General features: G+C 73.6%; 86 protein-coding genes, 1 rRNA gene, 1 pseudogene and 1 riboswitch. Of the genes and pseudogenes, 33 read left to right on the forward strand and 55 right to left on the reverse strand.

Going from position 1 to position 93,074, the window contains the following annotated elements; genetic code table 11:
- A partial coding sequence (locus IH54_RS40000; protein ID WP_052397660.1) for a hypothetical protein occupies positions 1 to 1,040 on the reverse strand: 1,040 nt, incomplete at its 3' end.
- A gap of 194 nt (positions 1,041 to 1,234) precedes the next feature.
- Entirely contained in the window at positions 1,235 to 2,854 is a 1,620-nt protein-coding gene (locus IH54_RS0119915) for a cellulose binding domain-containing protein (protein WP_052397661.1), read from the reverse strand.
- Between the two features lie 275 nt (positions 2,855 to 3,129).
- Between IH54_RS0119915 and IH54_RS0119920 the strand changes: the two genes are divergently transcribed.
- The 8 genes from IH54_RS0119920 to IH54_RS0119960 all read left to right on the forward strand — a co-directional run bounded on the left by IH54_RS0119920 (position 3,130) and on the right by IH54_RS0119960 (position 11,573).
- A complete protein-coding gene (locus IH54_RS0119920) occupies positions 3,130 to 4,341 on the forward strand; it encodes an AraC family transcriptional regulator (RefSeq protein WP_078862370.1) in 1,212 nt (403 codons plus the stop codon).
- A gap of 29 nt (positions 4,342 to 4,370) precedes the next feature.
- Positions 4,371 to 4,802 (forward strand): SRPBCC family protein, encoded by a 432-nt coding sequence (locus IH54_RS0119925; protein ID WP_031518516.1) that lies wholly within the window; start codon positions 4,371 to 4,373, stop codon positions 4,800 to 4,802.
- A 442-nt stretch (positions 4,803 to 5,244) separates the two neighbouring features.
- On the forward strand, positions 5,245 to 5,370 hold the full coding sequence (locus IH54_RS47725; protein WP_267965210.1) for a hypothetical protein: 126 nt from the start codon (positions 5,245 to 5,247) through the stop codon (positions 5,368 to 5,370).
- A gap of 446 nt (positions 5,371 to 5,816) precedes the next feature.
- Positions 5,817 to 6,605: a DeoR/GlpR family DNA-binding transcription regulator gene (locus IH54_RS0119940; RefSeq protein ID WP_031518520.1), complete on the forward strand. Its 789-nt coding sequence runs from the start codon at positions 5,817 to 5,819 to the stop codon at positions 6,603 to 6,605.
- Positions 6,606 to 6,669: 64 nt separating this feature from the next.
- Positions 6,670 to 7,167 carry a GNAT family N-acetyltransferase gene (locus tag IH54_RS0119945; RefSeq protein WP_031518522.1) on the forward strand — a complete coding sequence of 166 codons (498 nt, stop codon included), beginning with the start codon at positions 6,670 to 6,672 and terminating at the stop codon, positions 7,165 to 7,167.
- A 585-nt stretch (positions 7,168 to 7,752) separates the two neighbouring features.
- Positions 7,753 to 8,292 carry a GNAT family N-acetyltransferase gene (locus IH54_RS0119950; RefSeq protein WP_031518525.1) on the forward strand — a complete coding sequence of 180 codons (540 nt, stop codon included), beginning with the start codon at positions 7,753 to 7,755 and terminating at the stop codon, positions 8,290 to 8,292.
- A gap of 414 nt (positions 8,293 to 8,706) precedes the next feature.
- A complete protein-coding gene (locus tag IH54_RS0119955; RefSeq protein WP_234343638.1) occupies positions 8,707 to 10,623 on the forward strand; it encodes a coagulation factor 5/8 type domain-containing protein in 1,917 nt (638 codons plus the stop codon).
- Positions 10,624 to 10,757: 134 nt separating this feature from the next.
- The gene (locus IH54_RS0119960; RefSeq protein ID WP_031518529.1) at positions 10,758 to 11,573 is read left to right on the forward strand and encodes an SAM-dependent methyltransferase; all 816 of its coding nucleotides are present in this window, start codon (positions 10,758 to 10,760) and stop codon (positions 11,571 to 11,573) included.
- 30 nt (positions 11,574 to 11,603) lie between these two features.
- Here the strand turns inward: IH54_RS0119960 and IH54_RS0119965 are convergent, their stop codons facing one another.
- The 5 genes from IH54_RS0119965 to IH54_RS0119985 all read right to left on the reverse strand — a co-directional run bounded on the left by IH54_RS0119965 (position 11,604) and on the right by IH54_RS0119985 (position 16,856).
- Entirely contained in the window at positions 11,604 to 12,506 is a 903-nt protein-coding gene (locus IH54_RS0119965; protein ID WP_043181604.1) for a helix-turn-helix domain-containing protein, read from the reverse strand.
- An 83-nt stretch (positions 12,507 to 12,589) separates the two neighbouring features.
- Positions 12,590 to 12,829 (reverse strand): DUF397 domain-containing protein, encoded by a 240-nt coding sequence (locus tag IH54_RS0119970; RefSeq protein WP_031518534.1) that lies wholly within the window; start codon positions 12,827 to 12,829, stop codon positions 12,590 to 12,592.
- A gap of 81 nt (positions 12,830 to 12,910) precedes the next feature.
- Positions 12,911 to 13,180, reverse strand: a complete 270-nt coding sequence (locus tag IH54_RS0119975; RefSeq protein ID WP_031518536.1) for a hypothetical protein — start codon at positions 13,178 to 13,180, stop codon at positions 12,911 to 12,913.
- Positions 13,177 to 14,532 (reverse strand): M20/M25/M40 family metallo-hydrolase, encoded by a 1,356-nt coding sequence (locus tag IH54_RS0119980; protein ID WP_031518539.1) that lies wholly within the window; start codon positions 14,530 to 14,532, stop codon positions 13,177 to 13,179. Before IH54_RS0119980 ends, IH54_RS0119975 begins: the two co-directional genes overlap by 4 nt.
- A 143-nt stretch (positions 14,533 to 14,675) precedes the next feature.
- Positions 14,676 to 16,856: an alpha-galactosidase gene (locus IH54_RS0119985; protein ID WP_031518541.1), complete on the reverse strand. Its 2,181-nt coding sequence runs from the start codon at positions 16,854 to 16,856 to the stop codon at positions 14,676 to 14,678.
- 127 nt (positions 16,857 to 16,983) lie between these two features.
- Between IH54_RS0119985 and IH54_RS0119990 the strand changes: the two genes are divergently transcribed.
- A complete protein-coding gene (locus IH54_RS0119990; protein ID WP_031518544.1) occupies positions 16,984 to 17,637 on the forward strand; it encodes a hypothetical protein in 654 nt (217 codons plus the stop codon).
- Between the two features lie 7 nt (positions 17,638 to 17,644).
- On the opposite strand, the gene ligD is transcribed toward IH54_RS0119990, so the two are convergent.
- A complete protein-coding gene (gene ligD / locus IH54_RS0119995; RefSeq protein ID WP_031518547.1) occupies positions 17,645 to 18,529 on the reverse strand; it encodes a non-homologous end-joining DNA ligase in 885 nt (294 codons plus the stop codon).
- Positions 18,530 to 18,567: 38 nt separating this feature from the next.
- Between ligD and IH54_RS0120000 the strand changes: the two genes are divergently transcribed.
- From IH54_RS0120000 to IH54_RS0120020, 5 genes are all read left to right on the forward strand, one after another.
- Positions 18,568 to 19,530 carry a Ku protein gene (locus tag IH54_RS0120000; protein WP_031518549.1) on the forward strand — a complete coding sequence of 321 codons (963 nt, stop codon included), beginning with the start codon at positions 18,568 to 18,570 and terminating at the stop codon, positions 19,528 to 19,530.
- A gap of 86 nt (positions 19,531 to 19,616) precedes the next feature.
- Positions 19,617 to 21,260 (forward strand): MFS transporter, encoded by a 1,644-nt coding sequence (locus IH54_RS0120005; protein WP_063762334.1) that lies wholly within the window; start codon positions 19,617 to 19,619, stop codon positions 21,258 to 21,260.
- Positions 21,257 to 21,868 carry a TetR family transcriptional regulator gene (locus tag IH54_RS0120010; protein WP_031518554.1) on the forward strand — a complete coding sequence of 204 codons (612 nt, stop codon included), beginning with the start codon at positions 21,257 to 21,259 and terminating at the stop codon, positions 21,866 to 21,868. The genes IH54_RS0120005 and IH54_RS0120010 overlap by 4 nt, the downstream gene beginning before the upstream one ends.
- A gap of 128 nt (positions 21,869 to 21,996) precedes the next feature.
- Complete coding sequence (locus IH54_RS0120015; RefSeq protein WP_043181606.1) at positions 21,997 to 22,728, forward strand: GNAT family N-acetyltransferase; 732 nt, start codon at positions 21,997 to 21,999, stop codon at positions 22,726 to 22,728.
- A gap of 61 nt (positions 22,729 to 22,789) precedes the next feature.
- The gene (locus tag IH54_RS0120020; RefSeq protein ID WP_031518559.1) at positions 22,790 to 23,707 is read left to right on the forward strand and encodes an NADP-dependent oxidoreductase; all 918 of its coding nucleotides are present in this window, start codon (positions 22,790 to 22,792) and stop codon (positions 23,705 to 23,707) included.
- Here IH54_RS0120020 and IH54_RS0120025 read toward each other — a convergent pair.
- From IH54_RS0120025 to IH54_RS0120075, 11 genes are all read right to left on the reverse strand, one after another.
- Complete coding sequence (locus tag IH54_RS0120025) at positions 23,694 to 24,698, reverse strand: RNA polymerase sigma-70 factor (RefSeq protein ID WP_078862372.1); 1,005 nt, start codon at positions 24,696 to 24,698, stop codon at positions 23,694 to 23,696. The two genes, IH54_RS0120020 and IH54_RS0120025, sit on opposite strands and share 14 nt — an antisense overlap.
- Entirely contained in the window at positions 24,695 to 25,630 is a 936-nt protein-coding gene (locus tag IH54_RS0120030; RefSeq protein WP_031518563.1) for an NAD-dependent epimerase/dehydratase family protein, read from the reverse strand. The genes IH54_RS0120025 and IH54_RS0120030 overlap by 4 nt, the downstream gene beginning before the upstream one ends.
- A gap of 120 nt (positions 25,631 to 25,750) precedes the next feature.
- A complete protein-coding gene (locus IH54_RS0120035; RefSeq protein WP_031518565.1) occupies positions 25,751 to 26,788 on the reverse strand; it encodes an aldo/keto reductase in 1,038 nt (345 codons plus the stop codon).
- Positions 26,785 to 30,714: an ABC transporter ATP-binding protein gene (locus tag IH54_RS0120040; RefSeq protein WP_078862373.1), complete on the reverse strand. Its 3,930-nt coding sequence runs from the start codon at positions 30,712 to 30,714 to the stop codon at positions 26,785 to 26,787. Before IH54_RS0120040 ends, IH54_RS0120035 begins: the two co-directional genes overlap by 4 nt.
- The gene (locus tag IH54_RS0120045; protein ID WP_031518569.1) at positions 30,711 to 32,105 is read right to left on the reverse strand and encodes an LLM class flavin-dependent oxidoreductase; all 1,395 of its coding nucleotides are present in this window, start codon (positions 32,103 to 32,105) and stop codon (positions 30,711 to 30,713) included. The genes IH54_RS0120040 and IH54_RS0120045 overlap by 4 nt, the downstream gene beginning before the upstream one ends.
- Positions 32,089 to 32,931 carry an ABC transporter ATP-binding protein gene (locus tag IH54_RS0120050; protein ID WP_052397663.1) on the reverse strand — a complete coding sequence of 281 codons (843 nt, stop codon included), beginning with the start codon at positions 32,929 to 32,931 and terminating at the stop codon, positions 32,089 to 32,091. The genes IH54_RS0120045 and IH54_RS0120050 overlap by 17 nt, the downstream gene beginning before the upstream one ends.
- Positions 32,907 to 33,797 carry an ABC transporter permease gene (locus IH54_RS0120055; protein ID WP_031518573.1) on the reverse strand — a complete coding sequence of 297 codons (891 nt, stop codon included), beginning with the start codon at positions 33,795 to 33,797 and terminating at the stop codon, positions 32,907 to 32,909. Before IH54_RS0120055 ends, IH54_RS0120050 begins: the two co-directional genes overlap by 25 nt.
- Positions 33,794 to 34,861, reverse strand: coding sequence for an ABC transporter substrate-binding protein (locus IH54_RS0120060; protein WP_031518576.1), 1,068 nt, complete (start codon positions 34,859 to 34,861; stop codon positions 33,794 to 33,796). The genes IH54_RS0120055 and IH54_RS0120060 overlap by 4 nt, the downstream gene beginning before the upstream one ends.
- 65 nt (positions 34,862 to 34,926) lie before the next feature.
- Positions 34,927 to 35,430 carry a flavin reductase family protein gene (locus IH54_RS0120065; protein WP_031518578.1) on the reverse strand — a complete coding sequence of 168 codons (504 nt, stop codon included), beginning with the start codon at positions 35,428 to 35,430 and terminating at the stop codon, positions 34,927 to 34,929.
- A gap of 560 nt (positions 35,431 to 35,990) precedes the next feature.
- Entirely contained in the window at positions 35,991 to 37,247 is a 1,257-nt protein-coding gene (locus IH54_RS0120070) for an ROK family transcriptional regulator (protein ID WP_031518581.1), read from the reverse strand.
- 397 nt (positions 37,248 to 37,644) lie between these two features.
- The gene (locus tag IH54_RS0120075; protein WP_052397665.1) at positions 37,645 to 38,091 is read right to left on the reverse strand and encodes a winged helix-turn-helix transcriptional regulator; all 447 of its coding nucleotides are present in this window, start codon (positions 38,089 to 38,091) and stop codon (positions 37,645 to 37,647) included.
- Between the two features lie 111 nt (positions 38,092 to 38,202).
- Between IH54_RS0120075 and IH54_RS0120080 the strand changes: the two genes are divergently transcribed.
- The 6 genes from IH54_RS0120080 (at position 38,203) to IH54_RS0120105 (ending at position 43,681) form a co-directional block, all read left to right on the forward strand.
- On the forward strand, positions 38,203 to 38,907 hold the full coding sequence (locus IH54_RS0120080; protein WP_234343641.1) for a DsbA family oxidoreductase: 705 nt from the start codon (positions 38,203 to 38,205) through the stop codon (positions 38,905 to 38,907).
- Positions 38,908 to 38,960: 53 nt separating this feature from the next.
- Positions 38,961 to 39,113, forward strand: a complete 153-nt coding sequence (locus IH54_RS45605; RefSeq protein WP_159011959.1) for a hypothetical protein — start codon at positions 38,961 to 38,963, stop codon at positions 39,111 to 39,113.
- 70 nt (positions 39,114 to 39,183) lie between these two features.
- A complete protein-coding gene (locus IH54_RS0120090; RefSeq protein WP_031518589.1) occupies positions 39,184 to 39,846 on the forward strand; it encodes an NAD(P)-dependent oxidoreductase in 663 nt (220 codons plus the stop codon).
- A gap of 50 nt (positions 39,847 to 39,896) precedes the next feature.
- Positions 39,897 to 40,619, forward strand: coding sequence for an SDR family NAD(P)-dependent oxidoreductase (locus tag IH54_RS0120095; protein WP_031518592.1), 723 nt, complete (start codon positions 39,897 to 39,899; stop codon positions 40,617 to 40,619).
- A gap of 262 nt (positions 40,620 to 40,881) precedes the next feature.
- Positions 40,882 to 42,672 carry an IlvD/Edd family dehydratase gene (locus IH54_RS0120100; protein ID WP_031518594.1) on the forward strand — a complete coding sequence of 597 codons (1,791 nt, stop codon included), beginning with the start codon at positions 40,882 to 40,884 and terminating at the stop codon, positions 42,670 to 42,672.
- Entirely contained in the window at positions 42,659 to 43,681 is a 1,023-nt protein-coding gene (locus tag IH54_RS0120105) for a C-terminal binding protein (RefSeq protein ID WP_031518596.1), read from the forward strand. Before IH54_RS0120100 ends, IH54_RS0120105 begins: the two co-directional genes overlap by 14 nt.
- Before the next feature lie 23 nt (positions 43,682 to 43,704).
- Here the strand turns inward: IH54_RS0120105 and IH54_RS0120110 are convergent, their stop codons facing one another.
- The 6 genes from IH54_RS0120110 to IH54_RS0120130 form a co-directional block, all read right to left on the reverse strand.
- A complete protein-coding gene (locus tag IH54_RS0120110) occupies positions 43,705 to 44,157 on the reverse strand; it encodes a universal stress protein (RefSeq protein WP_031518598.1) in 453 nt (150 codons plus the stop codon).
- Positions 44,158 to 44,300: 143 nt separating this feature from the next.
- A complete protein-coding gene (locus IH54_RS0120115; RefSeq protein ID WP_031518599.1) occupies positions 44,301 to 45,734 on the reverse strand; it encodes a glucose-6-phosphate dehydrogenase in 1,434 nt (477 codons plus the stop codon).
- Positions 45,731 to 47,560, reverse strand: a complete 1,830-nt coding sequence (locus IH54_RS0120120) for a glycoside hydrolase family 15 protein (RefSeq protein ID WP_031518602.1) — start codon at positions 47,558 to 47,560, stop codon at positions 45,731 to 45,733. The genes IH54_RS0120115 and IH54_RS0120120 overlap by 4 nt, the downstream gene beginning before the upstream one ends.
- 183 nt (positions 47,561 to 47,743) lie before the next feature.
- A complete protein-coding gene (locus IH54_RS40005) occupies positions 47,744 to 48,184 on the reverse strand; it encodes a bifunctional 4-hydroxy-2-oxoglutarate aldolase/2-dehydro-3-deoxy-phosphogluconate aldolase (protein WP_052397666.1) in 441 nt (146 codons plus the stop codon).
- A gap of 242 nt (positions 48,185 to 48,426) precedes the next feature.
- On the reverse strand, positions 48,427 to 48,576 hold the full coding sequence (locus tag IH54_RS43395; RefSeq protein ID WP_234343643.1) for a hypothetical protein: 150 nt from the start codon (positions 48,574 to 48,576) through the stop codon (positions 48,427 to 48,429).
- Positions 48,577 to 48,676: 100 nt separating this feature from the next.
- Complete coding sequence (locus IH54_RS0120130) at positions 48,677 to 50,122, reverse strand: dihydrolipoyl dehydrogenase family protein (protein ID WP_199923422.1); 1,446 nt, start codon at positions 50,120 to 50,122, stop codon at positions 48,677 to 48,679.
- A gap of 285 nt (positions 50,123 to 50,407) precedes the next feature.
- Here IH54_RS0120130 and IH54_RS0120135 point away from each other — a divergent pair, with 285 nt between their 5' ends.
- Both IH54_RS0120135 and lnt read left to right on the forward strand, forming a co-directional pair.
- A complete protein-coding gene (locus IH54_RS0120135) occupies positions 50,408 to 51,004 on the forward strand; it encodes a histidine phosphatase family protein (protein WP_031518610.1) in 597 nt (198 codons plus the stop codon).
- 313 nt (positions 51,005 to 51,317) lie between these two features.
- The gene (gene lnt, locus IH54_RS0120140; RefSeq protein ID WP_031518611.1) at positions 51,318 to 52,862 is read left to right on the forward strand and encodes an apolipoprotein N-acyltransferase; all 1,545 of its coding nucleotides are present in this window, start codon (positions 51,318 to 51,320) and stop codon (positions 52,860 to 52,862) included.
- Here lnt and IH54_RS0120145 read toward each other — a convergent pair.
- On the reverse strand, positions 52,834 to 53,739 hold the full coding sequence (locus IH54_RS0120145; protein ID WP_031518613.1) for a Gfo/Idh/MocA family protein: 906 nt from the start codon (positions 53,737 to 53,739) through the stop codon (positions 52,834 to 52,836). The genes lnt and IH54_RS0120145 overlap by 29 nt on opposite strands.
- A gap of 195 nt (positions 53,740 to 53,934) precedes the next feature.
- On the opposite strand from IH54_RS0120145, the gene IH54_RS0120150 reads away from it, so the two are divergent.
- The gene (locus IH54_RS0120150) at positions 53,935 to 54,309 is read left to right on the forward strand and encodes a hypothetical protein (RefSeq protein ID WP_031518615.1); all 375 of its coding nucleotides are present in this window, start codon (positions 53,935 to 53,937) and stop codon (positions 54,307 to 54,309) included.
- Between the two features lie 44 nt (positions 54,310 to 54,353).
- On the opposite strand, the gene ung is transcribed toward IH54_RS0120150, so the two are convergent.
- From ung to IH54_RS0120175, 5 genes are all read right to left on the reverse strand, one after another.
- Positions 54,354 to 55,043, reverse strand: coding sequence for a uracil-DNA glycosylase (ung, locus tag IH54_RS0120155; RefSeq protein WP_031518618.1), 690 nt, complete (start codon positions 55,041 to 55,043; stop codon positions 54,354 to 54,356).
- Positions 55,044 to 55,175: 132 nt separating this feature from the next.
- Positions 55,176 to 55,943: an SDR family oxidoreductase gene (locus IH54_RS0120160; RefSeq protein WP_031518620.1), complete on the reverse strand. Its 768-nt coding sequence runs from the start codon at positions 55,941 to 55,943 to the stop codon at positions 55,176 to 55,178.
- A 20-nt stretch (positions 55,944 to 55,963) separates the two neighbouring features.
- Positions 55,964 to 56,725: a 3-oxoacyl-ACP reductase FabG gene (gene fabG, locus IH54_RS0120165; protein WP_031518622.1), complete on the reverse strand. Its 762-nt coding sequence runs from the start codon at positions 56,723 to 56,725 to the stop codon at positions 55,964 to 55,966.
- 159 nt (positions 56,726 to 56,884) lie between these two features.
- Positions 56,885 to 57,268 (reverse strand): DUF3037 domain-containing protein, encoded by a 384-nt coding sequence (locus tag IH54_RS0120170; protein WP_031518624.1) that lies wholly within the window; start codon positions 57,266 to 57,268, stop codon positions 56,885 to 56,887.
- Positions 57,268 to 58,170 (reverse strand): HipA family kinase, encoded by a 903-nt coding sequence (locus tag IH54_RS0120175; RefSeq protein WP_078862375.1) that lies wholly within the window; start codon positions 58,168 to 58,170, stop codon positions 57,268 to 57,270. The genes IH54_RS0120170 and IH54_RS0120175 overlap by 1 nt, the downstream gene beginning before the upstream one ends.
- A gap of 193 nt (positions 58,171 to 58,363) precedes the next feature.
- On the opposite strand from IH54_RS0120175, the gene IH54_RS0120180 reads away from it, so the two are divergent.
- Positions 58,364 to 58,888, forward strand: a complete 525-nt coding sequence (locus tag IH54_RS0120180; RefSeq protein WP_031518628.1) for a Rieske (2Fe-2S) protein — start codon at positions 58,364 to 58,366, stop codon at positions 58,886 to 58,888.
- A 37-nt stretch (positions 58,889 to 58,925) separates the two neighbouring features.
- On the opposite strand, the gene IH54_RS0120185 is transcribed toward IH54_RS0120180, so the two are convergent.
- Positions 58,926 to 59,867: a LysR family transcriptional regulator gene (locus IH54_RS0120185; protein ID WP_052397667.1), complete on the reverse strand. Its 942-nt coding sequence runs from the start codon at positions 59,865 to 59,867 to the stop codon at positions 58,926 to 58,928.
- Between the two features lie 72 nt (positions 59,868 to 59,939).
- On the opposite strand from IH54_RS0120185, the gene IH54_RS0120190 reads away from it, so the two are divergent.
- Positions 59,940 to 60,953, forward strand: coding sequence for a DMT family transporter (locus IH54_RS0120190; protein ID WP_031518633.1), 1,014 nt, complete (start codon positions 59,940 to 59,942; stop codon positions 60,951 to 60,953).
- On the opposite strand, the gene IH54_RS0120195 is transcribed toward IH54_RS0120190, so the two are convergent.
- A complete protein-coding gene (locus tag IH54_RS0120195) occupies positions 60,944 to 62,281 on the reverse strand; it encodes an aminotransferase class I/II-fold pyridoxal phosphate-dependent enzyme (RefSeq protein WP_031518635.1) in 1,338 nt (445 codons plus the stop codon). The genes IH54_RS0120190 and IH54_RS0120195 overlap by 10 nt on opposite strands.
- Before the next feature lie 35 nt (positions 62,282 to 62,316).
- Between IH54_RS0120195 and IH54_RS0120200 the strand changes: the two genes are divergently transcribed.
- The gene (locus IH54_RS0120200; RefSeq protein ID WP_052397668.1) at positions 62,317 to 63,021 is read left to right on the forward strand and encodes a pyridoxamine 5'-phosphate oxidase family protein; all 705 of its coding nucleotides are present in this window, start codon (positions 62,317 to 62,319) and stop codon (positions 63,019 to 63,021) included.
- On the opposite strand, the gene IH54_RS0120205 is transcribed toward IH54_RS0120200, so the two are convergent.
- The 5 genes from IH54_RS0120205 to IH54_RS40010 form a co-directional block, all read right to left on the reverse strand.
- Positions 62,933 to 64,003, reverse strand: a complete 1,071-nt coding sequence (locus tag IH54_RS0120205; RefSeq protein WP_063762335.1) for a DMT family transporter — start codon at positions 64,001 to 64,003, stop codon at positions 62,933 to 62,935. The genes IH54_RS0120200 and IH54_RS0120205 overlap by 89 nt on opposite strands.
- 585 nt (positions 64,004 to 64,588) lie before the next feature.
- Entirely contained in the window at positions 64,589 to 65,569 is a 981-nt protein-coding gene (locus tag IH54_RS0120210) for an EamA family transporter (RefSeq protein ID WP_052397669.1), read from the reverse strand.
- A 12-nt stretch (positions 65,570 to 65,581) separates the two neighbouring features.
- Positions 65,582 to 66,397, reverse strand: a complete 816-nt coding sequence (locus IH54_RS48115; protein ID WP_159011963.1) for a hypothetical protein — start codon at positions 66,395 to 66,397, stop codon at positions 65,582 to 65,584.
- 108 nt (positions 66,398 to 66,505) lie between these two features.
- On the reverse strand, positions 66,506 to 67,288 hold the full coding sequence (locus IH54_RS0120220) for a pyridoxine/pyridoxamine 5'-phosphate oxidase (RefSeq protein ID WP_078862376.1): 783 nt from the start codon (positions 67,286 to 67,288) through the stop codon (positions 66,506 to 66,508).
- A 138-nt stretch (positions 67,289 to 67,426) separates the two neighbouring features.
- Positions 67,427 to 69,685, reverse strand: a complete 2,259-nt coding sequence (locus tag IH54_RS40010; protein WP_052397670.1) for a glycoside hydrolase family 3 N-terminal domain-containing protein — start codon at positions 69,683 to 69,685, stop codon at positions 67,427 to 67,429.
- A 250-nt stretch (positions 69,686 to 69,935) separates the two neighbouring features.
- Between IH54_RS40010 and IH54_RS0120230 the strand changes: the two genes are divergently transcribed.
- A complete protein-coding gene (locus tag IH54_RS0120230; RefSeq protein ID WP_052397671.1) occupies positions 69,936 to 70,955 on the forward strand; it encodes a LacI family DNA-binding transcriptional regulator in 1,020 nt (339 codons plus the stop codon).
- Between the two features lie 157 nt (positions 70,956 to 71,112).
- Here the strand turns inward: IH54_RS0120230 and IH54_RS41805 are convergent.
- Positions 71,113 to 71,706 (reverse strand): annotated as a pseudogene (locus IH54_RS41805) (helix-turn-helix transcriptional regulator); the annotation flags it as partial.
- A 153-nt stretch (positions 71,707 to 71,859) separates the two neighbouring features.
- On the opposite strand from IH54_RS41805, the gene IH54_RS0120240 reads away from it, so the two are divergent.
- Positions 71,860 to 72,285 carry a helix-turn-helix transcriptional regulator gene (locus IH54_RS0120240; protein ID WP_043181609.1) on the forward strand — a complete coding sequence of 142 codons (426 nt, stop codon included), beginning with the start codon at positions 71,860 to 71,862 and terminating at the stop codon, positions 72,283 to 72,285.
- Between the two features lie 5 nt (positions 72,286 to 72,290).
- The gene (locus IH54_RS0120245; protein ID WP_031518657.1) at positions 72,291 to 72,704 is read left to right on the forward strand and encodes a VOC family protein; all 414 of its coding nucleotides are present in this window, start codon (positions 72,291 to 72,293) and stop codon (positions 72,702 to 72,704) included.
- Here the strand turns inward: IH54_RS0120245 and IH54_RS0120250 are convergent.
- The gene (locus tag IH54_RS0120250; RefSeq protein WP_052397672.1) at positions 72,685 to 73,488 is read right to left on the reverse strand and encodes a helix-turn-helix transcriptional regulator; all 804 of its coding nucleotides are present in this window, start codon (positions 73,486 to 73,488) and stop codon (positions 72,685 to 72,687) included. The two genes, IH54_RS0120245 and IH54_RS0120250, sit on opposite strands and share 20 nt — an antisense overlap.
- A 101-nt stretch (positions 73,489 to 73,589) precedes the next feature.
- Positions 73,590 to 74,705, reverse strand: coding sequence for a class I SAM-dependent methyltransferase (locus IH54_RS0120255; RefSeq protein WP_078862378.1), 1,116 nt, complete (start codon positions 74,703 to 74,705; stop codon positions 73,590 to 73,592).
- A 142-nt stretch (positions 74,706 to 74,847) separates the two neighbouring features.
- Between IH54_RS0120255 and IH54_RS0120260 the strand changes: the two genes are divergently transcribed.
- Positions 74,848 to 75,039, forward strand: coding sequence for a DUF1059 domain-containing protein (locus IH54_RS0120260; protein ID WP_031518663.1), 192 nt, complete (start codon positions 74,848 to 74,850; stop codon positions 75,037 to 75,039).
- 28 nt (positions 75,040 to 75,067) lie between these two features.
- On the opposite strand, the gene IH54_RS0120265 is transcribed toward IH54_RS0120260, so the two are convergent.
- Complete coding sequence (locus IH54_RS0120265; protein WP_031518665.1) at positions 75,068 to 75,865, reverse strand: CPBP family intramembrane glutamic endopeptidase; 798 nt, start codon at positions 75,863 to 75,865, stop codon at positions 75,068 to 75,070.
- 82 nt (positions 75,866 to 75,947) lie between these two features.
- Entirely contained in the window at positions 75,948 to 77,438 is a 1,491-nt protein-coding gene (locus tag IH54_RS0120270) for a glutamate--cysteine ligase (protein WP_031518668.1), read from the reverse strand.
- Between the two features lie 472 nt (positions 77,439 to 77,910).
- Between IH54_RS0120270 and IH54_RS0120275 the strand changes: the two genes are divergently transcribed.
- Positions 77,911 to 78,498: a hypothetical protein gene (locus IH54_RS0120275; RefSeq protein WP_031518670.1), complete on the forward strand. Its 588-nt coding sequence runs from the start codon at positions 77,911 to 77,913 to the stop codon at positions 78,496 to 78,498.
- Positions 78,499 to 78,774: 276 nt separating this feature from the next.
- Positions 78,775 to 78,981: a DUF5999 family protein gene (locus IH54_RS0120280; RefSeq protein WP_031518672.1), complete on the forward strand. Its 207-nt coding sequence runs from the start codon at positions 78,775 to 78,777 to the stop codon at positions 78,979 to 78,981.
- A 110-nt stretch (positions 78,982 to 79,091) separates the two neighbouring features.
- On the opposite strand, the gene gcvP is transcribed toward IH54_RS0120280, so the two are convergent.
- Complete coding sequence (gene gcvP / locus IH54_RS0120285) at positions 79,092 to 81,986, reverse strand: aminomethyl-transferring glycine dehydrogenase (RefSeq protein WP_031518675.1); 2,895 nt, start codon at positions 81,984 to 81,986, stop codon at positions 79,092 to 79,094.
- A 186-nt stretch (positions 81,987 to 82,172) separates the two neighbouring features.
- Positions 82,173 to 82,281: riboswitch (glycine riboswitch) on the reverse strand.
- 133 nt (positions 82,282 to 82,414) lie between these two features.
- On the opposite strand from gcvP, the gene IH54_RS0120290 reads away from it, so the two are divergent.
- Positions 82,415 to 82,840 carry a PRC-barrel domain-containing protein gene (locus IH54_RS0120290; protein ID WP_043181612.1) on the forward strand — a complete coding sequence of 142 codons (426 nt, stop codon included), beginning with the start codon at positions 82,415 to 82,417 and terminating at the stop codon, positions 82,838 to 82,840.
- A 28-nt stretch (positions 82,841 to 82,868) separates the two neighbouring features.
- Here IH54_RS0120290 and IH54_RS0120295 read toward each other — a convergent pair whose 3' ends face one another.
- The 11 genes from IH54_RS0120295 to rrf all read right to left on the reverse strand — a co-directional run.
- The gene (locus tag IH54_RS0120295; protein WP_052397674.1) at positions 82,869 to 84,296 is read right to left on the reverse strand and encodes a DNA polymerase IV; all 1,428 of its coding nucleotides are present in this window, start codon (positions 84,294 to 84,296) and stop codon (positions 82,869 to 82,871) included.
- A gap of 101 nt (positions 84,297 to 84,397) precedes the next feature.
- Positions 84,398 to 84,997 (reverse strand): MerR family transcriptional regulator, encoded by a 600-nt coding sequence (locus IH54_RS0120300; RefSeq protein WP_031518682.1) that lies wholly within the window; start codon positions 84,995 to 84,997, stop codon positions 84,398 to 84,400.
- Positions 84,998 to 85,271: 274 nt separating this feature from the next.
- Complete coding sequence (locus IH54_RS0120305; RefSeq protein ID WP_031518684.1) at positions 85,272 to 85,745, reverse strand: bifunctional nuclease family protein; 474 nt, start codon at positions 85,743 to 85,745, stop codon at positions 85,272 to 85,274.
- A gap of 90 nt (positions 85,746 to 85,835) precedes the next feature.
- The gene (locus IH54_RS0120310; RefSeq protein ID WP_031518687.1) at positions 85,836 to 86,579 is read right to left on the reverse strand and encodes a MerR family transcriptional regulator; all 744 of its coding nucleotides are present in this window, start codon (positions 86,577 to 86,579) and stop codon (positions 85,836 to 85,838) included.
- 48 nt (positions 86,580 to 86,627) lie between these two features.
- The gene (locus IH54_RS0120315; protein WP_078862379.1) at positions 86,628 to 87,416 is read right to left on the reverse strand and encodes an FHA domain-containing protein; all 789 of its coding nucleotides are present in this window, start codon (positions 87,414 to 87,416) and stop codon (positions 86,628 to 86,630) included.
- A gap of 106 nt (positions 87,417 to 87,522) precedes the next feature.
- Positions 87,523 to 88,377, reverse strand: coding sequence for a DUF881 domain-containing protein (locus IH54_RS0120320; RefSeq protein WP_031518692.1), 855 nt, complete (start codon positions 88,375 to 88,377; stop codon positions 87,523 to 87,525).
- A gap of 7 nt (positions 88,378 to 88,384) precedes the next feature.
- The gene (locus tag IH54_RS0120325; protein ID WP_031518694.1) at positions 88,385 to 88,717 is read right to left on the reverse strand and encodes a small basic family protein; all 333 of its coding nucleotides are present in this window, start codon (positions 88,715 to 88,717) and stop codon (positions 88,385 to 88,387) included.
- A complete protein-coding gene (locus IH54_RS0120330; protein WP_031518697.1) occupies positions 88,714 to 89,658 on the reverse strand; it encodes a DUF881 domain-containing protein in 945 nt (314 codons plus the stop codon). The genes IH54_RS0120325 and IH54_RS0120330 overlap by 4 nt, the downstream gene beginning before the upstream one ends.
- Positions 89,659 to 89,744: 86 nt before the next feature.
- Positions 89,745 to 92,240, reverse strand: a complete 2,496-nt coding sequence (locus tag IH54_RS0120335) for a mannose-1-phosphate guanyltransferase (RefSeq protein WP_031518699.1) — start codon at positions 92,238 to 92,240, stop codon at positions 89,745 to 89,747.
- 25 nt (positions 92,241 to 92,265) lie between these two features.
- Positions 92,266 to 92,874: a CDP-alcohol phosphatidyltransferase family protein gene (locus IH54_RS0120340; RefSeq protein WP_031518701.1), complete on the reverse strand. Its 609-nt coding sequence runs from the start codon at positions 92,872 to 92,874 to the stop codon at positions 92,266 to 92,268.
- A gap of 111 nt (positions 92,875 to 92,985) precedes the next feature.
- Positions 92,986 to 93,074: ribosomal RNA gene (gene rrf / locus IH54_RS41810) — 5S ribosomal RNA — on the reverse strand; the annotation flags it as partial.

Here is a 93,074-nt window from a genome sequence, read left to right on the forward strand (position 1 = left end):
CCATGGCCCTGTCCGTCGGCACCGGTGGCTCCGCGGTGTGGATCGGCACCCCGGCCGCTGACGGCGCCGTCGCCGCCGCCGGTGGTGTAGGTGGTGGCCGTGTACGCCGCCGAGCACTGCCCGGAGCATGACGCGGGGAGTGAGAAGTCGTACGTCCGGCCGCCGAAGACGTAGGAGTCGGTGACGTCGCGCACCCGGATGCGGAAGTCGGTGCCGCCCGCGGTGATCGGGTCGAGGATGAAGGACTGGCCCATGTCGCCGTTCATCTGCGCGTCGTGCCAGGCGCCCGCGGAGTAGTACTCGACGCCGTGGATGCCGTTGGGCAGGTGCGAGACGGAGACCGCACCCCAGTAGCGCTGGGCGCCCTGCAGGAAGCCGATCTTGATGTCGCCGGTGTAGCCCGGCGCCTGGACGTAGTGCCAGGAGACCTGCCGGTTGTTCCAGTGGTCGGCGAGGCCGCTGACCGCGCTGCCGTTCTGCGTGAAGTGGCCGAGCGAGGCGGTGTCGAGGTCCAGGTGGTTGGGGTCGTCGCGGCACCACGCGTTGGGGTCGGCGCAGCTGTCGGCGACCAGCATCGTGAGGGTGGCGCCGTCGTACTGGTCCGAGGTCCAGCCGCCGCCCCGGCAGAAGGGCTGGCCGGCGGCGCCGTCGTTGGTGCCCGTGCAGTAGTCGCCGATGGTCACCTGCACGTAGCGGCCGCAGTTGTGGCCGTTGTCCCAGGCGCCGATGATCGAGCTCTGCGAGGCGGGCACCGGGCGCTGGTACATCGTGTAGTCGCCCGGGGTGTCGAAGACGTTGAGCGCGACGAAGTCCGGGATGTCGAGCGCCGACTGGGGCATGCCGCAGCCGCCGTAGGGCTGGCCGAGGCCGTCGAAGTGGGTGGCGTTGCCGGTGACGTCGGCCTGGGCGGCTGCGGGTGTGGCCGCGGGGGCGGGCAGCATCGTCAGGACGGACACCAGCGCCGCCGTGACGGCGGCGGCGAGCGCCGCGACCAGTCTGCGGTGCGGCCGGCGGCGGTGGTGGTGCGCGGGTACGCGCATGGACAGCTCCTTGACGTGGGGGGAATGGGAGCGCTCCCATAGTCACCGCGCGACCCGGCGCCGTCAACGGTCCCCGGAGCGGCGGCCCATGACGGGCAGGCGATGCACTGAACCGGGTAAGCGGGGCCGCCCGACGCGGACGGCCCCCCGCCGCGAGGAGGGCGGCGGGGGGCCGTACGGACGCGGAGCCGGCCTCAGGAGACCGTGCAGGCCTTGCCGTTGAGGGTGAAGGCGGCCGGGACCCCGTTGGTGCCGGACGTCGAGGACGCGCTGAAGCCGAAGGCGGCGCTGCCGCCCGCGGGCAGGGCGCCGTTGTAGGACGCGTTGGTCACGGTGACCTGCTTGCCGCTCTGCACCGCGACGCCGTTCCAGATGTTGGTGATCTTCTGGTTGCCCGGGAAGGAGAAGACCAGGCTCCAGCCGCTCAGCGCCGAGCCGCCGTTGGTGACGGTCACGGCGGCGTTGAAGGCGCTCCCCCAGTCGTCGATGTGGTAGTTCACCGCGCAGGAACCGGCCGGCGCGGTGGTGGGCGGCGTCGTCGGAGGTGTGGTGGGAGGCGTGGTGGGGGGTGTCGTCGGAGGCGTGGTGGGCGGGGTGGTGGGGGGTGTCGTCGGAGGGGTCGTGCCGCCGCCGCTCTTGGCCTTGTCGGCGTTGGAGTGCGCGGTGAAGTAGCTCAGCACCGAATCGCCGTGCATCACCCCGTAGTTGCCGTCCTTGCTGGTGTTCATGTACCACCAGAAGGCGTCCGCGTCGCCGTTGCCGGACTCCATCGTGCTGTAGATGGCCGGCCAGTACGTGCTGCGGGTGCTCGCCGAGGTGTTGAACTCGCCCAGGAAGAACGGCTTTCCGGCGCCGGTGTGCGCGTCGCCGATGTACTTGGCGACGAGCGCCTGCGTCGCGCTCACCGAGAGGTTCGCCCACCCCTCGGTCGGGTAGATGTGCGCGGAGCAGAAGTCGATGTACTGCGACTGGCATTCGTACGTGAACGGCACCCCGTTGTCGCTGCCGTAGCCGTACGCGCTGCCCTGCCCCTCGATGCCGTTGTCGATCATGTGGTTCGGGTCGATGCCCCTGATGTGCGCGCCGACCTTGTCCTCCCAGGCCCGGAAGGTCGCGCCGACCGTGTTGTCGGCCGGGTTCACGTCCTGGTAGCGGGGCTCGTTCATCAGTTCCCAGGAGAAGATGGTCGGGTCGTTCTTGTAGGCCACGCCCGTGTAGTGGTTGACCCGGTTCAGCGCGTAGTCCACGTAGAACTCGTAGTCGGCCAGGCACCCCGGGCATTTCGACGAGTCGAAGAAGTAGCCGGAGTTGGCGGTGGAGACGCCCTCCCAGCCGAGGACGGCGTTGACGCCGCCGTAGGCCGTCCAGTAGTTCTCCAGCGCAGGGACGACCCGCAGGCCGTGCTGCGCGGCGGAGTAGAGGACGTAGTCGAACTCCGCCCACTCCTGCTCGTTCATGGTGTTCTTGGCGGGTTCGAAGCCGTGCCACTGCTCGTGGTCGAACATCCACGTGCGGACGACCGTGACGCCGTCCGCGGCCATGTTCGCCATCTCGCTGTCGATCGCGGCCTTGTCCATGTACTGCGTCTCGGTGTCGCCCGAGCCGCTGCCGAAGGTGAAGAGGTCGTAGGAGTTGGCGCCGGCGAAGTAGGCGGTCTTGCCGTCGACGCAGAAGTGCGTGCCGCACCGCTGGACGAAGCCGGTGGTGGCGGCGCGGGCGGGGCCGGGTGCGGCGACGGCCAGGAGCGCGGCCATCAGTGCCGTCGTCACCGCGGCGAGGGCCGCCAGCCGGAAGCGTCGTGCTGGGAGTGTCATGCATTCTCCTCGGAATGTCCGGACGTTCCCTGACAGGAAGGCTGTTCGGGTGACAGCGGAGCCGGATGGCGACTCTCGTCTGTACCGGTTAAGCAAGATGAAGGTACTGAGGCGTGACGGAAAGTCAAGGGATCCGCCGCGCATGCCCGCGGGACGCGCGGTCCGCCGCAGCGAGCCCCCGGAACCCGCGGCTCCGGGCGGCGGGGCGGAGACGGGCCGTGCGGGAGCGCGCGGGCAATCTGCGTGGGCGTCTCGATGCGGGGTAGCGTCCCGGAGTGGATGTGCTGAGCGACGTGGTCGCGGCGGCCCGGACCGGGCGGCCGCGGTCGTCGCTGGTGCGGTACTCCGCGCCCTGGGCACGGGAGTTCGCGCCCGCGCAGGACACGGTGGCGGTCCACGTGGTGCTGCACGGCGCGTGCGTGCTGCGGGTGGCCGCGGAGGAGGCGGACGCCGACCCGGACGGCGGGGCCCGCACCGCGGTGGCCGCCTTCGACGGCCCGCACCCCGCCGGACGCCCGCCGCCGCCCCCTCCGGTACGGGCCCCGGCCGCCGCACGCGCCGGCTCCGGCGACGTCCTGCTCGTCCCGCACGGCTCCGGCCACCTGCTGGCCGACCCGCTCGCCCGGCCCCTCCCCCCCGCCGCCGCGGCCGCCCCCTACGGCGACGGCGCGAGCCCCGGCGCATCCCGCCCGGCGCGCGGCGGCCCGCCCGCACCGCCCCGGACCGGCACCCACCTCCCCGGCCCCCGCAGCGGCGAGCGCACGCCGCCCGCACCGCCCCGGACCGGCACCCACGTCCCCGGCCCCCGCGGCGCCGAGCGCACCCCGCCGGACACCGCGCCCGGCGACGGACCCGCGTCCGTCCTGCTCAGTGGCGGCTACCGGCTCGACCCGCGGTACGTCCACCCGCTCCTGCACGGCCTCCCGGCGGTGCTCCACCTGCCCGCGAGCCCCGCGCGGCACCCGGACGTCACGGCCGCGGTCCGGCTGCTCGCCGGGGAACTGGACCGCCCGCGGCTCGGCACGGACGCGCTCATCCCCCCGCTGCTCGACGCCCTCCTGCTCTACACGCTGCGCGCATGGTTCGCCGACCGCCCTGCGCACACCGAGGGGCCCAGCTGGGGCGAGGCGCTGACCGACCCGCCGGTGGCTGTCGCGCTTCGCGCGATGCACCGCGCCCCGGAGGCGCCCTGGACCGTCGAACGGCTCGCGCGCGAGGCGGGCCTGTCCCGCGCCGCCTTCGCCCGCCGCTTCGCGGCCCTGACCGGGCGCCCGCCGCTGGCGTACCTGACGTGGTGGCGGATGACGCTCGCCGCCCGCCGGCTCGCGGAGTCGGCGCAGCCGCTCGCGGCGGTCGCGGCCCACGTGGGCTACTCCTCGGAATTCGCCTTCGCGCACGCCTTCAAGCGGTGGTACGGCGAGGCGCCCGGCCGCTACCGCAGGACCGCCCGGCACCGGCCCGTTCACGAGCCGACGGCGCGTCGGTAACCTGGCCGGGTCCGGCCGGAAGGAGCCCCGTGCCCAGTTACTCGTACGCCGTCACGATCGCCGCGCCCGCCGCCCAGGTCTGGCAGGTGCTCGCCGCGCCGGAGAAGTGGCCGGAGCTGACGCCCTCGATGACCTCGGTACGCGGCCTCGCCGGCCCCGACCTCGCCCTCGGCGCCCGCTTCGCCGTACGCCAGCCCCGGCTGCGCCAGGCGGTCTGGCAGGTCACCGCCCTCGACGAGGGCACGTCCTTCGTCTGGGAGACCCACGCCCCGGGCGCCGCCTCCCGGGCCGCCCACGTCCTCGACCCGGACGGCCCCGCCACCCGCCTCACCCTCACCCTCGACCAGTCCGGCCCCCTCTCGTGGCCGATCGCCTTCCTCCTCGGCCCCACCATCCGCCGCTACCTCACCCTTGAGGGCGACGGTATGAAGAACCGCACGGAGCAGCCCCCTTCCCGGTAGCGGCGGCTGTGGATCGCGGCCGGGCCGGGCGCGGGCCCGGGGGCGTGGACTTCCGCCACCGGCCCTGCACTCCGGCCATGCCGGTCCGGCGCCGGCCCGCCGGTTCCACCGAGGAGCAGCTGTCGATCATCGACACCTTGATCGCTCTGCCGTTCCCCGAAGGGAAGAGCTCATCCAGGACGCACACGGATGGGGAGGTCCCGGGTACCACATAGCCGTTCTCCGGGAGAGCCGGGACTTCTGGGACGTTCCCGACCCGGAGACGATCACGGCAGCGGAGGAGGAGTCGGAGGCGGACCTCACCGCACTGGTCACGGCGCTGTCCGGGCGTCGGGGCAGTCCGACCGCGATCGATCTGTGGCCCTTCCTCGGGCTCGACCACCCGGACTACCCGGACATCGAGGCGCCGCCCGAGCCCCTGAACTCCCTTTGCATGCAAGCGGTGAGCACGCAGATGTGGCAGGTGTCCACCGCTCGCCGGGTCGGGCTCACCGTCGGCCGAGCCGACCGGGAGTTCCCCTTCGCACTGCTCGCCGCCGTCGGCGACGCGTCCACGCTTCCGAAGTGAGCCGCCCACTCCATGTCTCGGTGAGACGGGGCGACAATTCGGCCACCCCGACCGCGCCCCGACCTGGTCGTCCCCTTCACCCCACCGGCGGGCAGCCGCCGACGAACCTCGGGAGGGGGGCGATCCGGGGGTGCCCCCGCAGGAATGCGCCTCCCCGCCCCTCACCAACACCGGAAGAGGGTGAACGCGCATTCCGAGGAGGTACCCCCGCCAGTGGCACCCGACCCCACCCCCAAACGGACAGCGCGATGCCCCGCCGGGCACACCAGGGGCGTGGGGGCCCCTCCCGGCCGAAGCTCAGGGGGAGGACCGCGCGCAACCACCCACCGGCGGACGATCCCGCGACCGCAGCGGGGCACCCCGCGGGTCCCCGCGCGCGGGGAACTACGCTGACCGCACACCCCGGCGGGAGACACCCGCACCGACCGGCCCAGGAAGGAGCCCCCATGTCACGGGACGCCCGGTGGACCTCGCTCCTGGACCTGCTCGCCGCCAACGGCCGGCTGGAGGTGGAGGAGGCGGCCACCGCCCTCAACGTCTCCGCCGCCACGATCCGCCGCGACCTCGACCAGCTGGCCGAGCAGCACATGCTCGTCCGCACCCGCGGCGGCGCCGTCACCCACGGCGTGTCGTACGAGCTGCCCCTGCGCTACCGCACCGCCCGCAACACCGAGCAGAAGCAGCGGATCGCGGCCGCGGTCGCCGCGATGGTCGGCGCCGGGGAGGTGGTGGGCCTCACCGGCGGCACCACGACCACCGAGGTCGCACGGGCACTGGCGCTGCGCGGCGACCTCACCGAGGCCGCGGGCCGGCAGCCCGCCCTCACCGTGGTCACCAACGCCCTCAACATCGCCGGGGAGCTGGTGATCCGCCCGCAGATCAAGCTCGTGGTGACCGGCGGCGTCGCCCGCCCGCAGTCCTACGAGCTGACCGGCCCGCTGGCCGCCGGGGTGCTGCGGGAGGTCACCCTCGACCTCGCCGTGCTCGGTATCGACGGGATCGACCCCGGCGAGGGCGTCTACGCCCACCACGAGGACGAGGCGAGCACCAACCGGCTGCTGGCGCAGCGGGCCCGGAGGGTCGTGGTGGCCACCGACTCCTCGAAGATCGGCCGCCGCGCCTTCGCCCGCATCTGCGCCACGGAAGCCGTGCACACGCTGGTGACCGACGCCGCCGCCCCGCCCGCCGCGCTGGCGCGTTTCGCGGACGCCGGGGTCGAAGTCGTGACCGTCTGACGCTCGCACCACGGCCGGCCGGAGCCCCTCAGGGCCCTGACCTGCGGCGTGGCATGCTGGCGGGATGAGCGAAACGCACGGCACCACCCTTGTCCGCTGGCCCGCGGAGGGCCCCTGCGACGAGGCGCTGTCCGCGCTGCTCGCCGCTTACCACCTGCGGACGGAGTCCGAGAAGGGCGCGCCCGTCGCGGGCGTGGAAGCGCTGCCGGCCCGCTACCGGGCCGAGGTCGAGGCCCCGCGCACCGCCTTCGCGAGGGACACCGTCCTGGTGGCCGTGAGCTCCGGCACTGCGGCGGGCTGCGTCGTCGTGACCGCCCCCGAGGACGGCCGCTCGGAGGTCAAGCGGCTCTGGACCGACCCCGCGTTCCGCGGCCGCGGCATCGCGTCGGCCCTGCTCGGCGCGGCCTTCACCCGGTCCGCGGCGGACGGCGCGGCCGCCGTGCGGCTGTCGGTGTGGAGCTGGCGGACGGGCGCGATCGCGCTGTACGGGCGGCTGGGCTTCGCCGTGTCGGAGTCCTGGGACGAGCGGGACGAGCTGGTGTGCATGGAGCGGCCGCTGTGAGCGGTACGGCGGCGCAGCCCCGCCCGGCCGGGCACCCGCCCCGGCGGCACGGCCGCGGGCCCGGCGCCGCTCGTGGCCTTGGCCCCGCGACAGCTGCCCGCGCACCCGGCGGGCCGTTCACCCGCTCACCCGCGCCACCACCGCCGACACCGTCCTTGCCGGATACCCCCTGTCCCGCGGCACGGCCCTGCTGTACAGCACCTGGCTCCTCCGCGGGCAACCGGAAGGTCTTCCCCGGCCACGACCGCTTCCGTCCCGACCGCTTCCGTCCCGACCGCTTCCGTCTCGAGCGGTGGCTCACCGACGAGGCGGGCACGCCGCCCCGCGACGCGCACGTCCTCCTCGGCGGCGGTAACCGCACGTGCGTCGGGATCCACCACGCCCGCGTGGAGACGGCGCCCGCGCCGGCCGGCGTGTACGCGCGCCGGGACCTCACCCCGCACCCCGGCGCCGGGCTGCGCGTCCGCGTGAAGGGCTCCCTCGGGGCAGGACGGCCGCGCACGGCCTGCCACCCGCGCGGCCCGGGGTCAGGACCCGCGCCGGCTTCCCCTCCCGGGTGAACGGCCCTGCTGCTAGCGTGCGCTGATGGATCATCTGAGCCCGGTGGCATGGCCGCCCGCACCGATCAGGACCGAACGGCTGGTGCTGCGCGCGCCCGAGGCGCGGGACCGCGCGGCGTTCGTCGAGCTGCTCGCGTCACCCGAGGTGCACACCTACCTCGGCGGCCCCCGTCCGCGTGCCGAACTCGAACGCGAACTGCCCGAGGTGCCCGAGCAGTGGCCCGGGAGCTTCGTCGTCACGCTCGACGGGTCGATGATCGGCCACATCCTGCTGCGGCGGGGCCCCGCCGAGCGGCGGCCGGCCGCCGCCGGGAAGGCCGATCTCGGCTACCTGTTCCTGCCGCGGGCGTGGGGGTCCGGTTACGCGGCCGAGGCGTGCACGGCGGCTCTGGGCTGGCTGGACACCGTCCTCCCCGGCGAGCCGGTGGTGCTCGCCACCCAGACCGCCAACTCCGCCTCGATGCGCCTCGCGGCGCGGCTGGGCTTCACGGAGGTGGAGCGGTTCGTGGCGTGGGACGCCGAGCAGTGGCTCGGGCTGCGGCCCCCGGTCGCACCGGCCGGCTGACATCCCGGCGGCACCCTGCCGCGACCTGACGCACACGCAACAGTTACGACACCGTAATAGCACCCCGCGCCGGCTCCGGCACGCTCCGCACCCGTATCCCGGCGCCACCGACACGTCTCGCCGATCGACGTGAAACCGCAGGTCACAGCCCTGTCCCGGCGATGAACGGGCGCACTCCCGCCGCTGCGGCCACCGGACGGCAGGCGCCGGAGCGCGGCCGCGGCGGGGGCTGGTACGGCTGTGAGCAGCGGTGTCACGCCTGCCCGAGAGCGCTCTCACGGGATCTTGACACCGACTTCCCGCAGCCCGCAGGGTACGTCTGCAAGAGAGCGCTCTCACGCGCCCGCGGTCCGTGGGGCTGCCGGTCCCGGGCCGTACGAAGGTCGCAGACAGTCGCGGAAGGTGGTCGTCGTCATGTCGTCGTTCAGGGATCCTGGCAGTGAACTCACCGGCTCCGTCACCGACACCACCACGACGTCGGCCTCCACCTCGGGCGCCGGCCTCCGCACCGGCGCGGCCGTCGACGCGCACCTCGGCCCCGACGCCGGCGGCCTGAGCCGCCGCTCGTTCCTCGCGACCGCCGCGCTCGCCTCCGCCGTGCCGGCCGGGACCGCCGCGGCGCCGGCCGCCGCGCGCGGGCAGGGGCGCCCGCAGGGGCCCGCGGAACCGGACTTCGGGCCGAACGTGCGGGTCTTCGACCCGGCCACGCCGGTGGCCGAGATCCAGGCCGCGCTGGACGCCGCCGCCCAGCAGCAGGTCGTGGGCGAGTTCGGCACCGGCCGCTTCGCCTTCCTCTTCAAACCCGGCACCTACGACGTGGACGCCCAGCTCGGCTACTACACCTCGGTCGCGGGACTGGGCCTGTCGCCCGACGACGTGACGATCAACGGCGCCGTGCGCGTCGAGGGCCGGCCGCAACCCGGCGGCGGGGACAGCGCGCTGACCAACTTCTGGCGCTCGGCGGAGAACCTGGCCGTCGCGCCCACGGGCGGGGCCAACCGCTGGGCGGTCTCGCAGGCCGCGCCGCTGCGCCGGGTGCACATCCGCGGGCAGCTGCACCTCTCCCCGCGTCAGGGCGGCTTCGCGAGCGGCGGCTACATCGCGGACTCGGTGGTCGACGGCGAGGTCGTCAACGCCTCGCAGCAGCAGTGGCTGACCCGCAACAGCGCGGTGGGCGGCTGGTCCAACGGCGTCTGGAACCAGGTCTTCTGCGGCGTCACGGGCGCGCCCGAGCAGTCCTTCCCGCAGCCGTCCTACACCACCTTGCCGACCACCCCGGTCAGCCGCGAGAAGCCCTTCCTCTACGTCGACGCGACCGGCGGCTACCGGGTGTTCCTGCCCGCGCTGCGGCACGGCACCAAGGGCGCGACGTGGAGCGCCGGGCACACGCCGGGCAGTTCGATCCCGATCGAGCAGTTCTTCGTCGCGCGGCCGACGGATTCGGTGCGCACCATCAACAAGGCGCTGGCGCAGGGCAAGCACCTGCTGCTGACCCCCGGCATCTACCGGCTGACCGGCACGGTCAAGGTCAAGTGGGCGGGCACGGTGGTGCTGGGCCTCGGCTTCGCGACGCTCGTCCCGGTCACCGGGGCGGTGGCTATGCGGGTGGAGAACGTCCGCGGGGTGCGCATCGCCGGGCTGCTCTTCGACGCGGCCGAGGCCGAGTCGCGGGCGCTGCTGGAGATCGGCGGCGGCCGAGGCCGGCGCAGCGACCCGCAGGACCCGGCGTCGGTGCAGGACGTGTTCTTCCGGGTCGGCGGCGCGGGCCCGGGGCGTACCGGCACCGCGCTGGTGGTGGGCAGCGACGACGTGCTGATCGACCACGTCTGGGCGTGGCGCGCCGACCACGGCAGCGGGGTGGGCTGGACGGTGAACACCGCGGAGCACGGCATCGTGGTCAACGGCGACAACGTGCTGGCGACGGGGCTGTTCGTCGAGCACTTCCAGCGGGAGAACGTGCTCTGGAACGGCGAGCACGGCCGTACGGTTATGTTCCAGGGCGAGCTGCCCTACGACCCGCCGCACCAGGCCGCCTACCGCCGGCCGGACGGCGACGGCTACCCGGCCTACAAGGTCGCCGAGCAGGTGCGGCAGCACGAGGCATGGGGGCTCGGCTGCTACTGCTTCTTCACGGTCGACCCGGAGATCCGGGTGAGGAGCGGGTTCGAGGCTCCGGTGGCGGACGGTGTGCGCCTGTACGACCTGCTGACGGTGTCGCTGAACGGCGCCGGGGTCATCGAGCACGTCGTCAACGACCACGGCGGCGCGGCGGAGGGCACCGCCACCGTGCCGGTGACGGTGGTGCGCTACCCCGTGCTGATTGCCGGTTGAATGCCACGGAACGTCATGGAGCGTTTCCTGTGGGGCAGTTGGGGTCGCCCGGCGGTCCGCGGCTGCCTAGGATGGATGTGCTCCAGCTCACTTTCACCTCGGCTGTGCCGGGCCGACGATGCCGCGAGGACCCGATGGACGACGCGTATGTCCCGCTGACGGACCGCATCGACGTCAGCGTGCCCAGCGTGGCGCGGATGTACGACTACCTGATGGGCGGCAAGGACAACTACCCTGCCGACCGCGCGGCGACCGAGGAGCTGCTGAAGCAGGTCCCGAGCACCAAGGTCCTGGCAGTGAACAACCGGTCGTTCCTGCGCCGGGTGGTACGGCGGCTCGCCGAGGACTACGGCATCCGGCAGTTCGTCGACCACGGCTCGGGCCTGCCGACGCAGGACAACGTCCACGAGGTGGCCCAGCGGGTCGACCCGGAGTGCCGGGTCGTCTACATCGACAACGACCCGATCGTGCTCGCCCACGGCCGGGCGCTGCTGGAGCAGAACGAGAACACCGCCGTGATCCAGGCGGACATGCGCGACACCGAGGCGGTGTGGTCGCACCCCGAGGTCAAGCGGCTGATCGACACCGAGCAGCCCGTCGCGGTGCTCTTCGTGTCGGTGCTGCACTGCATCCCGGACCGCGACGACCCGGCGGGGGTGGTGCGCCGCGCCGCGGCCAAGGTGCCGCCCGGCAGCTTCCTGGTGGTGTGCCAGCTGGTGAGCGAGGACGAGCAGACGCGGCGCGGCGTCACCGAGTTCATGGACCGCACCACGGGGGGGAACTGGGGCGAGGTGCGGCGCGAGTCGGACGTCCGGCACTTCCTGGCGGGCACCCGGCTGCTGGAGCCGGGGCTGGTCGAGGTGTCGATGTGGCGCCCGGACACCGACCTGGTGCCGCGGCAGCCGAGCATGGAGTGGATCGAGTTCGGCGGCGTCGGGCGTATCGGCTGACGGCCGCCCGCGTCCTCCCCCGCCGGGGCGTCAGCGGTAGCGCTGCAGCGCCTGCTCCAGGAGCACCCGGCTGGCCGCCGGGGTCGCGGCGAGCGCGCTCAGCTCGTCCAGCGCGGCGCGGTAGTGGTCGACGTCGGAGAGCCGGTCGAGGTAGACCGCGCTGGTCATGTGCTCCAGGTAGACCATGTCCGGCAGGAAGCCCTGGGCGAAGCGCAGGTAGGTGACGGACGTCCCCGGGGTCGCCGCGGCGCTCGCGGCGTAGGAGGCGATCTGCAGCCGTACGCCGGGCTGCCGCAGCACCTCCAGCAGATACGTGAGCTGCTCGCGCATCACGTCCGCGCCGCCGACGGGGCGGTGCAGCACGCCCTCGTCGACGAGCGCCCACAGGACGGGGGCGCCCGGCTCGGTCATCCGGCGCTGCCGCTCCAGGCGCAGCTCGACGCGCCGGGCGTTCTCCTCGGCGGGCGCGAGGCGGTGGCCGCTCTGCACGACGGCCCGCGCGTAGCGTTCGGTCTGGAGCAGGCCGGGCACGAACTGCGTCTCGTAGCTGCGCACCAGGTGGGCGTCCCGCTCCAGGCCGATGAGCTGCTGGAGCCAGTCGGGAACGATCTCGCCGTACGGCTGCCACCAGTCGGGGCCGGTGGCGCGCTGCACCAGGCGGCCGATCTCGGCGCGCTCGGCCTCGCCGACGCCGTAGAGGTGCAGGAGTTCGTCGACGTCGCGGGCCTTGAGGGAGACATGGGCGGTCTCCATGCGGCTGATCTTCGAGGCGTGGGCGCGGATGTGGGCGCCGGCCGCGGCCGGGGAGCAGTTGCGGCTCTCCCGAAGGGAGCGCAGGTAGGTGCCGAGGACCCGGGACATGGCCCGGGAGCCCATCTCGGGGCGGCGCTCGAACAGCGGTAAGGGCGAGGCGGGCTGCGGCTGGACGGACATGCGGGCTCCCCGAGTGGTACCGGACGACCGGTACTGCTCCGCGAAGCCCGCGACCCGCCCCTGCGGGCGTCACACCGCAGGCTTCACGCCGTGAAGGTGTCGAAGTCGCCGTCCTTGGCGCCCCCGACGAATGCGGTTATCTCCTCCTGTGTGTATACCAGAGCGGGCCCGTCGGGATAGCGGGAATTGCGAACGGCCACCCCTCCGTCGGGAAGTTGCGCGAACTCCACGCAGTTTCCGCTCGGGTTGCTGCGGGCGCTCTTGATCCATTCCACTCCGGGAATGCTGCTGGCCTGGACGCCGTTGCCGAACTGCTCGGTCATTGCCGTACCGCCTCTCGGGCTCGCTTCCGCCGGCTCGTCCGCCGCACGGGCACCGTCAGGCACGGTGTCCGCACCCGGGGTCTACCCGGCAAGTGCAGCTGCAATTCCCGATGCAATTGCATACTTTGCCGCCGACCCGCGGACCACCGGCCGGCCACGCCAGGTGGCGACCGCGCCGAGCGAGACGAATCCGCAGATCAGCACGAAGAGGATGGCCGGCAGCGGCCAGATGAAGCGCAGGTACCGGTCGTAGCGGACCTCGGCGAGCGAGACGCCGCCGGTGCCGCCGTCGGCCGGAGGGGGTCCGGCGCCGCCGGTCTCGGTGCCCGGGCCGGCCGCCGCGGTGCTCACCGCCGGCCGCCGGCCGCCTTGAAGTCCGCGGCGTACTCCCGCAGGAAGGCCGCCTCGGCGACGACGGCGCCGCGCAGCTCGGAGAGGAGCACCCGCTCGTTGGGCGCGTGCAGGTTGCACATGCTGTCCTGCGCTCCGAAGAGCAGCACCTCCGCGTCCGGCACAGCCCTGGCGAGCCCGTTGACCAGCGGGATGGAGCCGCCGCTGGCCGCCAGTTGCGCCTCGCTCCCCCAGCCCTCGCGCAGCGCCGCGCGTGCCGCCCGGTAGGCGGGCCCGCCGGTGGCCGGTTCAAAGCCGGGGCCCGCGTCGCTCGGGGTGACGGTCAGCTCGATGCCGTACGGGCGGTGCTCGCGCAGATGCGTCACGAGGGCGTCGGTGGCCTCGCGCGGGTCCTGCTGCGGGTGGACGCGCAGGTTGAGCCTGGCGCGTGCGTACGGGACGACGGCGGAGGCGGCGCCGTCGACGGCGGGGGCGTCCAGGCCGATCACGGTGATCGCCGGGCCGCTCCACAGCCGCTCGCCGAGACTGCCGCTGCCGGTCAGCGGCATCCCGTCGGCGACGGTGGCCAGTTCGCGGAACTCCTCCTCGGTGTAGGACGCGCCCTGCCACTCCTCACGGCGCAGCCCCTGGACCGCGACGTCGCCGCGCTCGTCGTGCAGCCCGGCGAGCGCGCGCAGCAGCGCGAGCAGCGCGTCGGGGGCGGCGCCGCCGAACTCTCCGCTGTGCCGGGCCTCGGCGAGGGTGCGGACCTCCACCACGACCTCCGCGACCCCGCGCAGCCCGGTGGTCAGGGTGGGGGTGCCGGGGCGCAGGTTGCCCATGTCGGCGATGACCATCGCGTCGCACGCGAAGCGCGCGGGGTCGGTCGGCGGGTAGTCGTCGAAGGCGCTGCCGTACTCCTCCTGCCCCTCCAGGACGATCTTCAGCCCGGTCGGCGGGCGCCCGCCGTACGCGCGCAGCACCCCGATGTGGGCGATGACGTTGGACTTGTCGTCGGCGATCCCGCGCGCCCGCAGGCCCCCTTCCACGGGCGTGGGCTCGAACGGCGGGGAGAGCCACAGCGACTCGTCGCCGGGCGGCTGGACGTCGTAGTGGCCGTAGAGCAGCACGGTCGGGGCGTCCGGGGCCGGCGGCGGCACCTCGGCATAGATCACCGGCGCGGTGTCGGGCAGGTCGATGCGCTCGATGTGCTCGACCCCGGCGTCCCTCAGCAGCTCCACCAGCAGGTCGTGCGCGCGCTCCACCTCGGCGCGGGGGTAGCCGGGGAAGGCGATCGACGGGATCGCGGCAAGCCGGACGAGGTCGGCGGTCAGGCCCTCCATCAGGCTGTCCACCGTGCTGCTGAGGTCCATCGGCGCTCCCCGGTCCGGCTGGTCCGCGCCCGGGCCCGGGCGCGGCTGTCCACCTCAGACCCTGGCGCACGCCGCGCCGCCCGTGCAGCCGGGACGGGCCGAACGGGCGGCGGGCGGTCGTGTACGCGGGCGCGGCAGTCGCGTCAGGCGGCCCGCACCTCGACCAGCAGTGCCTGACCCGGGTTCAGCGTCGGCATCGGCAGCCCGGCGTGCACCGCGACCGCCCCCGGCAGCGGCACCCACCCCTCCAGCGCGGCGGTGAACCACGCGGGCCCGGCGTTCTGGTGCAGCGACGGCAGCCCCGGTTCGGTGCGGATCCGCACCCGGTAGGCGGTGTCCGGGTCGAGGCCCGGCAGCGGCACCCGCCCGGACTGGCCGTCGGCCGAGGTCGCGGTGCGGGCCCAGCAGTAGAGCGCGGCGGAGGCGTCGGGCGCGACTGCGCCGTGCAGCAGCACCGCCTCGTCCGGGAGGTCGGCGCGGACCTGCCGCCCGCCGTGCAGCAGCGGGCGCAGCTCGCGGTAGAGCGCAGTCCAGGCGGTGATGAGTGCGAGCTCGGCGGGCTCGCAGGCGGTGAGGTCCTGCTCGATGCCGGGGTGGCCGAAGAGGCTGGTCACGAGCCGGAAGGAGGCGGCGGCGACCCGCCTTGTGGTGTGGCTCTCGGCGGCCCCGACGTGCGAGCCCATCAGCTCGGGCGGCAGCAGCTGCCCCGTCCAGCGCTGGATGGCCTGGCGTTCGACCGGGTCGATGCAGTCGGAGGTCCAGACCCGGTCGGTGCGGGCGAGGATGCCGAGGTCGATCCGGGCGCCGCCGGAGGCGCAGCTCTCGATCTCCAGCCCGGGGTGGCGGGCCCGCAGCGTGTCGAGCAGCCGGTAGAGCGCGTCGACCTGGGCGTGTCCCGCGGGCCGGTCGCCGGGGCCGTGCACGGCTTCGTGGAGGTCCCGGTTGTGGTCCCACTTGAGGTAGCCGATGCCGTACTCGCCGACGAGGGTGTCGATGCGCTCCAGCAGGTACGCCCACGCGTCCGGGTGGGCGATGTCGAGCACGTACTGGTTGCGGGAGGTGGGGCCGCGGCCGCGGGCGGGGCCGAGGATCCAGTCCGGGTGGGCACGGGCCAGTTCGGAGTCGGGGTTGACCATCTCCGGTTCGAACCACAGCCCGAAGTCCATGCCGAGGGCGCGGACGTGGTCGGCGAGCGGGCCGAGGCCGTCCGGCCACACGGCGGGGTCGACGTACCAGTCGCCGAGGCCCGCGGTGTCGGCGCGGCGGCCGGTGAACCAGCCGTCGTCGAGCACGAAGCGCTCGACGCCGACCTCGGCGGCCCGGTCGGCGAGGCGGCGCAGCCGGTCGAGGTCGTGGTCGAAGTAGACGGCCTCCCAGCTGTTGAGGACGACGGGCCGGGGGGTGTGCGGGTGGCCGGGGCGGGCGCGCAGCAGGGCGTGGAAGCGGTCGGCGAGGCCGTCGAGCCCGGCGCCGGACCACGCGAAATGGCAGACGGGGGTGCGGTAGGTGTCGCCGGGGGCGAGGCGGATCTCGCCGGGCCGCAGCAGCTCGCCGCCGCCGAGAACGCCGCCGTGCACGCCCGCGCCCTCGGGCAGCCGCTCGGCGAGGTAGCGCTGGTCGCCGCTCCAGGCGACGTGCACGCCCCACACCTCGCCGCTGCGGAAGCCGAAGCCGGGCACCCCCGCTGCGAGCAGGTACGGCGAGTCCGCGCCGGGCTTGCCGCGCCGGGCCTCACGGACGTGGCTGCCGTGGCCGAGCGGGCGGCGTTGCGGCACCCGCTCGCGGCTCCACTTGCCGGTGAAGTCCAGCAGCTCGGTGGCCCGCCCGGGCAGCGGCAGCAGCGTGGTGACGCGTGCGAGGTCGTACGGCTCGGGTCCGGCGTCGGCGCGGCGTGTCAGTGTCGCGAAGGCGGCGAGCACGCCGGAGGGTTCGAGGCGGTAGGTCAGCTCGGTGTCGAGGCCGGTCGCGGCGTCGGTGAACGACAGGACGATCTCGCCGCCGCCGGCCGCGGACTCCTCGTGCGTGCTGCCCGTCAGCACCGGCCCCGGAGCGGCGGCCCCGCCCGCCGCGTGGCCCTCCTGCGCCGGGGTGCCGGACCAGCCGTCGGCCTCGGTGGGCCAGACGGTCAGCCGGCGCGGCACGTCGAGGGCGTTGTTGAGCACCGCCTGGTCGGCGGTCAGGGCGAGCGCGGCGGCGTCCGCGTCCGGCAGCGGGCCGAGGTCGGCGCCCCAGTGCAGCACGCGGGGCACCGGCTCGGTCAGTTCGACGACCAGCGCGGTGCCCGCGGCCCGCAGGGCGAGGACACGGGCGGGGGGTGTCGGCATGGGGGTCCTCTCAAGTCCTCGCGTTCGATCATGGTGAACCTAGAGTGCTTTTCCTTCGGCGGTCAACAGATTCCAACGTCACAAAAGGGCGTTCGACCCGGGACCGCCCCACGGTACGGTGCCGGTCATGACCTCAGCCGCAGCCCCCACCCCCGGCCCGGTGACCGCCGACGACGTCACCGAGGCCGTACGCCTGTCGATCGCCGCCCTGCGCGAAGCGCCCGAGGACGGTTGGGACGCCCCGGCGGGCGACCTGACGTGGACGTGCTGGCAGACCGCGGAGCACCTGGCCGACGACCTGTTCGCGTACGCCCTGCAGCTCGGGCCCGAACGGCCGCCGCTGACGACACACGTGCCGGTCACCTGGCACCGCGAACATCCCGGCGGACCGGCGAGCACCATCTTCGTCGAGCGCAAGGAGGGCACCGCCGGCCTGCTCCAGGTACTGGACGGCTGCGGCGCGCTGCTGGCGGCGATGGTGCGGGTCACGGCGCCGGAGGTGCGCGCCCACCACGTCTTCGGCGCCGCCGACCCCGAGGGCTTCGCGGCGATGGGCGTCGTCGAGACCCTGGTCCACGTCCACGACATCACCGCGGGGCTCGGCCTGCCGCCCTTCACCCCGCCGCCCGCCCTGTGCGCCCGCACCCTGCACCGCCTCTTCCCCGGCGCCCCCGCGGACACCGGCCCCTGGCCCGCGCTGCTGTGGTCGACCGGCCGCATCGCCCTGCAGGACCGCCCGCGCCAGGAGAAGTGGCGCTGGTACGGGGAACCGCGCGGCTGACCGCCCCTCAGGGCAGCGGCGCCGCCGACGCGGGGGCCAGGAGGGGGGCCAGCAGGTCGCCGTGGGCGGCGAGGCGGGCGGGGACGTCGGCGATCGTGAACGCCAGGTCGGCGGGCGAGGCCGCGGCTGCCACCTCGTCCCAGGACAGCGGCGTGGAGACCGTGGGTTCGGGGCGGGCCCGGACGGTGTAGGGGGTCGCGGTGGTCTTCTTGCGGGAGTTCTGCGACCAGTCGAGGAAGACGCGCCCGGTGCGGTCGGCCTTGGCCATCCGGGAGACGACCCGGTCGGGGTGGGCGCGCTCCAGCTCGCGGGCGACGGCACGCGTGTACACCGAGGCCTGCTCGGCGTCGGCGTCGCGCAGTGCCGCGTGCAGGTGCAGGCCCTTGGAGCCGCTCGTCTTCGCCCAGGCGTGCAGCCCGTCGGCGGCGAGCCGGTCGCGCAGCAGCAGGGCGATCTCGCAGCAGTCGACGACGGTGCACCCGGGGCCGGGGTCGAGGTCGACGACCAGCCGGTCCGCGGTGCCGGGAGCCGCCGCGCGCCACTGCGGGGTGTGGATCTCCACGCACGCCAGGTTCGCCGCCCACATCAGCGTGGCCAGGTCGTTGATCTGGACCTGCGGCATCAGCTCGCCGCTCTTGCGCAGCGTCTCGGACGTCGTCACCCAGTCGGGCGTACCGGCGGGCGGGCGTTTCTGGAAGAAGCGCTGCCCCTGCACGCCGTCGGGGGTGCGCACGAAGCTCACCGGGCGCCCGGCGCAGTGCGGGATCAGGGCCTCGGCCACCGTCGCGTAGTAGTGCAGCAGCTCGCCCTTGGTGGTGCCGGTGTCCGGCCACAGGACCCGGTCGAGGTGGCTGAGGGTGATCCGGCGGCCCCCGACCTCGGTGATCGGCATATCCTAAAGATCCCATATCCGGATCAAAGGGACATGCTATGCGCAGCGTCTGGAGCGGGACCCTCGCCTTCGGCCTGGTCTCCATCCCGGTGAAGCTCGGGTCCGCGGTGTCCAGCCACAAGATCAGCTTCCGGCAGATCCATCTGGCCGACCAGGGCCGGGTGCGCTACCAGAAGACCTGCGAGCTGGACGAGGAGGTGCTCTCCTCCGCCGAGATCGGCCGCGCCTTCGAAACCCCCGACGACCAGCTCGTCGAGGTCAGCGACGCCGAACTCCAGTCCCTGCCGCTGCCCACCGCCAAGACCATCGAGGTGAGCGGCTTCGTCGACACCTCCCGGATCGACCGGATGCAGCTCGACACGCCCTACTTCCTCGCCCCCTCCTCCCCCACCGCCAACAAGCCCTACGTCCTGATGCGCGAGGCGCTCTCCCGCTCGGGCAAGGCGGCGGTCGGCAAGTTCGCGATGCGCAACTCCGAGCACCTGGCGCTGATCACCGCGCGCGACGACATCCTGCTGCTCCAGACACTGCGCTGGCCCGACGAGCTGAACTCGGCGGCCGACGCGGCACCGCGCGGCAAGGTCAACATCTCGGACAACGAACTGAAGCTCGCCGACACGCTGATCGAGGCCCTGGGCGAGGCCGACCTCACCGCCTACCACGACGAGTACGCGGCGGCCGTCGAGGCGCTGGTCACGGCGAAGTTGGAGGGCGCCGAACTGCCCACGGTCGAGGGCGAGACCGGCGGCGGCAAGGTCGTCGACCTCATGGCCGCACTCCAGGCCTCGGTCGACCAGGCCCACGAGGGCCGCACCGGCGGCGGCAAGGGCGGCGGCGGGGAGAAGGACGCGACCGTGACCGACATCGGCGGCCGCTCCGCCAAGGGCGGCGGCACGGGCAAGCGCCCCGCCAAGAAGGCCGCGGCGAAGAAGACCGCCGCCAAGAAGACGGCGAAGAAGGCCCCCGCGAAGAAGACGGCGAGCCGCCGGAAGGCGAACTGAGAAATAGAGAGTCGACTTTCATTTGACATCTCTCCATCATATGAGAGTCTACTGTCATTACCTAGTCGACTCCCATGGAGGCCGCCATGTCCGCGCCCGCCGCTCCGCCCCCGCCGCTCGCCGCCTCACCACGCCGCTGGTGGGTGCTGGCGGCCCTGACGCTGAGCGTGCTGACCGTCGCGCTCGACGGCACCGTCGTCACGGTGGCGCTGCCGACGCTGGCCGGTGAGCTGGGCGCCGACAGCGCCCAGTTGCAGTGGATCAACGGCGGCTACCTGCTGGCGCTGTCGGTGGGCATGCTCCCGGTCGGGCTGCTCGGCGACCGCTACGGGCACCGCAGGATCCTCATTGCCGGCGTCACGCTCTTCGGGCTGGCATCGCTCGCCGGAACCCAGGCGGACAGCCCCGGGCAGCTCATCGCGATACGCGCGGTGCTCGGGCTGGCCGCCGCGATGATCATGCCGGTGTCGATGGCGGTGCTGCCGAAGGTCTTCGGGCCGGACGAGGTGCCCAAGGCGATCGGCGTGTGGACGGCGGCCACCGCGCTGGGGCTGCCGGTCGGACCGCTCGTCGGCGGATGGCTGCTGAACCACTTCTGGTGGGGCTCGGTCTTCCTCTTCAACGTGCCGCTGTTCGCGGTCGCGCTGGCCGCCTGCCTCCTGCTGCTGCCCGCCGAGCCGCCGCGCGACCGCGCCGCGGCCACGCCCTTCGACCTGGCGGGCACGCTGCTCAGCGGGCTGGGCATCACCGGCATCGTCTACGGCACGATCCTGGTGCCCGACGAGGGGTGGGGCAGCGCCCGGGTGCTGGCCGGGATCGCCGGCGGGGCGGTGCTGCTCGCGGCCTTCGTCGTGCAGCAGCGCCGACACCCCTTCCCGCTGGTGGACACCGGGCTCTTCACCGACCCGCGGTTCCGCTGGGGCACGCTCGTCGCGGTCTTCGTGAACTTCGCCGTCATGGGCATCCTCTTCGTGGTGCCGCAGTACCTCCAGGCGGTGCTCGGGCACGACGCGCTCGGCACCGGGCTGCGGGTGCTGCCGCTGATCGCCGGGCTGATGGCGGCCGCCGCGCTGAGCGAGCAGCTCGTGCCGCGGCTCGGCGCCCGGGTCGTGGTGCCCGCCGGGCTGCTGCTGCTGGCGGCGGGCACGCTGCTGGGCGCGGCCACCGGCAGCGGCGCCGGGTACGGCTACGCGGCGCTGTGGCTCAGCCTGACCGGGCTCGGCTTCGGGCTCGCCACCGTGCCCGCGACCAGCCTGGTCATGGCGTCGCTGCCCGCCGGGGCCTCCGGGCGGGGCACCAGCCTGCTGGAGACCGTGCAGCAGGTCGGCGGGGTACTGGGTGTGGCGGGGCTCGGCAGCCTGCTGAGCGCGGGCTATCTGGCCCGGCTGCACGTGGCCGGCCTGTCCGCCGCGGACGCCGGCCAGGCCCGCGACTCGGTGAGCGGCGCGGACGAGGTCGCGGCCCGGCTGGGCGACCCGCGGCTCGCGGACACCGCGCATCGGGCCTTCCTGCACGGCATGGGCCTGGCACTGCTGGTGTGCTGCGCCATCGCGGTGGCCGGCGCGGTGCTCGCGGCGCTCTTCCTGCCCGGGCGGGCCGCCCCCGGGAAGCCCGCCGCCGCGGCCGGGCGGGGCTCCGTACCGGAACCGGCCAGGACCGCGGGAGCGGCGGCCGCGGCCGGGGCCGGGTTGGCGGGCGCGGTGCCCGAGCGCGGAGAATCGCCGGCATGAACGCCAAGGAGACCCCGACCGCACCGGAGCCGAGCCTGCGGGAGCGCAAGAAGCAGCGCACCCTCGCGACCATCCGCCGCGAGGCCTACCGCCTCTTCGCCGCCCAGGGCTACGAGGCCACCACCGTGGAGCAGATCGCCGCCGCGGCCGAGGTCTCCCCCAGCACGTTCTTCCGCTACTTCCCCACCAAGGAGGACGTGGTCCTCGACGACGACTACGACGCCGCGCTCGCCGACGCGCTGCGGGCCCGCCCGCCGGGCGAACCGGTCCTGGACAGCCTGCGGATCGCGCTCACCGACTCGCTCGGCCGGCTGCTGGAGGCCGACCGCGACGAGCTGCTCCTGCGCACCCGGCTGGGCTTCACCGACCCGGCGCTGCGGGCCCGCTCCTGGGACGAGCTGATCCGCAGCCAGGACTCGGTGGGCGAGGTGATCGCCGAGCGCACCGGCCGCGCCCCCGACGACCTGGACGTGCGCTGCACCGCCGCGGCCCTCATGGCCGTCTCCACCGCGGTGGTGCGGCACTGGGTCGAGCACGACGGCGAGGTGGACCTGGTGCCGCTGTACGACCGGCAGTTCGCGCTGCTCTCCGCCGGCCTGCGCCTTTGACCCGCCGGCGGCCCGTACGCGTCCGCCCTGCGAGATCCCGGCGCGGCGCGGAAGATCGCGCGGCCGAACCGGGTTGCACCACTGGTGCGCCGACCAGGCCGGCGCAGAAACGGAGCAGCAGCGCGACCATGTCGACCACCCTCGAACCCGCCCGGCCGGGGCGCCCGGCACAGCCCCAGCATCCCCTGGACAACCCCGTCTGGGCCGCGCTGACCGGCCCGCAGGCCGCCCTCGCCGTCGCCGCCGGGTCGGCGGCCCGCTTCCACCCGGAGGTGTCGCCCTTCGTGGCCGTCGCCGACCCGGACGACCCTCGGGGCTGGGCGGATCTGGCCGCGCTCGTCGGCGCCGGCAACGCCTTCGCGCTCACCGGTGCGGACGCGCTGCCCGGCGGCTGGGACGGCGGCCAGGCGGGGCAGGGCGTGCAGATGGTCGGGTCCGCCGTCACGGCCCTGACCGACGACGAGGCCGAGCGGCTCGGCCCCGCCGACGTCCCCGAGATGCTGGAGCTGGTGGCGCGGACCAGGCCGGGTCCCTTCGCGGCCCGTACGGTCGAGATGGGCGCGTACTACGGCATCCGCCGGGAGGGCCGGCTGGTCGCGATGGCCGGTGAGCGGATGCGGCCGCCGGGCTGGACGGAGATCAGCGCGGTCTGCACCGACCCGGAGCACCAGGGCCAGGGGCTGGCCTCCCGGCTGGTGCTGCACACGGCGGCGGGAATCGCGGCCCGCGGCGACACGCCGTTCCTGCACGCGGCCGCGGTCAACACCGGAGCCATCAGGCTCTACGAGTCGCTGGGCTTCTCCCGGCGCCGGGACGTGCACTTCCACTTCTCGAAGGTCCCCGGCGTCCCCGCCGTCTGAACGCCTGACGCCCCGACCGGCCCGACCGCCGAGCCGCCACCACCGAGCACGGGAGCACCGAATGCCCACCGCCTACGTCCACACCGCCTTCGGCGGCCCCGAGACCGAGTCCTTCGCCGACCTGCCGAGGCCCGTCCCCGGGCCCGGGCGCCTGCTGGTCGCCGTACGGGCCGCGGGGGTGAACCCGGTCGACTGGAAGCGGCGCACCGGCTACCGGCGGGCGGGCGGCCCGGCCACCGAGCTGCCCGCGGTGTTCGGCAGCGAGGCCGCGGGCGTCGTCGTCGAGGTGGGGCCGGACGTCGAGGGCTTCGCGCCCGGCGACGAGGTCTTCGGCCACGCCGGCAACGGCGGCTACGCCGAGCTGACGCTGCTGCCCGCGGCCGGCACCGCGCACAAGCCCGCCGCGCTGGAGTGGACGGACGCGGCCGCGCTGCCGGTCGCCGCCGCGACCGCGTACGACGCGCTCACCTGGCTCGCGCTGCCGGAGGGCGCGACCGTGCTGGTCAACGGCGTCGGCGGCGGCGTCGGGGTGGCCGCGGCGCAGATCGCCCGGCACCAGGGCCTGAAGGTCGTCGGGACCGCGAGCGAGGGCAAGCGGGCCTTCACCGAGTCGCTGGGCGCGGTGCACGTCGCCTCCGGCCCGGGTGTCGCCGACCGGGTCCGCGCGGCGGCGCCCGGCGGGGTGGACGCGGTCCTCGACCTGGTCGGCGGCGAGCCGCTGCGCGAGGTCGCAGAACTGCTCGGCGACCGCTCCCGGCTGGTCAGCGGGGCCGACAAGGACGGCGCGGTGCGGCTGGGCGGGTCGGCGATCGTCCGCGAGCGCACCGCGGCGGTGCTGGACGCGGTGGCCGCGCTCGTGGTGGCGGGCGTCCTGGACCCCTACGTGACGCAGACCTTCCCGCTCGCCGAGGCGGGCGCCGCGCTGCGGGCGGTGGAGGAGGGCCACGCCCGCGGCAAGATCGTCCTCACGGTCGGCTGAGCCCCGGTCCCGTGCGGCCCCCGCCCGGCGGCCCCGACGTGCTGCGGGACCGCTGTTCCGGTACGGCGCCGGGACGCGGGTCCTTGCCGGGGAAGGACCTGCGCACCAGCTCCCAGGCGTCCGCGACCGGTCCGACGTGCCCGAGCTTGTCGGGGTTGACGACCGTGCGGACGGCCTGGACGCGGCCGCCCCGCACATCGAGCGTCCAGGTGTTGATGACCCTGCCCTCCCGGTCGCGGAAGATCGCCCCCGGCTGGCCGTTGAGCCGGTGCGGCTCCAGGTCCGCGCCGAGCGCGGTGAAGGAGCCCGCGAGGGCGGCGAGCACCCGCGCGACCCTTGCGGCACCGACGACCGGCGTGAAGAAGTTCGGGCCCTTCCCGCCGCCGTCGGCGACCATCGCCACGTCCGCGGCGAGCATGTCCCGCAGGGCCCCGACGTCGCCCTCCCGGAAGGCGTCGAGGAAGCGCCCGGCCAGCTCCTCGCGGTCGCGCAGGTCGGCCTCGTAGCGGGGGCGGCCCGCGTCCATGTGGCGGCGGGCGCGTACCGCGAGCTGCCGGCACGCGGCCTCGGACCGCCCGACGGCGGCGGCGATCTCCGGGAAGCGGAAGCCGAAGACCTCGCGCAGCACGAAGACGGCGCGCTCCAGCGGGCTGAGCCGCTCCAGCAGCAGCAGCGCGGCCATCGACACCGAGTCGGCCAGCTCCGCCGAGCGTTCCGGGTCCTCGTACGGGTCGGCGAGCAGCGGTTCGGGGAACCACGGGCCGACGTACTCCTCCCGGCGGACGCGGGCCGAGCGCAGCACGTCGATCGCGATCCGGGTGACCACGGCCGAAAGGTAGGCCCGCGGCGCGTCGGGCCGTACGGGCGAGGCCCTGTCCCGCAGCCACGCCTCCTGCACGGCGTCCTCCGCCTCGCTGACGCTGCCGAGGATCCGGTAGGCGATGGAGAACAGCAGCGGCCGCAGCTCCTCGAACTCCGCGGCGGGGGTCACGCCTCCAGCTCCGCCCGGAAGCCCTGCCGCCACGAGGGGTGGCGCGGCTCCCAGCCCAGCTCGCGTCGGGCCTTGGCGTTGGAGAAGCCGCGTCCCTCGGTCATCATGACCACCGCCTGGTCCCCGGCGAGCAGCCGGGCCAGCCACACCGGCACCCGGCGCGGCGGCTTGGCGCCCGCGCACCGCGCGAGGTGCGGCAGCCACTCGGCGGCCGGGGCGGGCTCGTCGTCGACGATGTTGAAGACGCCGTGCGCCTTCTGCTCCACGGCCAGCACGGTGGCGCTCGCCGCGTCGTCGAGGTGGATCCAGGAGCTGTACCCCTGGGCCCTGCCGACCAACGGGTACTGCCGCTTGCGGACCAGCGTGACCTGGTCGTCGATGGCGCCGGGCCCGTAGAAGGCGCCGTAGCGCAGCACCGCGCCGCCCGCCGCGAGCACCGCCCGCTCGACGTGCGCCAGCACCTCCATGCCGTGCTGCGCGGCGGTACCGGTGAGCAGGTCGAGCGGATCCTCCTCGGTCTTGACCCAGCCGCCCTCGCGGCGGCCGTTCCAGCTGGCGTAGCCCTGCGCGACGACGTGCGGCCCGCCGGCCTCGGCGGCCGCGGCGAGCAGGTTGTCGGTGCCCTCGGCGCGCAGCCGGTTGGTGGCCGCGAACCAGCGGTCCGGATGCTTGATGTCGGGCTTCCCGGCGTGCGCCGGGGAGATCGCCGTCATCTGGTGCACGACCGCGTCGGGCCGGGCGCCCGCCACCGCGGCCCGTACCGAGGCGGCGTCCAGGCCGTCCATGACGACGCCCTGGGCGCCCAGCCCGCGCAGCAGGTCCAGCTTCGCGGCGCTCGTCGTCGTGGCCGTGACCTGGTGGCCGCGGGCCACCAGTTGCGGCACGAGCCGCCGCCCGAGCACCCCGGTCCCGCCTGCCACGAACACTCGCATGTCATTCACCTTCCCGGATCCCTCGCCGTCCACTGTCCCCCGACAGGAGGACGAGACAGACCGGCCGGATGTGACACGGTGGATCGGCGGGCGGGACGGCGGCGGGATCCGGGGCGCGGCTCAGCCGTGCGAGCGGCGGCGCAGGGCGGGGTCGGCGAGGGCGGGCGGGACGTATCCGGCGTCGCGGGCGGAGAGGTTGACGCCGGGCGGCACGATCTCGTCGATCCGGTCCAGCACCTCGCGGTCCAGCGTGATCTTGTCGGCGCCGAGCTGGCCGGCCAGCTGCTCGAAGGTGCGCGGGCCGATGATCGCCGAGGTGATGCCGGGGTGCTCCAGCACGAAGGCGAGGGCGAGCTGCACGAGCGTGAGCCCGGCCTCCTCGGCGAGGGCGGCCAGCGCGTCGGCCGCGGCGAGCTTGGCGGCGTTCTCCGCCGAGCCGATGTCGAAACGGGCGGTCTGCCGGTCGGCGCGGCTGGAGGCGGGCTGCTCGGCGCCCTTGCGGTAGCGGCCGGACAGCCAGCCGCCGGCCAGCGGGCTCCAGGACAGCACCGCGAGACCGTAGCGCTGCGCGACCGGCAGCACCTCGCGCTCGATGCCGCGCGCGAGCAGCGAGTACGGCGGCTGCTCGGCCACCACCCGCTCGCGGCCGCGGCGCTCGGCGATCCACTGGCCCTCGACGATCGCCGACGGCTCGAAGGTGGAGGTGCCGATGTAGCGGATCTTGCCCTGGTGGACGAGGTCGGACAGCGCGCCGAGCGTCTCGTCGAAGTCGGTGCCGGGCTCGGGGCGGTGCACCTGGTAGAGGTCGATCCAGTCGGTGCCCAGCCGGCGCAGGCTGTTCTCGACCTCGCGGACGATCCAGCGGCGGCTGTTGCCCTGCTGGTTGGGGTCGTCGCCGAGGCTGCCGTGGAATTTGGTGGCCAGCACGACGTTGTCGCGGCGGCCGCCGGCCAGCGCCTTGCCGACGATCGTCTCGGACTCGCCGGCCGAGTAGACGTCGGCGGTGTCGACGAAGTTGACACCGGAGTCCAGGGCGTGGTGGATGATCCGCACGGCGTCGTCGTGGTCGGGGTTGCCGCGCGGGCCGAACATCATGGCGCCCAGGCACAGCGGGCTGACCTTGACGCCGGTGCGTCCGAAGGGGCGGTACTCGGTCATCGTTGTCCTTTGTCGAGGAGCTTGTCGTGGACGGGGGCCGGTGCGGTCCCCGGGCGGGGTTCCGGTCCGGCGGAGGCCAGCTGGTCGACGGTCGCGGACGCGCCCGCCTGCCGGAAGGCCTCCCAGAGCCGGCGGTAGGGGCCGCCGGCCGCGAGCAGGGCGGTGTGGGTGCCGGTCTCGACGACGCGGCCGCGGTCCAGGACCACGATCCGGTCGGCGCGCGCGGCGGTGGTCAGCCGGTGGGCGACGACCAGGGTGGTGCGCCGCCGGGTCAGCGCCTCGGTCGCGGCGGCGACCCGGGCCTCGGCGGCCAGGTCCAGCGAGGCGGTGGCCTCGTCGAGCAGCAGCACGTCGGGGTCGACGAGTTCGGCGCGGGCCAGGGCGAGCAGCTGGCGCTGGCCCGCGGACAGGTTCCGGCCGCGCTCGCCGACCGGCTGGAGGTAGCCCAGTGGCAGCGCGGCGACCATCTCGTGCGCCCCGACCGCGCGGGCGGCCGCCTCCACCTCGGCGTCGCCCGCCCCCGGTCGGCCGTACGCGATGGCGTCCCGCACGGTGCCGCTGAACAGGTGCGCCTCCTGGGGTACGAGGCCGAGCCGGGCGCGGTAGCCGCCGAGGTCGAGGTCGCGCAGGTCGTGGCCGTCGGCCAGCACCGTGCCGGCGGTGGGGTCGTAGAAGCGGGCCAGGAGCTTCATGACGGTGGATTTGCCGGCGCCGGTCGCGCCGACCAGGGCGACGGTCTCGCCGGGGGCGATGCGCAGCGTCAGGCCGTGCAGCACCTCCTGGCCGCCGCCCGCGTAGCCGAAGGACACGCCGTCGAAGGCGAGTTCGCCGCGCAGCGCGCCGACCGGCTTCGGGTCGGCGGCGGCCGGGGTGCCGGTCGGGGTACGCATCAGGGTGCGCAGCCGGGACAGGCCCACCACGGCCTGCTGGTAGCCGTCGAAGACCTGGGAGAGCTGCTGGATGGGCGAGAAGAAGAGGTCGACGTAGAGCAGGAAGGCGATCAGGGTGCCCGCGGTGAGCGCCCCGGAGCGCACCTGGCCGGCGCCGACCGCGAGCACGGCTGCGGTGGACAGGACGCCGAGTAGCTCGACGAAGGGGAAGAAGACGGCGATGTTGCGCTGCGCACGCAGCCGGGAGTCGCGGAAGGCCCGGGCGAGTGCGGCGAAGTCGCGGGCGTTGCGCTCCTCGCGGCGGAAGGCCTGGGTGACGCGGATGGCGCTGACGTTCTCCTGGAGGCACGCGTTGACGGCGCTGACCCGCTCCCGGGCCTCGTGGTAGGCGGGGACGGAGAAGCGTCGGAAGACGGCGGTGCCGCAGATCAGCAGCGGCAGCGCGCACAGCAGGACCACGGCGAGCCCCGCGTCGACGACCAGCAGGGTGACCAGCACGCCGAGGACGGTCAGCAGGCTGACGACCGCGGTGATCAGGCCGGTCTGCAGGAAGTTCGACAGCGCGTCCACGTCGGTGGTCATCCGGGTCATGATCCGGCCGGCCGGCTCGCGCTCGTAGTAGTCCAGGCCGAGCCGCTGGAGCTGGGCGTACGTCTTCACCCGCAGCGTGTAGAGCAGCCGCTCGCCGGTGCGGCCGGTGACGCGGGTCTGGACGACGCCGACACCCCAGTCCGCGCAGACGACCGCGGCCGCGGCGACCACGGCGGTCACCAGCGCGGCGACGGAGTGCCGGGCCACGCCGCCGTCGACGCCGTGCCGCACCAGGATCGGCACCGCGATCTGCGCGACGGCGTCGGCGGCCACCAGCAGCAGACCGAGCAGCAGCGCCCCCCGGAAGGGGCCGATGAGCGCGCGCAGGCCCAGGTGCGGATCGGCGGCCCGGGCCCGGGCGGCGGGCACCTCCGGGTCTGCGGCCGGGAGCGGCATCCGGGCGAGCCCGGCGAGGAGTTCCGGGGTGGGCGGTGCGGCGCCCAGCACGCCGCCGCCGGGGCCGCGGCCGGGGCCCGCGGTGGCCGCGCTGAGCGCCAGCGCCTGGGCGGCCCTGAGGTCGGCGCCGCCGGGGCGGGTGTCGGCCGGCTCGTCCGTGCGCCGCCACAGGCGGGCGGTCACGGCGGGCGCGGCGGTGTCGTCCTCGGCGGCCGGGACGTCCTCGGCGGGGCGGTCGTGCGGCGGCCCGGCGGGGGCGTCGCCGTCGCCGGAGTCGGTCGCTGACAGCAGGCTGCGAAAGAGCGCGGAGCGGGAGCGCAGCTCGTCCATGGTGCCGGTGTCGACGACCCGGCCGCCGTCCAGCACCGCGATGCGGTCGGCGAGTTCGAGCGTGGAGCGGCGGTGCGCGATGATCAGCGTGGTGGGTCGGCGGGTCGCGGCCCGCAGCCTGTCGTGGATCTCGGACTCCACGCGCGCGTCGATCGCCGAGGTCGCGTCGTCGAGCACCAGCACGGCCGGGTCGCCGAGCAGCGCGCGGGCGAGCGCGATGCGCTGCCGCTGCCCGCCGGAGAGCGTCAGGCCCTGCTCGCCGACGACGGTGTCGTAGCCCTGCGGCAGCCGCCGGACGAACTCGTCGGCCCGCGCGATCGCGGCGGCCTCGCGGATCCGCTCCTCCGGGGCGTCAGGGGCGCCGTAGGCGATGTTGGCCCGCACGGTGTCGGAGAGCAGCAGGCTCTCCTCGAAGACGTAGCCGATCGCCGAGCGCAGCGAGGCCGTCCGCAGCTCGCGCACGTCCGTGCCGCCGACCCGCACCGCGCCTGACCCGACGTCGTAGAAGCGCGGCAGCAGGGCCGCGGCGGTGGACTTGCCGGAGCCGGCCGGGCCGATGAGGGCGACGGTCTCGCCGGGGGCGATGTCGAGGCTGAAGCCGCGCAGCAGCGGGCGGCCGCCGTCGCCGTAGCCGAAGGTGACGTCCTGCCAGCTGAGGGCGGGCGGGCCGGGCGGCAGGTCGGCGGCGCCGGGGGCGTCGGTGATCACGGGGGCCTCGTCGATGACCTCCAGCACGCGCTCGGTGCCGGCGCGGGCCTGCTGCCACACCGTCAGCAGCGTCGCGACCTGGCGGACCGGGGTGACGAACGAGCCGAGGTAGCTGGTGAAGGCGAGGAAGGTGCCGAGCGAGATCCGGTCGTGCAGCGCGAGCCAGCCGCCGAGCGCGAGGACGGCGACCTGGCCGAGCGCGGGCACCGCCTGGAGGGCGGGCGTGTAGCGGCTGGTGTAGCGCACGACCCGCAGCCGGGAGGCGAACAGCCGGCGGGCACGCCCCTCCAGCGCGGTCAGCTCGCGCCCCTCCTGCCCGAAGCCCTTGACCACCCGCACGCCGGTGACCGCGGCCTCGACGGTGGAGGCGACCTCGGCGGCCTCCTGCTGGGCGTGCCAGTTCGCGGGGAAGAGGTGCCGGCGGCTGCTGCGCACGACGATCCACAGCAGCGGGCCGACGACCAGCGCGACGAGCGTCAGCAGCGGTGAGAGCCACGCCATGAAGCACAGCGAGACGACGAACATCAGGGCGTTGCCCGTCATGTTCGGCAGGAACTGCAGCAGCGTCTGGATCAGGGTGATGTCGGAGATGGACCGGCTGACGACCTGGCCGGTGCGCAGGTCGTCCTGCTGCCTGCCGCCGAGGCGCAGCAGCGCGGCGAAGGCGTCGCCCCGCAGGTCGTACTGCACCCCCAGGGACAGCCGCCCCGCCCGGTAGCGGCGGGTGAAGCCGCCCAGGAAGCGGACCGCGCCGAGCCCGGCGAGCAGGCCGATCCACCAGCCGAGCGGGCTGTCCGCGCCGGACGCGACGGCGTCCACCACGTGCCGCAGCACCAGCGGCAGGACGGCGGTGGCGGTCGCCGCGACGACCGCGCCGCCGAAGGCGGCGACGAGGTCGGTGCGGTGGCGCAGGCAGTAGCCGGCGAGCCGGCGGATCCAGCCGGGGTGCGGCGCGGCCGGGCCGGCCGCCGCGGCGGCCGGCCCGGGTGCGGCGCTCGTACAGTCGGTCACGAAACCTCCGGGAGTGCGATGCCGAGGTGCCCGGCGCCGACCGCGCCGGTGTCCGCGGGGTCGAAGAGCCGGTTGGCGGGTCGCGGCAGCCCGTAGTGCTCGCGCAGCGTGCGGCCGGTGTACTCGGTGCGGAAGAGGCCGCGCTCCTGGAGGATCGGCACGACCCGGTCGACGAACAGCTCCAGGCCGGAGGGCAGCACGGCGGGCATGATGTTGAAGCCGTCGGCGGCGCCCGCGTCGTACCACTCCTCGATGGTGTCGGCGACCTGCTCCGCGGTGCCGGCGAAGGTGCGGTGGCCGCGGCCGCCGCCGAGCCGGCCGATGAGCTGGCGCACGGTCAGCCGCTCGCGCCGGGCCAGCTCCACGATGAGGGTGAAGCGGCTCTTGGCGCCCTCGATCTCGTCCTCGCTGGGGATGTCCGCGGGCAGTTCCCTGTCCAGCTCCAGCCGCTCGGGCTCGATGCGCAGCGTCCTGGAGAGCTGCCGCACGGCGTACTCGGGGCGGATCAGCCGGTCCAGCTCGTCGTCGAGGGCGTGCGCCTGCTCCTCCGTGTCGCCGATGACGGGCACGATGCCGGGCAGGATCTTGATGCCCTCGGGGTCGCGCCCGAAGGCGGCGGCGCGCTGCTTGACGTCCTTGTAGAAGGCGACGGCCTCTTCGAGGGTCTGCTGGGCAGTGAAGACCGCCTCGGCGTAGCGGGCGGCGAAGTCCTTGCCGTCCTCGCTGGAGCCCGCCTGCACCAGGAGCGGGTAGCCCTGCGGGGAGCGCTGCACGTTGAGCGGTCCGTCCACCCGGAAGTACGTACCCCGGTGGTCGACCTTGCGCACCTTGTCCGCCAGCGCGTGGACGCCGGACTCCTTGTCGGCCACGACCGCGTCGTCCGACCAGCTGTCCCACAGCTTCGTCGCGACGTCGACGAACTCGGCGGCACGCAGGTAGCGGTCGCGGTGCAGCGGGGTGTCGTCGAGGCCGAAGTTGCGGGCCGCCTCGGCGCCCGCGGTGGTCACGATGTTCCAGCCGGCCCGGCCGCCGGAGACGTGGTCCACCGAGGCGAACCGGCGGGCCAGGTTGTAGGGCTCGTTGTAGCTGGTGGAGGCCGTCGCGATGAGGCCGATGTGCTCGGTGGCCGCGGCGAGCGCGGTGAGCAGCACGGTGGGTTCCAGCTTGCTGCCGGGGCGGCGGCCGGGGTCGCCCATGAGTACGGGGCTGTCGGCGAGGAAGAGCGAGTCGAGCCGGCCGCGCTCGGCGATACGGGCGAGGTTGCGGTAGTGGTCGATGTCGGTGCCGCCGGAGGCCGGGCTCTCCGGGAGCCGCCAGGCCGCCTCGTGGTGCCCGACGGACATCAGGAAGGCGTTGAGGTGCAGCGGCTTGCGGTCAGTCCTGGGGGTCATGGTCCTTCTTCTCCTGGTCGTGGCCGAGCGCGCGGGCGTGGGCGGCGTGCGCGGGGGCCTCGTGCACGCCCTCCGGCAGCTCCACGCCGAGCGCGGCGAGCAGGGTGTCGCGGTACTCCTGGAAGCGCGGGTCGCGGCGGCTGCGCGGGCCGGCCAGGTCGACGGCGATGTCCAGCGCGATCCGGCCGTCCTCCAGCACCAGGACCCGGTCGGCGAGCTCGACGGCCTCGTCCACGTCGTGCGTGACCAGCAGCACGGCAGGGCGGTGCCGCTCGTACAGCTCGCGCAGCAGGCCGTGCATCCGCAGCCGGGTCAACGCGTCGAGTGCCCCGAACGGCTCGTCGGCGAGCAGCAGTTGGGGCTCGCGGACGAGGGCCCGGGCCAGCGCGGCGCGCTGCTGCTCGCCGCCGGACAGCTCGTGCGGCCAGGACCGCTCGCGGCCTTCGAGTCCGACCTCGGCGAGCGCGGTGCGGCCGCGCTCCCTGGCCTGCTTGCCGCGGATGCCGAGCACCACGTTGTCCAGCACCCGCAGCCAGGGCAGCAGCCGGGAGTCCTGGAAGGACAGCGAGACCCGCTCGGGCACGCTCAGCTCGCCGGACCCGGCCACCCCGTGGTCGAGCCGGGCGACCGCCCGCAGCAGCGTGGACTTGCCGGAGCCGCTGCGGCCCAGCAGCGCGATGAACTCGCCCTGGCCCACCGTCAGGTCCAGCTCCCGCAGCACGTCCCGGTCGCCGAAGGAGCGGACCAGCCCGGCGGTGCGGACGGCGGGGGCAGCGGCGCCCGCGGCGGGGCGCTCGGCGGTCAGTCCGCCAGGGTGCGGCGCCATGACAGCACCTTCCGTTCTGCGGCACGCACGACCGCGTCGGAGACGAAGCCGAACACCCCGTAGACCACGAGGCCCACGATGATGACGTCGGACTGGGCGTACTGCTGGGCCTGGAACATCATGTAGCCGAGGCCTTTGGTGGCGTTGACCTGCTCGACCACGACCAGGCCGAGCCAGGACGCGGTCACGGCGAGCCGCAGCCCGACGAAGAAGCCGGGCAGCGCGCCGGGCACGACGACCCGGCCGATGAACTGCGGCCGCGTCAGGTCCAGGCTCTCGGCCAGCTCGACGTACCTGCGGTCGATGCCGGTGAGCGAGGCGTAGGTGTTGATGTAGACGACCACCGCGACGCCCACGGCGATCACGACCACCTTCATCTCCTCGCCGATGCCCAGCCACAGGATCATCAGCGGCAGCAGCGCGAGCGACGGGATGGCCCGCTTGACCTGGAGCGTGCCGTCGAGCAGGTACTCGCCGATCCGGCTGAGGCCCGCGGCGACCGCGAGCGCCACCCCGGCGAGGACGCCGAAGAGCAGCCCGAGGCCGGCGCGCTGCAGCGAGACCAGCATGTTGTCCTGCAGCCGCCCGCTCCTGACCAGGTCGACGAAGGTGGAGGCGACGGTGCCGGGGCCGGACAGGATACGCGGGTCGAGGTAGCCGAGCGCGGACGAGGCCCACCAGACCAGCACCAGCAGCACCGGTCCGGCCAGCCGCGCGAAGGGGATCGCCCGGCCGGGCCCGAGCCGCCGGCGCCGGGCCGGGGCCTTGGCGGTTCGGACGGGTGCGGCCCGCCCGGGTACGGGGAGGCTACGGGCGCCGGCCGGGGCGGGCGGCGCCGCGACGGGCGTGGAAAGGATGTCGGTCATGACGCCACCTGGTATTCCGCCGGTACGGCCTGCGAGGCCAGTCCCTCGAAGCGCCGGTCGAAGAGCTTCGCCGCCTCGACCTTCGGGACGAAGCCGCCGGCGGCCATCAGGTCGGCGGTCTCCTGCTCCCAGGCGATGGCCCGGTCCCAGCTGCGCGGGAAACGCGGCTGCGACTGGGAGGCGACGATGCGCTGCCCGTCCGCGGCCGTCACGCCCTGGTCCTTGACGTAGTAGCGCTGGATCCACTGGTCGGTGTGCTCCCACGCCCACACCACGCCCTGCGCCCACAGCGGGACGAAGCTGCGGATCGCGGCGACCTTGGCGTCGTCGTTGAGCACCTCGGTGGGCGCCCACAGGATCGTGAGCAGGTCGATCACGTCGGTCTTCACGCCGCGCGCGCCGTCCTTGCCGTACTGGCCCAGGTACTTGGTGAGCGACGGCTCGCCGAGCGGGGCGACGTCCACCTGCTTGGACTGGAGGGCAGTGAGGAACTGCGTGCTGGGCAGCGGGACGAGCGAGACGTCGGAGTTCTTCAGGCCCGCCTCCTTCAGCGCGCGCAGCACCACCACGCCCTGGGCCTGCCCTTGCGAGAAGGCGATCTTCTTGCCGCGGAAGTCCGCGGCGGAGGCGATGGCGTCGCCGGAGCCGGGCGCGGTGGCGAAGGTGTAGATCGGGTGGTCGCGGGACTGCACGGCGACGATCCGGGCGCCGACCTTGATGGCCTCGGCCTGGATCGGCGGGACTCCGGCGTTGCTCGCCAGGTCGATGGAATGCGCCCGGAATCCCTGGATCACGTCGGGTCCCGCCGACAGGTTCGGCCAGCTGGACACCGTGAAGGGCAGCTGCTTGTCGAGTCCGGACTCGGCCAGTTGGAGCTGCGCGGTGTGGATGGATATCGCGAGTTTCGTGCCGGGCGGCGGCGCCCCCGAGGGAAGTGCGCGGGTCGGCACCGTGTCGATCGAGGCGGACGTGCTGCGCGAGCAGGCGGCGAGCAGCGCGGCGCCTCCGGCGAGGGCGAGGAAGGACCGGCGCGGGACGGTTCCGGCGGTGGAGCGATGAGTCATGGCGATTCCTGGGGATGGGCCGGACACGGGATCCGGTCGTGGTGTGGGCGGGAGGTGAGGGTCGGTCAGAGCGTGTGGTAGCGGCCGTCGTGGAAGAGCAGCGGGGAGCGGGAGCCGCCCGTCCAGGCCTCATGGACCCGGCCGATCACGACCCGGTGGTCGCCGGCCGGCACGATCTGCTCGAACTCGACGCGCAGCCAGCTGCTCACCCCGTCGAGCACCGGCTCGCCCTGCGGCAGCCGGCGCCACGCGGTGGGCGCGGCGAAGCGGTCGATGCCGCTGGTGGCGAAGGTCCTGGCGACGTCCTCCTGGTCGGCGCCCAGGAAGTTGACGACCGCGCTGCCCGCCTGCTCGACGTGCGGCCAGGACGACGCGGTGACCCCGATACCGAAGGACACCAGCGGCGGGTGCAGGGACAGCGAGGTGAGCGAGGTCGCGGTGAAGCCCGCGGGGCCGCGCCCGGCGTCGACGGTGACGACCACCACGCCTGCGGGATGGTTGCGGAATACCTGCTTGAAGCGCTCGGGGTCGATCCCCGAGGCGGGAAGTGACGGCACGGTGATGGTCAACGTCTCCCCCAGTTCGGTCGGGAGCGGGTGCGGGAAGGGGTGCGGCGGGCGTACGCAGGCGGCGCTGCCGGCCGTACGCGCGCAGCGGACAGCCCCACGCCCGCGGGCCGCACGGCATCGGGCGGCGGGGCGCGGTGGAGCTGACGGGGAAGGGGATTAACGGGACGGAATACGGCAACGGAATTGCCGTGCGCCACTCACGCAAACAGCCGCGGCCATTGACGGTCGCGCAACGGCCGGTGCGGGAAATGGGCGCCGGAAGGAATTCGGTTCGCTTGCCCTAGGTGCGTCACACGGCGCGGCAAGCGCCGGTACAGTTCCCGTACGGGCAGCGGGAAACGGCGTCGGCCGCACATCGGCGACCCGCCCGGCCGAAGCACTCGCGGGCCGGCACGGAGGGCACACGGAAGGAGTGCGCCGCACTCGGCGCCTGCTCCGGATTCCGCTGATTGCCGTTCATGAATCCATTCTCGCGTGCGAGTTCTGCCAGGTCAACAATGCAACTGCCTGAATTAAGTCGGAATTCGGGCCCGCCGCCGGGCGGCACGGAGCGCATGCGCTCAGCACACCGCGGGCAGCGCGGGCCAGGGTCCGAGCGGGTCGGCGTAGAGGGCGCCGAGGGCCACCGCGCCGCCCGCTACCGGCAGGACGGAGCCGGTGAAGCTGCTCGGCAGTACCGCGCTCGCCGGGTCGTCGCACACCCAGGAGCGGGCGCCGACCTCCGCGCGCATGACGTCCAGACACTCCGGGAGCCGCCCGGCGCCCGGCTCGACGACGACCACGACCTCCGGGTCGAACACGTCGAGCAGCAGCGCCACCGCCCGGCCCACCAGCACCGCCCGGCGGCGGAAGAGCGCCACCGCCCGGGGCTCGCCGGCCAGCGCGAGGTCGAGCAGCGCGCGGAAGTCTGCGACGTCCAGGCCGCGGGCGGCGGCCTGGCGCACCAGCGCGGGTTCGGACACCTCGGACTGCAGGCAGCCCGGGGTGCCGCAGCCGCACGGCTCGGCGGGCGGCCCGCCCGTCCCTTCCGGCCCGACAGGCAGGTGCGCGACGCTGCCCGCCGCAGAGCGCGGCCCGCGGTGCACCCCGCCGTCGGTGGCGAAGGCGGCGTCCACGACGGCGCCGACGAAGAGCAGCACCGCGCTGCTCCGGGTCGTCACCGCGCCGAACAGCTGCTCCGCGCGGGCCAGCGCCCGCGAGTGGCTGTCGACGTGCACGGGCAGTCCGGTCGCGGCGGCCAGCACCTCACGGGCCGCCACGTCCCGCCAGCCCAGCCGCGGGTGGTCGACGATCACACCCGCGTCCGGATCGACCCACTGTCCGGTCGCCACGCCGAGGGCGAGGACGGTACGGCCGTCCGCGTGCTCCTCGACCAGCTGCGGCAGCCGGGCGGCGAGACCGTCGAGGACCTGCCGCGGATCGGTGCCGCGGTGCGGCCGCCGGTCGTCGGCGACGATCCGGCCGCGCAGGTCCATCAGCGCGAGGGTGCTGTGGGCGACGGCGATGTGCGCGCCCGCCACCAGGTAGCGGCCGGTGTCGATCTCCAGCGGGATGTGCGGGCGGCCCAGCCCGCGCGGGCCCGGCGCCTGCGGGCGCTCGGCGACCAGCCCGCGGGCCAGGAACTGCGTACAGTGCCCACTCACCGCCGCGGGCGACAGCCCGGTGAGCCGCGCGACGGTGCTGCGCGCCACCGGCCCGTGGTCGAGGATCGCGCGCAGCACCACGGGGGCCCCTGCGGGGCGGCGCGGCTGCGCCGCGGACGCCGCAACGTCCGGACGGCGCAAAGGAGTCGGGGCGGCGGAACGGTCGGGCGGCAGGACTACCACGGTGGGCCTTCCAGGTCGTCGACGGCGGCGGGGGCGCAGCCGTGCACGCGCGCCGGCGGCGAACCGGCGGGGCGGGCACCCCCGTTGGGGCTCCGTACGGAGCTCGTGCGGTCAGACCTGGTGACACGCGGCGGAGCACACGCGCTTGAGGTCGACATGACCCCGCGTCGTGAGGTGTGTGGTCCGCTGCATGCCGCGCAACGTAACCGGAACGGGTGAACGCGGTCAAACTCCTGACCGCATGGTGGACGCATCCCGGCCACGGAGCGGACAGCCGCGGCGCGTCCGTCGCACCCCAACTCGGCGGCTCCCGGCGCCGGTCCCGCTGCTGGCGAGAGGAGTCGGGCGGCTGCGTGTTTCGCTACAGTCGGTGACGGGCTCCGGTAGCTCAGGCGCGTGTACCCGCACTCGGCTGCGCTGAGGTCGTGCGGGCCCGGTTCTCACGGATCTCGTCGTGATGGGCGGCGGCCCAGCCGACCAGGGACGTGGCGATCTCGTGGAGGCCGCGGCCCAGCGGGGTCAGGGCGTACTCGACGCGCGGGGGAACCTCGGCGTAGGCGGTGCGGGTGATCAGGCCGTCCTGCTGGAGTTGGCGCAGGGTGAGCGTGAGCATGCGCTGGGAGATCCCGGGGATTTGGCGCTGCAGGTCGGTGTAGCGCAGCGGGCCGGGCTCCAGGACGGCGATCAGCAGCAGGCTCCACTTGTCGCCGACGCGGTCCAGGACCTCGCGGATGAAGGCCATGTGCTCGGCGGGGATCGCCGCGCACGGCCCGATCGCCGCAGCCCCGACCGCCTCCGCCCCACCGGCCGCCTTCGTTTCGCGGGTCTGTTCCATGACGCACATTCCTCTCCGGCACGCACACGGATGTGCCTTTTGCATCGCCTTCCATACTGGTCCACCATGGCGTTACGAACAAGTCGTAAGAATCGGAGGTGTGGGGTGAAGGTGGACATCTGGTCCGAGGTGACGTGCCCCTGGTGCGGGCTGGGCCATCACCGTCTGCAGCGGGCCGTCGAGCGGTTCGAGCACGCGGGCGAGGTGGAGGTGGTCCACCACTCGTTCCCGCTCAGCAGCAGCTTCCCCGAGGACCGCACCTTCTCCGTCCGCGAGGCTCTGCTGCGACGGCACGGTGTGGGCGGCGGTCAGGCCGAGGCATCGACCCGGCGGATCGAGGCACTGGCCGCGGCCGAGGGTCTGAGCCCCTACCGGGTGCTGGACAACCAGGTCGGCAACACCGACCTGGCCCACGAGTTCCTCGCCCACGCCTCCGACCACGGCAAGAACCGCGAGGCGTGGGACGCGATCTTCGACACCTACTTCGGCAAGGCCGAGCCCGTCTTCTCCCCGGACGACCTGCTGGCGCTGTCCGACACCCTGGGCCTGGACCGCGAACAGACCCGGCAGGCCCTCGCCCAGCGCCGCTACCGCGAGCAGGTCCGGGACGACGCGGCCCGCGCTCAGCGCCTCGGCGCGACGGGTGCCCCGTTCATCGTCATGGACGGCCGCTACGGCGTCCCCGGTGCCCAGGACAGCGACACCCTGCTGGACCTGCTCCGCACCGCTTGGGACGACACCCACCCCCTCACCCCCGCCGGTGGCGACGCCCCGGCCTGCGGCCCGGACGGCTGCGCCGTCCCCGCACACGGCTGATCTCCACAGAACCCCCGTGATCCAGAGACGAGGAGTCCGATGAACGTCCTGCCGTGGGTGCTGCCCTCGGCCTCGCGGTGGTGACGGCGCCGGCCGGCACCTTCCACGACTGCCGCCGGGAGTACAGCGCGATCGGCATGAGCGGCGTGCTGCCGGCCCTGTCCTTCGTGGTGGCCCGGGGCCGCTTCGGCCCGTACTCCTTGTGACCCTTCCGAATCCGCCCCCCGGCCGGCTCCCGCCGCCCGGCCCTCCGCCCACGAAAGGCGACGACTCCCCATGACCGACCTGCTCGTCCTCGGCGGCAGCGGCCGCACCGGCACCCACGTCCTGGCACAGGCCGCCGAACGCGGCCACCGCGTCCGCGCCCTCGTCCGCGATCCCTCCGCCGTCCACGCCCCGGCCGGTGTCGAGCTGATCCAGGGCACGCCCGCGAACATCGACGACATCCGCAAGGCCGCCCAGGGCACCCAGGCGGTGATCAGCGTGCTGAACAACGCCCGCGCCTCCGACAACCCCTGGGCCAAGCCGATCAGCCCGCCGATGTTCATGACCGACGCCGCCCGCAACACCCTGACCGTCATGGCCGAACAGGGCATCCGCCGGATCGCCCTGGCCTCCTCGCAGGGCGCCGGCGACGACTGGGCCCGCCTCAACCCGCTGATGAAGGCGTTCATCAACCTGTCGAACATCAAAGCCGGGTTCACCGACCACACGGGCGTCGACCAGGTCGTGCGCGCCTCCGACACCGACTGGACCCTCGCCCGCGCCGTCGCACTCACCGACAGGCCCGCCACCGGACCCCTGCACGCCGGCGAGACCCCCACCGCCACGCCCGGGCGCTGGATCAACCGGGCCGACCTCGCCCGCTTCCTCCTCGACGCCGTCGACGAGGAGACCTGGATCCGCCGCGCCCCGCTGGTGTGGAACGCCCGCGGCTGACCCACTCGACCCTGTTGAACACTCCCCCGAATTCCCGAGGAGACATCCCCATGCCCGACACGTCCAAGGTCATCGCCGTCTTCGGAGCAGGCACCGGTCTCGGTGCCTCGGTCGCCCGCCGCTTCGCCCGCGAAGGCTTCCGCGTCGCCCTCGTCGCCCGCCGCAAGGACCGTCTCGACGCACTCGTCGAACAGCTCACCGGCGAGGGCATCGACGCGGCCGGATTCACCGCCGACCTCTCCGAGCCCGCCGAGGTTCCCGCCCTCATCGACGCCGTCCGCGGACGGTTCGGCCGGATCGACGTCATCGAGTACGGGCCGATCAGCGGGGAACAGAGCTTCGTCCCCGCCACCGAGCTGGACGCCGCCACCTTGCAGAAGGACAGCCCCCTTCTCCTGCTCACCCCGGTCGAGGTGGTCCGCGCGGTACTGCCCGAGTGGGCCGAGCGCGGCGACGGCGCGTTCCTGATGACCACCGGCCACACCGCCGTGGCGCCGCGGCCGTACCTGAGCGGCGTGGGCCCGCTGATGTCCGCCGCCCGCAACTGGCTGTACTCCCTCAACGGCGAACTCGCCGACATCGGCGCCTACGCCGGCACCCTGTCCATCGCGGCGTTCATCGCCCGCAGCGAGATGGCAGAGATCACCGCCGCATCACTGCCGGAAGGCGTCGGCCCGCTCGTCGACCCGGACGACCTCGCCGAGCACTACTGGGACCTGTACACCAAGCGCGACCGCATCGAGCAGATCCATCCCGAGCCGACCGCCGGGTAACCCCGGTCCGGGCCTCTGGCCACCACGGTTCGGGGCATCCCTCGGCCGCGATCACCCCGCGGACAAGCCGGTCCTCCGGTGGGGAGTCCAACCGGCCGTCCGGACTGCACATTCGTCGCTGCGGGCGAATAATGGTGCGAAGTCTGCTGTGGCGGACGGCCCGGGTTGTCCGCCGCTCGCCCTGAAATGGAGGAGTTCTCCGAGGCAGCAGCGGAGCCCGGCTCGCCGCAGTGCAAGCCGGACGGCCGGTGAGGAGCTCTCTATGTCACAGGCGAACCGCGCGACCGAGGGGCTGCGCAGCAAGGCCTGGTGGGACAACTCGGAAAACCCGGAAATGACCGCCCTGTATCTGGAGCGGTTCCTGAATTACGGGCTCACGTCGGGAGAACTCCAGTCGGGGCGACCGATCATCGGCATCGCCCAGACGGGGAACGACCTGGTTCCCTGCAATCGACACCATCTGGCCCTTGCCGACCGGGTCAAGGACGGGGTGCGCGACAGTGGCGGAATTCCGTTCGAATTCCCGGTCCATCCGTTGCAGGAGACGGGAAAACGCCCCACCGCGGCGCTGGACCGCAACCTCGCCTATCTCGGGCTGGTCGAGGTGCTCTACGGCTATCCGCTCGACGGCGTCGTCCTGACGACAGGGTGCGACAAGACCACTCCCGCCTGCCTGATGGCGGCGGCGACGGTGAACATTCCGGCGATCGTCCTGTCCGGGGGGCCGATGCTCAACGGCTACCACAAGGGCATGCGAACGGGCTCGGGCCTGGTGATCTGGCAGTCGAAGCGGCTGCTCGCCAGCGGTCAGATCGACTACGACGAGTACATGGCACGCGTGGCCGCATCCGCGCCCAGCGTCGGGCACTGCAACACGATGGGCACCGCGCTGTCGATGAACAGCCTGGCCGAAGCCCTGGGAATGTCCCTCCCGGGCTGTGCGGCGATTCCGGCGCCGTACAACGAGCGGGCGCAGATGGCCTACGAGACGGGCCGCCGGGCAGTGGACCTCGTGCGGGAGGACCTCAGCCCCCGCAGGATCATGACCCGCCAGGCCTTCGAGAACTCGATCGTCGTCGCCTCGGCCATCGCCGCGTCGACCAACGTGCCCATCCACATCAACGCCATCGCGCGCCACGCGGGGGTGGACCTGTCCAACGAGGACTGGCACCGCGTCGGTGCGGACATACCGGTGCTGGTGAACCTGGCTCCGGCCGGGGAGTTTCTCGGCGAGGACTTCTTCCGCGCCGGTGGTGTCCCGGCGGTCATGCGGTCGCTGCTGGACGCGGGGCACCTGCACGGTGAGACGCCAACGGTCTCGGGACGTACCGTGGCCGCAAATCTGGAAGCGGTTCCGGCCGCCGACGCAACAGTCATCCGCCCCTTCGACGACCCTGTCACCCCCAGGGGCGGACTGCTCGTCATGAAGGGAAACCTGTTCGACTCCGCGATCATGAAGACATCGGTGATCACCGACGGTTTCAGGGCAGGCAGCCCGCGGAGCGACGGCGGTGAGTCGGTCTTCGACTTCCGCGCCGTCGTGTTCGACGGACCCGAGGACTACCACGCACGCATCGAGGATCCAGAACTGGGCATCGACCAGGACTGCATTCTCGTCATCCGCTACACGGGCCCGGTCGGATATCCGGGCTCGGCCGAAGTGGTGAACATGGAGCTCCCCGCCTCGTTGAGCCGGCGGGGCCTCGTCGCGCTGCCCACGCTCGGTGACGGCCGTCAGAGCGGCACGTCGGACGCGCCCTCGATCCTCAACGCCAGCCCCGAGGCCGCCGTCGGGGGCAACCTCGCCATCCTGCGCACCGGCGACACGATCCGTGTCGGCCTGGATGCGGCACGCGTCGACGTCCTCCTGTCCGACGAGGAGATTGCCGCGCGCTGGGCGCAGTACACACCCCCCGTGCTGGAAAACCAGACGCCGTGGCAGGAGATCTACCGTTCCACGGTCGGTCAGCTGGACAGCGGGGGCTGCCTGGAGCTCGCCGTGCCTTACCAGGACCTCGTCCACACCAAGGGGATTCCACGTGACTCACACTGACTCCAGCGACGTCGTTCTGATCGCCGACTCCGACTTCGGCGATGTGGACATCGAACGCGCGATCATCGAGGGCGCCGGATTCCGGCTCTCCGCCGCACAGTGCAAGAGCGAGGACGAGGTGATCGAGAGGGGCCGGGAGGCCGGCGGCGTCCTCACCCAGTACGCACATGTCGGTTCCCGTGCCATCGACGCTCTGACCCGCTGCCGGGTGATCGCCCGCTACGGCACCGGCGTGGACATCGTCGATGTCGACGCCGCGACACGACGCGGCATCCAGGTCACGAACGCGCCGAACGAGTGGTGTGCCGAAGAGGTCGCCGACCACGCCGTCGCGCTCTGGCTCGCTGCGGCCCGCAAGATCTGCCGGTACGACCGGGCGACGCGAACGGGTGAGTGGCACTGGAAGACGGGGCAGCCCGTACACAGACTGCGGGGGCAGGTCCTGGGTCTGCTGGCCTTCGGCTCCATCGCCCGGCTCATCGCCGAACGTGCGAAGGCCTTCGGTCTCGAGGTGTGGGCGCACGACCCGTACCTCGGCGAGTCCGTGATCCGGTCGAGCGGGGTCCGGCCGGTCTCCTTCGACGAACTCGTGGAAGGCGCCGACTACGTGGTGATCCAGACCCCGCTCACCCCGCAGACGCGCCACACCTTCGACCACGCCACGCTCAGGCGGATGAAGCCGACCGCGGTCCTCGTCAACACCGCGCGGGGGCCCATCGTCCAGGACGCGGCGCTTCACCAGGCGCTGACCGAAGGGTGGATCGCGGGTGCGGCCCTGGACGACATCGAGGAGGAGCCCGCGAAGGTGCGCGGCTGGCAGCCGACCAACCCTCTCTTCGAACTGCCCAACGTGATCGTCACGCCACACGCGGCCTACTACTCCGAGGAAGCCGTCACCACGGTACGGAGCATCGCCGCCGAGGAGGCCGTGCGGGTCCTGAGCGGGAAGCCGGCGCGCTTCCCGGTGAACGAGCCGACCGGCAACTCCCGCCCGCACCCGCAGAAGTGACGGCGGCCACGGCCCCCGGGCCCCTACCCGTCGCCGCGGATCACCACCACCGGACAGTCCGCACGCTGCACGCAGTGCTGGGCGACCGAGCCGAGCAGCAGCCCGGAGACGCCGCCGAGCCCCCGGCTGCCGACGACCAGCAGCGACGCGCCCTTCGCCGCGTCGAGCAGGACCCGTGCGGGCGCGCCGTAGCGGACGTCGGCCTGGACCTCCACCGGACCCCGCTCTCCCACGACCTCGGCGACAGCGTCCGTCAGCCGCTTGCGGGACCGCTCCTCCAGGGTGGCCGCGTCGGTGCTGCTCGGGGGCATCCAGCGCGCGCCGTGCATCGGCGGGAAGTCCCAGGCGGTGACCGCCGTCACCACACCACCGGTGAGTCCGGCGTAGTGCACGCCCCAGCGAAGGGCCCGCTCGGCTGCGTCCGATCCGTCCACCCCGACCACGATGCGACCGGTCTTCGGGAGCTGGTCCGCCATGCTTCCTCCTCGTCGCTGCGACGGGACGGGCCCGGGCGGCGGGACTGCCTGCCCGCCGTGCGCGTCCCCGCCAGGCCTCCAGCGTCCCGCCACCCGCCCGGGTCCGCAGGTGTGCCGCGGCCGGACGAGGGATGTCCGGCGGTCTAGCCCCCGGTGGCCGGCGGGGCCGGGTCGTGGAGCAGGACTTCACGCCGCCGCCGGGTGTCGGCGGGGTCGATGTGCGTGGCCGGGCCCCCGGAGCCGGCCGGGTACTCCTCCAGCGGGACGAGATCCTGTTCCCAGGCGGACAGGACGGGTTCCAGGACCCGCCAGGCCTCCTCGGCCTCATCGCCGCGGAGGGACAGGGCGGGGTCGCCCTTGAAGACGTCCAGCAGGAGGCGGCCGTAGGCGGGCAGCACAGGCGGCTCCATCTGCGCGGTCAGTGACAGCGGCGCCAGCTCGTAGGCGTGGGCGCCGATGCCCGTCAGGTCGAGGGTCAGCCCCTCGGGTTCGAGTTTGAAGCGCAGCACGTTGGGCAGCTCCTCGTTGCTGTGCCCGAACGGCAGGTGCGGCACAGCACGGAAGTGCACCGCGACCTCCTTGCGGTCCGCCCCCAACGCCTTTCCGCTGCGCAGCCGGAACCTCGTCCCGGCCCAGCGCCAGCTGTCCAGCTCCAGTTCCACCTCCGCGTAGGTCTCGGTGCGGCGCCGCGGATCGACGCCTTCCTCGTCGACGTACGCGGGAACGTCCCGGTCGCCGATCCTGCCGGGCAGGTAGCGTGCGCGGCGTGTGCGCCGCACGACGTCCTCCTCGGTCAGCAACCGCACCGACCGCAGGACGTCGACCTTCCGGTCGCGCAGGTCCCGCGCCCCGAGGGTGAGCGGCGGTTCCATCGCGACGAGACAGAGCAGTTGCAGGAGATGGTTCTGGAGCATGTCCTTCAGGGCGCCGACGTGGTCGTAGTAGCCGGCCCTGCCCTCCAACGCGAGGCTTTCCTCCCAGACGATCTCCACCTCGGCGATGTGCGTGCTGTTCCACAGAGGCTCCAGCACCCGGTTGGCCAGGCGGCTGCCGAGCACGTTCTGGACGGTCGTCATGGCCAGGAAGTGATCGACACGGAACACCGCCTCCTCCGGTACCACCTCGGCCAGCAGCCGGTTCAGTTGCCGGGCGCTCTCCAGGTCCTCGCCGAAGGGCTTCTCCAGCACGATGCTGCTGCCCGCCGGGAGGCCCGCCTCGTGCAGTGCCGATACCGCCCGCGGGAAGAGCGCCGGAGGCAGGGCGAGGTACACGGCCAGGGGGGTGTCGCCGGCGATGACGGCGGCGACGTCGGACGGGTCGCCGGCGTCGGCCCGCAGGTACCGTGCGGACGCCGTGACTGCGTCCCTGACATGTGCCGGGCACGATCCGGCGTGCCGGTGGAGCTGGGCGGCGATCCACTGCCGGAAGTCCTCGGTGCTGCGTTCCTCCCGGCTTGCGCCGATCAGTTCGAAGTCGTCGCCGAGGTCGCCGGACTCCCGCAACGCGGCCAGCGCCGGCAACAGGTAACGCGCTGTGAGGTCTCCTGTCGCGCCGAAGACGGCGAGCCGGTTGGTCATCGTGCTCCTCCTGCCCTCGCCCGGGCCAGGTTCACGCCGCTGGCGATGATCCCGATGTGGCTGAACGCCTGGGGGAAGTTCCCCATGAACTCTCCTGTGGACGGATGGATCTGCTCCGACAGCAGCCCCAGCGGGCTCGCCCGGGCGCACAGCGACGCGTACAACTCCTCGGCCTCCTCCTGGCGTCCCTGGGCGACCAGGTTGTCCACCAGCCAGAAGCTGCACAGGACGAACGCGCCCTCGTCGCCGGGCAGGCCGTCCGGTGCCTCGGTGTGCAGGTAGCGGTGGAGCAGCCCACCGCCCGCGTCCAGGCGCTCGGCGACCGCCGTCGTCGTGGCCACCATCCGCGGGTGGTTGGCGGGGACGACCTGACGCAGCGGAAGGGCGAGCAGGCTCGCGTCCAGGACGCCGCCGCCGTCCAGGTGTGCGCTGAGGGTCTTCGCATCCTCGTCCCAGGACTGTTCGAGGATGAGCCTGCACAGCCTGTCGGCCGAGGTACGCCAGCGCCCGATCGGAGCGGGCAGGCCGAGCCGCTCGCCGATGGTCGCCGCGCGGTCCAGCGCCACCTGGCACAGGCCGGCCGAGTAGGTGAAGACCCGGCCCTCGCTGCGTACCTCCCAGATTCCCTGGTCGGGCTGCTGCCAGGCGCGTTCCGCGGTGTCAGCCAGCCGGGCCAGGTCCGCCCACAGGGCGGGCTGGATCTCGCCGTCGGAACGCAGCCACTGGTCCGCGCAGTCGAGGATCTCCCCGTACACGTCGTGCTGGCGCTGATCTGCCGCGCCGTTGCCCCAGCGCACTGGGGCCGAGCCCCGGTAGCCCTCCAGTCCGCCGTCCTCGACCTCGTCCGGCACAGGACCGCCCGCGACGTCGTACATGATGCGCGGCTGCCCGCTGCTCTCGAAGGCGTCGAGCACCCAGCCGAGGAAAGCGCGGGCCTCACCGCGGAACCCGATGCGTCGCAGCGCGAAGACGGCGAAGGCCGCGTCACGGACCCAGGCGTAGCGGTAATCCCAGTTGCGGACCCCCCCGAGCGGCGCCGGCAGCGATGACGTGGGCGCCGCGATCAGCGAGCCGTTGGCCCAGTCGTCGCACATCTTGAGCGTGATCGCCGCGCGCCGGACCAGCGGCTCCTCCGGACCCGCATGGTCGAAGTGCTCCATCCAGCGCCGCCACGCCTCCACGGTCGCGCGCAGCATCGCCTCGGTGTCGAATCGGTGGTGGCGGTGGAACCGCCCCCAGGACAGCACGAGGTCCAGCCGCTCGCCCTGCCGCAGCTCGTGGATGCCGTCCAGACCCGCCAACGGGCGGTTGGACCGCAGGTGCAGTCGTACGTCCGGGCGCCGGGACGGCCGTACCTCCAGGCCGCTGAACAGCGAGGTCACCTCCGCGCCGCCGCGTGGTCGCAACTCCGCCCGCAGACGCACTGTCCCGGCCAGCACGACGGCGGAACGAACGAGTTGCGCCCGGCCGGCCGGAACGTCGTCGGTGAGGTCGGCACCTGAACGCAGCACCAGCGCGTCGGTGACGCGCACCGTCCCGGTGCGGCCGCGCAGCTCCGTGACCAGCACCCCGGTGTCCGGCTCGTAGCGTTGCCGGGCCTCCACCACGTCCTCGGGAGCGACGGTGAAGTGCCCGCCGCGCGCACGGTCCAGCAGGCCGCAGAAAAGGGGATCCGAGTCGAACCGGGGCAAGCACATCCACGAGATCGAGCCGTCGAGGCCGACCAGCGCAGCCGTCGTACCGTCCCCGATCAGGCCGTGATCCTCCAGTGGAAGGTAGCCGTCCCGGCGCCGGACCGGCCGGAACGGTGGATCTGGGTCGTACACGCGATTCCCCTTCCGAACGCCCCTTTCTCACGTTTGCACATTCCATGCCCCCAAAGCAGGATTTGTGCACCGGAGAACGGCGAGGCGGAACATCCGGCCGCCTGACGCCGGCGGTCGCCGACCCGGTCCAGGCGTTCGGCCGCCCCGCTGTGACCGCATGACCTGTGTCGAGTCTCCGTGCGTCTAGACCCTTCCGCCGCGGGGCGGTTCGGTCACTGCTGTCCGGGCCTCAACGTTCCCGCAACAGCGCGGCCGGCTTGTCGAAGTGGGAGCGATCCTCGGGCGCGGACCCCCCGCCGACGACCGCGCGCCCGCGTCCGGTAACCGCCGGGCGTTGGCCGCGCCCACTCCGCCGGTGGCGACGAACTGCGCCCGCGGAAACGGCCCGTGCACCATCGTGACCCAGCCCGCGCCCAGCGCGGAGGCGGGAAACCCCTTCCGCAGGCCGAGGCGCCCGGCGGCTCGGATGTCGGAGGCGGTGGCCACGCCGGGCAGGTACGGCAGACCGGCTCCCAGGCTGACTGCCGCGACACCGGGGTCCAGCCCCGGGGCCACAGCGAACGAGGCCCCGGCGCCGGCCGCCTGCCTCACCCGCTCGACGGTGGTCACCGTGCCGGCGCCCACGCCACGCCCACGACCACGCCCACGCCCACGCCCACGCGACCGGACCGCCCGGTGTCCTGGCCCGGACCCGGATCAGCTCCTCCTCGTCCGACACACCGTCCACGACCAGCGGCGACAGCCCCGAAAACACCGTGCCCACAAGCTCGTTGGCATCCAGCACGACACGTCGTCACACGCCGACGCTCTCCGTCACCACCGAATCAGCGACAGAGGCCGTCGCGCGCCGGACAGACCCCCGTCAGTCAGGGTCCGAGTTTCGGGCGCGTCATGGGGTCGGTGGCGCCCGAGACCTCCCAGTCGTCAGCCCAGGCGACGACGTGCCCGCCGACAGCTTTCACCGCGTCGAGCGCGTCGTCCCGCTGTCGTTCAGGCGAGGTGGTGGCGGCGGACATGCGCGACAGGCGACTGGACCCCGACCAAGCATCGACCGCATCCGTCGCAGGCTCGTTCGATCACTTCCTCCGCCGTACCACGCCCCTGCCGCTTTTGTCCTTATTGGCGGTAGGCCTCCAGGAGGCGGAGCCAGATCTCGCTGATGGTCGGGTAGGACGGGACGGCGTGCCACAGGCGCTCCACGGGCACCTCGGCGGCCACCGCGACCGTCGCGGAGTGCAGCAGCTCGCCGACGCCGGGGCCGACGAAGGTGACGCCCACCAGGTGGCCGCGGTCGAGGTCGACGACCATACGGGCCCGGCCGCGGTAACCGTCGCGGTAGAGGCTCGCGCCTGCGACCTGGGCGAGGTCGTAGTCGACCACCTTCGTGCGCAGGCCGGCCTGTTCGGCCTCGGCGGCGGACAGGCCCACCGCGGCCACCTCGGGGTCGGTGAAGACGACCTGCGGCACCGCCGCGTGGTCGGCGGTCGCGACGTGCCTGCCCCAGGCGGCGTCGTCGACCGGCTCGCCCTTCGCGCGGGCCGCGATGACCGCGCCCGCGATCCGCGCCTGGTACTTGCCCTCGTGGGTGAGCAGCGCCCGGTGGTTGACGTCGCCGACGGCGTAGAGCCAGCCGCCGTCCACGCCGGTGACGCGGAGCGTGTCGTCGACCGGCATCCAGCCGCCGGGCTTGAGGCCCACCGTCTCCAGGCCCACGTCGCCGGTGTGCGGGGCGCGGCCGGTGGCGAAGAGGACCTCGTCGGCGGAGACCCGCGCGCCGCCCTCCAGGCCGATCCTGACCTCGCCCGCGGCGCCGTCGCGCTCGACCGAGGCGACGTTCGCGCCGAAGCGCACGTCGACGCCCGCCTCGCGCAGCCCGTCGGCGACCATCTCGCCCGCGAAGGGCTCGACCCGGTCCAGCAGGCCGCTCCCCCGTACCAGCAGCGTCACCTGCGAACCGAGCGCCTGCCAGGCGGTCGCCATCTCGACGGCCACCACGCCGCCGCCCACGACCGCGAGCCGCCGCGGCACCTCCTTGGCGCTGGTGGCGTCCCGGCTGGTCCACGGGTTGATCTCGTCGAGCCCGGGCATCGGCGGCAGGGCCGCGGTCGTCCCCGTGCAGACGGCCACCGCGTGCCGGGCCGCCAGCCGTACCGTGCCGCCGTCGGACGTGTCGACCTCCACCCGGCGCTCGCCGGCGAGCCGGCCGTGGCCGCGTACCAGCTCGACGTCGACCGAGCGCAGCCAGTCGACCTGCCCGTCGTCCTTCCAGTGCGAGGTGAAGTCGTCGCGCCGGGCGAGCACCGCCGCCGCGTCCAGCGGGCCCTGCGCGGCGCGGCTGAGGCCCGGCAGCCTGCGCGCGTCGGCGTGCGCGAGCGCCGGGCGCAGCAGCGCCTTGCTGGGCATGCACGCCCAGTACGAGCACTCACCGCCGACGAGTTCGCTCTCCACGACGACGGTACTGAGCCCGGCGGCGCGGGTGCGGTCGGCGACGTTCTCGCCGACCGGCCCTGCGCCGATCACGATGACGTCGTACGTGCGGGGGGCGTCGGGGGCGTCGTTCACGGCGGCTCCTGTGCTGCGGTCGGAGGGCGGGAAGGGCAGGCCGGACGGCACAGGCGTGCCGACCCGGGCGTACACCCGCGTTCGCTCCGGCGTCACGCTGATGCCGCAGCCGGGGCCGCGCGGTCATCGTACTGAGGCGAGATGACGGGGCGTCTGCCCCGTGGCCCGCGTGTCATGCGCGAGCGGGGCGGCGGGGCCGGGCGCGCGCGGGCGTGACCGGCCGCCGTTCCACGCAGCGACGTATGATCATATTGCGGCGCCGAACGGCGTCACGGGAGGTACACCATGGGCGAGCTCGTGCTGATCCGGCACGGTGAGACCGAGTGGAGCCGATCGGGACAGCACACCAGCTACACCGATCTGCCGCTCACCGAGAAGGGCGAGGCACAGGCGCGCAGCCTCGCGCCGCTGCTGGCCTCCCGGCACGTCTCCTGCGTCCTGACCAGCCCGCTGCAGCGGGCCAGGGACACCGCGAAGCTCGCGGGCCTGGAGCACGGCATGGTGGACCCGGATCTGCACGAGTGGGACTACGGCGGCTACGAGGGCGTGACGACCCGTGACATCCACCGCGTCCGCCCGGACTGGGATCTGTGGACCGACGGTGTGATCCCCGGCCCCGACGACCATCCGGGTGAATCCCCCGAGCAGGTCGGCGACCGCGCCGACCGGGTGCTCGCCCGCGCCGACGCGGCCTTCACGAACGGCGACGGCGGCGACGTGGTGCTCGTCGCCCACGCCCACTTCCTGCGCGTCCTGACCGCCCGCCGCCTCGGCCTCCGGCCCGCCGACGGCGCCCTCTTCCAGCTCGCCACCGGCACCGTCAGCCGCCTCGGCAACGAGCACGGCCGCCACGTCCTGACGTCCTGGAACCGCCTGCCGTAGGCCCGGCCCCGGGCGCACCACCCGGTACGGGCGCCCCGCCGCGGTCCCTCTCCCCGGTCCCGCGCTGCCGCGCCCGTACCTCCCGCACGCGTGCACGCCCTGGAGCAGGCACCCGTTCCCGGCGTGAGCGTTCGCCGTCCCCTTCCGTTCCCGTGCGCGCCCTCCCGCGCGTCGACACGCCGGACGCGGCGCGAGGCGGCCGACGTGTGCCGGGCGCAGGGAGCGGCGAGACTGGTCGCCCGGCCCGCCGGCCCCGTTGCGGGGGAGTCGGGGCGGGGCGGACAGGTGTGCCCGAGCGGTCGAGGGAGCGCGGATGACGGTGACGGCCCCCGGGCTGCGGGCGAGGTCCGCCGCACCCTCGTCCAGTCGGGCGGGGTGGGTGCGCGGGGCGGGCGCGGCCGCGGCGGGGGCGCTGCCCGCGCTGGCCTTCCCCGCGCCCGCGCTGTGGTGGCTCGCGTACGTCGCGCTGGTGCCGTGGCTGCTGCTGGCGCGGTCGGCCCCGACTCCGCGCCGGGCCGCGCTGGACGGCTGGCTGGGCGGCACCGGTTTCATGCTGGCCGTGCACCACTGGCTGGCCGCGAGCCTGAACGTCTTCCTCGTCGTCCTGGCACTGCTGCTGGGCGCGCTGTGGGCGCCGTGGGGCTGGCTGGTGCGGCGGCTGCTGGGTGCGGGGGCCGGGGGTGCGGCGCCGCGGCTCGTGCCCGCGCTGGTGCTGCTGCCGTGCGGGTGGCTGATGGTCGAGCTGGCCCGCTCCTGGCAGTACCTCGGCGGCCCCTGGGGGCTGCTGGGGGCCAGCCAGTGGCAGGTGCAGCCCGCGCTGCGGCTGGTGTCGCTGGGCGGGGTGTGGCTGGTCAGCGGGCTGGTGGTGCTGGTCAACACCGCGGCCGCCGCGCTCGTCGCGCTCCCCGCGCTGCGCCGGCCGGCGGCAGCCGCGCTGCTCGCCGCCGCGCTGGGGACCGGCGCCGCCTGGCTGTGGGCACCGCGTCCGCGAACGGCGGGCGGGGCCAGGATCGCGGTCGTGCAGCCGGGCGTGGTCGTCGGCAGGACGGCGCGGCTGGCCCGCGAGGAGCAGCTGACCCGCCAGCTGGCCGGCACCCACCCGTCCCTGGTGGTGTGGGGCGAGAGCAGCGTCGGCGTGGACCTGGCCGCGCAGCCCGCGGTGACCCGCCGGCTGGCCGCGCTGTCCCGCCTGGTCGGCGCGGACCTGCTGGTCAACGTGGACGCCGAACGGGCCGACGGCAGCGGCATCTCCAAGACCTCGGTCCTGATCGGCCCGCAGGGCGTGACCGGGCCCGGGTACGACAAGATGCGGCTGGTGCCCTTCGGCGAGTACGTCCCGCTGCGCCCGCTGCTGGGCTGGGCCACCTCGGTGGGCAAGGCCGCGGGCGAGGACCGGCGGCGCGGCGCCCGCCAGGTGGTCATGGACGCGGGCGGCCTGCGCATCGGCCCGCTGGTGTGCTTCGAGTCGGCCTTCCCCGACATGAGCCGCCGTCTGGCCGGGGACGGCGCCCGGCTGCTGGTCGCACAGTCGTCCACCGCGTCCTTCCAGCACACCTGGGCGCCCGCGCAGCACGCCTCCCTCGCGGCGCTGCGCGCGGCGGAGAGCTGGCGGCCGGTGGTGCACGCGACGCTGACCGGGGTCAGCGCCGTCTACGACGCCGCCGGGCGGCCGGTCGGCCGCCGCCTCGGCACCGGCACGGCCACCGCGGCGGTCTACGACGTGCCGCTCGCCGCGGGCCGCAGCCCGTACGTCCGGTTCGGCGACTGGGTGCCGCACCTGGCGCTGCTGCTGGTGCTCTCGGCCGCCGCGTACGAGGTGACGCGCGCGGTCAGGCGGCCTGTTCCCGTAGCTCGGTGACGATGCGCTCGCACAGCTCGTGGGTGGCGAGCGCGTCGCGCGCGTCCAGCGGGGAGCCGGCGCCGGCGCGCACCGCGTCGAGGAAGGCCAGGGTGATCTGCTCGATGCCGCGCTGCCGGGCGACCGGCACCCAGTCGCCGCGGCGGCGCACACTGGGCCGGCCCTTGTGGTCGACGACCTCGGCGAGGTTGAGCACCTGGCGGCGCCGGTCGTTGCCGCTGACGTCGAGGCTCTCCTCGACCGAACCGCTCATCCGGTTCATCGACCCGATCGCGGTGAAACTGTCGCCGGACAGGTGCAGCACCACGTGGTGCAGCAGGCCGCCGACGGTCTTCGCCGAGACGCGGACCTGCTCGACCGGTCCGGGGGCGAGAAAACGCAGGGTGTCGACGACGTGGATGAAGTCGTCGAAGACCACCTCGCGCGGGTCGTCGGCCAGTCCGACCCGGTTCTTCTGCATCAGGACCAGGTCGCGCGGGTGGTCCAGGCACTGCGCGTAGCCGGGCGCCCAGCGGCGGTTGAAGCCCGCGGTGAGCGGGACGCCGTGCCGTTCGGCGAGTTCGACCAGGGTGCGCGCGCCCTCCGCGTCGCGGGCGAGCGGCTTGTCGACGTAGACCGGGACGCCCGCCTCGATGACGCGGGCGGCGATGCCGACGTGGTCGGCGGTGGGCGCGTGCACGAAGGCGGCGTCCAGGCCCTGGCCGAGCAGCCCGTCCAGCGTGGTGTGCCGGTGCGGCAGCCGGTAGGTGTCACCGACCCGGTCGAGGGTGGCGCGGGTACGGGTGTGCAGATGCAGGTCGACACCCGGCTGGGCGGCGAGCACCGGGAGGTACGCCTTCTGCGCGATGTCACCGAGTCCGATGACGCCGACCTTCAGGGGGGCGTTGCCCGCTGCCATGCGCTGCTCCTCGCCGTGCCGCCGCCCGCGCCCGGGCGGGAGCGGTGCCACCGCAGCATACGGGCAGGTGGGCGCCACCCGGACGGGTGACCCGGGGTGCACGGCGTACGGGCTTTTCACTCCTGCGGGGACTGCCGGACACGGGAGGAACCGGGCAGAGTAGGACAGGTGCGCATGCTGCCCGCTGCGGTGCTCCTGCTCACGGCGTCCGCCGTGGCCGGATGCACCACCGTCTCCCCCGCCCGGCCCGACGCGACCACGCCGCCCGGCCGCTCACCCGCCGTGGTGACCCTGACCCCGTCCCCCGGCGCGCCGCTGCTCGCAGACGTACGGCCGGATCCCGGCACACCGTCCGCCGCGGCGCCGGGCGAGGGACCCGCCTCGGCGGTACCCCGCGCCTCGCAGCCGGTACGGCACAAGTCGGCTGCGGGCGCGGGCATTCGCAGCGCCAAGCAGCTCGACGAGCTGTGCGCGATGGGCCGGGCCTACGGGCGCTGGGCCGCCGGCAGCAGCGCCGCCACCATCTGCCAGGGCGTCTACGGCCGCTGAACCGAGCCGCACCGCTCCCCACCGGGGGGGCGGTGCGGGCCCGGTCAGCCCGCGGCGACCGCGCTCACGGCGAGGTTCGGAATGCGCCAGTCGATCGGCTCGTGGCCCTGCGCGGCGACCGCGGCGTCGATCTGCGTGAAGGGGCGGCTGCCGAAGAAGAGCTTCGCCGAGAGCGGCGAGGGGTGCGCGCCCTGGATGACGGTGTGCCGCCCGGTGTCGATGAGCGGCAGCTTCTTCTTCGCGTAATTCCCCCACAGCACGAAGACCGCGGGGTCCTGGCGCCCGGCGACCGCGCGGATCACCGCGTCGGTGAACTTCTCCCAGCCCTTGCCCTTGTGCGAGTTGGCCTCGCCCTCGCGCACCGTGAGCACCGCGTTGAGCAGCAGCACGCCCTGCTCGGCCCACGGCAGCAGATAGCCGTTGTCCGGCACCGGGTGCCCGAGCTCCTCGTGCATCTCCTTGAAGATGTTGCGCAGCGACGGGGGCGTCCTCACGCCGGGGCGGACGGAGAAGCACAGCCCGTGGCCCTGGCCCGCGCCGTGGTAGGGGTCCTGACCGAGGATCAGCACCTTGACGCGGTCGAAGGGTGTCGCCTCCAGCGCCGCGAACACCTCGTCCTCGGGCGGGAAGACGCGGTGTTCCTTCCGCTCGGCCGCCACGAAGTCGCCGAGCTGCTGGAAGTAGGGCTTGTCCAACTCCTCGCCGAGGACGGATTGCCAGGACTCGGGGAGCATGGTGGGCACGTCGGGAACCTCCGGTACGCGATCAGTTGCTGCGTCAGAACGTACCGGCAGCCACTGACAGTCCGCGCCCCGACGGCTGGACGGCCCGCCCGGCGGCAGCGCGCCGGCCGGACGGGCCGCAGGTCAGACGCCGCCGGCGTGCAGGAAGAGCCCGCCGTCGATCACCAGGTTCTGCCCGGTGATCCAGCCGGCCTCCTCGCCGAGCAGGAAGGCCGCGGCGCCGCCGATGTCCTGCGGCATGCCGAGCCGCCCGAGCGGGTAGCCGGCCGCGGCCTCCTCCTCGCGCCCCTCGTAGAGCGCGGCGGCGAACTTCGTCTTGACCACCGCGGGCGTGATCGAGTTGACCCGTACGCCCGGGGCCATCTCGGCGGCGAGCTGCACGGTCAGGTTGACCATCGCGGCCTTGCTGATGCCGTAGGCGCCGATGAAGGGCGAGGGGGCGAGGCCGGCGACCGAGGCGATGTTGAGGATCGCACCGCCGTGGTCCTTCTGCCACGCCTTCCAGGTCTGCTGCGCGAAGCCGAGCGCGGAGATCACGTTGGTCTCGTAGACCTTGCGCGCGACGCCGAGGTCGAGGTCGGCGAGCAGCCCGTAGACGGGGTTGGTGCCGGCGTTGTTGGCCAGGTAGTCGATCCGGCCGAAGGCCTCCATGGCGCGTTCGACGGCCGCGGCCTGGTGCGCCTCGTCGTGGGCCTTGCCCACGGCGTAGACGGCCCGGTCGGGGCCGAGCCGCTCGACGGCCTCCTTGAGGGTGTCCTCGGTGCGCCCGGTGATGCACACCCTGTCGCCGCGGGCGACGAGGGCCTCGGCGATGGCCAGGCCGATACCGCGGCTGGCACCGGTGACGAGCGCGGCCTTGCCGGTGTCGGGGGTTATGGGGTTCTGGGTCATGGTGTGCGCCCTCCGGGCGGTCAGTCGAGCGGTCCGCCGGCCACGTAGAGCACCTGGCCGGAGACGAAGCCGGCGTCGTCGCCGGTGAAGAAGGCGATGGCGTTGGCCACGTCGTCGGGCCGGCCGACGCGCTGCACCGGGATCTGGGACGCGGCGGCGGCCTGGAAGTCCTCGAAGCCCATGCCGACCCGGGCGGCGGTCGCGGCGGTCATGTCGGTGGCGATGAAGCCGGGCGCGACGGCGTTGGCCGTGACGCCGAACTTGCCCAGCTCGATCGCCAGCGTCTTGGTGAAGCCCTGCAGACCGGCCTTGGCGGCGGAGTAGTTGGCCTGGCCTCGATTGCCGAGGGCGGAGGACGAGGAGAGGTTGACGATCCGGCCGAAGGCCGCGTCGACCATGTGCTTCTGCACCGTGCGGCTCATCAGGAAGGCGCCGCGCAGATGGACGCCCAGGACCGTGTCCCAGTCCGCGGTGCTCATCTTGAACAGCAGGTTGTCGCGCAGCACCCCGGCGTTGTTCACCAGCACCGTGGGCGCGCCCAGCTCGGCGGCGACCCGTTCGACGGCGGCCTGCACCTGCGCCTCGTCCGCGACGTCGGCGCCCACCGCGAGGGCCCGGCCGCCGGCAGCCGTGATCGCCTCGACGGTGTCCTTGCAGGCGGTCTCGTCGAGGTCGAGAACGGCGACGGCGCGGCCCTCCGCCGCCAGCCGGACCGCCGTGGCGGCGCCGATACCGCGGGCGGCGCCGGTGACGATCGCGACGCGCTGCTCGGTGCTGGACATCTGTTCTCCTCAGCCCTTGGTGCGGCCGCCCGCCGCGTGACCACGCATGAGCGACCGCTTAGTAGGTTCCGATGCCGAAACCGTAGGAGGACAGTGACCCAGTGTCAACGCCATCACGGCCGATGTGGCTCACCGCACCGGAAGCGCGGCGCCGCTGCGTCAGCGGACCAGCAGCGCGAGCAGCCGGTCGGCCTCGCCCGCCGGGTCGGCGGTGAGGCCGGTGTGGATGGGTCCGGGCTGGACGACGGTGCTGCGCGGCGCCGTCAGCCAGCGGAAACGCCGGCCCGGGTCGTCGCCGCCCCCCTGGCCCGCGTCCTCACCGCCCGCGCACATCTCCTGGTAGCCGCGCAGCGCGGCCCTGACCCCCGCCACGTCGACGGCCGCGTCCAGGCAGCGCAGCCGCGTCTCGTCCAGGTGCACCCGCATGCCCACGAAGGATTTCGCCCGGCAGTAGACCAGGACCCCGGCGTTGATCATCTCGCCGCGCTCGATCCGCGGCACCACGCGCACCAGCGCGTACTCGAACACGTCCCGCCCGCCCATCAGGCGTGCCTCTCCTCGTTCTCCAGGTTCTCCAGGTTCTCCCGGCTGTCCCGGCCCTCGCGGCCGTCCTCCGCCGCGGCGGCCTCGGCGTTCCTGCCCTCGACCCAGGTGCGGAGCCACTCCGGCGGGGGCTGCCGCTCGCGCTGCCGCGGCGCGAGGGTGATCCGCTCGTGGATGCCGGGCGCGCGGGCTGCGAGCAGGTCGACGTACGCGCGGCGCACGTCGTCGGGCCCGGCGAAGCCCGGCTCGTCCGCCAGCCACTCGTCCGGGACGAGCGCGGTGACCTCGGCGAGCAGGGCGGGTGTCACCAGCGGGGCGAGTTCCGCCGCCGCGGCCGCGGGGTCGGGCGAGAAGCGGGACAGCGCGTGGTCGGAGGCGTCGTAGGGCTTGGCGGCCGAGGCCTCGGCGCTCCTCCAGCTGTGGTGCCAGATGAGCGAGGCGCCGTGGTCGATGAGCCACAGGTTGCGGTGCCAGACCAGCAGGTTGGGGTTGCGCCAGGAGCGGTCGACGTTGCCGATCAGCGCGTCGAACCACACGACGCGGCTCGCCTCGGCAGGGTCGACGCCGAAGACCAGCGGGTCGAAGCCGAGCGACCCGGGCAGGAAGTCCATGCCGAGGTTGAGCCCGCCGCTCGCCTTGAGCAGGTCCTGGATCTCCTGGTCGGGCTCGCCGAGGCCGATGACCGGGTCGAAGTCGAAGCGGACCAGCTCCGGCACCCGCAAGCCCAGCCTGCGGCCCAGCTCGCCCGCGATCACCTCGGCGACCAGCGCCTTGCGGCCCTGCGCGGCGCCGCTGAACTTGACCACGTACGTGCCGAGGTCGTCGGCCTCCACCACGCCGGGCACCGATCCGCCCTCGCGCAGCGGCGTCACATAGCGGATGCCCGTCACTTCTCTCAGCATTGCCCCAGGCTATCGGGGCCGTGCGGGCGCCCCGCGGGCCGTGGTGGATGTCACCGATGTGGTGAACGAGGAATCCGCCACGCGTGTCGTTGAACGGATGGCCGTGATCGCCCGTATCAACGGTCACGTGGACAGCACGCCGCCGGACGGCCCCGCCGCCGCCCGGTCCGACCAGCGGACAGGAAACCAGCTCATGCCCGAAACGCCCGGACTCCCCCTGACCCCGACCCGCCGCGCCGTCGTCGCGGCAGCCGGCGGCACGGGGCTCGCCGCCGTACTGGCCGCGTGCGGCTCGGATTCGGGCTCGGGCTCGGCGTCCGACGCCCCGGCCTCGGACGCGCCCAGCTCGGACAGCGGCTCGTCCGCCGCCTCGTCACCGGCCGACAGCGGCTCGGCCGGGTCGGGCAGTTCGGGCGGCTCCGGCGGCGGGGGCGACGTGCTGGCCAAGACCTCGGACATCCCGGTCGGCGGCGGCAAGGTCTTCGCCGACCAGAAGGTGGTCGTCACGCAGCCGGCCGCGGGCCAGTTCAAGGGTTTCTCCGCGGTGTGCACGCACCTGGGCTGCACGGTCATCGACGTGTCGGACGGGACGATCAACTGCCCCTGCCACGGCAGCAAGTTCAAGGTCGAGGACGGATCGGTGGCGCACGGCCCGGCCACCTCGCCACTGCCCTCGAAGGCGGTCGCCGTCTCCGGGGACGGCATCACGCTGGCCTGAGCACCGTCGGGCCCGGCGGCCCCCGGCCCGAAGGCGTTCAGGCCCCCGGTCCGGACCGCGCCGGGCCCCCGGTGGTTCCGCCCAGCCCGGCGGCCGCCGCCCCCAGCGCGTCCACCGCCGCCCGGATCGCCGGGCGGCGGTCCGCATCCGCGCGCCAGACGGCGTAGACGTGCCGCCGCATGGTGTGCCGCACCGGCACCACCCGCACACCCTCGGGCATCGGGTCGCGGCCGAGCCGCGGGACGACGGCGACCCCGAGGCCCGCCGCGACGAGCGCGAGCACCGTCGCGTGCTCCTCCGCGTGGTGCGCGATCCGCGGCTCCACGCCTTTGCCGCGCAGCGTGAACAGCAGCCACTCGTGGCAGAAGCCGCCGTCCGGCCAGGCGATCCAGTCGTCGTCGGCGAGCTCGCCGAGGTCGATCTCCTGGCGGTCCTCCAGCCGGTGCCCGGCCGGCAGCGCGACGTCCACGATGTCGTCGAAGAGCGGCGCCTTGGCGAGACCGCCGGGCAGTGACAGCGGCTTGTTGTACCAGTCCAGGACGACCGCGAGGTCGATGTCACCGCGGTTGAGCCGCGCCAGCGAGTCGTGCGGCTCCAGTTCGTGCACGGTCGTGCGCAGCTGCGGATGGGCGGCGCGCAGCGCCCGCAGTGCGGCCGGGAAGAGCCCGCGGACGGCGGTCGGGAAGGCGCCCGCGGCCAGGTCGCCGACCGCGGCGCCGCGGTGCGCCTCCAGGTCGGAGTGCGCCAGCTCGACGAGCGACAGGATCTGCCCGGCGTGCCCGGACAGCAGCCGCCCGGCGTCGGTGAGCCGCACCCCGCGGCCGCTGCGGGTCAGCAGCGTCTGGCCGGTCTCCCGCTCCAGCTTCGCCATCTGCTGGGAGACGGCCGAGGTCGTCACCCCGAGCACGTCGGCGGCGGCGCTCACCGAGCCGTAGGTGTCGATCGCGTGCAGGATACGCAGACGTTCCAGGCTCAACATGTAAGAGATTCTACGCGGACGATGTACGAATACTTGCTTGTTCTACGAGATCGGGCCCGTCATCGTGATGTCATGACCGCACCCGCCCAGAGCCGCCCCGCCGCTGTCCCGACCGACCCGGGCCCTTCCGCAGCCGCCTCCGCCACGCCCGTCGTCCCCACCCCTCCGGGCGCTCCGGCCCGCCGGCCGCTGCTGGACTGGCGGCTGCGCTTCGCCGCGCTCGGCCTGGTGTGGGGCTTCAGCTTCCTTTTCATGAAGGTCGGCAACGAGGCCTTCGCGCCGCTCCAGGTGACGCTGGGGCGGATGGTGTTCGGTACGGCGGTGCTCGCCGCCGCGGTGGCCGTCCGGCGCGACCGGCTGCCGCGCTCGCCGCGCGTCTGGCTGCACCTGTTCGTGGCCGCCTTCCTGCTCAACTCGCTGCCGTTCACGCTCTTCGCCACCGCGGAGCAGACGATCCCCTCGATGCTGGCCGGGATATGCAACGCGGCGACACCGCTGTTCTCGATGCTGGTGTCGCTGGTCGCGCTCTCCGAGGACCGGCCGTCGCGCGAGCGCTTCGCCGGCGTGGGCGTCGGCTTCATCGGGGTGCTCACGGTGCTCGGCGCCTGGCAGGGTTTCTCCGGGCAGGATCCGAAGGGCACGCTGATGGCGCTGACCGCGGCGGTCAGCTACGCGGTGGGCTGGGCGTACGTCCGGCGGACCCTGACCGGCACCGGCGGCTCGCACCTGGCGGTGTCCGCGAGCCAGCTGCTGGTCGGCACGCTGCAGCTGCTCGTCGTCACGCCGTTCTTCACCTCCGTGCCGGACAGCTGGCCGGCGAAGTCGGTGCTGTCGGTGCTCGCACTCGGCGCGCTCGGCACGGGCGTGGCCTTCCTGATCCAGTACGGCCTGGTCGCCGAGAAGGGCCCGACGATCGGGGCGATGGTGACGTATCTGATCCCCATCGTCGCGACCGCCGCGGGCGTGCTGCTGCTCGGCGAGACGCTGCACTGGAACGAGCCGGTCGGCGCGGCCGTCATCCTGGCCGGGGCCGCCCTCACCCAGCGCCGCCCCCGCCGGCAGCGGCCCGACCGCCCTCAGCCGTAGCGGACCTGGCCGGCCGCGGGGCCGCGCAGCACCGCCGCGACGGCGTCGGCCAGCGGTTCGACGTCTTCCGGTGCCATCGTCGAGACGGTCAGCCGGACCGCGGGCACCGAGCGCACCCGGAAGCGGGCGCCGGGCGTGACGGCCCAGCCGTGCTGGAGCAGCCCGGCCACCGCGCCGGTCTCGTCGCTGACCGGGACCCAGACGTTCATCCCGCTGCGCCCGTGGGCGGCCACCCCGCGCTCGGCCAGGGCCCGCACCAGCCCGTCGCGCCGCCGCCCGTACGAGGCGGCGACCGCTGCGGAGTCGACGGCGCCGTCCTGCCAGAGGTGGACGACCGTGCGCTGGAGCAGGTGGCTCACCCAGCCCGCGCCGAGCCGGTGCCTGCCGCGGACCCGGTCGACGGTGGTGGGGTCGCCGGTGTAGAGCGCGAGCCGCAGGTCGGGGCCGTACGCCTTGGCGACGGAGCGGATCAGCGCCCAGTGGTCGGTGACGCCCGACAGGCTGTGCAACGGCAGGTCGACGGCGCCGTGGATGTGGTCGTCGTCGATCACCAGCACCTCGCGGTGCCCGGCCAGCAGGGCGCGCAGCTCGGCGGCCCGGGCGGCGGAGACTGCGGCGCCGGTGGGATTCTGCCCGCGGGCGGTCACGATCAGGGCGCGGGCGCCGCCCCGCAGCGCGCGGGCCACGTCGGCGGTGACCGGCCCGTCGTCGTCCACCGCGACCGGCACCGTCCGCAGGCCCAGCGCCGGGACCAGGTCCAGCAGGCTGCCCCAGCCCGGGTCCTCGACGGCCACCGCGTCACCCGGGCGCAAATACGCCGTGAGCACCCGCTCCATCGCGTCGAGCGACCCGGAGCTGAGGCCCACCGGCCCGTCGGGCACCCCGTCGGCGTCCAGCGCCGCGCGGGCCATCCGCTCCAGGTCGGCGTCCACGGGCGGGCCGCCGTAGAGCGCCGGGCGCAGCGCGTGCTCGGCGGCGGCCGCGGCGAGCGCGTCACCGAGCGGCGGGAGCAGGGCGACGTCCGGATTTCCCTTGGACACGTCGCGGACGCCCGCGGGCACCTCGATACGGATCTGGTCGCGCGGCGTGGTCGCGGGCCGCGCGCGCACCCGGCTGCCGCGGCGGCCTGCGGTCTCGATGACCCCGCGGTCGCGCAGCAGCCGGTAGGCGGCAGCCACCGTATTGGAGTTGACCCCCAGCTCGGCGGCCAGCTCCCGCAGCGGCGGCAGGGCGTCGCCGGGGCGCAGCGCCCCGCCGCCGACCGCCCGCTCGATGTCGGCGGCGATACCCGATGCGCCGCGACCAGTGATTCTGTACTCTCCTAGCACAAAGCTCATTATGCACTAGTGCAAAGGATCGCGCCATGCCGACCCCGACGGCCGACACCCCCGCCGGCGAGCCCGCCGAGCAGCTCGGCACGTACGCCGCCACCGACCGCACCGTCCCCACCCGCTCCCGGGAGCGGGCCGCCTACGACCGCGCGACCGTGCACGCGATCCTCGACGAGGGGTACGTCTGCCATCTCGGCTTCGTCAGGGACGGCGCGCCCGTGGTGCTACCGACGCTGTACGCCCGCAGCGGCGAGCGGCTGTACGTGCACGGGTCGACCGGCTCCCGCCCGCTGCGGGGCGCGGCCGGCGGCGGCCTCCCGGTGTGCCTCACCGTGACGCACGTGGACGGCCTGGTGCTCGCCAAGTCCGCCTTCCACCACTCCGTCAACTACCGCTCGGTGGTGGTGCACGGCACCGCGTACGAGGTCACCGACCCGGACGAGCGGGCCGCCGCGCTGGACGCGATCGTGGACCAGGCGGTGCCCGGCCGGTCCGCGGACACCCGGCGGCCGAACGCGAAGGAACTGGCGGCGACCGCGGTGATACGCCTCGACCTCGGCGAGGTCTCGGCGAAGACGCGCACCGGCGGGCCCAACGAGGAGCCCGAGGACATCGGGCTCCCCCACTGGTCGGGCGTGGTCCCGGTCGCTACGGCGTACGGCGCCCCCGAACCGGCGCGGCTGCCGGGCCGGGCGACGCCGCCGCTGCCGGACTATCTGCCACCGGTGCGGCACTGACCGCCGCTCCCCCGGCCACCGGTGCCGCCTGCCGCGGCAGGCGGCGCGCGGTGCGCGCCTCGTCCCCCGCCAGCGCGGCGACCGCGCCCAGCAGGCACAGCCCGCCCAGCACGGTCGCCCCGGTCAGCCGCTCGCCGAGCAGCGTGACGGCGAGGACCGTCGCCGACAGCGGCTCGATGAGCGCGATCACCGACACCGTCGCGGCGCGCAGCACCGCGGCGCCCGCGAAGTACAGCCCGTACGCGAGCGCGGTCGGCACCGAGTCGAGGTAGCCGAGCAGCAGCAGGGTGCGGCCGAGGTGCGCCGCGTGCGGCAGCGGGCCCTCGGCCCAGGCCGCCGGGAGCAGCAGGACGGCGCACAGCCCGAACGCCCACATCGACGTGTCGAACGGGTCGCCCGCCTCGCCCCGGCGGCCCCACCAGCGGGTCAGCACGGTGATCGCCGCATAGCCCGCGGCGGACAGCACCGCGAGCGCGATGCCCGCGGGGCGTGCGGAGGTGCCACCGCCGTCGCCCAGCACCAGCACGGCGAGCCCGCCGAGGGCGCCCGCCACGGCCAGGGCGCCGCCGCGGCCCAGCCGCTCGCCCATCGCCAGCCGCGCAGCCAGCGCGATCAGCACCGGGCCCGAGCCGAGCGTCACGACGGTCGCGACCGCCAGGCCCGTGGAGCGCACCGCGCAGAAGTACGCGGCCTGGAAGACCGTCAGCCCGGCGCCGATGAGCAGCACCCGGCGCACCTCCCGGGCCCGCGGCCCCGCCGCCCCGCCCCGCGCCGGACGGCGCACCAGCCGGATCCCGAGCAGCAGCACGAAGCCGCCGGCGGCGCGCCAGAACGTGAGGGCCAGCGGCCCGAGCCCGCTGCGGCCGTACAGCGCGACCGCAACGGCGCCGGCCGTACCCCAGCCGGTGGCGGCGACGACGACATAGATCAGGCCCCGGGTGGCCGGGGCGGAGGCATGCCTCAAGAAGTGCCTGAAGGACACGGATTTCTCCCGCGAAAGGGTGGGTGGTCGGATCACTCGTCCCTGCGTGCGGGCAGCACCGACCGCCCCGGCGCTCGCGCCGGACCGCGTCTACGTCGTCCTCAGACCCCTTCGCTGCCCGCGATTACGCCGCGGGCGGCGGGAGAACAGTCTTGTGCATGCGGCCACCTTAGCGTCCGCGGACTGCGCCCCGGGCTGCCCCGTGAGGTGCTTTGCGCGATCTTCCGCGGATGGGGGCCGTCGCGCAGTTCTCCCCCGGAGTTTCGCCGGGGAGGCTCCCACGCACCCCGCAAGAACGCTCGCCCGCACCCGAAGGTCCCGCCCCCGCGGGGAGGGCGTCCGTCCGGGCTCGCGCATGCCGCGCAGCGGGCACGTCAGGGGCGCGTGGGGGCACCGCCCAGGCGGAGCCGGGGGAGAACTGCGCGGCCGGCAACGACGGCGAGAAGATCGCGCGAAACGCCTCCGGGGGGAGCCCGGAGCGTGAAGGGGCGCGGGCAACTGCGCGCGCAGCCACCCACCGGCGGAAGGTCGCGCGGGCCACCGCAGGGGGCGCCCCGGGGCGCCCCCTGCGGGACATGGGAGCGCTCAGCGCGAAAGCTCGGGGGTCGCGGGCCGGGCCGCGGGGGGAGGCGCGGGGGTGTCGACGGGGCCCCCGGCGGGGGGAGCGGCGGACGTCTGGGCCACGAAGGCCCCGGCCAGGACGAGCGCGCCGCCGATGATCTGCGCGGCCCCGAGATGCTCGTCGATGAGCACCCACGCGAGCACCGTGGCGACCACCGCCTCCAGCACGCCGACGACGGCCGCGACCTGCGGGCTGAGCCTGCGGACGGAGGTGACCCCGGCGAGGTAGGCGACCACCGTCGACACCAGCCCGATCCAGCCGACCAGCAGCACCGCCGGGACGTCCCGGTCGCCGAGCGCGGCCTGGTGCCCGAGCACCGACCACCGCATGGTCCAGGGGTGCGCGACGAGCGTGAGGGCGACCGTCCCGACGAGCAGCCCGTGCGCGATCACGGCCACCGGCTCGGGCGCGTCGCTCCCCTCCGTCCCGTGGTCGGCGAGCACGAAGTACGCCACCTGGCAGCACGCGGCCCCGAACGCGTAGAGCAGCCCGAGCGCGTCGAAGGCGAGGCCGGACCAGATCTCGACGACGCACGTCATGCCGCCGGTCGCCAGCACGACGCCGACCGCGGCGGCCCGCGTGACGGGGCGGCGCTGCACGAGCCGGATCCAGCCCAGCAGCAGCGCGGGGCCGAGGAATTCGACGAGTATGGCGACGCCGACGGGTATGCGGGCTATGGCCACGAAGTAGAGGGCCTGGCAGCCGACGATGCCGAGCAGGCCGAACCCGGCGATCAGGCCGGGCCGTTGGCGGGGCAGCGCGCGGAAGCGCAGGGCGACGGGCGCCAGCACCAGCGCGGCGACCACCACCCGCATCCACACCACCTGGAGCGGGTCGAACCCGAGATCGATCAGCGGCTTGGCGGCCACCCCCGACCCGCCGAACGCGCACGCCGACAGCACGGCAAGCCCAAGTCCCCTGCTCCTCACACCGGATCCGCGCATCCGGCCATCATGTCAGCCGTCGACAGGACCGTCATCCTCAAAATCCCTGGCACCGCGCTGTCCCGGAACACCCCCGGACGCCTCGTGCGCCTCGTGCACCTCGTCGGGGTCACAGGGACGGCGTGCGGGTCTGCGCGGCGTCGTGTGCCCCGGCACGCGCGTCCTTCCCCTGCCTTCGGCGGGAGGGGCCCCCGGCGTCCTCGTCGGCCGACGACTCCCCCAGGGGCTCCGCCCTGGGGGCGCCCCCACCGCGTCGCCTCCCTCCGCCGCCGTGCTGCCGGGGGTACGGGGCAGGCGAAGCTCCGGAGGAACACCGGACCCCGGTGCTTCCTCCACGCCGACCCACACGCCACCCCCTCGCCCCGCGGCGCGCAGGACGTCGGCGGCCCGGCAGTCCGGGTCGGCGGTGAGGGCGTGCAGCAGGTCGATGCCGTCGGCCTGCTCCCGGCCGCGGAGCCGGGCCCGTTCGCCGGCGCCGCGGAGGGCAGCCGAGGCGGCGGGGCTCCAGCCGGGGGCGGTCAGGGTGAGGGTGGGTATCTCGCCGGAGTCCTCCACCGAGCCGCGCCAGCGCAGCCCGTAGCCGATGCTGCGCTGGACCAGGTAGCCGAGCACGCGCGCGGACCGGCCGGGCGGCGCGTCGCAGGCGGCGCGGGCGTGCGGGTCGTGCTCCAGCAGGGAGTGCAGCAGGTGGGCGGTGTCGGCCTGCGCGTCGCCGTCCCGGACCGCGCGGCGGCGGGCGTCGGCGAGGACGGCGCGCACCTCGGCCGTGAGGTGGGCGTCGTCCGCGGGACGGGCCGGCTCGTGCCGCGGCCCCTGGTCGCTGTACACGGCACCCATCCCAGCAGACCGCCGGTGCGCGGCGCATCGGCTCAGCGGCCCATTGCCCATCCCTCCGCGGAGGGGGGCGCCCGGCGCACCCTCCTCCCCGGGGATGAGTCATGGCCACAGCAAGGTGCGGGCCCAGCCGCCGTTCCCCGGGCTCTCCCGGGCCTCCCGGGTGTAGCGCAGCCGCTGGTGGCCGCGGGCCGGATCGGCCTGGAAGAACTCGGCCTCGCGGGCGCGCAGCCGGTAGACGGTGTGCCACTCGGGCACCCGGTCCGGTTCCGCGGAGACCAGCGCCTCGGCCGCGAGCCGCTCGCGCGCGTACTCCTCCGGGCTGCCGAGCGGCGCGCTGACGGTGCCGGTGAAGGCGGCGGCGCGGGAGCCAGGGCTGCGGCCGAGGAAGTCCCGCCAGGCGGCCTCGGCGTCGAGCACCGCGACCGTCCCGGCGAGCCGGATCTGCCGGCCGTGCGCGGGCCAGTAGAAGGTCGCGGCGGCGACGGGGTTGGCCGCGAGGTCGCGGCCCTTGCCGCTGCGGGCGTCACCGGCGAAGACGACGGCGCAGTCGGCGGAGTCCACCCCACGCAGCATCAGCACCCGCGCGCTCGGCGTGCCGTCGGGTGCGGCAGTGCTCAGCGTCATGACGTGCGGCTCGGGCAGCCCGTCGGCGAGGGCCGTGTCCAGCCACCCGGCGAGCAGCGGGCCGGGCGCGGTGGGCGCCCGCTCCGGATCGAAGTGCGGCAGCCGCCCGGCGAGCACGGGCGCGGCCCTGATCCGCTCCAGCAGTGCCCGGTCCACCTCCGCCGGCTCTCCCGCCCCGCCGGAGGCGCCGCGCGGACCCGAGCCCGTACCCCCGCCCGAACCCTCCGGAGCGGGCCCCGCCTCCTCGCCGTCGCGCATGTGCCGTCTCCTCCGTCCGCCGGGCACCGTGCCGGGCACACCCAGCCTCGCAGCCGACCCGGGGCCGGGGCACGCGGCACGGCGGGCCGCGCCCGGGGAAAGCCCCGTTCGCGGCCCGCCGGGAGCGGGAGACCGGCCTCAGCGCACGGTCACCGTGGTGCTCACGCCGCCCGCGGTGAAGACGTACGCGCCGGGCGCGACCTGCTGCGGGCCCGAGCCGTCGATGTCGCCCTGGGTCACCGCGAGCCGGTTCGGCGGCACCTTGAGGGTGACCGTCGTGCTCTGGCCCGCCGCGAGGTGGACGCGGGTGAAGGCGACGAGCTTGGCGGGCGGTGCGAGGACGTCGCTCACCGGCTGCGCGACGTACACCGGCACGACGAGGTCGCCCGCGCGGTCGCCGGTGTTGGACACGCCGACCTTGAGGCTGATGGTGTCGCGGGTGCGGGCGGTCGCGGAGCCGGCCTTGAGCGAGTCGAAGGCGTAACTGGTGTAGGACAGGCCCGCGCCGAAGCGGTAGGCCGCGTCGTAGGAGGACTCGGGCCCGGCGTTGGTGCCCGGAAGCTGCTGGTAGTACAGCGGCTCGTTGCCGATGTCCTTGGGCCAGGACGCGCTGAGCCGGCCGCTCGGGTTGACCTTGCCGAACAGCACGTCGGCCACCGCGTGGCCGCCCTCGCTGCCGGGCAGCCAGGACATCAGCAGGCCCTGCGTGCCGTCGGCGTCCCCGAGCACCAGCGGGCGGCCTGCCAGCACGACGGTGACGACCGGCTTGCCGGTCGCCTTCAGGGACTTGACCAGCGCCTGCTGGTCGGCGCTCAGTTCGGGGCGCGGTGAGTCGGCGCTGCCCTCGGCGGCGGCCTTCTCGCCGACCACCACGACGGTCAGGTCGGCGTCCTTCGCCTGCGCCACGGCGTCGTCCGCCGAGGTCGCGCGGACCACCGACGTCCCCGACGGGGCGGCCTGCTCGATGCCTTCCAGGACGGTGGTGCCGGGCAGCGTCACCCCGTCGGGCACGCCCTGCCAGCCCACGGTCCAGCCGCCGGCCTGGTCGTTGATGTCGTCGGCGTAGGAGCCTGCCACCACGATCTTCTTCGCGCCGGACGGGATCGGCAGCACGCCGCCGTCGTTGCGCAGCAGCACCTGCGACTCGTCGGCGGCCTGCCGGGCGAGCGCGGCGTCGGCGCCGATGACGCGCGAGTCGGCCTTCGAGGCGTCCACGTAGGGGTGCTCGAAGAGGCCGAGCCGGAATTTCATGGTGAGGATGCGTGTCACGGACTCGTCGATGCGCTGGACGGAGACCAGGTGTCGCTGGACGGCGGTCCTGAGCGCGTCGGAGAAGCCCTGCGCGTCGTAGGGCTCCATCGCCATGTCCAGGCCGGCGTTGACGGCCTTGGCGACGGCCGCCGGGTAGTCGGCGGCGACGTGGTAGGACGTTTGGAGCGCGCTGACGTCCGCCCAGTCGCTGACCACGACGCCCTTGAAGCCGAACTGCCCGCGCAGCACATCGGTGAGCAGGTAGTGCGAGCCGGTGGCCGGGATACCGTTGATTGCACCGGAGTTGACCATCACCGACATCGCGCCGGCGTCGACGGCCTGCTTGTAGGACGGCAGCAGGGTGTCCTGGAGGTAGCGCAGGGAGACGTCGCCGGGGACGCGGTCGTGGCCGTTGCCCGGTTCGCCGTAGCCCGCGAAGTGCTTGACGGTGGCGGCGACCTTCTTCGCGCCGTCCGCGCCCTGGATGCCGGAGACAGCGGCGGCCGCGAGCGTGCCGGACAGCAGCGGGTCCTCCCCGTACGTCTCGTAGTAGCGGCCCCAGCGCTGGTCGCGGGCGATGTCGGCGACCGGGGCGAAATTCCAGTCGATGCCGGTGGCGGCGACGGCCTTGGCGGTGGCCGCGCCCGCGCCGCCCACGAGGGCCGGGTCCCAGGTGGAGCCGAGGCCGATCTCCTGCGGGAAGATCGTGGCGCCCAGCACGTTGTTGTGGCCGTGCACGGCGTCGACCCCGTAGATGACGGGGATGTGCAGGCGGGTGTTCTCGATCGCGTACTTCTGCACCGCGTTCACCATCGCGGCCCAGTTGGACGGGGTGTTGACCGCCGGTCCCGCGCCGCCGCCCGAAAGGACGGACCCGGCGGCATTGTCGACGAGGACCTTCTTCATGCACGATTCGGTGAAGGCGCCGCCGCTCCATTCGCAGTCGCCCTGCATGCGCACCACGGAGATCTGGTCCATCTGCCCGATCTTCTCGTCGAGCGTCATGCGTTTGAGCAGGTCCTTGACCCGCACGTCGACAGGGGCGTTGGCGTTGGTGTAGGTGGGGTTGTCGCCGGCCTGGGCCGGTACGGAGGCCACCGCCGCCACGCAGGCGGCCGCGGTGGCCAGCGTCAGAAGGGTTCTCATGCGCAGTCGTCGAGCGTTCGTTGGCATCGCAGGCGTCCCGTTCCTGTTGGGGATCCCCGGTGTTTCCAGGGCCGACCGAGCCGTAAACGTTTCCGATCGGCGGGAAGTCTGTCCTCGCGCCGACTGATCGTCAAGACTGTGCGCAGCAGGCTTTTCGCCGGGTTTTCATGTCGTTCTCATATGTCCGTCCCTGTCCCGCCCATCCCGCCCCGCACATCCGTCAATTCCTTTCGCGCAGAACGGGTCCGTCGTGAACATCCGTGAACTCGCCCGCCGCAGCGGGGTGTCGACCGCCACCGTCTCCCGCGCCCTGAACGACAGGGCCGAGGTGAGCGAGGCCACCCGCGCCAAGATCCGCGCGCTCGCGAGCGAGCTGGGCTACGCCCCCAACGAGCCCGCGCGGACCCTCGTACGGCGCCGCTCGGACACCGTCGGCCTGGTGTGGGACAGCGGCCAGGAGGCGATAGGCCTGCACAACCCGTATCTGCTGGGCCTGCTGAGCGCCGTGCGCACCGCACTGTCCGAGGCGGACTACCACCTGATGCTGCTCACCACACCGGCCGACGACGACCAGGAGACCGCGCATCTGCAGGCCGTGCGGCGGCACAACCTGGAGGGCGTGATCGTGCTGACCACCCCGCCGGACGACCGCTGCCTGCGGGTCCTCGCCGACTCGGGGGTGCCCTGCGCCGGCATCGACACCGCCTTCACCGGGCCGCGCACGGTTCGGGTCAGCTCCGACAACGCGGCGGGCGCGGAGGCGGCCGTGCAGCACCTGTACGACCTGGGCCACCGGCGGATCGCCACCGTCACCGGCCCGCTGCACCTGCCCCCGGCCGCCGAACGCCTCGCGGGCTACCGGCGGGCCTGCGCCCGGCTGGGCCTGAGCGTGCCACCGGAGTACGTGACCGAGGGCGACTTCTTCCTGGCCAGCGGGCAGAGCGCGGGCAAGCGGCTGCTGGCGCTGGCGGACCGGCCCACCGCCGTCTTCGCCGCCGGCGACCAGATGGCGATCGGCGCGATGCACGCGGCGGCCGACGAGGGCCTCTCGGTGCCGCGCGACCTGGCGGTGGTCGGCTTCGACGACATCGACGCGGCCTCGCTGGTGCGCCCGGCGCTCAGCACCGTCGCCCAGGACCAGCGCGGCCTGGGCGAGGCGGCGGTCGCGGCGCTGCGCGGGCTGATCGACGCGGCCCCGGTGGAGCCGGCGCAGCCGTGCATCCTCCCGACCCGGCTGGTGGTCCGCGGGTCGAGCCGCCCGGGGGTCTGACCCGGGGCCCGTCCCGCCGCAGAGCAGCGCAGGCCCCCGGGGGACGAACCCCCGGGGGCCTGCGCTCCCCCGTGCCCGACTGCCGGGCGGCGGCTCACGAAGCCGGGCCGGTGTCCTTGCGGAACTTGCCGCCGTCCGTCCCGCCGTCCCTGCCGTCGTCCTCGTCGGCGAGGATGAGGTAGAGCCGCTTGCGGGCCTCGTTGACCACCGTGAGCGCCTTCTCGCGCTGCTCGGGGGTGCCGGCGACCCATACCTGGCGGAAGGCCTCGACCAGACCGCCGCCGGCCTTCCTTATCTCGTTCATGGCCTCCCAGTCGACGCCGCGCCCGGCGTCCTCCCATGGCGCCTCGGGTCCGGCCCCGGCCTCGGTGCGGCCTTCGTCGGTGAGCGTGAAGAGCTTCTTGCCGCCCTCGCTCGTACTGCTGATCAGGCCCTCGTCCTCCAGCAGTTGGAGCGTCGGGTAGACCGAGCCGGGGCTCGGCTTCCACGCGCCGCCGCTGCGGTCGGCGATCTCCTGGATCATCTCGTAGCCGTGCATCGGCCGGTCCTTGAGGAGGGCCAGGATCGACGCCCGTACGTCGCCGCGCCGCGCCCGGCCGCGCGGTCCGCCGCGGCCCCGTCCACCGGGACCCCAGGGCCCGCCGCCGAAGGGCGGTCCGAACGCCCCGAAGGCCGACCTGCGCCCTTCGCGCTCTCCGGGACCGTGCTCGCCGTGCGCGCAGGGTCCGTGTCCGTGGTGATGTCCATGCATAACGCTTTCTCCTATCGTGATCGTTCGCGATGCCTCAACGATATATCGATGACTGTCGTCCGGCAAGCCCTCCCGCCGACCGGCCGGAGCTCTGCCGGTGGCGGGGTCCACGGCGTGCCCGGCGCTGTCAGTGGGGTCGGGCACACTGAAGGCATGGACAGATCGGATCTGGTCCGGCTGCGGCGGGCCCGCGACCGCATGGACCGGGAGTACGCGCAGCCGCTGGACGTCCCGGCGCTGGCGCGCGACGCGCTGATGTCTCCTGGGCACTTCTCGCGCAGCTTCCGCACGGCGTTCGGCGAGACGCCCTACGCCTATCTGATGACGCGCCGTATAGAGCGCGCCAAGGCGCTGCTGCGGCGCGGCGACATGTCCGTGACCGACGTGTGCATGGCCGTGGGCTGCTCGTCGCTCGGCTCGTTCAGCACTCGCTTCACCGAGCTGGTCGGCGAGTCCCCGAGCCTGTACCGGGCGCGCAACCACTCCGAGCTGGCGGCGCTGCCGTCCTGCGTCGCGCGGATCGTCACCCGACCGGTCAGGATCAAAGAAGTGCGGGCAGGTGGCCCTGTCGTAGCGTGATCGGCATGGACATCAAGCTCTCCCACACGTTCCTGGCCGTCGACGACCACGACAAGGCCATCGAGTTCTACCGCGACATGCTCGGCCTTGAAATCCGCAACGAGGTGGGCTACAACAACATGCGCTGGGTCACGATCGGCTCGCCCACCCAGCCCGAGGTCGACATCGTCCTCGAACCCCCGGCCGTGAACCCGAACATGACGCCCTCCGACCGCGAGGCCGTCGCCGACCTCATGGCCAAGGGCGTCTACGGCCGTGTCGTGTTCTGGTCCGACGACGTCGACGCGACGTTCGAGAAGCTCTCGGCGGCGGGCGCGGACGTCGTGCAGGAGCCCACGGACCAGCAGTACGGCGTCCGGGACTGCGCCTTCCGCGACCCGGCGGGCAACGAGGTCCGCTTCAACCAGACCAAGCACTGACCCCCGGCCCGGGCCGGTCCCGGATACCGCTGCGGGCCCCCCGGGGGGGGACGGGCCCGCAGCCCTCCTGCGTTCCCCAGGCATTGGCCGCCTCGACCCGGCCGCACACGCCGAGCTTGGGGTAGGCGTGCTCCAGGTGCTTGTCGACGGTGCGCGGGCTTATGGCCAGCCGGTGGGCGATCTGCTCGTTCGTGAGACCGTGCGCGAGCAGCGTCAGCACCTCCGCCTCCCGGCGGCTGACCAGTGCCCGGGCGGGCGGGGTGCGGTGCAGCCGGCCGAAGCTGCGGCCGAGCCGCGGCCGGAGCAGGGCCGCGACCTCGAGATCGGCGTCGCCGAAGTCGCTGCCGCTTCGGTTGACGGCCACGCACACCCGGCGCCGGACACCGTTCTCGGTCCCCGCCGGGAAGGCCATCGCGAGCTGGTCGTCGGCGCCCACCCGCCGGTAGACGTCCGCGTAGACCGGCAGCGCGTGGTAGTCGGCGCGGCTCTGCATCTGCGAGCGGCACGCCGGGGTGCCCGGGCCGGTCGTGGTGTGGGCCACCAGCGGATCGGCCGGGGCACCCCGGCGGAAGGCCGCGAGCAGCGCGGGTCCGAGCAGACCGTCCGGCAGGGTCAGCGGGGCCGCGGGCCCGGGGTTGGCGGACCACACGATGCTGTCACCGGGAAGCGCGGTGAGGAGCACCGGCAGCAGCGCCGGGACGAGTACGTCCTCGTCGTCCGCGTCGATCAGCAGGTCGACCACGGCGAGCATCCGCCGCAGGCCCGCGGCCCCGACCGCACCCATACATCCAGCCTGAGCAGCGCGGCCGCCCCGGTCAAGGCGCCACCGCCACCGCGCCCGGGGTCACGGGAAGGGAACGGCGGCCACGGGAACAGGCCGACGCGTCAGCGGGTCACCGCGTAGACCCGGTTGACCGGGCTCTCGGCGGCGAGCGTCCAGTGGTGCAGTCCGGCACCGTCCGCGATCCGCCGCATCACGTCCTCGCCCGCATGGTTTCCGAGCGCCTCCGGGCCCGGCTGGGCCAGCGCGGAGGGCAGGCAGACCGCGACCGAGGCCGCGGACATGCCGCGACCGATCGGATGGACGTTCTCCCGCACGTCCGCGGACATGTTCGGCTCGACGAGCAGGCACACGCCGCCGTCGGCGAGGGCGTGCTCGGTCTGCCGCAGCGCGCCGCCCGGATCGCTCATGTCGTGCAGGCAGTCGAAGAAGGTGACCAGGTCGTAGCCCTCGCCGGGGTAGTCCTGCGCGGTCGCCACGTCGAACTCGACCCGGTCGGCGAGCCCGGAGCGCTCGGCCAGCGAGCGGGCCGCCTCGACCGACGGGCCGTGGAAGTCGTAGCCGTGGAAGCGCGAGGCGGGGTAGGCCTCCGCCATGAACACGGTGGAGTGCCCGTAACCGCAGCCGATGTCGGCCACCCGGCCGCCGCGCTGCAGTCGCTCCTCCATGCCGTCCACCGCGCCCAGCCACTCGGGGACCAGGGCCGCGGCGTAGCCGGGCCGGAAGAACTTGGCCGTGCCCTCGAAGAGCGCGGGCCCGTGCTCGCCCCAGCCGACGCCCTCACCGGTGCGGAAGGCCTCCAGCAATGCGTTCTCACTGCCGTACAGCGCCTGGAGCATGGTGAACATGCCCGCGGCGTAGGTCGGCGCGTCGGGGTCGGCGAGGACGGCGGCGCGCTCGTCGGTGAGCAGGTAGCTGCCGCGGTCCGGGTCGTAGTCCAGGTACTCCCCCGCCACCTGCGCGTCCAGCCACTCGCGCAGGTAGCGCTCGTCGAGGCCGGTGCGCGCGGCCAGCTCCGCCGGGGTGAGCGGGCCCGCCCCTGCCATCGCCGTCCAGAGGCCCAGCCGGTCGCCGATCGAGGTGCACAGCCCGGCCATCGCCGCGGCGCCGTCGGCGATCACCCTCTCCAGGAACTCCCTCACGCGTGCTTCCTCGGCCGTCGGCGCGGCAGCTTCGCCCGGTGCGCCCGCCCGGGTGGATGCGGTCGGTGCGGCAGTCATGACACTCGCCTCCTCCTCTCCCAACTGCACCGGAGGATCCACCGGCCGGGCAATACGGTCTTCCCCGTACGGCGGCCGGAGCGGCCGCGGAAGACGGCGGGCCCGTAAACTGGGAAGGGAGAGCACAAGGAGATGATGCGCCATGCGCAAGGTCGCCGACTGCCGTGACTACCCCAGCGAGAGCAACTGCACCCTGACGATCTCCGGTGAGGAGGACGAGGTGCTGCGCGCGGCCGCCGAGCACGCGGTGTCCGTGCACGGTCACACCGACTCGCCCGAATTCCGCGAGCAGCTGCGTTCCGTCCTCAAGGACGAGGTCCCGCAGCACGCCTGATCCTTTCGCGGCGGGGGCTCGGCCCTGCTCAGCCGGTGGGCAGCCAGCCCACCTTGCCGGCCAGCAGCGCGTAACCGACGAAGGCCACCGTGTCGATGAGGGCGTGCGCCGCGACCAGCGGGCCCACCCTGCCCCACCGGCGGTAGAGCAGCACGAAGACCACGCCCATCGCCATGTTCCCGACGAAGCCGCCGATGCCCTGGTAGAGGTGGTACGAGCCGCGCAGCACGGCGCTCGCGGCGAGCGCGGCCATGGGCGTCCAGCCGAGCCGGTCGAGCCTGCGCAGCAGGTAGCCGACCACGATGACCTCCTCCAGCACCGCGTTCTGCACCGCCGACAGCACCAGCACCGGGATCTTCCACCACACGTCGGGCAGCGACTCCGGCACCACCGTGAGGTTGAAGCCGGCCGAGCGGGCGCCGAGGTAGAAGGCCAGTCCGGTGCCGCCGATCCCGGCGGCGACCAGCGCGCCCCGGGCCAGGTCGGGCCGCGGGCGGGTCAGGTCGAAGCCGATCGACCGCATCCCGGCGCGCTCGCGGCCCAGCAGGTGCGCGACCAGGGCGACCGGCGCGAGAGCGGTGGCGATGGAGAAGAGCTGCCAGGCCAGATCGAGCCACGGGCGGTGCGGTGCGTAGGAGCCGACCAGGGTCGCGGCCTGGTCCTTGAGCGCGCCCGGCCTGGTCACCGAGCCGATGAAGTCGATCAGGGCGGACACCCCGCTGGCGCCGAGCGAGAGCGCGAGGACGATGAGCATCTCGCTGCGCAGCGTGCGGTCGGGCAGTTCCGGTTCCGCCGCCTGGTCCGCCGGGCGGGGCTGTGTGTGCATGCGGGTCCTCCAGCGGCGCGGGTGTCTGAAGGACAAGATACGAAGATCGCGGCCTCGAAGCCGACCAGGGGTGGCCGCGTCCTCAGACGGCGGCCCACTCGTGGACCGGCCGGCCCTCCGCCGAGTTCTCCCGGTAGCGGCGGGTCATCCCGGCCAGCGCCGCCATGCGGTCCGGGCCGCGTTCCAGCAGCCGGTGGAAGGACTCGCACTGCCATTCCGCGCCGTTGGTACGCAGCCGGCACCGCTGCTCGATGATGCCGAGGTAGCGGTCCCGGTCGGCGGGTTCGATGCCCCACGCGTCCAGCCCGGCGGCGGCGAGCGGCAGCAGCTCGTCCCGGATCAGCTCGGCGGCCGGGATCTCGGCGAGACCTCCGCCGCGGCCGCGCGGCCAGTGCATGACCGCGCGGATGCCGTCCCTGCAGCCCGCGTCGAAGTTGGCGGCCGCGGCGCCGAAGGGCAGCCGCTGCCACAGCGGGCGCGGCGCGTCGGCCAGCGCGCGCACCAGCCCGTAGTAGAAGGCGGCGTTGGCCAGGACGTCGGCGACGGTGGGTCCCGCGGGCAGCACCCGGTTCTCGACCCGCAGGTGCGGCACGCCGTCGACGACCGCGTAGACCGGGCGGTTCCAGCGGTAGATGGTGCCGTTGTGCAGGGTCAGTTCACGCAGCTGCGGCACTCCTCCCTCGTCCAGCACGCTCAGCGGGTCCTCGTCGTCGCAGATGGGCAGCAGGGCCGGGAAGTAGCGGACGTTCTCGGCGAAGAGGTCGAGCGGTGACTCGATCCAGCGCTCGCCGAACCACGTCAGCGGGCGCACCCCCTGGGCGCGCAACTCCTGCGGGCGGGTGTCGGTGGACTGCTGGAAGAGCAGCGGGCGGGTCTCGCGCCACAGCTCGCGGCCGAAGAGGAAGGGCGAGTTGGCGCCGGCGGCGACCTGCGGGCCGCACACCGCCTGGGCGGCGTTCCACACCGCGGCGAAGCGCCCGGGCGTGACCTGGAGGTGCATCTGGGTGGAGGTGCAGGCCGCCTCGGGGGCGATGGACTGCGAGGCGTGCTCCAGGTGCTCGACGCCGTCGATGTCGAGGGTGATGTCCTCGCCGCGCATGGCCAGGATGCGGTCGTTGAGCAGCGTGAAGCGGTCGGCCCGCGACAGGTTGGCGGTGACCAGGTCGTCGGCCCGGAGAGTGGGCAGAATTCCCACCATGACGATGCGGGCACCGACGTCGGCAGCCATCCGGTCGGCATACGACAGGCCGGTGCGCAGTTCCTCGGCGAGGCGGTCGAAGACCGGCCCGGAAAGCCGGTGCGGGGCAATGTTCACCTCAATGTTGAACTGAGCGAGCTCGGTCTGGAAATCGCGACTCGCGATGCGCTCCAGCACCTCTTCGTTCATCATGCGCGGCAGCCCCGTGGAATCCGCGAGATTCAATTCGATCTCCAGGCCCATGAGATTGCGCGGCCGGTCGAACCGCTGGCCCTCCAGCAGTCGCTCGAGCCCCAGCAGGCACTGCTGGAGCTTGTGCCGGTAACGCCCGCGGTCTGCCGGTTCGAAGCCACTGGCGACGACCTTCTCGCCCATCCGCGATCCCTCCCTCCCGTGGCCGCCGCCCGGCCATCCATCGGAGGATGCCCACCCAAATGATCGAATAACGCCCCGCCGGGCGGGCCGCGCACGCTAGGCTTGCACTAGCGGCGAAGCGCGCACTTTCCGCTGGCACATTCAGTAGCCGGGGGAGGCGCGCAAGCACAGGAAATGACCGACGGGATCCGGCCGTCCGTGGCGCGCAGAAATATGCAGCGCCCTCCCCGTACGCTGCGGGAATGCCACCGACACGTCCGCCGAAGAAGGCGAATTCTCGCCTTGCGCGTAATACTGGCATCAACTAGATGAAACACGGAGCGAACACACGTCGTATAAACTCCGCGAACAAGGCAATGCATCCGCCCTCGCCGGACGTGCCTGAGCAGGTCTCCCGCAGAGCATCGAACCGACCGTGCCGTCCGCGCCCGCCCTCCCCGCACCACGTGTCTCCCAGTGAGAGGCGACAACCATGCCGCTGCTTGTTCCCCCAGCACCTGCCCCAGCCCTGCTGAGCGTGCTCGCCGCGCTCAGTTCGCCCACCGCGGTCCTGGAAGCCAGGACGCCGGCGCTGCGTACCGCAGAAGGGCCGCTGGCCGCCGAACACCCGCTGCCCGTCCATGTCTTCGAGCCGGCAGCCGTTCCCGGAGCACTGCCGCAGGCGCGGCTGACGGGCTGGCGGTTCCATATCAGGGCAGGAGCGCGGGTCGCCGCGGCGGGCGAGACCGTGGTGACCCCGGACGGCTGGGTGTTCTCACGGTTCTCGGAGGGGCCGTTCCTGGTGTCGATCGAGCGGGCGCTGGTCCAGGCCGAGGCGCTGCCGGCGACGTACCAGCCGCATCTGCTGTCGGTGCCGGGCCTCTACATGCTCGCGCTGTGGCTGCACCGGGAGCCGCGGGCCGAGGCGTCCACCGCGCAGCCCGACCCGGAGGACCTGCTGGTGCCGCTGGCGCCCGCGCCACCGGGCATCGCGGCGCACCGGGTGTACCGGATGACGGAGCTGGCGCCGGTACTGAGAGTGCGCCTGGCGCCGCCGCCGCTGGCGGGGTCGCCGGCCTGACGCCGCAGCGTACGGCAGCAAGGGTGCCCCCGGCCGCCAGGCCGGGGGCACCGCCGTGCGGTCACCACTCCCCTGTCGTTGACGCTGGGTGACGGCAACCGCCCGCGCGGGTGACGCGTCTTCTCCGGAGAGCATCGCCTCGGCGAAATCCCTGCGGATTGCCGCCAGGAGGACAACACTGGGAACGGCCTCACGCACACACGGGGGACGGACATGCACCAGGCAGACCGCACGACCGACCGCACCACTGATCACACGCAGCGAAAGACTCCATCCATGTGCCAGCACCAACCGCAGTGCCCTTCCGCCGACGGCCCCGACCGTGAGGCCGCCCTCACCGTGGCCCACCACCCGGAGCAGGGCTGGAGCCTGCTGTGCAACGGTGTGCTCCTCTTCGAGGACACCGGGGAGCTGCTGCCCGACGGGCAGATCATCGCCCCGCACCGCCCGCTCGCCGGCGAGCAGGTCACGACGGCCGCCTGACCGGCGGGGACGCCCCGCCAGCAGGCTCGCCCGACCGCGGACACCCGGCCGGTTCCCCTGTCGCCGAGGGAACCGGCTTTGCCATGTCCGGCCGCGGGTGCCCGTCGGCCTCAGCCGTCGTACGCGTCCAGCGGCGGGCAGGAGCAGACCAGGTTGCGGTCGCCGTAGGCCCCGTCGATGCGGCGTACCGGCGGCCAGTACTTGTCCGCCGCGTGCACGCCCGCCGGGAAGACGGCCTCCTGCCTGCTGTACGGGTGCTCCCAGTCGCCGCCCATCGCGGCCGCGGTGTGCGGGGCGTTGCGCAGCGGGTTGTCGTCCGCGGGCCACCTGCCGTCCGCGACCTTGTCGACCTCGGCGCGGATCGCGATCATCGCGTCGCAGAAGCGTTCCAGCTCCGCGAGATCCTCGCTCTCGGTCGGCTCGATCATCAGCGTGCCGGCGACCGGGAAGGACATGGTCGGCGCGTGGAAGCCGTAGTCGATCAGCCGCTTGGCGATGTCGTCGACGGTGACGCCGGTCTCTTTGGTCAGCGGCCGCAGGTCGACGATGCACTCGTGGGCGACCAGGCCCGCCGGGCCGGTGTAGAGCACGGGGTAGTGCGGCTCCAGGCGCTTGGCGACGTAGTTGGCGCTGAGCACCGCCTGCTGCGTGGCCTCGCGCAGCCCGTCGGCGCCCATCAGCCGCACGTAGGTCCAGGAGATGGGCAGGATGCCGGCCGAGCCCCACGGCGCGGCGCTGATCGGGCCGACGCCGGTGGCGGGGCCGGCGGCCGGCTGGAGCGGGTGGTTGGGCAGGTACGGGGCCAGGTGCGCACGGACAGCGACCGGGCCGACGCCGGGGCCGCCGCCGCCGTGCGGGATGCAGAAGGTCTTGTGCAGGTTCAGGTGCGAGACGTCGGCGCCGAAGCGCCCGGGACGGGCGAGGCCGACGAGCGCGTTGAGGTTCGCGCCGTCCACGTAGACCTGGCCGCCCGCGTCGTGCACGGCGGCGCAGATGTCGGTGATGTTGTCCTCGAAGACGCCGTGCGTGGAGGGGTAGGTGACCATCAGCACCGCCAGCTGCTCGCGGTGCTGCTCGATCTTGGCGCGCAGGTCGGCCACGTCCACGTCGCCGTCCTGGCCGGTCCTGACCACGACGACCTTCATGCCGGCCATGACCGCGCTGGCAGCGTTGGTGCCGTGCGCCGAGGACGGGATGAGGCAGACCGTACGGCCGGTGTCGCCGTTGGCCCGGTGGTAGGCGCGCACCGCGAGCAGCCCGGCCAGCTCGCCCTGCGACCCGGCGTTCGGCTGGAGGCTGACCTTGTCGTAACCGGTGACCTCGGCGAGCTGCTCCTCCAGGCCGCGGATCAGCGCCAGGTAGCCCTCGGCCTGCTCGGCGGGCGCGAAGGGGTGCAGCGCGCCGAACTCCGGCCAGGTGACGGGCTCCATCTCGGTGGTCGCGTTGAGCTTCATCGTGCAGGAGCCAAGCGGGATCATGCCGCGGTCCAGCGCGTAGTCGCGGTCGGCGAGCCGCCGCAGGTAGCGCAGCATGCCGGTCTCACTGCGGTGCAGGTGGAAGACCGGGTGCGTCAGGTACGGCTCGCTGCGTGCCAGCTCGCCGGGCAGCGCCTCCGGGGCGGTGGCGTCCAGTTCCTCGATGTCGGCGGTGCCGCCGAAGACGGCGAGTACGGCGGCCACCTGGGCGCGGGTGGTGGTCTCGTCGCAGGCGATGCCGACCAGGTCGGCGTCGGTCTGCCGCAGGTTGACCCCGGCGTCGCGGGCTGCGGCGACCAGCTCGGCGGCCCGTCCGGGCACGCGCACGGTGAGCGTGTCGAAGTACGCCGCGTGCACGACGTCGACGCCGGCCGCGCGCAGCCCCTCGGCGAGGACGGCCGCGTAGCGGTGCGTGCGGCGGGCGATCCGCTCCAGGCCCTCGGGCCCGTGGTAGACGGCGTACATCCCGGCCATCACGGCGAGCAGCACCTGCGCAGTGCAGATGTTGCTCGTCGCCTTCTCACGGCGGATGTGCTGCTCGCGGGTCTGCAGGGCGAGGCGGTAGGCGGTGTCGCCGTCGGCGTCGACGGACACGCCGACGAGCCGGCCGGGCAGGTTGCGGGCGTAGGACTCGCGCACCGCCATGTATCCGGCGTGCGGGCCGCCGAAGCCCATGGGGACGCCGAAGCGCTGGGTGGTGCCGACCGCGATGTCCGCGCCGAGCGCGCCGGGCGAGGCCAGCACGGTCAGCGCCAGCAGGTCGGCTGCGACGGTCACGACCGCGCCGAGGCCGTGCGCCTGCTCGATGACCGGCCGCAGGTCGCGGACGGCGCCGGAGGCCCCCGGGTACTGGAGCAGGACACCGAAGACACCCCGTTCGGCCACCTCGGCGGGGATGCCGTCACTCAGGTCGGCGACGACCACCTCGACGCCGGTGGGCTCGGCGCGGGTGCCGATGACGGCGGTGGTCTGCGGGAAGGTGTCGGCGTCGACCAGGAAGACGCCCTCCTTGACCTTCCCCACCCGGCGGGACAGCGCCATCGCCTCGGCCGCCGCGGTGCCCTCGTCGAGCAGCGACGCGCCGGAGGTGGGCAGCCCGGTGAGGTCGGCGACCATCGTCTGGAAGTTGATCAGCGCCTCCAGCCGGCCCTGCGAGATCTCCGGCTGGTAGGGGGTGTACGCGGTGTACCAGGCCGGGTTCTCCATGACGTTGCGCAGGATCACCGGCGGGGTGAAGGTGCCGTAGTAGCCCAGGCCGATCATCGGCGCGAGCACCTGGTTGCGGGCGGCCAGCGCGCGCAGCTCGGCCAGCGCCTCGGCCTCGGTGCGGGCGGGCGGCAGCGCGAGGGCCGCGGCGCTCGTGATGGTGTCCGGTACGGCCGCGTCCGTCAGCTCGTCCAGGGAGGTGTAGCCCACCTGGGCGAGCATCTTGGCCTGCGCGGCGGTGTCGGGGCCGATGTGCCGGCGGGCGAAGGGCAGCCCGGCTTCCAGCTCGGCGAGCGGAAGTCGGCGTGCGGTCGGATCAGTCATCTGCGGAGGCCTCCTGGTCTGCGACGACCTTCGGGGGCACCCGGCGCGGGCGCCCGTACGGCCTCCCCCTCTGTCATCAGTACCTGAGAGCTTCGCCTTACCCGCGCGCGGGCAGGCTTTCACCTTCGGTGAAGATCCGTCCCCCGAACGGCGCTGCTCGGGGCGGATCCTGCTTTCCAGAGTGACCTCGCCCCTGCGGTACGGGTGCCTGAGAGATTCCGGGGAGGATTTGCTCCTTCGGCGCCTCCGGTCTGCCGCTGTGGCAGGTGCCGGAGGACTCTCCCGCATGGGGTCTACAGCCTTCTTCCAGCCTACCAGCGGGATCTGCGCGCGAACCGCCCGGAGATTCGGGTCGACAGCGCCCGTGATGTGGCTTTTGGTGGTATCCAGCAGGTGTCGCTGTTGCTGGGATGCTGGTTGGAGGACCCGTGCAGACCGATATCGATCCGCGAAGCCTCATCGGCCGCCGCGCTGTCGACCGCGACGGTACGAAGATCGGCACGGTGGACGAGGTGTACCTCGACGACGCGACCGGCAGCCCGGAGTGGGCGGCGGTGCGCACCGGCTTCTTCACCCGCGACGCGTTCGTCCCGCTGGAGCCGAGCGAGCTGGTGGGCGAGGCGCTGCGGGTGCCGTACAAGAAGTCGCAGATCCGGGACGCGCCGGATTTCGGCGTGGGGCGGCATCTGTCGCCCGAGCAGGAGCTCCAGCTCTACCACCACTACGGCATGGACGTCCCCACCGAACCGCCGGACCCGCCCGGTTCCGCCGGCACCCCCGGCGGCCGGGGCTCCGGCCCCCGCGACTTCGGCGACCTGCCCTCCGGCGACGGCCGCCCGGACGACGCCGGCTGAACCCCCGCCGCGCACCCGGCGCCGCACCTCACCCCGCGAGCAGCCCCCGGTCCGGCACGGGAGGGCCCAGGGGAAGCGGCTCGGCGTGCGCGAGAGCCGGGTCGTCCACACCGAAGGTGCGCACCCGGCCCGGCAGGGTGTCCGAGGGGACCTCGAAGCGTACGGTGACCCGGCCGACGCCGCTGCCCTGCACCCAGCCGCGGCCTTCCACGGCGTGCTCGACGTCCTGGCCGGGAAGCCAGCGGCTGCCGGGCGCGGGCTCCGGCGGCGGCGCGGCGGGCAGGTCCGTCTCGGCGGACGGTGCGGACGGCGGCCCGGCGGCGGCGCTCTCCGCCGCGTCGCCCGCCGCCGCGTCACCGGACCGGGCCTCCTGCGCCCGGTCCTCGGCCGCTTGAGCCGCCTGGGCGAACAGGTCCTCCTGCGTGAAGTCGGCCAGCCCGGACACCCCCACGCCGAGCAGCCGCACCCCGCCGGTGGTGTCGACGGCCTCGACGAGCCGGCGCGCGGTCTCCCGCACGACGCCCGGGTCGTCGGTGGGCGCCCGCAGCGTCTCCGACCGGGTGAGTGTGGAGAAGTCGTACCGCCGGATCTTCACCACGACCGTCCGCCCGGACCGGCCCGCGCCGCGCAGCCGCTGCACGCAGCGCTCCGCGAGCCGGTCGATCTCGTACCGCACCCGGGCGCGGTCGGTGAGGTCGGTGTCGAAGGTGTCCTCGACGGAGATCGACTTCACGTCGCGGTCGGCGACCACCGGGCGGTTGTCCAGGCCCGCGGCCATGGCGTGCAGCGAGCTTCCGTGCGCCTTGCCGAGCAGCCGCACCAGTTCGGGCTCCCCGGCCTGCACGATCTCGGCGACGGTGAGGATGCCGGCCCGCCGCAGATGCTCGGCGGTGGCAGGGCCCACGCCCCACAGGGTGCGCACCGGCAGCGGGTCGAGCAGCGCACGCTCGGTGCCCGGCTCGACGACCACCAGGCCGTCCGGCTTGGCCTGCTCCGAGGCGATCTTGGCGAGCAGCTTGGAGCCGGCCAGCCCCACCGACGCCGTCAGGCCCGTGGCGGCGCGGATGTCGGCCCGCAGCCGCTCGGCGACCCTCCGGGGCTCCCCGGCCTGCTCCCCCGCCTCCAGGTCGACGAAGGCCTCGTCCAGGCTCAGTGGTTCCATCAGCGGGGACACCGCGCCCAGCAGCCCCATCACGATGTCGCTGACCGCCCGGTAGAGGGAGAAGCGCGGCACGAGGTACGCGGCGTTCGGGCAGAGCCGGCGGGCGTGCGCGGTGGCCATCGCGGAGTGGACGCCGTGCACGCGTGCCTCGTAGGACGCGGTCGCTACGACGCCGCGGGGCCCGAGGCCGCCGACCACCACCGGCTTGCCCCGCAGGCTCGGCTTGGATGCCTGCTCGACCGCGGCGAAGAACGCGTCCATGTCCAGATGCAGGATCGTCGGCGCACTTCTCACACCCTCGATCGTGCCCCATCCCACCGACAATGACCGTACACGTGTACGGCACGGCGCCCCGTGTCCCGCAGCCGCGCCGCCCGCGGGACCGCGGACCCGGGTCAGACCGCCCGGTTGCGCCGCCTGGCGAGCTCGTCGGCGGGGTTGTGGCCCACCAGGGTCTCCCCGGTATCCACCCGCTCGCCGTGCAGCTCGGACAGCGAGCTCTCGACGTCCCGCCACACCACGCCGACCGCGATGCCGAAGACGCCCTGCCCGCCCTGGAGCAGGTCGACGACCTCGGCGGGCGAGGTGCATTCGTAAACGGTTGCGCCGTCGCTCATCAGCGTCATCCTCGGCAGTTCGGCCGGGCCCACGGAGCGCAGCTGGCGTACGGCCGTGCGGATGTTCTGCAGGGACACGCCCGTGTCGAGCAGCCGCTTGACGATCTTGAGCACGACCACGTCGCGGAAGCTGTAGAGCCGCTGGGTGCCCGAGCCGTAGGCCGGGCGGACACTGGGCTCGACCAGGCCCGTCCGCGCCCAGTAGTCGAGCTGGCGGTAGGTGATGCCCGCCGCCGCGCAGGCCGTGGGACCGCGGTAGCCGACCAGCTCCGGTGCGGGCTCGGCCGCGGGCACGGGCCCCGGCTCGGCCGCGCGGGCCAGCACCCCCCTGGCCGGATACGGGCCGCCGGTCGCCGAACCGTCGCCGGTGCTTCTCACGCCGCCCTCCGTCCTTCTCGTCCCCGACACCGCGCGCACGTGCCACGGGACTTTCCACTTCGACGGTAGGCAGTCACCAGGGGTGCGTCAACGATCGCCACACTCGGCACGCCGAGTGAAAGTCACCCCAGGAGTGGTTTGATGTGACCGGACCCGGGAATTCCTCCCCGGATGGCCTCATGGTGACAACATTGCCCTGGTCACCGCACGGACACCGCGCCCGCACCGTGCCACCCGGCCGCTCGCCGGACGCCCCTCCCGCGAGCGCCTGGAGTCACTGGTTGCTCGTGCCGAAATCCTCGGGCGAGATCTGGTCGAGGAACTCGCGGAACTTCTCCACCTCGTCCTCCTGCTCGTCAGGAATGGCGATCCCGGCGTCGTCCAGCACCCCGTCGCTGCCGTAGATCGGCGTACCGGTGCGCAGCGCGAGCGCTATGGCGTCGGACGGACGGGCACTGACCTCGACTCCGCTGGCGAAGACCAGCTCGGCGTAGAAGACGCCTTCCCGCAGGTCGGTGATGCGGACCTCGGTGAGCGTCTGCCCCACGGCCTCCAGCACATCCTTGAAGAGGTCATGGGTCAACGGTCGCGCAGGGGTCATGCCCTGCTGCGCGAAGGCGATGGCGGTGGCCTCGCCCGGCCCGATCCAGATGGGCAGGTACCGGTCGCCTCCCACTTCGCGCAGGAGCACGATCGGCTGATTCGAGGGCATTTCCACCCGGACACCCACAACATCGAGCTCGTTCACACGTCAACCCTAGGACGTGCCTGCCGGGTTTGGGTAGTCGGGCACGGCGGGCACCGCGTCCGGTTCGTACCAGGCGGCGGGAATGCCCGGTCAGCGCAGCCGCAGCCGCAAGGCCGAGCGCAGCATCGCGGCGTGCAGCCGGGCCGACAGCTCGGCCAGCTCCTCCGCCGTGGCCTCGGCGTGTCGCCGGGTCTGCGGATTGCGGTGCCGGCGCAGCGGCGCCACGAGCTGCTCCACCAGGCCGGCCTCCCGCTCGGCCGCGGCCTTGACCGCCCGCAGGTGCCGCGGCTCCAGCCCGTAGCGGCCCAGGTCGGCGATGAGCCGCCCGATCATGACCGCCTCGGCCTCGTAGCCGCCCTCTCCGGCGGTCTCGACCAGCCCGTAGGACTCCCACTGGTCCAGCTCCGCCTCGCCGGCCCCGGTGGCGGCCAGGAAGTCCTCCCGAGCCAGCCGTGGCCCGTGCGCGGCTGCCAGGGCCTCCTCGGCGCCTCCAGGGGCCTCCTGGGCGGACTCGGCGGCGAGCGCCGGCAGAACCGGCTGCTCGCCGCGGTCCAGACCTTCCAGATGCTCCTTGATCACCCGCAGCGGCAGGTAGTGGTCGCGCTGCACCCGGAGCACGTACGCCAGCCGCTGGACGTCGTCCGCGGCGAACTTCCGGTAGCCGGACGGGGTCCGCCGCGGCTCGACCAGGCCCTCGGCCTCCAGGAAGCGGATCTTGGAGATCGTGACCTCGGGGAATTCGTCCTGCAGCTGCCCCAGCACGGCGCCGATGCTCAGCAGTGCGCCGTCCGTGGCGGCGGCGCCGTCTCCGGCACCGCCCGTCGTTCGCGGCATGCGCGCCCTTCCTGCGCGGGAGCGGGGGTCGGCTGGGGCAGCCGCGGGTCAGTAGCCCCGCTGGCTGGCGTAGAAGACCAGCCGGTACTTCCCGATCTGGACCTCGTCCCCGTTGGACAGCGGCACCGCGTCGATCCGCTCCCGGTTGACGTAGGTGCCGTTGAGGCTGCCCACGTCGGAGACGGTGAACAGGCCGTCCGCACCGCGGCGGAACTCCACGTGCCGCCGGGAGACCGTCACGTCGTCCAGGAAGATGTCGCTCTGCGGGTGGCGTCCCGCCGTGGTCAGCTCGCCGTCCAGCAGGAAGCGGCTGCCGGAGTTCGGCCCGCGGCGCACCACGAGGAGCGCGGAGCCGGGCGGCAGAGCCTCCACGGCGGCCTGCGCCTCGGGCGACAGCGACGGCGAGAGGATCTGGCCGGTGGCCTCCGCCTCGTACGCCTCGATCCCGGAGATGGAGATCGTGGACGTCGTCTCGGACGCGCTCTGGTAGCCGGGCCCGCTGCCCGGGCGCAGCGGGGCGCCGCAGTTCGAGCAGAAGCGGGCCGCTTCCGTGTTCGTGAAACCGCACCTGCCGCAGACCGGCAAACCGAACCCTCCACCCGTGGTCGAGGCCGCTGGTTCCCCGGAACCTATGCGAGCGGCCGGAGCGGGGTCAACAGGCGCCACGCCGGGCGTGCCGGAGTACCCGCCGCCGCCGCGGCCCTGGCCGTCGTTGCGGAACAGCGGGCGCTCGGCGGACTGCTCGTCCGCCTGGCCGCGCTGGGCGCGGTGCCGTGCCGTGGCAGGGTCGGCCGACTGCCGAGCGCTCTTGCCGAACAACTTCCCAAACAGCTTCACGGGCGATTCCCCTCGAAAGACGCAGACCCGCCCGTAAGGCAGGACGAACTCTCACTACACACAGTTTCCACCACACACCAACTCAGCGACGCCCCGACCCCCCGCCTCACCGGGATGACGACCGAGCGTAGTCAGGCTGCTTCGATGGCCGCAAGGCGTCCACGACGATCTTCTGCGACCGCACCACATCTGCCGTGGCCTGCTCCTTCTCCAGTGTCTGCACCACCCCGCCGGGGATGTTGAGGGCCGGTTCGAGATCCTGCGGGTTGCCGATCACCGTGAAGACGTACGGCTGGGCGACCCGGTGCCCGTCGATCAGCACACCGTCGGAGCCGTCGGTGAAGTACGTGTCGGCGACGACCCGCACCGAGTTGATCTGGATGGCCTCCGCGCCCGCGGCCCGCAGCTCCTGCAACGTGTCCAGCAGCGAGTCCGCCTCGACGCTGCCGTGCGGGTCGGTGACGGTCAGCGTGATGCCGGGGCCCTCTGCGGCGACCGTGCCGGCCAGGATGCCGAGCTGCTGCTCCTTCTGCCGGGTCTGCTTGAGCGCCTCGGCGGCCTGGTCGGAGCTGGACTGGAGCTGGGAGCGCTGGGTCTCCAGACCGCGCTTCTCGTCCTCCAGCCGCTGCGTGCGGTTGTCGACCTCGGTGAGGATGCGCACCAGGTCCTCCTGGCGCGCGCCGCGCAGGGTGCCGCCGTTGTCGCTGGTGGTGTTCACCTGGATGGCGAGGCCGAGGCCCAGCACGAAGAGCAGCACGGCCACCGTCAGCTGCGCGCGGGAGACGCGCGGCGGCCACAGCCCGGCCACCAGCCGCTGCCGTCCCGTGAGCTGCTCCTGGGGCTCCCCTGGGCCCTCCACCGCGTCCGGTGCCGTGCCCTCGGGCACGTCCGTGCCGTCGCCTTGCCCGTCGTGCGGGGGGCGCGCGTCGTGCTTGCCGTGCTTGCCGTGCTCGTCGCTCATGCCGCGGTCACGCCCGGAAGACGTGCCGGCGGATCGCGGCGGCGTTGGAGAAGATCCGGATACCGAGCACGACGACGACGCCGGTGGACAGCTGCGCGCCGACACCCAGCTTGTCGCCGAGGAAGACGATCAGCGCCGCCACGACCACGTTGGACAGGAACGAGACCACGAAGACCTTGTCGTCGAAGATTCCGTCGAGCATCGCCCGCAGGCCGCCGAACACGGCGTCGAGGGCCGCGACGACCGCGATGGGCAGATAGGGCTCCACCCCGGTCGGCACCACGGGACGCACCACCAGTCCCACCACGATGCCCACGACGAGGCCCAGTACGGCGATCACGACGAACCCTTCCCTGTTGCGCCGGTTCCCGGCGGCCCGCTGCTGCCCGCGACCGGCCGGGCGTACCGCACGACGAGACTGGGTGCGGCGGCCAGGCGGACGTCCTTCTGTACGGTGACGCTCGCCCTGATCCCGTAGTTCTCCTCCAGCACGTGCAGGTACTGACCGTCCGCACTGTCCTGGAAAGCCGTGCTCAGCTTCTCCCCGTCACCGATCGCCAGCACCGTGTACGGCGGCACCAGCGGTCTGTTGTCGACCAGTATGGCGTCTCCCGCCGCCCGGATGGCCGACAGCGCCGTCAACCGCTGCCCGTTGACGGAGATCGCCTCCGCGCCGGAGGCCCACAGGCCGTTCACCACGCGCTGCATGTCGCGGTCGCGGACCCGCCCGGTGTCGGAGAAGCCGTCGCTCTCCCGCGGGCCGCCGGAGTCGCCGGTGGAGGCCTCCTTGGCGTCGTCCACGACGAGCTTGACCCCCGGGCCGTGCACCGGAGTCGCCCCCGCGAGCACCTCCAGCAGCTCCTCGCGGCCGTCGCCCTGGTCCTTCAGGGCCGCGCGCTGCTCGGCCGAGACCGTGTCGCGCAGCCCGTCGACCTCCTTCTGGAGTGCGTCGGCCTTCCCGGTCTGCGTCTGCACCCGGTCGATGAGCTTCTGCCGTTCCCTGGCCTCCGTGGGCGCCGCGCGGTGTGCCTGGGCCGCGCCCACGGTGATCACGACGGCGGCGAGCAGCAGCCCACCGGCGAGGCCGAGCCGGCCTGCCGTCGAGGTGGGCAGGCGCGAGCTGCCGGTCTGCCCGCGGCGGGCCGCCGCCTCCGCGTAGCCGTCGTCGAGGCTGTGCTCCATGACGCTGGTGAGCAGGAACATGGAGGCGTCGGCGCGCCGCCGGTCGGACCGGGGCGCGGAGCTGCTCCGATCGGGTTGCGGCTGCGGCATGCCGCACATCGTCGCACGTCGTGACCGCTGCACTCGAACGGCCCCCTCGCGGCGCGCCGTTCAGGGCGGACGCGCCGCGGGGGCCGAGATGCGCGCTACTGCCCCGCGCTCTCCACGATCTGCGACCACTCGTCCAGCAGGGCCTGCGCGGACGCGTCGTCCGGTCCCTCGGCCCACAGGTGCGTGACCGCTTCCGCCGGGTCGGGCAGCACCATGACCCACCGCCCGTCGGACTCCACGACCCGCACGCCGTCGGTGGTGTCGACCGACCGGTCGCCGGCCTCCTCGACGACCCGCCGCATGACCGAGCCCTTGACCGCCCACGGGGTCGGGACGTCCCGCTTGAGCACGTGCGCCTGCGGGATGCGGGCGTCGATCTGGCTCAGGGTGAGCTGCGTGCGCGCCACCAGGCCGATCAGCCGCACGAAGGCCGCCGACCCGTCGAAGACGCTGCTGAACTCGGGCACGATGAAGCCGCCTCCGGCGTCGCCGCCGAAGATCGTGCCCTCCTCGCGGCTGACCCGCGTCAGGTCGTCCGGTGACGTCGTCGTCCACGTGACCTGCGTGCCGTGGTAGGCCGCGACCTGCTCGGCGATGCGGGTGGTGGTGACCGGCAGCGCCACCCGCCCGCTGCGCCGCTCGGCGGCCACCAGGTCCAGCAGTACCAGCAGCGCCCGGTGGTCCTCGACGATGCGCCCGCGCTCGTCCACCAGCGACAGCCGCTCACCGACCGGGTCGAAGCGCACCCCGAAGGCCGCCCGCGCCGACGACACGATCTCCCCGAGCCGTACGAGGCCGGCCCGGCGGGTCTCCTCGGTCTCGGTGGGGCGCGCCTCGTCGAGACCCGGGTTGACCATCAGCGAGTCCACGCCGAGCCGGCCGAGCAGCGAGGGAAGGACGAGCCCCGCGCTGCCGTTGGCGGCGTCCACGACGACCTTCAGGCCCGACTCGGCGATGCCGGAGATGTCGACGGCACGCAGCAGCGCGCCGGTGTAGGAGTCGAAGACGGTCGACGGGAAGCGCAGGTCGCCGATCTCGCCGGGGAAGGCCCGGCGGTACTCCTGGCGGGCGAAGACCCGGTCCAGCTTGCGCTGCCCGGCCGCCGACAGGTCGGCGCCGCGCTCGTCGAAGAACATGATGTCGAGCGAGTCCGGCCGCCCCGGCGACGTGCGGATCATGATGCCGCCGGCGCTGCCGCGGGCCGTCTGCTGGCGCGCGACGGGCATGGGTACGTTCTCCAGGTCGCGCACCTCGATCGCGCTCGCCTGGAGCGCCGAGATGACCGCCCGTTTGAGTGCACGCGCACCACGGGAGTGGTCACGCGCGGTGGTGACGGTGGCGCCCTTCTTGAGGGTCGTCGCGTACGCGCCGGCCAGCCGCACGGCGAGCTCGGGCGTGATCTCGACGTTGAGGATGCCGGACACGCCCCGGGCGCCGAACAGGTGCGCCTGACCGCGCGACTCCCAGATGACCGACGTGTTGACGAACGCGCCGGCCTCGATGGTCTTGAAGGGGTAGACGCGGACATTGCCGGAGAGAATCGATTCCTCGCCGATCAGGCACTCGTCGCCGATCACCGCGCCCTCGTCGATCCGGGCGGCGCGCATCACGTCGGTGTTCTTGCCGATGACGCAGCCGCGCAGGTTCGTCTGCGGGCCGACGTAGACGTTGTCGTGCACCACCGCCTTGTGGACGAAGGCGCCGGTCTTCACGACGACGTTGGAGCCGATGACGCTGTGCTCGCGGATCTCCGCGCCGGCCTCGACCTTCGCGTAGTCGCCGATGTACAGCGGCCCGCGCAGTACGGCGTCCGGGTGCACCTCGGCGCCCTCGGCCACCCAGACGCCCGGCGAGATCTCGAAGCCGTCGATGTCGACGTCGACCTTGCCTTCGAGGACGTCCGCCTGGGCCTTCACGTAACTCTCGTGGGTGCCGACGTCCTCCCAGTAGCCCTCGGCGATGTAGCCGTAGATCGGCTTGCCTTCCTTCATCAGCTGCGGGAAGACGTCACCCGACCAGTCGACGGGCACATCGGCCTCGACGTAGTTGAAGACCTCGGGCTCCATGACGTAGATGCCGGTGTTCACCGTGTCGGAGAACACCTGGCCCCAGGTCGGCTTCTCCAGGAAGCGCTCGACGCGGCCCTCGTCGTCCACGATCGTGATGCCGAACTCCAGCGGGTTGGGCACCCGCGTGAGGCATACGGTGACGAGGCCGCCCTTCTGCTTGTGGAACGCGATGAGCTCACCGAGGTCGAAATCGGTGAGCGCGTCGCCCGAGATCACCAGGAAGGAGTCGTCCTTGAGCGCGTCCTCGGCATTCTTGACGCTGCCCGCGGTGCCGAGCGGTTTCTCCTCGTTCGCGTACGTCAGCTCCATCCCGAATTCTTCGCCGTCCCCGAAATAATTCTTCACCAGGGACGCGAGAAACTGGACGGTGACGACGGTCTCAGTGAGCCCGTGCCGTTTGAGCAGCGTCAGGACATGCTGCATGATCGGCCGATTCACCACTGGGAGCAGAGGTTTGGGCATGCTTGAGGTCATTGGACGAAGGCGGGTACCTTCGCCTCCGGCCATAACAACCGCTTTCATGTCGGAAAACATCCTCCTCGTGACGTCAGTCAGCCGTGGTGTCCGCCCTCACAAGACGCCGGACCTGCACCACGTAGAGGATCCCTGCCCACCAGTACAGGGTTGTACCCCAACCTGTGAAGGCCCAGCCGAAAACAGCCGCCAGTGTCGCAAGCCAACCGCTGCCGTCGCTCAGCAGCAGCAGCGGAAAGGCGTACATGAGATTGAAGGTAGCCGCTTTCCCGATGAAGTTCACCTGGGGTGGGCCGTAGCGGTGTCTCCGGAGAATCAGGAGCATCACCGCCATCATCGCCTCACGCGCGAGCAGCAGGACGGTGACCCACAGCGGCAGGATGCCGCGCCAGGTGAGGCCCACAAGGGTGGACAGCACGAACAGCCGGTCGGCGGCCGGGTCCAGGATCCGGCCGAGACTGCTGATCTGATTCCACCGCCGTGCCAGCTTGCCGTCGAGGTAGTCACTCACCCCGCTGAACGCCAGCACCAGGAGTGCCCACCCGTCGGCCTTCGGGCCGTCGAACTCCGGCCACAGAATCAGCCACAGGAACACCGGCACAGCCACGAGGCGAGCCATACTGAGGATGTTCGGGATCGTGAAGATCCGATCCGTCTGCACCCGTGTCTCCTGGACCTCCACCAGGTCCCCTCCTGTGCCGTTCCATGTATGTACGTCTGCGCGCCGACTCTACCCCAGGCACAAAAAGGGCCTGGCCCCGGATCAGGGATCCGAGGCCAGGCCTCAATATTTGTTCGGCGGTGTCCTACTCTCCCACAGGGTCCCCCCTGCAGTACCATCGGCGCTGAAAGGCTTAGCTTCCGGGTTCGGAATGTAACCGG

Source organism: Streptomyces sp. NRRL F-5123, from assembly GCF_000721495.1.
Lineage (GTDB): Bacteria > Actinomycetota > Actinomycetes > Streptomycetales > Streptomycetaceae > Actinacidiphila.

Excerpts from the sequence above, each read along its gene's own strand:
- IH54_RS0120100 (WP_031518594.1), top strand. The coding sequence starts at position 40,882 with ATGTCACAGGCGAACCGCGCGACCGAGGGGCTGCGCAGCAAGGCCTGG.
- IH54_RS0119960 (WP_031518529.1), top strand. The coding sequence starts at position 10,758 with ATGGACGACGCGTATGTCCCGCTGACGGACCGCATCGACGTCAGCGTG.
- IH54_RS0119950 (WP_031518525.1), top strand. The coding sequence starts at position 7,753 with ATGGATCATCTGAGCCCGGTGGCATGGCCGCCCGCACCGATCAGGACC.
- lnt (WP_031518611.1), top strand. The coding sequence starts at position 51,318 with ATGACGGTGACGGCCCCCGGGCTGCGGGCGAGGTCCGCCGCACCCTCG.
- IH54_RS0119990 (WP_031518544.1), top strand. The coding sequence starts at position 16,984 with ATGACCTCAGCCGCAGCCCCCACCCCCGGCCCGGTGACCGCCGACGAC.
- IH54_RS0120000 (WP_031518549.1), top strand. The coding sequence starts at position 18,568 with ATGCGCAGCGTCTGGAGCGGGACCCTCGCCTTCGGCCTGGTCTCCATC.
- ung (WP_031518618.1), bottom strand. The coding sequence starts at position 55,043 with ATGCTCCCCGAGTCCTGGCAATCCGTCCTCGGCGAGGAGTTGGACAAG.
- IH54_RS0120240 (WP_043181609.1), top strand. The coding sequence starts at position 71,860 with ATGGACAGATCGGATCTGGTCCGGCTGCGGCGGGCCCGCGACCGCATG.
- IH54_RS0120110 (WP_031518598.1), bottom strand. The coding sequence starts at position 44,157 with ATGGCGGACCAGCTCCCGAAGACCGGTCGCATCGTGGTCGGGGTGGAC.
- IH54_RS0120020 (WP_031518559.1), top strand. The coding sequence starts at position 22,790 with ATGCCCACCGCCTACGTCCACACCGCCTTCGGCGGCCCCGAGACCGAG.
- IH54_RS0120310 (WP_031518687.1), bottom strand. The coding sequence starts at position 86,579 with ATGCCGCGAACGACGGGCGGTGCCGGAGACGGCGCCGCCGCCACGGAC.
- IH54_RS0119965 (WP_043181604.1), bottom strand. The coding sequence starts at position 12,506 with ATGTCCGTCCAGCCGCAGCCCGCCTCGCCCTTACCGCTGTTCGAGCGC.
- IH54_RS0120010 (WP_031518554.1), top strand. The coding sequence starts at position 21,257 with ATGAACGCCAAGGAGACCCCGACCGCACCGGAGCCGAGCCTGCGGGAG.
- IH54_RS0120035 (WP_031518565.1), bottom strand. The coding sequence starts at position 26,788 with ATGACCGAGTACCGCCCCTTCGGACGCACCGGCGTCAAGGTCAGCCCG.
- IH54_RS0119955 (WP_234343638.1), top strand. The coding sequence starts at position 8,707 with ATGTCGTCGTTCAGGGATCCTGGCAGTGAACTCACCGGCTCCGTCACC.
- IH54_RS0120320 (WP_031518692.1), bottom strand. The coding sequence starts at position 88,377 with ATGAGCGACGAGCACGGCAAGCACGGCAAGCACGACGCGCGCCCCCCG.
- IH54_RS0119915 (WP_052397661.1), bottom strand. The coding sequence starts at position 2,854 with ATGACACTCCCAGCACGACGCTTCCGGCTGGCGGCCCTCGCCGCGGTG.
- IH54_RS0120045 (WP_031518569.1), bottom strand. The coding sequence starts at position 32,105 with ATGACCCCCAGGACTGACCGCAAGCCGCTGCACCTCAACGCCTTCCTG.
- IH54_RS0120270 (WP_031518668.1), bottom strand. The coding sequence starts at position 77,438 with ATGGGCGAGAAGGTCGTCGCCAGTGGCTTCGAACCGGCAGACCGCGGG.
- IH54_RS0119940 (WP_031518520.1), top strand. The coding sequence starts at position 5,817 with ATGTCACGGGACGCCCGGTGGACCTCGCTCCTGGACCTGCTCGCCGCC.
- IH54_RS0120170 (WP_031518624.1), bottom strand. The coding sequence starts at position 57,268 with ATGGGCGGGCGGGACGTGTTCGAGTACGCGCTGGTGCGCGTGGTGCCG.
- IH54_RS0120330 (WP_031518697.1), bottom strand. The coding sequence starts at position 89,658 with ATGTGCGGCATGCCGCAGCCGCAACCCGATCGGAGCAGCTCCGCGCCC.
- IH54_RS43395 (WP_234343643.1), bottom strand. The coding sequence starts at position 48,576 with ATGTCCGCCGCCACCACCTCGCCTGAACGACAGCGGGACGACGCGCTC.
- IH54_RS0120055 (WP_031518573.1), bottom strand. The coding sequence starts at position 33,797 with ATGACCGACATCCTTTCCACGCCCGTCGCGGCGCCGCCCGCCCCGGCC.
- IH54_RS0120190 (WP_031518633.1), top strand. The coding sequence starts at position 59,940 with ATGACCGCACCCGCCCAGAGCCGCCCCGCCGCTGTCCCGACCGACCCG.
- fabG (WP_031518622.1), bottom strand. The coding sequence starts at position 56,725 with ATGTCCAGCACCGAGCAGCGCGTCGCGATCGTCACCGGCGCCGCCCGC.
- IH54_RS0119980 (WP_031518539.1), bottom strand. The coding sequence starts at position 14,532 with ATGGACCTCAGCAGCACGGTGGACAGCCTGATGGAGGGCCTGACCGCC.
- IH54_RS40010 (WP_052397670.1), bottom strand. The coding sequence starts at position 69,685 with ATGAGAACCCTTCTGACGCTGGCCACCGCGGCCGCCTGCGTGGCGGCG.
- IH54_RS0120180 (WP_031518628.1), top strand. The coding sequence starts at position 58,364 with ATGCCCGAAACGCCCGGACTCCCCCTGACCCCGACCCGCCGCGCCGTC.
- IH54_RS0120335 (WP_031518699.1), bottom strand. The coding sequence starts at position 92,240 with ATGAAAGCGGTTGTTATGGCCGGAGGCGAAGGTACCCGCCTTCGTCCA.
- IH54_RS0120265 (WP_031518665.1), bottom strand. The coding sequence starts at position 75,865 with ATGCACACACAGCCCCGCCCGGCGGACCAGGCGGCGGAACCGGAACTG.
- gcvP (WP_031518675.1), bottom strand. The coding sequence starts at position 81,986 with ATGACTGATCCGACCGCACGCCGACTTCCGCTCGCCGAGCTGGAAGCC.
- IH54_RS0120175 (WP_078862375.1), bottom strand. The coding sequence starts at position 58,170 with ATGCTGAGAGAAGTGACGGGCATCCGCTATGTGACGCCGCTGCGCGAG.
- IH54_RS0120135 (WP_031518610.1), top strand. The coding sequence starts at position 50,408 with ATGGGCGAGCTCGTGCTGATCCGGCACGGTGAGACCGAGTGGAGCCGA.
- IH54_RS0120090 (WP_031518589.1), top strand. The coding sequence starts at position 39,184 with ATGACCGACCTGCTCGTCCTCGGCGGCAGCGGCCGCACCGGCACCCAC.
- IH54_RS0120245 (WP_031518657.1), top strand. The coding sequence starts at position 72,291 with ATGGACATCAAGCTCTCCCACACGTTCCTGGCCGTCGACGACCACGAC.
- IH54_RS0120095 (WP_031518592.1), top strand. The coding sequence starts at position 39,897 with ATGCCCGACACGTCCAAGGTCATCGCCGTCTTCGGAGCAGGCACCGGT.
- IH54_RS0119970 (WP_031518534.1), bottom strand. The coding sequence starts at position 12,829 with ATGACCGAGCAGTTCGGCAACGGCGTCCAGGCCAGCAGCATTCCCGGA.
- IH54_RS0120200 (WP_052397668.1), top strand. The coding sequence starts at position 62,317 with ATGCCGACCCCGACGGCCGACACCCCCGCCGGCGAGCCCGCCGAGCAG.
- ligD (WP_031518547.1), bottom strand. The coding sequence starts at position 18,529 with ATGCCGATCACCGAGGTCGGGGGCCGCCGGATCACCCTCAGCCACCTC.
- IH54_RS0120250 (WP_052397672.1), bottom strand. The coding sequence starts at position 73,488 with ATGGGTGCGGTCGGGGCCGCGGGCCTGCGGCGGATGCTCGCCGTGGTC.
- IH54_RS0120255 (WP_078862378.1), bottom strand. The coding sequence starts at position 74,705 with ATGACTGCCGCACCGACCGCATCCACCCGGGCGGGCGCACCGGGCGAA.
- IH54_RS0119985 (WP_031518541.1), bottom strand. The coding sequence starts at position 16,856 with ATGCCGACACCCCCCGCCCGTGTCCTCGCCCTGCGGGCCGCGGGCACC.
- IH54_RS0119945 (WP_031518522.1), top strand. The coding sequence starts at position 6,670 with ATGAGCGAAACGCACGGCACCACCCTTGTCCGCTGGCCCGCGGAGGGC.
- IH54_RS0120220 (WP_078862376.1), bottom strand. The coding sequence starts at position 67,288 with ATGCGCGACGGCGAGGAGGCGGGGCCCGCTCCGGAGGGTTCGGGCGGG.
- IH54_RS0120185 (WP_052397667.1), bottom strand. The coding sequence starts at position 59,867 with ATGTTGAGCCTGGAACGTCTGCGTATCCTGCACGCGATCGACACCTAC.
- IH54_RS0120115 (WP_031518599.1), bottom strand. The coding sequence starts at position 45,734 with ATGACCAACCGGCTCGCCGTCTTCGGCGCGACAGGAGACCTCACAGCG.
- IH54_RS0120150 (WP_031518615.1), top strand. The coding sequence starts at position 53,935 with ATGCTGCCCGCTGCGGTGCTCCTGCTCACGGCGTCCGCCGTGGCCGGA.
- IH54_RS0120015 (WP_043181606.1), top strand. The coding sequence starts at position 21,997 with ATGTCGACCACCCTCGAACCCGCCCGGCCGGGGCGCCCGGCACAGCCC.
- IH54_RS0120275 (WP_031518670.1), top strand. The coding sequence starts at position 77,911 with ATGCCGCTGCTTGTTCCCCCAGCACCTGCCCCAGCCCTGCTGAGCGTG.
- IH54_RS0120060 (WP_031518576.1), bottom strand. The coding sequence starts at position 34,861 with ATGACTCATCGCTCCACCGCCGGAACCGTCCCGCGCCGGTCCTTCCTC.
- IH54_RS0120075 (WP_052397665.1), bottom strand. The coding sequence starts at position 38,091 with ATGGAACAGACCCGCGAAACGAAGGCGGCCGGTGGGGCGGAGGCGGTC.
- IH54_RS0120160 (WP_031518620.1), bottom strand. The coding sequence starts at position 55,943 with ATGACCCAGAACCCCATAACCCCCGACACCGGCAAGGCCGCGCTCGTC.
- IH54_RS0120260 (WP_031518663.1), top strand. The coding sequence starts at position 74,848 with ATGCGCAAGGTCGCCGACTGCCGTGACTACCCCAGCGAGAGCAACTGC.
- IH54_RS0120030 (WP_031518563.1), bottom strand. The coding sequence starts at position 25,630 with ATGCGAGTGTTCGTGGCAGGCGGGACCGGGGTGCTCGGGCGGCGGCTC.
- IH54_RS0120050 (WP_052397663.1), bottom strand. The coding sequence starts at position 32,931 with ATGGCGCCGCACCCTGGCGGACTGACCGCCGAGCGCCCCGCCGCGGGC.
- IH54_RS0120280 (WP_031518672.1), top strand. The coding sequence starts at position 78,775 with ATGTGCCAGCACCAACCGCAGTGCCCTTCCGCCGACGGCCCCGACCGT.
- IH54_RS0120210 (WP_052397669.1), bottom strand. The coding sequence starts at position 65,569 with ATGCGCGGATCCGGTGTGAGGAGCAGGGGACTTGGGCTTGCCGTGCTG.
- IH54_RS0120005 (WP_063762334.1), top strand. The coding sequence starts at position 19,617 with ATGTCCGCGCCCGCCGCTCCGCCCCCGCCGCTCGCCGCCTCACCACGC.